Origin of the sequence: Streptomyces venezuelae ATCC 10712 (assembly GCF_008639165.1) — a bacterium.
GTDB lineage: Bacteria > Actinomycetota > Actinomycetes > Streptomycetales > Streptomycetaceae > Streptomyces > Streptomyces venezuelae.
The window spans coordinates 2775130-2890472 of record NZ_CP029197.1 but is presented as its reverse complement, the minus strand read 5'-3'; the positions used below and the strand labels follow the sequence as shown (position 1 = coordinate 2890472).

At 72.8% G+C, this 115343-nt stretch carries 98 protein-coding genes, 4 tRNA genes, 1 pseudogene and 1 riboswitch (2 of these 104 only partly in view); of the genes and pseudogenes, 58 read left to right on the top strand and 45 right to left on the bottom strand.

The window, feature by feature from the left end; translation table 11 throughout:
• The 3 genes from DEJ43_RS13150 to DEJ43_RS13140 all read left to right on the top strand — a co-directional run.
• A protein-coding gene (locus DEJ43_RS13150; protein WP_015033853.1) for a DUF3618 domain-containing protein crosses the window boundary here: on the top strand, positions 1-175 show its 3' portion. 146 nt of this gene lie to the left of the window's left edge; 175 of the gene's 321 nt are visible here — the last part of the coding sequence; the start codon falls outside the window, past its left edge; its stop codon occupies positions 173-175.
• A 46-nt stretch (positions 176-221) separates the two neighbouring features.
• Positions 222-560: a GroES family chaperonin gene (locus DEJ43_RS13145; protein WP_015033852.1), complete on the top strand. Its 339-nt coding sequence runs from the start codon at positions 222-224 to the stop codon at positions 558-560.
• 50 nt (positions 561-610) lie between these two features.
• Positions 611-680, top strand: a riboswitch (guanidine-III (ykkC-III) riboswitch).
• A gap of 33 nt (positions 681-713) precedes the next feature.
• A complete protein-coding gene (locus DEJ43_RS13140; protein WP_015033851.1) occupies positions 714-1034 on the top strand; it encodes a DMT family transporter in 321 nt (106 codons plus the stop codon).
• Here the strand turns inward: DEJ43_RS13140 and DEJ43_RS13135 are convergent.
• Entirely contained in the window at positions 1028-3193 is a 2166-nt protein-coding gene (locus DEJ43_RS13135) for a transglycosylase domain-containing protein (RefSeq protein ID WP_071891310.1), read from the bottom strand. The two genes, DEJ43_RS13140 and DEJ43_RS13135, sit on opposite strands and share 7 nt — an antisense overlap.
• Before the next feature lie 151 nt (positions 3194-3344).
• Between DEJ43_RS13135 and DEJ43_RS13130 the strand changes: the two genes are divergently transcribed.
• Genes DEJ43_RS13130 through DEJ43_RS13115 form a run of 4 tightly spaced genes read left to right on the top strand, consistent with a single transcriptional unit; the run spans position 3345 to position 7241 of the window.
• The gene (locus DEJ43_RS13130) at positions 3345-4145 is read left to right on the top strand and encodes an ABC transporter permease (RefSeq protein WP_041663896.1); all 801 of its coding nucleotides are present in this window, start codon (positions 3345-3347) and stop codon (positions 4143-4145) included.
• 4 nt (positions 4146-4149) lie between these two features.
• The gene (locus DEJ43_RS13125; RefSeq protein WP_015033848.1) at positions 4150-4971 is read left to right on the top strand and encodes an ABC transporter permease; all 822 of its coding nucleotides are present in this window, start codon (positions 4150-4152) and stop codon (positions 4969-4971) included.
• A gap of 9 nt (positions 4972-4980) precedes the next feature.
• Positions 4981-5961, top strand: coding sequence for an ABC transporter ATP-binding protein (locus DEJ43_RS13120; protein WP_015033847.1), 981 nt, complete (start codon positions 4981-4983; stop codon positions 5959-5961).
• An 11-nt stretch (positions 5962-5972) separates the two neighbouring features.
• On the top strand, positions 5973-7241 hold the full coding sequence (locus tag DEJ43_RS13115; RefSeq protein ID WP_015033846.1) for a DUF445 domain-containing protein: 1269 nt from the start codon (positions 5973-5975) through the stop codon (positions 7239-7241).
• An 18-nt stretch (positions 7242-7259) separates the two neighbouring features.
• Here the strand turns inward: DEJ43_RS13115 and DEJ43_RS13110 are convergent, their stop codons facing one another.
• Positions 7260-7559, bottom strand: coding sequence for a hypothetical protein (locus tag DEJ43_RS13110; RefSeq protein WP_015033845.1), 300 nt, complete (start codon positions 7557-7559; stop codon positions 7260-7262).
• Positions 7560-7719: 160 nt separating this feature from the next.
• Between DEJ43_RS13110 and DEJ43_RS13105 the strand changes: the two genes are divergently transcribed.
• Positions 7720-8850 carry an MrcB family domain-containing protein gene (locus DEJ43_RS13105; RefSeq protein WP_015033844.1) on the top strand — a complete coding sequence of 377 codons (1131 nt, stop codon included), beginning with the start codon at positions 7720-7722 and terminating at the stop codon, positions 8848-8850.
• Between the two features lie 7 nt (positions 8851-8857).
• Here DEJ43_RS13105 and DEJ43_RS13100 read toward each other — a convergent pair whose 3' ends face one another.
• Entirely contained in the window at positions 8858-9862 is a 1005-nt protein-coding gene (locus tag DEJ43_RS13100; protein WP_015033843.1) for an SEC-C domain-containing protein, read from the bottom strand.
• Between the two features lie 62 nt (positions 9863-9924).
• On the opposite strand from DEJ43_RS13100, the gene DEJ43_RS13095 reads away from it, so the two are divergent.
• The 3 genes from DEJ43_RS13095 to DEJ43_RS13090 are packed head-to-tail and all read left to right on the top strand — an operon-like array spanning position 9925 to position 12438.
• Positions 9925-10752, top strand: a complete 828-nt coding sequence (locus tag DEJ43_RS13095; RefSeq protein WP_106433711.1) for a class E sortase — start codon at positions 9925-9927, stop codon at positions 10750-10752.
• A gap of 13 nt (positions 10753-10765) precedes the next feature.
• Positions 10766-10933, top strand: a complete 168-nt coding sequence (locus DEJ43_RS37430; RefSeq protein WP_015033841.1) for a hypothetical protein — start codon at positions 10766-10768, stop codon at positions 10931-10933.
• Between the two features lie 38 nt (positions 10934-10971).
• Positions 10972-12438 (top strand): sodium:solute symporter family protein, encoded by a 1467-nt coding sequence (locus DEJ43_RS13090; RefSeq protein ID WP_051026068.1) that lies wholly within the window; start codon positions 10972-10974, stop codon positions 12436-12438.
• Here the strand turns inward: DEJ43_RS13090 and DEJ43_RS13085 are convergent.
• Positions 12404-13804 (bottom strand): MFS transporter, encoded by a 1401-nt coding sequence (locus DEJ43_RS13085; protein WP_051026067.1) that lies wholly within the window; start codon positions 13802-13804, stop codon positions 12404-12406. The two genes, DEJ43_RS13090 and DEJ43_RS13085, sit on opposite strands and share 35 nt — an antisense overlap.
• Positions 13805-13906: 102 nt before the next feature.
• Between DEJ43_RS13085 and DEJ43_RS13080 the strand changes: the two genes are divergently transcribed.
• From DEJ43_RS13080 to DEJ43_RS13060, 5 genes are all read left to right on the top strand, one after another.
• Positions 13907-14473 carry a winged helix-turn-helix transcriptional regulator gene (locus DEJ43_RS13080; RefSeq protein WP_015033838.1) on the top strand — a complete coding sequence of 189 codons (567 nt, stop codon included), beginning with the start codon at positions 13907-13909 and terminating at the stop codon, positions 14471-14473.
• 43 nt (positions 14474-14516) lie between these two features.
• The gene (locus tag DEJ43_RS13075) at positions 14517-14813 is read left to right on the top strand and encodes a DUF6412 domain-containing protein (protein WP_015033837.1); all 297 of its coding nucleotides are present in this window, start codon (positions 14517-14519) and stop codon (positions 14811-14813) included.
• A 103-nt stretch (positions 14814-14916) separates the two neighbouring features.
• Positions 14917-15648 carry a YidC/Oxa1 family membrane protein insertase gene (locus DEJ43_RS13070; protein WP_015033836.1) on the top strand — a complete coding sequence of 244 codons (732 nt, stop codon included), beginning with the start codon at positions 14917-14919 and terminating at the stop codon, positions 15646-15648.
• Positions 15649-15785: 137 nt separating this feature from the next.
• A complete protein-coding gene (locus DEJ43_RS13065; protein ID WP_041662426.1) occupies positions 15786-16643 on the top strand; it encodes a fumarylacetoacetate hydrolase family protein in 858 nt (285 codons plus the stop codon).
• 87 nt (positions 16644-16730) lie between these two features.
• Positions 16731-18236, top strand: a complete 1506-nt coding sequence (locus tag DEJ43_RS13060) for a choice-of-anchor A family protein (RefSeq protein WP_079179225.1) — start codon at positions 16731-16733, stop codon at positions 18234-18236.
• Here DEJ43_RS13060 and DEJ43_RS13055 read toward each other — a convergent pair.
• Both DEJ43_RS13055 and DEJ43_RS13050 read right to left on the bottom strand, forming a co-directional pair.
• Positions 18208-18690, bottom strand: a complete 483-nt coding sequence (locus DEJ43_RS13055; protein WP_015033833.1) for a heme-degrading domain-containing protein — start codon at positions 18688-18690, stop codon at positions 18208-18210. The genes DEJ43_RS13060 and DEJ43_RS13055 overlap by 29 nt on opposite strands.
• Positions 18687-19817: a Gfo/Idh/MocA family oxidoreductase gene (locus tag DEJ43_RS13050; RefSeq protein WP_015033832.1), complete on the bottom strand. Its 1131-nt coding sequence runs from the start codon at positions 19815-19817 to the stop codon at positions 18687-18689. The genes DEJ43_RS13055 and DEJ43_RS13050 overlap by 4 nt, the downstream gene beginning before the upstream one ends.
• An 85-nt stretch (positions 19818-19902) precedes the next feature.
• On the opposite strand from DEJ43_RS13050, the gene DEJ43_RS13045 reads away from it, so the two are divergent.
• The 13 genes from DEJ43_RS13045 to DEJ43_RS12985 all read left to right on the top strand — a co-directional run bounded on the left by DEJ43_RS13045 (position 19903) and on the right by DEJ43_RS12985 (position 32566).
• A complete protein-coding gene (locus tag DEJ43_RS13045; RefSeq protein ID WP_015033831.1) occupies positions 19903-20961 on the top strand; it encodes an ROK family transcriptional regulator in 1059 nt (352 codons plus the stop codon).
• Positions 20962-21205: 244 nt separating this feature from the next.
• Positions 21206-22087 carry a hypothetical protein gene (locus DEJ43_RS13040; protein ID WP_015033830.1) on the top strand — a complete coding sequence of 294 codons (882 nt, stop codon included), beginning with the start codon at positions 21206-21208 and terminating at the stop codon, positions 22085-22087.
• A 50-nt stretch (positions 22088-22137) separates the two neighbouring features.
• Positions 22138-22905 carry a GntR family transcriptional regulator gene (locus tag DEJ43_RS13035; protein WP_041663893.1) on the top strand — a complete coding sequence of 256 codons (768 nt, stop codon included), beginning with the start codon at positions 22138-22140 and terminating at the stop codon, positions 22903-22905.
• 132 nt (positions 22906-23037) lie between these two features.
• Positions 23038-24159 (top strand): TIGR03364 family FAD-dependent oxidoreductase, encoded by a 1122-nt coding sequence (locus DEJ43_RS13030; protein ID WP_015033828.1) that lies wholly within the window; start codon positions 23038-23040, stop codon positions 24157-24159.
• A 5-nt stretch (positions 24160-24164) separates the two neighbouring features.
• Entirely contained in the window at positions 24165-24857 is a 693-nt protein-coding gene (locus DEJ43_RS13025) for a phosphonatase-like hydrolase (RefSeq protein WP_041663892.1), read from the top strand.
• Positions 24854-25915, top strand: a complete 1062-nt coding sequence (locus tag DEJ43_RS13020) for an ABC transporter ATP-binding protein (RefSeq protein WP_015033826.1) — start codon at positions 24854-24856, stop codon at positions 25913-25915. Before DEJ43_RS13025 ends, DEJ43_RS13020 begins: the two co-directional genes overlap by 4 nt.
• A complete protein-coding gene (locus DEJ43_RS13015) occupies positions 25908-26762 on the top strand; it encodes a 2-aminoethylphosphonate ABC transporter permease subunit (protein WP_015033825.1) in 855 nt (284 codons plus the stop codon). Before DEJ43_RS13020 ends, DEJ43_RS13015 begins: the two co-directional genes overlap by 8 nt.
• On the top strand, positions 26749-27546 hold the full coding sequence (locus DEJ43_RS13010; protein ID WP_015033824.1) for an ABC transporter permease: 798 nt from the start codon (positions 26749-26751) through the stop codon (positions 27544-27546). Before DEJ43_RS13015 ends, DEJ43_RS13010 begins: the two co-directional genes overlap by 14 nt.
• Positions 27547-27590: 44 nt before the next feature.
• Positions 27591-28649 (top strand): 2-aminoethylphosphonate ABC transporter substrate-binding protein, encoded by a 1059-nt coding sequence (locus tag DEJ43_RS13005; RefSeq protein ID WP_015033823.1) that lies wholly within the window; start codon positions 27591-27593, stop codon positions 28647-28649.
• Between the two features lie 162 nt (positions 28650-28811).
• A complete protein-coding gene (locus DEJ43_RS13000; protein ID WP_015033822.1) occupies positions 28812-30347 on the top strand; it encodes an alkaline phosphatase family protein in 1536 nt (511 codons plus the stop codon).
• Between the two features lie 79 nt (positions 30348-30426).
• Positions 30427-31206: an HAD-IIA family hydrolase gene (locus DEJ43_RS12995; RefSeq protein WP_015033821.1), complete on the top strand. Its 780-nt coding sequence runs from the start codon at positions 30427-30429 to the stop codon at positions 31204-31206.
• A gap of 74 nt (positions 31207-31280) precedes the next feature.
• Positions 31281-31901, top strand: coding sequence for a hypothetical protein (locus tag DEJ43_RS12990; RefSeq protein ID WP_015033820.1), 621 nt, complete (start codon positions 31281-31283; stop codon positions 31899-31901).
• Positions 31898-32566, top strand: coding sequence for a class F sortase (locus tag DEJ43_RS12985; protein ID WP_015033819.1), 669 nt, complete (start codon positions 31898-31900; stop codon positions 32564-32566). Before DEJ43_RS12990 ends, DEJ43_RS12985 begins: the two co-directional genes overlap by 4 nt.
• Before the next feature lie 267 nt (positions 32567-32833).
• On the opposite strand, the gene DEJ43_RS12980 is transcribed toward DEJ43_RS12985, so the two are convergent.
• Positions 32834-32907 (bottom strand) — tRNA-Lys (locus DEJ43_RS12980).
• A gap of 184 nt (positions 32908-33091) precedes the next feature.
• On the opposite strand from DEJ43_RS12980, the gene DEJ43_RS12975 reads away from it, so the two are divergent.
• The 6 genes and pseudogenes from DEJ43_RS12975 (at position 33092) to DEJ43_RS12950 (ending at position 41657) form a co-directional block, all read left to right on the top strand.
• Positions 33092-34486 (top strand): peptidoglycan-binding protein, encoded by a 1395-nt coding sequence (locus DEJ43_RS12975; RefSeq protein ID WP_015033818.1) that lies wholly within the window; start codon positions 33092-33094, stop codon positions 34484-34486.
• 1390 nt (positions 34487-35876) lie between these two features.
• Positions 35877-37238: pseudogene (locus DEJ43_RS38075) on the top strand (SPFH domain-containing protein); the annotation flags it as partial.
• 129 nt (positions 37239-37367) lie between these two features.
• Positions 37368-37961, top strand: coding sequence for a lytic polysaccharide monooxygenase auxiliary activity family 9 protein (locus DEJ43_RS12965; protein ID WP_071891307.1), 594 nt, complete (start codon positions 37368-37370; stop codon positions 37959-37961).
• A gap of 53 nt (positions 37962-38014) precedes the next feature.
• Positions 38015-39682: an AMP-binding protein gene (locus DEJ43_RS12960; RefSeq protein WP_015033814.1), complete on the top strand. Its 1668-nt coding sequence runs from the start codon at positions 38015-38017 to the stop codon at positions 39680-39682.
• Positions 39683-39753: 71 nt separating this feature from the next.
• Positions 39754-41064, top strand: coding sequence for a sensor histidine kinase (locus DEJ43_RS12955; RefSeq protein WP_041662423.1), 1311 nt, complete (start codon positions 39754-39756; stop codon positions 41062-41064).
• The gene (locus tag DEJ43_RS12950; protein ID WP_015033812.1) at positions 40989-41657 is read left to right on the top strand and encodes a response regulator; all 669 of its coding nucleotides are present in this window, start codon (positions 40989-40991) and stop codon (positions 41655-41657) included. Before DEJ43_RS12955 ends, DEJ43_RS12950 begins: the two co-directional genes overlap by 76 nt.
• Before the next feature lie 81 nt (positions 41658-41738).
• On the opposite strand, the gene DEJ43_RS12945 is transcribed toward DEJ43_RS12950, so the two are convergent.
• Together DEJ43_RS12945 and DEJ43_RS12940 are read right to left on the bottom strand one after the other, a co-directional pair.
• Positions 41739-41812, bottom strand: a tRNA-Lys gene (locus tag DEJ43_RS12945).
• An 84-nt stretch (positions 41813-41896) separates the two neighbouring features.
• Positions 41897-42655, bottom strand: coding sequence for an IclR family transcriptional regulator (locus tag DEJ43_RS12940; RefSeq protein ID WP_015033811.1), 759 nt, complete (start codon positions 42653-42655; stop codon positions 41897-41899).
• 417 nt (positions 42656-43072) lie between these two features.
• Between DEJ43_RS12940 and DEJ43_RS12935 the strand changes: the two genes are divergently transcribed.
• Together DEJ43_RS12935 and DEJ43_RS12930 are read left to right on the top strand one after the other, a co-directional pair.
• A complete protein-coding gene (locus DEJ43_RS12935; protein ID WP_015033810.1) occupies positions 43073-44146 on the top strand; it encodes an LLM class flavin-dependent oxidoreductase in 1074 nt (357 codons plus the stop codon).
• Between the two features lie 308 nt (positions 44147-44454).
• Positions 44455-46161, top strand: a complete 1707-nt coding sequence (locus tag DEJ43_RS12930) for a glycosyl hydrolase family 18 protein (protein WP_041662421.1) — start codon at positions 44455-44457, stop codon at positions 46159-46161.
• 167 nt (positions 46162-46328) lie between these two features.
• Here the strand turns inward: DEJ43_RS12930 and DEJ43_RS12925 are convergent, their stop codons facing one another.
• On the bottom strand, positions 46329-48197 hold the full coding sequence (locus DEJ43_RS12925; protein ID WP_015033808.1) for a putative bifunctional diguanylate cyclase/phosphodiesterase: 1869 nt from the start codon (positions 48195-48197) through the stop codon (positions 46329-46331).
• A 324-nt stretch (positions 48198-48521) separates the two neighbouring features.
• Between DEJ43_RS12925 and DEJ43_RS12920 the strand changes: the two genes are divergently transcribed.
• A complete protein-coding gene (locus tag DEJ43_RS12920; RefSeq protein WP_233447947.1) occupies positions 48522-49802 on the top strand; it encodes a M6 family metalloprotease domain-containing protein in 1281 nt (426 codons plus the stop codon).
• Between the two features lie 83 nt (positions 49803-49885).
• On the opposite strand, the gene DEJ43_RS12915 is transcribed toward DEJ43_RS12920, so the two are convergent.
• The 7 genes from DEJ43_RS12915 to DEJ43_RS12885 all read right to left on the bottom strand — a co-directional run bounded on the left by DEJ43_RS12915 (position 49886) and on the right by DEJ43_RS12885 (position 56202).
• Positions 49886-49959, bottom strand: a tRNA-Lys gene (locus tag DEJ43_RS12915).
• Positions 49950-50576 carry a bifunctional DNA primase/polymerase gene (locus DEJ43_RS12910; RefSeq protein WP_015033806.1) on the bottom strand — a complete coding sequence of 209 codons (627 nt, stop codon included), beginning with the start codon at positions 50574-50576 and terminating at the stop codon, positions 49950-49952. The genes DEJ43_RS12915 and DEJ43_RS12910 overlap by 10 nt, the downstream gene beginning before the upstream one ends.
• 251 nt (positions 50577-50827) lie before the next feature.
• Positions 50828-51184, bottom strand: a complete 357-nt coding sequence (locus DEJ43_RS12905) for a hypothetical protein (RefSeq protein WP_015033805.1) — start codon at positions 51182-51184, stop codon at positions 50828-50830.
• A gap of 130 nt (positions 51185-51314) precedes the next feature.
• Positions 51315-52667 carry an AAA domain-containing protein gene (locus DEJ43_RS12900; RefSeq protein ID WP_015033804.1) on the bottom strand — a complete coding sequence of 451 codons (1353 nt, stop codon included), beginning with the start codon at positions 52665-52667 and terminating at the stop codon, positions 51315-51317.
• Between the two features lie 34 nt (positions 52668-52701).
• Entirely contained in the window at positions 52702-54309 is a 1608-nt protein-coding gene (locus DEJ43_RS12895) for a hypothetical protein (RefSeq protein ID WP_015033803.1), read from the bottom strand.
• Complete coding sequence (locus tag DEJ43_RS12890) at positions 54300-55430, bottom strand: hypothetical protein (RefSeq protein WP_015033802.1); 1131 nt, start codon at positions 55428-55430, stop codon at positions 54300-54302. The genes DEJ43_RS12895 and DEJ43_RS12890 overlap by 10 nt, the downstream gene beginning before the upstream one ends.
• Complete coding sequence (locus DEJ43_RS12885; protein ID WP_015033801.1) at positions 55363-56202, bottom strand: phosphatase PAP2 family protein; 840 nt, start codon at positions 56200-56202, stop codon at positions 55363-55365. Before DEJ43_RS12885 ends, DEJ43_RS12890 begins: the two co-directional genes overlap by 68 nt.
• A gap of 143 nt (positions 56203-56345) precedes the next feature.
• On the opposite strand from DEJ43_RS12885, the gene DEJ43_RS12880 reads away from it, so the two are divergent.
• On the top strand, positions 56346-56939 hold the full coding sequence (locus DEJ43_RS12880; RefSeq protein WP_015033800.1) for a histidine phosphatase family protein: 594 nt from the start codon (positions 56346-56348) through the stop codon (positions 56937-56939).
• Between the two features lie 41 nt (positions 56940-56980).
• Here the strand turns inward: DEJ43_RS12880 and DEJ43_RS12875 are convergent, their stop codons facing one another.
• Positions 56981-58267, bottom strand: coding sequence for an NsdA family TPR-like regulatory protein (locus DEJ43_RS12875; protein WP_015033799.1), 1287 nt, complete (start codon positions 58265-58267; stop codon positions 56981-56983).
• 226 nt (positions 58268-58493) lie between these two features.
• Here DEJ43_RS12875 and DEJ43_RS12870 point away from each other — a divergent pair, with 226 nt between their 5' ends.
• Positions 58494-58937: a hypothetical protein gene (locus tag DEJ43_RS12870; protein WP_015033798.1), complete on the top strand. Its 444-nt coding sequence runs from the start codon at positions 58494-58496 to the stop codon at positions 58935-58937.
• An 81-nt stretch (positions 58938-59018) separates the two neighbouring features.
• On the top strand, positions 59019-59885 hold the full coding sequence (locus DEJ43_RS12865; protein WP_015033797.1) for a spermidine synthase: 867 nt from the start codon (positions 59019-59021) through the stop codon (positions 59883-59885).
• A 57-nt stretch (positions 59886-59942) separates the two neighbouring features.
• On the opposite strand, the gene DEJ43_RS12860 is transcribed toward DEJ43_RS12865, so the two are convergent.
• On the bottom strand, positions 59943-60521 hold the full coding sequence (locus DEJ43_RS12860) for an RAD23 family protein (protein ID WP_015033796.1): 579 nt from the start codon (positions 60519-60521) through the stop codon (positions 59943-59945).
• Positions 60522-60599: 78 nt separating this feature from the next.
• Between DEJ43_RS12860 and DEJ43_RS12855 the strand changes: the two genes are divergently transcribed.
• The 3 genes from DEJ43_RS12855 (at position 60600) to DEJ43_RS12845 (ending at position 64702) form a co-directional block, all read left to right on the top strand.
• Positions 60600-61301, top strand: coding sequence for a response regulator transcription factor (locus DEJ43_RS12855; RefSeq protein ID WP_015033795.1), 702 nt, complete (start codon positions 60600-60602; stop codon positions 61299-61301).
• Positions 61298-62707, top strand: a complete 1410-nt coding sequence (locus DEJ43_RS12850) for a HAMP domain-containing sensor histidine kinase (RefSeq protein ID WP_015033794.1) — start codon at positions 61298-61300, stop codon at positions 62705-62707. The genes DEJ43_RS12855 and DEJ43_RS12850 overlap by 4 nt, the downstream gene beginning before the upstream one ends.
• 480 nt (positions 62708-63187) lie before the next feature.
• Positions 63188-64702, top strand: a complete 1515-nt coding sequence (locus DEJ43_RS12845) for a glycoside hydrolase family 18 protein (protein ID WP_015033793.1) — start codon at positions 63188-63190, stop codon at positions 64700-64702.
• A gap of 118 nt (positions 64703-64820) precedes the next feature.
• Here the strand turns inward: DEJ43_RS12845 and DEJ43_RS12840 are convergent, their stop codons facing one another.
• From DEJ43_RS12840 to DEJ43_RS12815, 6 genes are all read right to left on the bottom strand, one after another.
• Positions 64821-66470, bottom strand: a complete 1650-nt coding sequence (locus DEJ43_RS12840; RefSeq protein WP_015033792.1) for a bifunctional aspartate transaminase/aspartate 4-decarboxylase — start codon at positions 66468-66470, stop codon at positions 64821-64823.
• Between the two features lie 29 nt (positions 66471-66499).
• Positions 66500-68203 carry an aspartate-alanine antiporter gene (gene aspT / locus DEJ43_RS12835; RefSeq protein WP_015033791.1) on the bottom strand — a complete coding sequence of 568 codons (1704 nt, stop codon included), beginning with the start codon at positions 68201-68203 and terminating at the stop codon, positions 66500-66502.
• Between the two features lie 9 nt (positions 68204-68212).
• Positions 68213-69895 (bottom strand): aspartate-alanine antiporter, encoded by a 1683-nt coding sequence (gene aspT / locus DEJ43_RS12830; RefSeq protein WP_015033790.1) that lies wholly within the window; start codon positions 69893-69895, stop codon positions 68213-68215.
• A 128-nt stretch (positions 69896-70023) separates the two neighbouring features.
• Positions 70024-70827 (bottom strand): carbohydrate ABC transporter permease, encoded by an 804-nt coding sequence (locus DEJ43_RS12825; RefSeq protein WP_051026065.1) that lies wholly within the window; start codon positions 70825-70827, stop codon positions 70024-70026.
• A gap of 131 nt (positions 70828-70958) precedes the next feature.
• The gene (locus tag DEJ43_RS12820) at positions 70959-71954 is read right to left on the bottom strand and encodes a carbohydrate ABC transporter permease (RefSeq protein ID WP_015033788.1); all 996 of its coding nucleotides are present in this window, start codon (positions 71952-71954) and stop codon (positions 70959-70961) included.
• Positions 71955-71958: 4 nt separating this feature from the next.
• Positions 71959-73299 carry an extracellular solute-binding protein gene (locus tag DEJ43_RS12815; RefSeq protein WP_015033787.1) on the bottom strand — a complete coding sequence of 447 codons (1341 nt, stop codon included), beginning with the start codon at positions 73297-73299 and terminating at the stop codon, positions 71959-71961.
• 241 nt (positions 73300-73540) lie between these two features.
• On the opposite strand from DEJ43_RS12815, the gene DEJ43_RS12810 reads away from it, so the two are divergent.
• A complete protein-coding gene (locus DEJ43_RS12810) occupies positions 73541-76171 on the top strand; it encodes a cellulose binding domain-containing protein (RefSeq protein WP_015033786.1) in 2631 nt (876 codons plus the stop codon).
• A gap of 47 nt (positions 76172-76218) precedes the next feature.
• On the opposite strand, the gene DEJ43_RS12805 is transcribed toward DEJ43_RS12810, so the two are convergent.
• The 4 genes from DEJ43_RS12805 to DEJ43_RS38070 all read right to left on the bottom strand — a co-directional run bounded on the left by DEJ43_RS12805 (position 76219) and on the right by DEJ43_RS38070 (position 79249).
• A tRNA-His gene (locus DEJ43_RS12805) sits at positions 76219-76291 on the bottom strand.
• A 138-nt stretch (positions 76292-76429) separates the two neighbouring features.
• Positions 76430-77032, bottom strand: a complete 603-nt coding sequence (orn, locus tag DEJ43_RS12800; RefSeq protein ID WP_015033785.1) for an oligoribonuclease — start codon at positions 77030-77032, stop codon at positions 76430-76432.
• 168 nt (positions 77033-77200) lie between these two features.
• Positions 77201-78370, bottom strand: coding sequence for a helix-turn-helix domain-containing protein (locus DEJ43_RS12795; protein WP_071891304.1), 1170 nt, complete (start codon positions 78368-78370; stop codon positions 77201-77203).
• A gap of 459 nt (positions 78371-78829) precedes the next feature.
• The gene (locus DEJ43_RS38070) at positions 78830-79249 is read right to left on the bottom strand and encodes a hypothetical protein (RefSeq protein ID WP_069202160.1); all 420 of its coding nucleotides are present in this window, start codon (positions 79247-79249) and stop codon (positions 78830-78832) included.
• Positions 79250-79592: 343 nt separating this feature from the next.
• Between DEJ43_RS38070 and DEJ43_RS12780 the strand changes: the two genes are divergently transcribed.
• Together DEJ43_RS12780 and DEJ43_RS12775 are read left to right on the top strand one after the other, a co-directional pair.
• On the top strand, positions 79593-80114 hold the full coding sequence (locus tag DEJ43_RS12780; protein ID WP_015033782.1) for a universal stress protein: 522 nt from the start codon (positions 79593-79595) through the stop codon (positions 80112-80114).
• A gap of 175 nt (positions 80115-80289) precedes the next feature.
• On the top strand, positions 80290-80853 hold the full coding sequence (locus DEJ43_RS12775; protein WP_015033781.1) for a GPR1/FUN34/YaaH family transporter: 564 nt from the start codon (positions 80290-80292) through the stop codon (positions 80851-80853).
• 269 nt (positions 80854-81122) lie between these two features.
• On the opposite strand, the gene glmS is transcribed toward DEJ43_RS12775, so the two are convergent.
• Together glmS and DEJ43_RS12765 are read right to left on the bottom strand one after the other, a co-directional pair.
• Positions 81123-82940, bottom strand: coding sequence for a glutamine--fructose-6-phosphate transaminase (isomerizing) (glmS, locus tag DEJ43_RS12770; protein WP_015033780.1), 1818 nt, complete (start codon positions 82938-82940; stop codon positions 81123-81125).
• A gap of 53 nt (positions 82941-82993) precedes the next feature.
• Positions 82994-83269 (bottom strand): hypothetical protein, encoded by a 276-nt coding sequence (locus tag DEJ43_RS12765; protein ID WP_041662420.1) that lies wholly within the window; start codon positions 83267-83269, stop codon positions 82994-82996.
• A gap of 191 nt (positions 83270-83460) precedes the next feature.
• On the opposite strand from DEJ43_RS12765, the gene DEJ43_RS12760 reads away from it, so the two are divergent.
• On the top strand, positions 83461-85095 hold the full coding sequence (locus tag DEJ43_RS12760) for a beta-N-acetylhexosaminidase (protein WP_015033778.1): 1635 nt from the start codon (positions 83461-83463) through the stop codon (positions 85093-85095).
• Positions 85096-85213: 118 nt separating this feature from the next.
• Here DEJ43_RS12760 and DEJ43_RS12755 read toward each other — a convergent pair whose 3' ends face one another.
• The 9 genes from DEJ43_RS12755 to DEJ43_RS12715 all read right to left on the bottom strand — a co-directional run bounded on the left by DEJ43_RS12755 (position 85214) and on the right by DEJ43_RS12715 (position 96957).
• Positions 85214-86992, bottom strand: coding sequence for an IucA/IucC family protein (locus DEJ43_RS12755; protein WP_015033777.1), 1779 nt, complete (start codon positions 86990-86992; stop codon positions 85214-85216).
• On the bottom strand, positions 86989-87519 hold the full coding sequence (locus DEJ43_RS12750) for a GNAT family N-acetyltransferase (protein WP_015033776.1): 531 nt from the start codon (positions 87517-87519) through the stop codon (positions 86989-86991). The genes DEJ43_RS12755 and DEJ43_RS12750 overlap by 4 nt, the downstream gene beginning before the upstream one ends.
• Positions 87516-88799: a lysine N(6)-hydroxylase/L-ornithine N(5)-oxygenase family protein gene (locus DEJ43_RS12745; protein ID WP_015033775.1), complete on the bottom strand. Its 1284-nt coding sequence runs from the start codon at positions 88797-88799 to the stop codon at positions 87516-87518. The genes DEJ43_RS12750 and DEJ43_RS12745 overlap by 4 nt, the downstream gene beginning before the upstream one ends.
• Entirely contained in the window at positions 88786-90225 is a 1440-nt protein-coding gene (locus tag DEJ43_RS12740; RefSeq protein WP_015033774.1) for a pyridoxal phosphate-dependent decarboxylase family protein, read from the bottom strand. The genes DEJ43_RS12745 and DEJ43_RS12740 overlap by 14 nt, the downstream gene beginning before the upstream one ends.
• A gap of 138 nt (positions 90226-90363) precedes the next feature.
• Positions 90364-91224 (bottom strand): siderophore-interacting protein, encoded by an 861-nt coding sequence (locus tag DEJ43_RS12735; protein WP_015033773.1) that lies wholly within the window; start codon positions 91222-91224, stop codon positions 90364-90366.
• Between the two features lie 93 nt (positions 91225-91317).
• A complete protein-coding gene (locus DEJ43_RS12730; RefSeq protein ID WP_015033772.1) occupies positions 91318-92478 on the bottom strand; it encodes an acyl-CoA dehydrogenase family protein in 1161 nt (386 codons plus the stop codon).
• 2 nt (positions 92479-92480) lie between these two features.
• Positions 92481-93413, bottom strand: coding sequence for a hydroxymethylglutaryl-CoA lyase (locus tag DEJ43_RS12725; protein ID WP_015033771.1), 933 nt, complete (start codon positions 93411-93413; stop codon positions 92481-92483).
• A complete protein-coding gene (locus tag DEJ43_RS12720) occupies positions 93410-95335 on the bottom strand; it encodes an acetyl/propionyl/methylcrotonyl-CoA carboxylase subunit alpha (protein ID WP_041662419.1) in 1926 nt (641 codons plus the stop codon). Before DEJ43_RS12720 ends, DEJ43_RS12725 begins: the two co-directional genes overlap by 4 nt.
• Before the next feature lie 14 nt (positions 95336-95349).
• A complete protein-coding gene (locus DEJ43_RS12715) occupies positions 95350-96957 on the bottom strand; it encodes a carboxyl transferase domain-containing protein (RefSeq protein ID WP_015033769.1) in 1608 nt (535 codons plus the stop codon).
• Between the two features lie 86 nt (positions 96958-97043).
• Here DEJ43_RS12715 and DEJ43_RS12710 point away from each other — a divergent pair, with 86 nt between their 5' ends.
• Positions 97044-97661: an SACE_7040 family transcriptional regulator gene (locus DEJ43_RS12710; RefSeq protein WP_015033768.1), complete on the top strand. Its 618-nt coding sequence runs from the start codon at positions 97044-97046 to the stop codon at positions 97659-97661.
• Positions 97662-97735: 74 nt separating this feature from the next.
• Positions 97736-98509 carry a phosphatase gene (locus DEJ43_RS12705; protein WP_015033767.1) on the top strand — a complete coding sequence of 258 codons (774 nt, stop codon included), beginning with the start codon at positions 97736-97738 and terminating at the stop codon, positions 98507-98509.
• Between the two features lies 1 nt (position 98510).
• On the opposite strand, the gene DEJ43_RS12700 is transcribed toward DEJ43_RS12705, so the two are convergent.
• From DEJ43_RS12700 to DEJ43_RS12685, 4 genes are all read right to left on the bottom strand, one after another.
• A complete protein-coding gene (locus DEJ43_RS12700; RefSeq protein ID WP_015033766.1) occupies positions 98511-99479 on the bottom strand; it encodes a cation diffusion facilitator family transporter in 969 nt (322 codons plus the stop codon).
• Positions 99479-100348 (bottom strand): acyl-CoA thioesterase, encoded by an 870-nt coding sequence (locus tag DEJ43_RS12695; protein WP_015033765.1) that lies wholly within the window; start codon positions 100346-100348, stop codon positions 99479-99481. Before DEJ43_RS12695 ends, DEJ43_RS12700 begins: the two co-directional genes overlap by 1 nt.
• Positions 100349-101506, bottom strand: a complete 1158-nt coding sequence (locus tag DEJ43_RS12690) for an acyl-CoA dehydrogenase family protein (RefSeq protein WP_015033764.1) — start codon at positions 101504-101506, stop codon at positions 100349-100351.
• A 76-nt stretch (positions 101507-101582) separates the two neighbouring features.
• Positions 101583-102755, bottom strand: coding sequence for a helix-turn-helix domain-containing protein (locus DEJ43_RS12685; protein ID WP_015033763.1), 1173 nt, complete (start codon positions 102753-102755; stop codon positions 101583-101585).
• Positions 102756-102919: 164 nt separating this feature from the next.
• Here DEJ43_RS12685 and DEJ43_RS12680 point away from each other — a divergent pair, with 164 nt between their 5' ends.
• Positions 102920-103525: a hypothetical protein gene (locus DEJ43_RS12680; protein ID WP_015033762.1), complete on the top strand. Its 606-nt coding sequence runs from the start codon at positions 102920-102922 to the stop codon at positions 103523-103525.
• A 51-nt stretch (positions 103526-103576) separates the two neighbouring features.
• Here the strand turns inward: DEJ43_RS12680 and DEJ43_RS12675 are convergent, their stop codons facing one another.
• The gene (locus DEJ43_RS12675; RefSeq protein WP_233447946.1) at positions 103577-105250 is read right to left on the bottom strand and encodes a PucR family transcriptional regulator ligand-binding domain-containing protein; all 1674 of its coding nucleotides are present in this window, start codon (positions 105248-105250) and stop codon (positions 103577-103579) included.
• 181 nt (positions 105251-105431) lie between these two features.
• On the opposite strand from DEJ43_RS12675, the gene DEJ43_RS12670 reads away from it, so the two are divergent.
• From DEJ43_RS12670 to DEJ43_RS12640, 7 genes are all read left to right on the top strand, one after another.
• A complete protein-coding gene (locus DEJ43_RS12670; protein WP_015033759.1) occupies positions 105432-106922 on the top strand; it encodes a sodium:solute symporter family protein in 1491 nt (496 codons plus the stop codon).
• A 75-nt stretch (positions 106923-106997) separates the two neighbouring features.
• Complete coding sequence (gene speB, locus DEJ43_RS12665) at positions 106998-107975, top strand: agmatinase (RefSeq protein ID WP_015033758.1); 978 nt, start codon at positions 106998-107000, stop codon at positions 107973-107975.
• A 117-nt stretch (positions 107976-108092) separates the two neighbouring features.
• A complete protein-coding gene (locus DEJ43_RS12660; protein ID WP_015033757.1) occupies positions 108093-109775 on the top strand; it encodes a thiamine pyrophosphate-binding protein in 1683 nt (560 codons plus the stop codon).
• Positions 109776-109927: 152 nt separating this feature from the next.
• Positions 109928-113671: an ABC transporter ATP-binding protein gene (locus DEJ43_RS12655; RefSeq protein ID WP_015033756.1), complete on the top strand. Its 3744-nt coding sequence runs from the start codon at positions 109928-109930 to the stop codon at positions 113669-113671.
• Positions 113672-113742: 71 nt separating this feature from the next.
• Entirely contained in the window at positions 113743-114099 is a 357-nt protein-coding gene (locus tag DEJ43_RS12650) for a hypothetical protein (RefSeq protein ID WP_015033755.1), read from the top strand.
• 78 nt (positions 114100-114177) lie between these two features.
• Complete coding sequence (locus DEJ43_RS12645; protein WP_015033754.1) at positions 114178-114663, top strand: hypothetical protein; 486 nt, start codon at positions 114178-114180, stop codon at positions 114661-114663.
• A gap of 99 nt (positions 114664-114762) precedes the next feature.
• Positions 114763-115343, top strand: partial view of an alpha/beta hydrolase family protein gene (locus DEJ43_RS12640; RefSeq protein WP_015033753.1) — the beginning only. The gene runs 865 nt beyond the window's last position; only the first 581 of its 1446 coding nucleotides appear in the window; its start codon is at positions 114763-114765; its stop codon lies beyond the right edge, outside the window.

Genomic DNA, 115343 nt, shown 5'->3' with positions numbered 1-115343 from the left:
CGACCAGACCGCCGGGCGGGCGTACGTCGCCGTGAACCGGGTCGTCTCGGATGTGAAGGCACGTTTCACTCATGAGGACGGCGCGCCCCGGCTGGAGCGGGTCGTTCCGGTGGCGCTCGTCGCCGTGGCGGTGGTCGGGCTGCTCGCCGCGTCCTCCCGCAAGGGGAAGAGGTGACCCCTCCCCGCCGCGGGCCCCGGGGGCGGGCAGGTAGGTTCACTCCGTGAGCGAGAACACGCACGACAAGCTGCCCATCCGGATGCTCCACGACCGGGTCCTGGTCCGCACCGACTCTCCCGAGGGGGAGCGGCGTTCCGGCGGGGGCATCCTGATTCCGGCGACGGCCGCCGTCGGTCGTCGCCTTGCCTGGGCCGAGGTGGTCGCGGTCGGTCAGAACGTCCGTACGGTCGAGATCGGTGACCGGGTGCTGTACGACCCCGAGGACCGCGCCGAGGTCGAGGTGCGGGGTGTCGCGTACGTCCTGATGCGGGAGCGCGACCTGCACGCGGTGGCGGCGGACCGGTTCCAGGGGACGACGGACTCGACCGGGCTCTACCTGTAGGCGTCCGAGGCTTCTCAGGGCCCTGGTGATCACCGTCACCGGGGCCCTGAGCCGTTCTTTGCTAGCCTGGAGACACCCGACGAGACGCGCCGTACCGGGATTCCGACAAGACGACGCACCCCTGTTGTTCCGTCTCTCGGAGGTGTCGTCGTCATGGCGTGGGTTCTTCTTGTCGTCGCGGGTCTGCTGGAAGTCGGCTGGTCGATCGGGATGAAGTACACCGACGGCTTCACGCGGCTCTGGCCGAGCGTGTTCACCGGCGCCGGGATCGTCGCCTCGATGCTGCTGCTCTCGCAGGCCGCCAAGACCCTGCCCATCGGTACGGCGTACGGCGTGTGGGTGGGCATCGGCGCGGCCGGTGCGGCGGTGCTCGGCATGGTGGTGCTCGGTGAGCCGGCGACCGCCGCCCGGATCTTCTTCGTCTGTCTGCTGCTGGTCGCCGTCGTGGGTCTGAAGGCGACTTCGGGTCACTGACGCGAGGGGCTGGGCCGGGGCGCGGGTGAGGACGCCCCGGGGCCGGCCTCGCCCGTCTCGTCCCCGCCCCCACCACCCCCGCCGTCGGCCCCCTCGGGGCCGTCCGGCATCGGTGGCACCGGCGGCGGCTCCTCCGCCCCCGGCATCAGCTGGAGCTCGAAGTCCCGCGGCGCCGTGCCCGCCAGTGCCTCGCGGGTGAACTGGCCCCAGATCTCGGCGGGCGCGCCGCCTCCGTTGATCCGGGGCAGTCCGAGCGCCCCGTAGAGCGGTTCCTGCCGGCCGGACTCGGGGTCCTGGCCCATCAGGGCGACGACGGTGGCGAGCTCCGGGGTGTAGCCGGCGAACCACGCGGCCTTGTCGTCCTCGGCGGTGCCGGTCTTCCCGGCGGCCGGCCGGCCGGCGGTCTGCGCGGCGGTTCCGGTGCCGGTCTCGACGACGCTGCGGAGGATCGAGGTGGTGGTGTCGGCGGCTTCCCGGGTGACGGCCTGCCGGGCCTCGGGGGCGGGGAGGCCGATCTCCTGGCCGTCCCGGCTGAGGCGCTCGACGAGGCTGTAGCGGCCGTGCCGGCCGTGCGCGGCGAGGGTGGCGTACGCGGTGGCCATGTCGAGGACGCTGGCGGTGGCGGGGCCGAGGGCGATGGAGGGGGAGGCGGTGAGGTCGGGCGTGCTGCCGGGCAGGCCGAGGGAGACCGCGGTGCGGCGTACGTGTCCGGGGCCGACGTCGACGGCCATCTGGGCGTACACGGCGTTGACGGAGAGGTCGGTGGCGGTGCCGACGGGGATCTCGCCGTAGCTCTCGTCGTCCTCGTTGGCGGGGTCGTACGGGCTGCCGGTCCAGCCCTCGACGGGCCGCCGGTTGGTGCCGTCGTAGACGGTGTAGGGGGTGATGGGTTCGCCGTGCTGGGTCTGGGCGCCGCTCTGTACGGCGGCGGTGAAGACGAAGGGCTTGAAGGTGGAGCCGACCTGGTAGTCGCGGCGGGTGGCGTTGTTGACGTACTGCTGGGTGTAGTCGACGCCGCCGTACATCGCGAGGACCTTGCCGGTCGCCGGGTCGACGGCGGCCGCCCCGACGCGGACGTACCGGTCGGCGGGGGCGTTCGCGGGGTCGAGCCGGGTCATGACCCGGTCTTCGACGGCCTGGACGAGGGCGTCCTGTTTGGCGGGTTCGAGGGTGGTGGTGATCCGGAAGCCGCCGCCGGCGAGGGTCTTCTCGTCGATGATGCCGTGCCCGGTCAGGTACTCCTCGACGGCCTGGACGAGGTAGCCGCGCTGTCCGGAGAGGCCGGTGGCGGGCCGGGCGGTCTGGGGGGTGGGGAAGGCGGCGGTGGCGCGGTCGGCGCGGGTGAGCCAGCCTTCGGTGACCATGCCGTCGAGGACGTAGTTCCAGCGGGCCACGGCCTTGGCGCGGTTCTCGGGGTGGGTGGTGACGTCGTAGGCGCTGGGGGCCTTGAGGACGGAGGCGAGGTACGCGCCTTCGGCGGTGTCGAGGTCCTCGACGTCCTTGCCGTAGTAGGCGCGGGCGGCGGCCTGGACGCCGTAGGCGTTGCGGCCGAAGTAGCTGGTGTTGAGGTAGCCCTGGAGGATCTCCTCCTTGCTCTTCTCGCGGCCGAGTTTGATCGCGATGAAGAACTCCTTGGCCTTCCGGGTGAGGGTCTGTTCCTGGCCCAGGTAGTAGTTCTTGACGTACTGCTGGGTGATGGTGGAGCCGGACTGGCGGCCCTTGCCGGTGACGGTGTTCCAGGCGGCGCGGACCATGGCCTTGGGGTCGACGGCGCGTGAGGTGTGGAAGTCGCGGTCCTCGGCGGCGAGGACGGCCCGCCGGACGGTGAGGGGGACGCGGTCGAGCCGGACGTTCTCGCGGTTGGTCTCGCCGTCGCGGGCGAGGGTGCTGCCGTCCCGGTAGAGGTAGACGTTGGACTGGGCGACGGCGGCGGCGTTGGCGGGCGGGATCTCCACGAGGAGGTAGCCGGCGGCGAAGGCGCCGGCGAGCAGCAGGGTGCCGAGGAGCAGCAGCCAGAGGAGGGTGCGCAGGAGGCGGCGGGGGCGGCTCTTCCGGGCGGGGGGTGGGGGAGGGGTGAGGGTGGGGTCCCTCGGTTCCCAGCCGGGTGTGCGGGCCGGCCGGGGGGCGTCGGAGTCGCTCGTACCGGAGGAAGGGGGCATGACACCTCATATTGCCCTCAAGGGGACGAAACTCCTGAACGCGACCCGAAGCTGACGGGAAATCCGGTCGCGGTCCGCGCCGGCGCTTCGCTAGGGTCGTGCGCTTCGGCGTTTTTCGGTGCTTTACGGACCGGGGAGGAGAAGCCGCATGCTGCGGCTGTACGCGACGGTGGCCGCGGGCGGTTTCCGGCGCTACGCCACCTACCGGGTGGCGACGGCGGCCGGGGTCTTCACCAACACCGTCTTCGGCTTCATCCTGTCGTACACCTACATCGCCCTCTGGGACGAACGTCCCCGGCTCGGCGGCTACTCGATGGACGACGCCCTGGCGTACGTGTGGATCGGGCAGGCGCTGATCACGGTCTGCGGGATGATGGGCGGTGGCTTCGAGGACGAGCTGATCGAGCGGATCAGGACCGGGGACATCGCGGTCGACCTCTACCGCCCCGCCGACCTGCAGACCTGGTGGTTCTCGGCCAACGCGGGCCGGTCCGCCTACCAGTTGCTCGGCCGCGGCGTCGCTCCGATGGCCCTCGGCTGGCTCGCCTTCCGCTTCACCCTGCCCTCAGGCCCGGGGGGCTGGCTCGCCTTCCTGGTGGCCGTGGCGCTGGGTTCCACGGTCAGCTTCGCGATCTGGTACCTGGTGGCGATGAGCGCGTTCTGGCTGCTCGACGGCCAGGGCGTGGTGCAGGTGGCCTGGCTGGGCGGGCTGTTCTTCTCGGGGATGCTGCTGCCCCTGAACGTCTTCCCCGGCGCGCTCGGCGAGGTCGCCCGCGTCCTGCCGTGGGCGTCGCTGCTCCAGGTGCCGGCCGATGTGTACCTGGGGAAGTACGAGGGCTGGGAGCTCGCGGGGGCGTACGCCTTCCAGGGCGCCTGGGCGGTGGTGCTGTTCGGCGCCGGGCGGGCGGCCCAGGCGGCGGCGACGCGGAAGGTGGTGGTGCAGGGTGGCTGAGGGGGTGCGGGCGTACGGGCCCGTCGGCGACTCCTTGCGGACGTACCGCCTGGTCGCGGGCATGTGGATCCGCTCGACGATGACGTACCGCGCGTCCTTCGCGCTCACGCTCTTCACCAGCTTCTGCGTCACCTTCTTCGACTTCGTCGTGATCCTGCTGATGTTCGGCCAGGTGCGCAGCCTCGGCGGTTTCACCTTCGCGGAGGTCGCCCTGCTGTACGGCACGGCGGGGACGGCGTTCGGGATCGCGGACCTGACGATGGGCTCGCTCCAGCGGATGGGGAAGCGGGTGCGGGACGGCTCGCTCGACACCTTCCTGATGCGGCCGGCGCCGCTGCTCGCGCAGGTCGCGGCGGACAAGTTCGCGCTGCGGCGGTTCGGCCGGGTCGCCCAGGGGCTGTTCGTGCTGGTCTGGGGCCTGCTCCTGCTGGACGTGGCGTGGACGCCGGTCAAGGTCCTGCTGCTGCCGGTGACGGTGGTCTGCGGGGCGGTGATCTTCGCGGCGGTGATGGTGCTCGGCGCGTCGGCGCTGTTCTGGACGCAGGACGCGGCGGAGGTCACCAACTCCTTCACGTACGGCGGGAACACCCTGCTCGGATACCCGCCGACGATCTTCGCCCAGGACCTGGTGCGGGGTGTCGTGTACGTGGTCCCGCTGGCGTTCGTGAACTGGCTGCCCGCCCTGTACGTCCTCGACCGCCCCGCCCCGGCCGGGGTCCCCGACTGGGCGGCCTTCGCCTCGCCCCTGGTCGCGGCCGTCTGCTGCGGGGTCGCGGGCCTGGCGTGGCGGGCCGGAATCCGCTCGTACCGATCGACAGGAAGCTGAGGACAGCCGGTGCCGTTCATCGAGCTGGAGAAACTGGAGAAGGTCTTCACGGTCCGCAGGCGCGCGGGCCTGCTCCGCCGGGAGAAGAAGGAGGTCCGGGCGGTCGACGGCATCAGCTTCGCCGTGGAGCGCGGGCAGATGGTCGGCTACATCGGCCCGAACGGCGCCGGGAAGTCGACCACGATCAAGATGCTCACCGGCATCCTCACCCCCACCGGCGGCCGGCTGCGGGTCGCCGGCATCGACCCGGCCCGCGAGCGCACCCGCCTGGCACAGCGGATAGGGGTGGTGTTCGGCCAGCGGACGACCCTCTGGTGGGACCTGCCGCTGAAGGACTCGTACCGGCTGGCGCACCGGATGTACCGCATCCCCGACGCCCGCTACCGGGAGAACCTCGACCGCTGCGTGGACCTCCTCCAGCTGGGGGACCTGCTGGACGTGCCGGTACGGCAGCTGTCGCTCGGCCAGCGGATGCGCGGGGACATCGCGGCGGCCCTGCTGCACGACCCGGAGGTGCTGTACCTGGACGAGCCGACGATCGGCCTGGACGTCGTGTCGAAGGCGCGCGTGCGGGACTTCCTCCGGCACCTCAACGCCGAACGGGGCACGACGGTCCTCCTCACCACCCACGACCTCACCGACATCGAGCAGCTGTGCTCACGGGTGATGGTGATCGACCACGGGCGGCTGATGTACGACGGGGAGCTCGCCGGCCTGCACGCCGTCGGCGAGAGCGAACGGCAGCTCGTGGTGGACCTGGAGCGGGAACTGCCCCCGATCACCGACGTGCCGGGCGCCCGTTTCGTACGGTCGGAGGGCCCCCGCCAATGGCTGGCCTTCCCCGCGACGGCGTCGGCGGCCCCGCTGGTCTCGGCGGTGGCGGCGCGCTACCCCCTGCTCGACCTCTCGGTGCGGGAACCCGACATCGAGACGGTGATCGCGAAGATGTACGGGGGAACTCGGGACGAGCGCCGGGAGTCCCTGATGTAGGAGGTCGGTCCATGGTGAGTTTTTCGTACACGGCGGCGGACGCGGAGAAGAGCAGGGGCGTGCGCCGCATGAAGGCGCTGGCGACGGCGCTGCTGCTCGCCGTGGCCGTGATCTACGCGCTGGCGACCTGGGCGCGGAACGCCGGCTGGGGGCCCTGGACGGGCTATGTCGCGGCGGCGGCGGAGGCCGGCATGGTCGGCGCGCTGGCCGACTGGTTCGCGGTGACGGCGCTGTTCCGCCGCCCCCTCGGCCTGCCGATCCCGCACACGGCGATCATCCCGACCAAGAAGGACCAGCTCGGCGCTTCGCTCGGCCAGTTCGTCGGCGAGAACTTCCTCTCCGCCGACGTCGTACGGGGCAGACTGGCGGCCCTCGGCATCGGCGGCCGGCTGGGCGCGTGGCTGGCGGACCCGGCACACGCCGACCGGGTGACGGCGGAGGCGGCGACAGCCCTCCGGGGCGCGCTCACCGTCCTGCGGGACTCCGACGTCCAGGCGGTCGTGGGCGAGGCGATCACCCGGCGCGCGGAAGCGGCGGAGATCGCCCCCGGCCTGGGCAAGACCCTGGAGAAGATCGTCGCGGACGGCGCCCACCACCGGGCGGTGGACCTGATCTGCAGCCGCGCCCACGACTGGCTGGTCACCCACGGCGACTCGGTGATGGTCGCGGTGCAGGGCGGCGCCCCGGGCTGGACCCCCCGCTTCGTGGACAAGCGCATCGGCGAGCGCGTCTACAAGGAACTGCTCCGCTTCGTGACGGAGATGCGGGACATGCCGGGCCACCCGGCGCGCGGCGCCATCGACCGCTTCCTCACCGACTTCGCGTCCGACCTCCAGGCGGACACCGACACCCGCGCCCGCATCGAGCGCCTCAAGTCGGACCTCCTGGCCCGCCCGGAGATCCAGGACATCATCGCCTCGGCCTGGGCGTCGGTCCGCTCCCTGATCATCGCGGCGGCCGAGGACGACCGCAGCCAACTCCGCCTCCGCGCCCGCGCGTCCCTGATCTCCCTCGGCAACCGCCTGTCGACGGACGCCCGCCTCCAGTCGAAGGTCGAGGGCTGGGCGGAGGACGCGGCGGCGTACGTGGTCACGACGTACCGCCCCGAGATCACGTCCCTGATCACCGACACGGTGGCCGGCTGGGACGCCACCCAGACCTCGAAGAAGATCGAGGCGAACATCGGCCGCGACCTCCAGTTCATCCGCATCAACGGCACGGTGGTCGGCGCCCTGGCAGGCCTCCTGATCTACACGGTGAGCCACGCGGCGGGCGGCTGAGAGCGGACCACTCCGGGACTACTTCCCGCGGGTGACGGCCCAGGAGGCGGCGGCCATGCCGCCGGCGACGGAGAACACGGCGGGCCAGGCGCCGATCTTCTTGGCAAGCGGATGGGACCCGGCGAAGGCGGCGACATAGGCGACCCCGAGCCCGGCAGCCACCTTGCCCCCACCGACCCGCTGCCACTCCCGCCCGGCCACACCCCCGGCCACAGCAAGCACGACACCCCCAAGGGCCCGCTTCTTGCTCCACCGAGCAACGGCATACCCCCCGACGAGCCCGACGGCGGCTATGGCGGGGGAGGGGATACGGGGCATGGTGGGGCCTTTCTCGGAAGGAACCGTGAGAAGCGAGTCTAAAGGTGGGGATTTCGATGCTGACTGGATGACGGCGCTCAGGCTGCAGAGTTGACGAGCTTTCGTTCCATTGTGAGCACGATCACAGGTAGTTCTGATCATGTAGCGGTAGCGTCCACGGATGGCTCTCCGTGACCTGCTTCAGAACGTGGCGAGGATCTACGACCCCACAGGGGTGACCTCGACCAGTCGGGACGACTGTGCCCTGCTCTGGGGGGTCGCGCAGCTCACTGATCTTCCGCTGCCGGACGGGTGCTCTGCCCTGGGGTTTGCAGGCAAGGGAAACATGGCGCGGGTCCCCTGGATCGGTGTCTTCCACAAGGACGTCAACACCGACCCGCAGGACGGGCTGTATCTCGCGTACCTCTTCGATGCCGACCGTAAATCCGTCACGCTGTCGCTCCAGCAAGGCGTCTCTGAAGCCTCCAAGCCGCAGCACTACGGGACGGGCGCGAAGCTCCGCAAATACCTGAAGGAGCGCGGCACTCCCTATCGGCTTGCGCTGCCGCCTCAGCTGGCGCGTGACTGGCAGGACGGCGTCCATCTGGACTCTGCTGACCTCGGTTGGCGCCCGCGTGCTTATGAGCACGCTGACATCGCTGCACGGCGGTACGAGCTGAATAACCTTCCCTCGGACGAAGAACTGGCGCGGCACCTCGCCGAAGCAGTGGAGCTTCTCTCCCACGCGGCGGCCGTGGATCGCTGCTTCGTGGACATCGAGTTCCCGACTGCGGACGAACCGCCGGTGTCCTTCCTCGGGGCGCACGGCGTCGAGGGGAATGAGCCGGGCGCATTCCAGCCGGGGAACAGCGAGGGTTATTGGGTCACGTTGGAGGGCGGCAGGAAGCGCCGCAGGCGCGACCATGAGCGACTCTTGCGGGAGTTCGCCGCGCACGCAGCTGCTTGCTCGTACCAGGCGATCAACACCTCAATCGGCCATCGCGACTTGATCCTCCGTACCGAGAATTCGTCCCTTGAGTGGCTTGTCGAGGCCAAACAAGTACCTGAAGGCGGACACCGCGATGCCGTCCGGCAGGCCGTAGCGCAGCTCTTTGAGTACCGCTACGCCTACTACCAGCAGACCGAACGGCAAGACCCCCATCTCCTGGCTGTCTTCAGCGCCCCGATAGGCGTCTTCGGCCCCTACCTGGAAACCTTGGGGATCGCCGCCGTCTGGCCCACCGGAGACGATCCCGTTGCGTGGGACGGGACTCTTACGGCCGCTGCGTGGGGCCTGGTGCCGAGCGCCTAGGGGCGCCTCAGTCCTGTTCCGTGCCCCCGTGGCACTCCCCATAAGTCCGTCCCGAGCCGCACCAGCAGTCCGCCCCCCGGGCCGGGGGCCAAGCCGTTGCTCGGCCCCGGGCCGCCAGGGTCGTTGCGTACTGGGGGAGGAGGTCCGCGTTGGACGGTTTGGTGGATTCTGAGGCTGCGAAGGCTTCGTAGGAGGGGACCGTCGCGCGGACGATGCCGAGGTTCGGGGTGCCGGCCTGGGAGAGTTCGCGCAGGGAGGCTTCGATGTCCGTCAGGTGGGCTCGGTAGGTGGGGTACTCCGCTTCCAGTTCCGGGTACGCCGTCAGCAGTTCGTCCAGTTCCCGTTCCGGCCAGTGCAGGACCGCCACCGGGAACGGGCGGGACAGGGCCGTGCGGTAGGTGCCCAGTTCCGAGCGGAGGCGGGTGATCTCCGCCTGGAGTTCCGCCGGGTCCTCCGAGCCCAGTGACCACAGGCGCTTCGGGTCGTGGAGTTCGTCCAGGGGGACGTCCCCTGCGTGCAGGGCGTCCGCCCGGGTGTCCCAGGTGTCGTGCGGCAGGGCCAGCATCCTGCGTACCCGGTGGCGGGTCGTGAGGAGGGACTGGGTCGCGTGGGGGAGGTCCGGCGGGGTGGCCAGGAGTTCGGCGGCTTCCGTCAGGGTCTTCTCCGCCGCTTCCAGCTCGTCGTGGGCCTCCAGCGTCTCCGCGGTGATCTGCCAGGGTGCCGCGTCCGCGGGCCGTGCGCGCCGGACGCCTTCGATGATCGCGCGGGCCTCGGCCTCGTGGCCGTACTCCCACAGGTTCGCCGCCTTCAGTGCCCTGATCAGGAGCGGGTTCGCCGGCTCCCCGGACAGCAGCTCGTCGTAGAGGGCCGTCGCGGCGGGGCGGTCGCCGGCGAGTTCCAGGTGGGCCGCGGCCCGCAGGTACAGGGGCTCCCTGTCCCCGGGGTACTGCGCTGCCGTGCGCAGCAGGCGCTCGGCTTCGGTGGTGTGGGCGGCAGGCGTGTCGGGGCGCATGCCCTCCACCGTACTGCTGTACGGGCCTGGAGAGTTGGCACCTCAGCGCTTATCGTGCCCGGGTGCGGGCCAGGGTGGGGCAGCGGGTGCCGGTCGTCGTCCAGTCGCGAGGGCGGCGGCGTACCGGCGCGCGGGTGCTGTGGGTGGCCGCGGAGGCCTTCGTCACCTGCGGTGTCGTCGTGCTGCTCCTCGTGGTCCATCAGCTGTGGTGGACCAATCAGCAGGCCCTCGCGGATGCCCGCCGGGAGGTCGCCGTTCTGGAGCGGGAGTGGGGTGGTCTCGATGAGCCGCTCCCGAGCCCGGCCGGGGTGTCGGCGCCGCCGCTGTCCCCGCCGTCCGCCGCGTCTCCGTCGGTCCCGGCGTCCGATCCTCTCCCCGCGTCCGATCCCCTCCCCCCGTCCGATGCCCGCCCGTCGTCGTCTCGCGCCGCGTCTCCTCCCTCTCTCTCCTCCTCCGAGGCCTTCGCCGTTCTCCGTATCCCCCGGCTCGGTCTCACCGTTCCCGTCGCCCACGGCGTCTCCAAGCGTTCCGTCCTCGACCGGGGGTACGTCGGGCACTATCCGGGCACCGCCGGCCCCGGCCGGCCCGGGAACTTCGCCCTCGCCGGGCACCGCAACACCCACGGTGAGCCGTTCCGGTACCTCAACCGGCTCGCCGCGGGCGATGTCATCTCCGTGCGGACCCGGAGCGGCACCTACACCTATCGCGTCGACCAGATCCTGCCGCGGACCGCTCCTCACGACGTGGGGGTCGTCCGTCCCGTGCCCCGGTCGCTCGTCAAGCCGTCCTACGGGTACGACGCCCCCGGCGCCTACCTCACCCTCACCACCTGCACCCCCGAGTTCAGCAGCGCCTATCGGCTCGTCGTCTGGGCCAAGCTGGTCGGCTAGTTAGGCTCGTTCGGTGATCAGACGCCGGCCCCAGTTGCTGTGGCTCCTCGTTCCGTACGTGCTCTTCGTCGTCGCGCTGCCGTTCGTGAACCGGGTGCCGCTGTTCGTGCTCTGGCTGTTCGGGGCCACGCTCGTCACCCCCTTCGCGGTCTTCCTCGCCCGGCGGGGTGACCGGTCGTGAGCTCCGCGGGCGTCGCCGTGTCCGTCTTCGCGTTCTTCATGGTGCTCACCGTCGCTCTCGGGCTCCTCGCCGTGCGCCGGCACCAGACCGGCGGGCTCGACGCCTGGTCCGTCGGCGGGCGTTCGCTCGGGCCCGTCTTCATCTGGGTGCTGATGGCGGGGGAGGGCTACACGAGTTTCAGCTATCTCGGCGCCGCCGGGTGGGGCTACAACTACGGTGCGCCCGTTCTGTACGTCGTCGCCTACATGTCCTGCGGTTACGCCGTCGGTTACGTCGTCGGGCCCATGCTCTGGGGGTACGCGCGCAAGCACGGGCTCGTCGCCCTCAGCGACATGGCCGCCCACCGGTACCGCAGGCCCTGGCTCGGTGCCGTCGTCGCCGTGCTGGCGACCGTCTTCCTCCTGCCGTACATCCAGCTCCAGATCACCGGCATGGGCGTGGTCGTCTCCACGATCTCGTACGGGACCATCGGTCTCGACCTGGCCTATTTCCTCGCCTTCGCCGTCACCACGGCCTTCGTCGTGGTCAGCGGGCTGCGGGGGAGTGCCTGGGTGTCCGTGCTCAAGGACGGCCTCGTCGTGCTGACCCTGGGGTTCCTGATCGTGTACGTGCCGTCGCACTACTTCGGCGGGTTCGGGGACTTCTTCGGGCGGCTCGTGGACGAGAAGGGCGCGTGGCTGAAGCTGCCCGGGCACGGCGGCGAGAGCAGCGGGTACGGGGTCGGCTGGTTCGCCTCCACCACCGTGCTCAACTCCCTGACCGTCGTCATCTTCCCGACGACCGTCGCCGGGTACCTCGGCGCCCGTGACGCCGACACCCTGCGCCGCAACGCCGTCTGGCTCCCCGCGTACAACGTCCTGCTCTTCGTCCCCATGGTGCTCGGCATGGCCGCCCTCTTCGTCGTCCCGGGGCTCGTCGGCGCCGAGTCGAACCTCGCGCTGTTCAAGCTGGTCACGGACGCGCTGCCGGCCTGGGCGGTCGGGATCGTCGGCGTCGCCGCGGCGCTCTCCTCGATCGTGCCCATGGCGGTGTTCATGCTGGTCATCGGCACCATGTGGGGGCGGAGCGTGCTGAGTCTCGCGCCCGGGCTGCGGGCGCGCGAGAAGGGGCTCTCGCAGATCGTCGTGGTCGTCGCCGGGTCGCTCGCGCTCGTCATGACGTACACCGCGCCCAACACCCTGGTACGTCTCTCGCTCATCTCCTACGAGGGGATGGCGCAGCTCCTTCCCCTGGTGCTGCTGGGGCTCGTGTGGCGGCGGATGACGGTGGCGGGTGCCGTCAGCGGGCTCGTGGTGGGGGTCGGTCTCGTCTGCGCGCTCGTCTTCTCCGGGAACGATCCCCTCTGGGGCGTCAACGCCGGGCTGCTCGCCCTCGTCGTCAATCTCGCCTTCGCCGTCGCCGTGAGCCTGTACGGGCCGGCCGGCCGCGCCGACGAGCGGGCCGACGAGGACGTCCTCGCCCGTGAGGAGTTCACCGACGCGGCCGTCGGCCGAGGGTCAGGGTGACCACCGCGCCGGTCACCGCGAGCGCCGCCGAGACGACGACCGCCGTGTCCGGGCCCGTTCCCGCCGTGGCGAGGGCCAGCATCAGGGCCACGCCCGCCGAGGAGCCGATGTAGCGGGCGGTGTTGTTGGCCCCCGAGCCCATCGCCGCCCGTTCCGGCGGCACGGAGTCGACCGCGAGCCGGGGCAGCGCCGCGTTCAGGAGGCCGCTGCCCGCGCCCGCCACCAGGAGGCCGGGGAGCAGGCGGGACCAGGAGGCCGTCGGGCCTTCGAGGCCGCCGAGCAGGGCCAGCACCCCCGCCGCCGACAGGGCGAACCCCAGGGCCAGTTGGTACGGGGCCGACAGCCGGGCCGGGAGGCGGCGCGCCTGCAGGGCCACCAGGAACGCCGTGCCGGACCACAGCACGAACAGCCACGCCGCCCCGAGCGGCGACATCCCCGCCCCGCCCTGGAGCAGTGCGGGCACCACGCTGAACAGGCCGATCACCGCCAGGCCCGTGAACAGCGCCCCCAGTGTCGACGCCAGGAACGCGGGCCGCCGCAACAGCGCCAGGTCCACCATGGGCGTACGGCTCCGGCGCTCGACCGCCACGAACAGCGCGGTCAGTGCGACCGCGGCGAACAGCAGCAGCCCCACCTGGGGGCGCAGCCAGCCGTCCCGGCCGAGGGTGAGCGCGGTCAGCAGAGCCGCCAGGGCCAGTCCGAGCGCGGTCGCGCCCGCGATGTCGGGGCGGGAGCCCGAGCCCTCCCGCTTCGTCTCGTCCGCCCTCAGGGCCCGCGCCCCCGCCCCCGCGATCACCAGGGCGGCCGCGCCCAGCGTGCCGTACACCAGGCGCCAGTCCGCCAGGCTCAGGGCGCCCGCGAGCAGCGGGCCCAGGGCGATGCCCGCGCTGACGGAGGCGCCCCAGATCCCGGTCGCCCTGATCCGGTCGCGGCCCGCCGGGTAGGCGTGGGCGAGCAGGCCGAGGCTTCCCGCGAGGACGGCGGCGCTTGCCGCGCCCTGCGCGATGCGGGCCGCGGTGAAGGTGAGGGTGGAGTCCGCGAGGGCCCCGAGGGCGGTGGTGAGGCCGAGGGCGAGGGTGCCGAGGAGGAAGATCCGGCGGCGTCCGTGGGCGTCGGCGAGGCTGCCGGCCACCAGGAGGAGGACGGCGAGGCCGAGCGGGGTGCCGTTGAGCAGCCAGGCCTGGGCGGAGGGCGGGGTCCCGAAGGCGGCGGCCGTGTCGGGGAGGGTCAGCATCGGGGCCGTGTAGTTCATCAGGGCGACGGCGGTGGCCGCGGCGGTGACGGTGAGGGCGGCCCCGGGGCGTGCCGGGGCGCGGCCGTCGTGGGGTGGGGCGGAGGTGTGGCCGGTGGGCGCGAGCTGGGGCACGGCGGGTACCTCCACCTGTCGGTTCGGTGATTGAACTTACGTGTGACCCTCACGGTACCAGGTAGGTTCACTGAATGAACCTGGATTGGGTACGATGGGGTCATGGCTCTCGGCAAGGACTACGCTCACCAGCAGTGCTCCATCGCCCGCGCCCTGGAGGTCATCGGCGAGCGCTGGACCCTCCTCGTCGTCCGCGACGCCTTCTACGGCGTCCGCCGCTACAACGACTTCCTCGTCCACCTCGGCGCCCCCCGCGCCGTCCTCGCCGCCCGCCTCCAGGCCCTCGTCGAGGCGGGCGTCCTGGACCGGCGCCGCTACCAGGAGTCGCCCCCGCGCGACGAGTACGTGCTCACCGAGCGCGGGCTCGCCCTCTGGCCGGTCCTGCGCTCGCTCGGCGCGTGGGGGCGGGCCGAGGTCCCCGGCGCCGTACCCGTGCGGCACTTCCATCACGCCGACTGCGGCACCGAACTCGGCCCGTACGGGGAGTGCCCGGCCTGCCGCATCCCCGTGCCGCCCGCCGACGTCGAGATGCGGCCGGGCGCCGGGCTCGACCGGGAACCCGCCGATCCGGTCAGCCGCGCCCTGCTCGGCGCCCGCCGTCTCCTGGTCCCGCTGAATTCCCACGATCCCGCGGGAACTCCCGGAGAGTCCCGTGCGTCTTCACGGTGAGCGACCGTGAAAAGGGCGCCGGACCAGGGCGAGAGGGGGCGGTATGACGACCAGGAGTCTGGTCCTGCGCGTCGTCGCGCCGCTCTTCTTCCTGCTCGCCCTCGCCGACCTGCTGCTCTCCGACGGCGGTGGCGTCTCCGCCGCCGTCGCCCTCGCCGCCACCACCGTCGTCTGCTGCCTGTTCGGAGCCCGTACGGCCCCGGTGGTGCCGCGCACCGCCGTCCGCACCGCGATCCGCGACCGTGAGCGGCGGACCGCCTTCCTGCCCCAGCGCGATCCCGACGCCGCGGGGCGTCGCAGACCCCGCGCTCCCGGCCGTCCCCTCCTGACGGCCGCGTAGGGAGCCCGCCCACCCCTGCCCACCCATACAGCGAGCACCTCTCGCGGATCCGTCATGCCGAATTTCCCCACCCCGGCACGACGAGACCCCACGGAGGGCTCCCATGAACGTCTTCGCTTCCCTGGTCGAGCGGCTCGCCGACCTGCTCCAGCCGCTCTTCGCCACCACCGCCACGGCCGCCGCGATCGTCCTCTTCACGATGCTCGTACGGCTCGCGATCCACCCCCTGTCGCGGGCCTCCGCCCGGGGCCAGAAGGCCCGCACCCGGATCGCGCCGGAGCTGGCCGCTCTGCGCAAGAAGCACGCCAAGAACCCGGAGCGGCTCAAGAAGGCGGTCCTGGAGCTGCACGCGCGCGAGAAGGTCTCGCCGTTCGCCGGCATCCTGCCCAGCCTGCTCCAGGCGCCCGCGTTCCTGCTGATGTACCACCTGTTCTCCGGCGACCGGATGGCCGGGCACACCCTCTTCGCCGCCCCGCTCGGCGACCACTGGGCCGACGCCCTCTCCCACGGCGGCGTCCTCGGCCCGGCCGGCCGGGTCTACCTCGTGCTGTTCGCGCTCGTCGCCGCCGTGGCCACGTTCACGTACCGGCGCACGAAGGCGCAGCTCGCCGCCCAGCCGCTGGACCTGGGCCAGCCCACCCCCGGCGCGGGCGCCATCGCGAAGGTGATGCCGCTGCTCTCCTTCGCGACCCTGATCTCGGTCGCCGTCGTGCCGCTCGCCGCCGCCCTCTACATCGTCACCAGCACCGCCTGGACCGCCGCCGAACGCGCCTTCCTCTTCCGGGACCAGCAGGGGCCGGAGGAGGCGGCCGCACCCGTTGCTACTCGCGCGTAAGGGTCCAGGGGGTGAACGGGGTCTTGCAGAGTGACCCGTTCTCTTGGAGGATCGACCAATCCTCCGATGGCCGCACTCCATCGGCCGGGGTACCTCAGGGCCTTTCCCGGGCCCGCCTCGACCACAGGGAGAAGTCCATGAAGCTGCTGCGTGTCGGCCCGCCCGGAGCCGAGCGTCCCGCCCTGCTCGACCAGGACGGGACGCTTCGCGACCTGTCCGCGCTGGTCGACGACATCGACGGCAGTCTGCTCGCCGACGCCTCCGCCCTGGACCGGGTCCGGGCCGCCGCCGGTGCCGGTGTGCTGCCCGCGCTCGACGCGACCGGGCTGCGCGTGGGCCCGCCGGTCGCCCGGATCGGCAAGGTCGTGTGCATCGGGCTGAACTACCACGGGCACGCCGCCGAGACCGGCCAGGCCACCCCCGCCGAGCCGGTCGTCTTCCTCAAGGCCGCCGACACCGTCGTCGGCCCGGACGACACCGTGCTCGTCCCGCGCGGCTCGGTGAAGACCGACTGGGAGGTGGAGCTCGCGATCGTCATCGGCCGCACCGCCCGCTACCTGGAGACCGACGAGGAGGCCCTCGCGCACGTCGCCGGGTACGCGGTCGCCCACGACGTGTCCGAGCGCGAGTTCCAGATCGAGCGCGGCGGCACCTGGGACAAGGGCAAGAACTGCGAGACCTTCAACCCGCTCGGCCCCTGGCTCGTCACCGCCGACGAGGTGCCCGACCCGCAGGCGCTGGGCCTGCGGCTCTGGGTCAACGGCGAGCTCAAGCAGGACGGTCACACCTCGGACCAGATCTTCCCGGTCGCGGAGGTCGTCCGGTACGTCAGCCGGTTCATGACCCTCTACCCGGGTGACGTCATCAACACCGGCACCCCCGCCGGTGTCGCCATGGGGCAGCCGGAGCCCAAGCCGTACCTGCGGCCCGGCGACGTCGTCGAGCTGGAGGTCGACGGACTCGGCCGGCAGCGGCAGGAGCTCAAGAGCGCCTGATCCCCGATTGCATCCTTCCTTCCGGAAAATGGCGGCGCCCCGCGTGGGGCGTCGCCATTTTCATACAGTTTTTGCATATTGCCGGATATGGAACCCACCCCTCACGAGAGACGGCGTGACCGGCGCCGTCTCGCCGTCATCGCCGCCTCCACCGTCGTGGCCACCGCCCTCGTCGGCGCCCTCGCCGTCAACGGCTGGGCCGACCCGCTGCCGGGCGGCCTCGGCCCCTGTCTGCCGGGCACCTGCCCGCCCGGCCCGTACCCCGACATCGGCAGCGGGGAAGTGAAGTACCGCGACAACAACATCAACGTCTACGTCGGCGGCGACATGCTCGTCCGCGAGGCCGCCGCCGAGGCCGAGGGCAAGGTCGTCGTCCTCGGCGGCTTCGACATGAACAAGCGCGCGGGCGCCTCCAGCGTCTACAACGTGGGCGTCGCGGGCGTCGGTTCGCGCGTCCCGCCGGTCAACGGCACCGACTTCCTCACCGTCGGCAAGAACCTCACCGTCGCCACCGGCCAGCGGCTGCTCGCCGAGGAGGGCACGGTCAGCGGCGTCGTACGGTACGGGGGCACGCTCTCCGGCACGGTGAACCCGACCCCGGTGAAGGACGCCGGCGCCGCCGGGCCGTACACCGCGCTCCGCGGTCAGCTCACCGAGGCCAGCCGGTGTTACGCGTACGTGGACGGCGCCTCCCGCACCCCCACCGGCACCGCCAAGAACAACAACACCGAGACCGTCTTCACGGGTGACGGCACGTCGAAGCTCCAGGTCTTCAACGTCGACTTCGACCTGGAGTCCGCGAGCGGCGGCCAGCAGGGCATCCGCTTCGACAAGATCCCGGCGGACGCGACCGTCCTGGTCAACGTCCTGGGCGGCACGCGCACCATCGACACGTACATCAACCAGTTCCCGGACGGTCTGCGCGAGCGGCTGCTGTGGAACTTCCCCGACGCGACCGCCGTCAAGTTCGAGGGCACGGCCCAGTTCGCGGGCAGCGTGCTGATCGGCAACCAGGCCAGCACCGCGACCGTCACCATGCCCGGCATGAACGGCCGGTTCTTCACCACCGGAAACCTGACGCACGCCTCGGAGACCACCGGCGGCGGTGGCCAGGAGATCCACGCCTACCCGTTCAACGGCGACCTGCCGGCCTGCGGCGGGAACGAACCCACGCCGACCCCGACGCCGACGGACCCGACGCCCACGCCGACCGATCCCACCCCCACGCCGACCGATCCCACCCCCACCCCGACGGACCCGACGCCCACCCCCACCGACCCCACTCCCACCCCCACCCCCACCGACCCCACGACCGGCGGTTCGTCGAACGGCGGCAGTGACGGCGGGTACGGGGACGACGGCGGGAACGGGAACTCCGGCGGATACGGCGACGACGGAGGTCACGGGAGTTCCGGCGGATACGGCGACGACGGAGGTCACGGGAGTTCCGGCGGCCACCACGGCCCCCACGGCGAACTCTCCGAGACCGGCGCGGGCTCCGGAAAGATCGTCATGGGCGCCACCGCCGTCGGTCTCGCCCTCGGCGGCGGCGCGCTCGTCGTCCTCAGCCGGCGGCGGAGGCGGATGAGCTGAGCAGTCGCTCCAGCGCCGCCACGACCAGGGCGTGGTCCTCGGCCTGCGGCAGGCCCGAGACCGTGACCGAGCCGATCACCCCCGCGCCCTCGACCGCGACCGGGAACGAACCGCCGTGCGCGGCGTACCGGTCGGGGTCGAGGCGCGAGGACGCCTCGAACGTCGTCCCCTTCGCGCGGAACCGGGCGCCGACCAGGAACGAGCTCACGCCGTACCGCTCGACGACCCGCCGCTTCCGGTCGATCCAGGCGTCGTTGTCCGCGCTGGACCCCGGCAGGGCGCAGTGGAAGAGCTGCTGCGCCCCGCGCCGGATGTCGATCGCCACCGGGGCCTGGCGCTCGCGCGCCATGCCGACCAGGAGGGTGCCGAGCGTCCAGGCGTCCTCGTACGTGAAGCGGGGGAGGACCAGCCGGGCCTCCTGGGCTTCGAGTTCCACCGTCTCCTGGCTGTTCACAGCGTCACCGTGACGCCCTCGCGGGCCGAGCGCCTCGCCGCCTCGAGGACGTCGAGCGCGGCCGCGGCCTCGTGCGCCGTGACCGGGTTCTCGCCGGTGCCGCGCAGGGCGGCGGCCACGGCCGCGTAGTACGCCGGGTAGTCGCCCGGGAGCGACTCGACCGGGGTCCCGCCGCCGGTCAGCGGCGACTCGCCGGCGCCGAGCCGGCCCCACAGCTCCGCCGGTTCCGTGCCCCACGTCGTGCCGCCCGGCACCGGCCGCAGCCCCTCGCGGAGGGCGGCCTCCTGCGGGTCGAGGCCGTACTTCACGAAGCCCGCGCGCTGCCCGAGCACCCGGAAGCGGGGGCCGAGCTGGGCGGTGGTGGCGCTCACGTACAGGTGGGAGCGGACGCCGCCGGCGTGGGTGAGCGCGAGGAAGGTGTCGTCGTCGGCCTCGGCGCCGGGCCGGCGCACGTCCGACTCGGCGTACACCGAGACCACCGGGCCGAAGAGGACGAGCGCCTGGTCGACGACGTGGCTGCCCAGGTCGTACAGCAGTCCGCCGATCTCCTCGGGCGCGCCGGACTCGCGCCAGCCGCCCTTGGGGAGCGGCCGCCAGCGCTCGAAGCGGGACTCGAAGCGCTGCACCTCGCCGAGGGCCTTCTCGTCGAGGAGCCCGCGGAGGGTCAGGAAGTCGTTGTCCCAGCGGCGGTTCTGGAAGACCGAGAGCAGCAGGCCCCGCTCCTCGGCGAGGGCGGCCAGCGTCCGCGCCTCGGCGGCGGTCCCGGCCAGCGGCTTGTCGACGACGACCGGGAGGCCCGCCTCGAGCGCGGCCGTGGCGATCGCCACGTGCGTCTTGTTGGGGGAGGCGACGACGACGAGATCGAGCGCGTCGGCCGCCCCGTCCTCCCAGAGTTCCTCGGGGGTGGCCACGACCCGGACGCCGGGGTGGGCGGCGCGGGCCTCGGCGGCGCGCTCGGGGTTGCCGGTGGTGACGGCGGCGAGGACGAGGTCCTCGGAGGCGGCGATCAGCGGGGCGTGGAAGACGGAGCCCGCGAGGCCGTAGCCGACGAGTCCGACGCGGAGGGGGGTGCGGTCCGTCGGGGCGGTGCCGGAGTTGGCCGTGCCAGTGATGTCCGTGCCAGTCATGCACCTCACTTAAGCAACGGAGTTGCCAAAGTGCAAGCGACAGCGACAATGGGCAGGTGGAGACGGACCTGATCGGAGTGGTGGAGTGAACGTGCCGGCCTTGCGCAGCCCCAACGCGGCGCTCGTGCTCGACCTGCTGCGCACGGCGGGGGAGGCCGGCATCAGCCGCCTCGAACTCGCCGAACGCACCGGACTCACCCCCCAGGCCGTCAGCAAGATCACCGCGCGGCTCCGGGCCGAGGGCCTCGCCACCGAGGCCGGTCACCGCGCCTCGACCGGCGGCAAGCCCCGCACGGTCCTGCGGCTCATCCCCTCCGCCGGGTACGCGGTCGGCGTCCACCTCGACCGCGACGAGCTGACCACCCTCCTCACCGACCTCGCGGGCACCGCCGTCGCCCGCCGTCACCGTGCCCTTGACCTGGGCGCGGGGGCGGGACCCGTCCTGGACGCGGTGACCGAGGAGGTACGCGCCCTGCACGCCGCCGGTCCCGATCACGGTCCCGGTCCGGGTCCCGTCCTCGGCGTCGGGGTCGCGATGCCCGGGCCGCTGGACCACCGCGCCGGAGTCCCGGGCCGGGTGACGGGCTTCCCGGAGTGGGCCGGCCACCCCGTCCGCGAGGAACTCGCCGGACGCCTCGGACTGCCCGTGGTCCTCGACAAGGACACCAACGCCGCCGCCCTCGGCCTCGCCGTCCGCCCCGCCGCCCCGGACTCCTTCGCGTACGTCCACCTCGGTACGGGCCTGGGCGCGGGTCTCGTCCTCGGCGGGGCGCCGCTCCGGGGGGAGAGGACGGGCGCGGGCGAACTCGGCCACCAGACCGTCCAGCTCGACGGCCCCCCGTGCGGCTGCGGCGGGCGCGGCTGCCTGGAGGTGCTGTGCCTGGCGGCGGTCGGGCGCGGCGACCTGCCCGGGGCCGCGCGCGTCCTCGGCGCGGGCGCCGCCAACCTCGTACGGCTCCTGGACATCGACCAGGTGCTGCTGGGCGGCCGCGAGGTGCTCGCCGCGAGCGAGGTGTTCACGGACGGGGTGCGGGAGGTGCTGACCGGTCTGGGTCTGACGGCCCCGGTCGGGGTGGCGGGGGAGCGGGACGCGGTGGCGGTGGGGGCGGCGTGGCTGGTTCTCGCCCCGGTCTTCGGAAAGTAACCCCGTAAGCAGAGCGGTAAAGCAGGAGAGCGGGAGAGCGGTAAAGCAGGCGAGCAGGCGAGCAGGCGAGCGGGAGATCGGACGAGCGGTAGAGCGGCTCGGCGGACGATCGGACTGTAGGCCGATCGGGCGGATCGGCCGGGCCGTCCGGGGGCGGGCCCGGCGTCGCTCCCCGCCCCGCCCCGTCCGGCATGGCAGCGTCGCGGCCGACCCGTACGCCCGCGAGCAGCAAAGGCCCGGCCCCATGGCATCCGCCCCCCTGCGACCGCGTAACGCCCGCACCCCGACTGCGGCGGCCGCGCTGGCCGCCGCCGCGATCGGCTCTCTGACCTGGGCGGCGGCCGCCTCGGCCGTACCCGCCCCCGATCCCCCCGCCCCCACCTGCGGCGCCCCCGCCGGTGCCGCCTTCCCCCTCGACACCCGGCTCCACGGCGGGCCCGAGGACTACCCCGCCGGGGGCGGGCTCCAGGAGTGGAAGCTCGATCTCACCAACACCACCGCCGGTTCCTGCTCGGGCATCCATCCCGTGCTCGTCCTCACCGACAGCGAGCGGGCGCTGCGGCCCGAGCAGATCCGGTTCGAGTTCTACGACGACGGGGCCGCGCGCTGGCGGCCGGTGGCCTTCGAGGCGACCGAAGAGGCCGAGAACGTCGGCGCGTTCACCGGTTTCGACGGTTTCTCGGTGCCCGCGGGGCGGACCCTCACCGTTCCCGTACGGCTCGCCTTCCGCACCGGCACCGCCCCCGACGAGGTCGTCGTGAACGCCGCGATCGTGCAGCGCCGGGGCGCCGACGGCGACTGGGTCGGCGAGTCGGGCGACTACCGCCTGACCGTCGGCCCTCCCGACCCGAACGATCCCGGTGATCCGAGCGACCCCGCACCTGACACATCCGGCACCGCCGACCCGGCCGCCCCCTCCCGGCCGCCGGGCACCCCGGTCCCGCCGCCCGGCTCGGACCCGGCGGACCGGGAGGACCTCGGTCCCGGGGGTTCGGACCATGAACTCGCCCACACGGGAAGGGAGTCGGAGACGAGCGCCCGGCTGCTCGCCCCGCTCGCCGCCGCCCTGGTGATCGCCGGCGCGGTCCTCGTCCGCCACGCGCGCCGCCGCCCCCGGCACCGGTGAGCCACCTTGCGTACACCTTCCCGTTCATCCCCGTCTGCGACCATCCCCCGGTGAACTACCAGAACACCCCCGGCACCCCCGGCGCCCCCGTGAACTCCGGTGTCCCGGAGCACGGCCGCGTGCCCAAGTACTACGCCGTGAAGGCGAAACTCGCCCTGATGGTCGACGAGTTGGGGGAGGGCGGACTGCTGCCCACCGAGCGGGACCTGGCCGTGCGGTACGAGGTGTCCCGCGAGACCGTGCGGCAGGCGCTGCGCGAACTCCTCCTGGAGGGGCGGCTGCGCCGCCAGGGCCGCGGCACGGTCGTCGCGGGCCCCAAGCTCGAACAGCCCCTCTCGCTCGCGAGCTACACCGAGGGCGTCCGCCGCCAGGGCCTTCGCCCCGGCCGCAGCCTGATCTCGCTCGACCGCTTCCCCTGCCCGGAGGCGCTCGCGCCCGAGGTCGGCGCCGAACGGGGCGAGCCCGTCTGGCACATGGAGCGGGTGCTGCTCGCCGACGACGAGCGGGTCGGCCTGGAGAGCACGTACGTCTCCGAGGCCCGCGCGCCGCACCTGGACACCGAGTTCGACCCGGACTCCTCCTTCTACGCGTACCTCCACGAGCGCCTCGGCATCTCGTTCGGCGACGCCGACGAGCGCATCGAGACGGTCCTCGCCACTCCCCGTGAGGCGCTCCTGATCGGCACCCCGCCGGCGCTGCCGATGCTGCTGCTCCACCGCGTCTCCCGGGACACCGCGGGCCGCCCCCTGGAGCGGGTCCGCACCCTCTACCGGGGGGACCGCTTCAGCTTCACCGCCCACCTGGGGAAGCAGGGCTGAGCGGGCGGCGGCCCTCCACCGTCACCAAGATCACGAGAAGATAACGGGTCTGGTCCAAGCTTGTCGGTCCGTTCACCGTCCCGTCGCCCACCGGCCCCGCCCGGGTCACCCGGCCCCAGGACCGTCGTCGTCATGAAGGTGATCGTCGTAGGAGCCGGCGTGGTGGGAACCATGCACGCCTGGCAGGCAGTGGAACGCGGCCACGAGGTCGTACACATCGAGCGCGAGGCCGAGGCGCGCGGAGCGTCCCTCCGCAACTTCGGCCAGATCTGGGTGAGCGGACGGGCGGGCGGGGAGGAGCTGGACACCGCCCTGCGCGCCCGGGAGCTCTGGGAGGGCATCGGGGCCCGCGTCCCCGGACTCGGCTTCCGGGCCATCGGCTCCCTCACCCCCGTGCGCAACGAGCTCGAGCTCGCCGTCGCCGAGGCCGCGGTGGCCCGCCCCGACGCCGCCGCCCGCGGCTACAAGCTGCTGACGGCCGACGAGGCCCGCGCGGTCAACCCGGCCCTGCGCGGCGCGTTCGAGGCGGCCCTCTGGTGCGAGCGCGACGCGGCCGTCGAGCCGCGCCTCGCGCAGCTCGCCCTCCGCGAGGCCCTCCTCGCCACCGGGAAGTACACCTTCCTGCCGAACCGTGAGGTACGTGACGTCGTGGGGGAGAACGCCGTCCGCGACGACCGCGGCGAGACCCACACCGGCGACGCCGTCGTCCTGTGCACCGGCGCCTGGCTCTCCGGCCTCGTCCGCGAGGTCGCCGGCGAGATACCCGTCCGCCGCGTCCGCCTCCAGATGATGCAGACCGAACCGCTCGGCGAGACGCTCACCACCTCCGTCGCCGACGCCGACTCGTTCCGCTACTACCCGGCCTACGCCTCCGAGGCCCTGGACGCCCTCCAAGCCGCGCAGCCGCAGGACCCGACCGCCGCTGCCCACCGGATGCAGCTCCTCATGGTGCAGCGCCTCGACGGCGGACTGACCATCGGCGACACCCACGAGTACGAGCACCCCTTCGCCTTCGACACCCTCGAAGACCCCTACGAGCACCTCACCCGCGTCGTCGAGTCCTTCCTCGGCCGTCCGCTGCCGAAGATCAGGCGCCGCTGGGCCGGGGTGTACGCGCAGTGCGTCGACACCGGCCGGGTCGTCCACCGCCAGCGGGTCCGCGACGGCGTCTGGCTGGTGACGGGGCCGGGCGGCCGCGGCATGACCTGCTCGCCCGCCATCGCCGAGCAGACCGCCGACGAACTGGGCTGGTGAACCACATGAGCAACCCGAACACCCGCGAGCACACCCTCGTCGTCCTCGACATGGCCGGCACCACCGTCGCCGACGGCGGCCTCGTCGAGCAGGCCTTCACCGCCGCCGCCGAGCGGCTCGGCGAAGACCCCGCGACGATGATCGACTACGTCCGCGCCACCATGGGCGAGTCCAAGATCTCCGTCTTCCGCCACCTCTTCGGCGGCGACGAGACCCGCGCCGAGCAGGCCAACCTCGCCTTCGAGGCGGCATACGGAGAGCTGGTCTCCGACGGCCGGATCGCCCCGGTACCCGGCGCCGCCGAGGCCATCGCCGCACTGAAGGACCAGGGCCGGACGGTGGTCCTCACCACCGGCTTCGCCCGGGTCACCCAGGACGCGATCCTCGACGCGCTCGGCTGGTCCGACCTGGTCGAGCTGACCCTCTGCCCGGCGGACGCCGGCGGCCGCGGCCGCCCGTACCCGGACATGGTCCTCGCCGCCTTCCTCCGTACCGGCGCCGCCGACGACGTCCGGCAGGTCGTGGTCGCGGGCGACACCTCGTACGACATGCTCAGCGGCGTCCGCTCCGGCGCCGGGATCGTCGCCGGCGTCCTCACCGGCGCCCACGACGAGGCGGCCCTCAAGGAGCACGGCGCGACGCACGTCCTCCCCTCCGTCGCCGGACTGCCCGCGCTGATCGGGGAGTCGGAAGCATGACCAGCGGCATCCGCTTCGACGCCGTGACCGTCGCGTACGGCGGCACCACCGTCCTCGACCGGCTCGACCTGACCGTCGAACCCGGCGAGGTCATGGCCCTCCTCGGGCCCTCCGGCTCCGGCAAGACCACCGCGCTGCGAGCCGTCGCCGGGTTCGTGCGGCCGGTCTCCGGGCGGGTGCTCATCGGCGACCGTGACGTGACCGGCCTCCCGCCGTACCGGCGGGGGATCGGCATGGTCGTCCAGCAGTACGCCCTCTTCCCGCACCTGCGGGTCGAGGCCAACGTCGCCTTCGGCCTGAAGGCACAGAAGGTGCCCAAGGCCGAGATCCCCGGCCGGGTCGCCGAGGCACTGGAGATGACCGGCATGGCGGCCTACGCCCACCGGTACCCCCGGGAGCTCTCCGGCGGCCAGCAGCAGCGCGTGGCCATCGCCCGCGCGCTCGCCATCCGGCCCAAGGTCCTCCTCCTCGACGAGCCGCTCTCCGCGCTCGACGCGCAGCTGCGCTCCGGCATGCTCGCCGAACTGGCGCGCCTCCACCGCGAGCTGCCGGACGTGTCCCTCCTGTACGTCACCCACGACCAGGTCGAGGCGCTCACCCTCGCGGACCGGATCGCGGTCATGGACAAGGCCCGGCTCCAGGACTGCGGCACCCCGCAGGACCTGTACCGCAGGCCGCGCACGGAGTTCACCGCCTCGTTCGTCGGCAACGCCAACCTGCTGCCGGTGACGGTCGGCGTCGACGGCGTCGTCCTCGACGGGACCGAGCTGAAGGTCTCCACCGAGGGCATCTCCGGTCCGGTCCTCGGCGCGGCCGCCACCCTCTGCGTCCGGCCGCACCTGGTCGGCCTCGGCGACGGCCCCAACGCGCTGAAGGGCCGCGTCCGCGAGGTCCAGTGGCGCGGTTCCACGCACCGGCTGTACGTGGAGGTGGGCGGGCACCGGGTGAAGGCGGACGTGCGGGAGCTGCGGGAGACACCGCCGCTCGGGACCGAGGTCACGCTGCACTTCGCGCCCGAGGACGCGGTCCTGCTGGGCGCGGGGGTGTCGGATGGCTAGTGCCGTGAGCACCGCCGCCCCGGCGGCGACGGCGGTGCGGCCCCGCCGCTCCACCCCCGTCTGGGTCTGGGCCCTGCCGCCGGTCGCCGTGCTCGCCGTCGTCTTCCTCTACCCGCTCGCGCTCGTCGTCCAGGAGTCCCTGGCCCCCGGCGCGTACGGGGACGTCCTCGCCTCCGCGTCGTTCCGGGAGGCGCTCGTCACCACGGTGTGGCTCGCCGTCGCCTCCACCGCCGGCTGCCTCGTCCTCGGCTTCGTGCTCGCCGTCGTGATCGCGTTCGTGCCGTTCCCCGGCGGGAAGGCGGTGTCGAAGTTCATCGACGTCTTCCTCTCCTTCCCGTCCTTCCTGATCACGCTGGCCCTGCTGTTCGTCTACGGCACGGTCGGCATGGCCAACGGCGTCTGGACGGACGTCACCGGGGACCCCTCGGGCCCCTTCCGGTTCCTGACCACCCCGTGGGGCGTCCTGCTCGCCGAGATCACGTACTTCACCCCGTTCGTGATGCGGCCGCTGCTCGCCGCCTTCTCGCAGATGGAGACGGCGCAGCTGGAGGTGGCCTCCTCGCTCGGCGCGCGGCCGCTGCGGATCGTCCGGCAGGTGATCCTGCCCGAGGCGCTGCCCGCGCTCGCCGCCGGCGGCAGCCTCGTCCTGGTCATGTGCCTCAACGAGTTCGGGATCGTGCTCTTCACCGGGGCCAAGGGCGTCACGACCCTCCCGATGCTCGTCTACGGCAAGGCGATCCTGGAATCCGACTACGCCGCCGCCTGTGTGGTCGCCGTCGTCAACGTCGCGCTCTCCGTGGGCCTCTACGTCCTGTACCGGGGGGTGAGCCGCCGTGTTGGTGCATAGCCGTACGGGGAAGTGGACGGCCTGGGTCACGTGCGCCGTGCTGTTCCTCCCGCTCTTCGCCCTTCCGCTGCTCGTGATCGTCGCCGCCTCGTTCGCCACGCACTGGTCCGGCGCGTTCCCCTCCGGGCCGACCACCGCGCACTACGCGGCGGCCGTGCGCGGGGAGTCCCTCCAGGCGCTCACCACCAGCCTGGTCACGGCCGTCTCGGCGAGCCTGGTCGCGCTGACCGTCGGCACCTGGGCGGCGCTGGCCGCGGCCGCGCTCGGCAGGAAGGGCAAGCGGGTCCTGGACGCGCTGTTCATGCTGCCGGTCGCCGTGCCGTCCGTGGTCGTCGGCCTCGCCGTCCTCGTCGCGTTCTCGCAGCCGCCGGTCCTCCTCAACGGCACCCGCTGGATCGTGATCCTGGCGCACACCGTGCTCGTCACGGCCTTCGCGCACCAGTCGGTCTCGGCCGCGATCCAGCGGCTCGACCCGATGTACGAGCAGGCGGCGGCGAGTCTCGGCGCCCGCCCCTCGTACGTCCTGTTCCGGGTGAAGCTGCCGTTGCTGCTGCCGTCCCTGAACGCGGCCGCCGGGCTCTGCTTCGCCCTGTCCATGGGCGAGCTGAGCGCCACGATGATGCTCTACCCGCCGGACTGGACGCCCCTCCCGGTTCTCGTCTTCACCGCCACCGACCGCGGCTCCCTGTTCACCGGCTCGGCGCTCGCCGTGGTCCTCATGGCCGCGACCCTGCTGGCCCTGCTCGCCGTCTCCCGTATCCGTACCAAGGCCTCCTTCCGCTAGGGGACGCCCCCCTAGCCCCACCGTCACCAGGAGAGAACGACGTTATGCGTACGTACGCCAAGCCGATCGCCGCCGTCACCGGCTCCCTCGTCCTCGCCGCGGGCCTCACCGCCTGCGGAGGCTCCTCCGCGGCGTCCGACGAGAAGACCGTCACCGTCTACAGCGCCGACGGCCTCAAGGGCGAGGCGGGCGACGGCTGGTACGACAAGGTCTTCGCCGACTTCGAGAAGAAGACCGGCATCAAGGTCAGGTACGTCGAGGGCGGCTCCGGCGAGATGGTGCAGCGCGCCCTCCGCGAGAAGAGCAACACCCAGGCCGACGTCCTCGTGACCCTGCCGCCCTTCATCCAGCAGGCCGGCTCCAAGGGCCTGCTCCAGAAGTACACCCCGCGGGGCGCCGACCAGGTCGGCGGCGGCGACAAGGCGAGCGACGGCAGCTGGACGTCCGTCGTCAACAACTACTTCGGCTTCATCCACAACAAGAAGGAGCTCCCCGCCGCCCCGAAGAGCTGGGAGGAGCTGCTCGACGCGAAGTTCAAGAACAAGCTGCAGTACTCCACCCCGGGCGTCGCCGGTGACGGCACCGCTGTCCTCATCAAGGCCGTGCACGACTTCGGCGGCCGGGAGCCGGCGATGGAGTACCTGAAGAAGCTCCAGGCCAACAACGTCGGCCCGTCCTCCTCCACCTCCAAGCTCGCCCCCAAGGTGGACAAGGGCGAACTCCTCGTCGCCAACGGCGACGTGCAGATGAACTTCGCCCAGTCCAGGACCATGCCGAACCTCGGCATCTGGTTCCCGGCCAAGGGCGACGGCAAGCCCACCACCTTCGCCCTGCCCTACGCGGCCGGCCTGGTGGACAAGGCCCCGCACACCGAGAACGGCAAGAAGCTCCTCGACTTCATGCTGAGCGAGGAGGCCCAGCGCGAGGCCAGCGCGATCGGCGGCGGCTTCCCGGCCCGCAAGGACGTCAAGGCCACCGACGCAAACGCGATCGCGCTGGCGAAGCTCCTGGAGGGCGTCGAGGTCTTCGAGCCGGACTGGGCCGACATCGACAAGAACCTCACGACGTACGTCGACGCGTGGAAGTCCGCGACCGGCAGCTGACCCTTCGCCGCCCGCCACCAAGAGTTCACCGCACGACCCTGGAACGCCCCCGTACATCGCGGAAGGATAACGGGTACGGACCGACGCTCAACGCCCCTGCGGAATCAGGGGCGTTGAGGTGCGTCCACGCCCCCATCGACCCCGCTCACGGAGGACCCCGACATGCCGATCGCCGGCATCTCCCGCCGCACCGTGCTCGCCGCCGCCGGTGCCACCGCGGCCGTCGCCGCCACCGGCCTCGCCACCGCCCCCGCCGCCCGGGCCGCCACGCCCACGCTCCCCGACGGCACCAGCAAGGACAAGGTGCTCGTCGTCGGCATGGACGGCCTGCGCCACGACCGGATCGACGCCGCCAAGGCGCCCCACCTCAAGTCCCTGATGGCGAACGGCACCTACGGCCGCTCCCTGCTCTACGCCAACCCGATGGCCGCGACCTCCTCCGGCCCCGGCTGGTCCACCATCTCCACCGGCGTCTGGCCCGACAAGCACGGCGTCAAGGACAACACCTTCACCGGCAAGAACTACGCCCGGTACCCCGGCTTCCTCGCCCGCCTCCACCAGGTCCGCCCCGAGCTCTCGCTCTTCGCGGCCGTCGACTGGCCCGAACTCGACACCCACGGCACCGTCACCCCCGGCGCCGACGCCAAGCTCGTCTACAACAACGACTACGCCGTCAACGACCTCGTGATCGCCGACATCACCGAGGACATCCTGCGCCACCAGAACCCGGACGTCCTCTTCGTCTACTTCGGCGAGACCGACGAGATCGGCCACAACCACGGCGCCGCCAGCCCCGAGTACACCGCCGCCATCGACGTCCAGGACGGCTACCTCGGCCGCCTGCTCACCGCGATCAAGGCCCGCCCCTCGTACGCCACCGAGCGCTGGACCGTCATCGTCACGACCGACCACGGCCACACCGACGGCGGCGGCCACGGCGGCTCGTCCATCGAGGAGCGGCGCACCTTCGTCCTCGCCCAGGGCCCCGGCATCGCCGCCGGAGCCCGCCCGATCGACACCCGGCTCGTCGACGTCGCCGCCACCGTCTTCCACCAGCTCGGCATCACGCCGGCCGCGTCCTGGGGCCTGGACGGCAAGCCGGTCCAGGAACGCTCCACCGACCCCTTCGACAGCCTGCACGGCTCGCTCACCGGCCGCGTCGACGAGACCGGCATCCCCGCCGGGGTCCTCGGCTTCACCCGCACCGCGCCCAGCGGCTGGTCCGTCATCAACAACGCCATGGGCACCGGCGGCATGACCGAGTGGCGCGGCTGGTCCTTCGCCACCGACGAGTTCTGGTCCCGCACCCAGCGCGACCAGTCCCGCGAGCTCAACGTGCGCGCCCGGGGCGTCTTCGCCGTCGCCGACTCCGACGAGTGGGCCGACAAGACCTTCTCCGGCACGTACGACTCGACGCTGGTCACCCCGGCGTACGGCGTGTCCGGCGCGACCCGGGTCACCCTGGACTTCACGACCTTCTACCGCCAGGAGGGCAGCCAGACCGCCCAGATCCAGGCCGTCTTCAACGGCGGCACCCCCACCGTCGTGAAGAGCTACACCTCCGACGTCATCTCCCAGCCCCAGTCGCTCGACGTCGCCGTCCCGGCCGGCGCGTCCAGCGTGAGCTTCCGCTTCCGCTACACCGGCTCCAACAACTGGTACTGGGTGATCGACGGGGTCAAGGTCACGGCTTCCTGATTAGGCTGGGGGCGTCGCCACAGCGCTGTCGCGGCGCCCCCAGCACACCGCACTTTTGTACGGCAGGAGTCCCGCACCCATGGCAGAGCGCAAGCCGATCGAATCCTGGCTGACCGACATGGACGGCGTCCTCATCCACGAGGGCGTGCCGATCCCCGGCGCCGACGCGTTCATCAGGAAGCTGCGCGAGACCGGCAAGCCCTTCCTGGTCCTCACCAACAACTCGATCTACACGGCCCGCGACCTGCACGCCCGGCTCGCCCGGATGGGCCTCGAAGTCCCCGTCGAGAACATCTGGACCTCGGCGCTCGCCACCGCCAAGTTCCTCGACGACCAGCGCCCCGGCGGCACCGCCTACGTCATCGGCGAGGCCGGCCTCACCACCGCGCTGCACGACATCGGCTACGTCCTCACCGACCACGACCCCGACTACGTGGTCCTCGGCGAGACCCGTACGTACTCCTTCGAGGCGATGACCAAGGCGGTCCGGCTCATCAACGCCGGCGCCCGCTTCATCTGCACCAACCCCGACGAGACCGGCCCGTCCCTGGAGGGCCCGCTGCCCGCCACGGGTTCGGTCGCGGCGCTGATCACCAAGGCGACCGGCAAGGAGCCGTACTTCGCGGGCAAGCCGAACCCGCTGATGATGCGCACCGGGCTCAACGCCATCGGCGCCCACTCCGAGACCAGCGCCATGATCGGCGACCGGATGGACACCGACATCCTGGCGGGCCTGGAGGCGGGCATGCAGACCTTCCTCGTCCTCACCGGGCTGACGGGCGAGGCGGAGATCGACCGCTTCCCGTTCCGCCCGTCGAAGATCGTCAAGTCGATCGCGGACATCGTCGACCGCGTCTGACCGCCCTCCGCGCGAGCCCCTGCGGATGCGGCGCGGCCCGATCCGGGTGACCCTGCCAGTATCAGGAGGTCACGATGCGTTCAGGTCCCATTGCTCTCCGTGCCGCAGGGGCGGCCCTCGTGCTCGTGCTGGCACCGACGGCCGGCGGCGCGTACGCCCACGACGGGGTGAAGGTCACCGTCACCCCGTCCACCGCCTCGCCCGGCGCCGACGTCGACGTCCGCGTCCAGGGCTGCAAGGGCACGACCGGCGCCGCGAAGTCCCCGGCCTTCGTCGCCGACGCGGAGCTCACCGGCAGGGACGGCGGCGGCGCCCCGCTCTTCGGTGACACCACGATCAGATCCGGCCTGCAGAACGGCACGTACAAGGTCAGCGTGACCTGCGACGGCCACGACCACCCGGACGTCGGCACGGTGCACGTCCAGCACCACAAGCCCACCCACGAGCCGACCCACCGGCCCACCCACCACCCGAGCCCGGTCGCCCCGGTCCGGGCCGGCGGTGGCGGCGCCGCCGCGTTCGCGGCCCCGGCCGCGCCCGGCGTCGCCCAGACGACCAGCGAGAGCGGCCTCGGCACCCTGTACACCCTGCTCGGCCTCGGCCTGGCCGCCGTCGCCGCCGTCGCGGTCGCCTTCCGCAGCTCCCGCCGCCGCGCCGACGGCTCCGGTACGGGCCCGGGCGCCGGCACGGAGTGACCGTGCCGTCCGGCCCCCGCCCGGCGGGCACCGGGCGGCTCGTCACCGGGGTGGCCTGGGCGCTGCTGCTCGGGGGGCTCTGGCTCTGGGGCCGCGAGGTCACCGAGGGCCCCGGCGGCCTCTCCGCGCCGACCACCGGCGACATCGCCGCCGTCGGCCGCCCCCTGGGGGAGCCCCTGCCGCCGGCCCGGGACCCCCTCGACCCCGTCGAACCCCGGCGGGTCGAGATCCCCTCCCTCGGCATCACGGCCCCCGTGGTGGCGCGCGGCCTGGACGCCACGGGGGCGATCGACCCGCCGCCCTACGAGATGCCGCACACGGTGGGCTGGTTCGGCTCGGGTACGCGGCCGGGCGCGGCGGGCGCGGCGCTCCTCGTCGGCCACGTCGACACCGAGACCCGGCCGGCGGTCTTCTACGGCCTGAGCGCGGCCCGCCCCGGTGCGAAGGTCCGGGTCACCCGTTCGGACGGATCGGTCGCCGAGTTCACGATCGACGATGTCCAGGTCCATCCGCGCGACCACTTCGACGCCCGCGCGGTCTACGGGGCGCGGGACCCGCACCGGGCGGAACTCCGCCTGATCACCTGCGGCGGCACGTTCGACCCGAAATCGAACACCTATACGGCCAACGTCGTCGTCTCCGCCTACCTCACGGCCGCCCCCTGACGGGACCTCCGGGCAGGTGGGCGACCTGGCGCCGGTCGGCGGCGGGCGTCCCGCGGCACCGCCGACCGGGCCGGTCCTCGACCGCGGGGCTCACGGGAGCGGGAGGGGCCCGGTGCCACCGCGGGAGGTCGGGGGTTGCGGACACTGTAGAGGCCGCGCCCCGCCCGGCCCAGAGGGCCGCCGCGTCGCGGTAACCCGCCCGCGCCACACGACAGTTCGGAACGATCAAGGCCCCCTCACCATCGGTGAGGGGGCCTTGACTGTGCGTGCGCCGCCAGGGACTCGAACCCCGGACCCGCTGATTAAGAGTCAGCTGCTCTAACCAACTGAGCTAGCGGCGCCTGCTGACAGAGAGAACTCTACCTGACGTGCGGGTGTGCTCCTGACCAATACCGGTCGCCTCCGGCCTGTCGGATGGTCGTATCAGGCCTTCGATCCGTCAAAATGCGATTTGTCCAGACAGTTGAGACACTGACGCCCAAAACCAAGGGTCAAAAGATCTTGACGAGTGTGGAGGGGAATCGCATGAGCGTGCCGGTCTTCGAGGAGTTCGAACCCGCGGCCGACTGCGGCTGCCCGGGGTGCGCCCAGCAGCGGCGTGACCTCGCGCTTGGCCTGCCGGTCCGGGCGGGCGGCCACCCCGCGGCGCACGGCGCCCGCCGCGCCCTGGTCCTGGTGACGGCGGCGGGCGTGGTCCTGGGCGGCGGCGGAGGAGCCGCCGTGGCGACGACCCTGCCCCCGCCGGCGGTCCCGGTCACCCCCGCGGACCTGACGGAGGGAGCCGACCAGGCGGAAGGGGCGGGCACGCGCGCGGCCGACCCCGCGGCCGACACCCCCCAGGGCGGCCGCGAGCCGCTCCACGGCGCGCCGGGACCCGGCGGCCTGCCCGCCCCCAACGCGAACCCGACGACCAGTCAGATCTCGACCGGCACCCTGCGGAAGACGACCCGCGCCGAGATCATCAACCGCGCCAAGCTGTGGGTCACGGCCCAGGTCCCGTACTCCATGGAGAAGTACTGGACGGACGGCTACCGCCAGGACTGCTCCGGATACATCTCGATGGCCTGGAACCTCCGCAGCAACGAGTGGACCGGCAGCCTCGACCGCTTCGCCGACCGCATCGACCGCACCGAACTCCAGCCCGGCGACATCCTGCTCTTCCACAACCCCGCCAACCCGACGCGCGGCTCGCACGTGACGATCTTCGGCGGCTGGACCGACTACACCCACACCTCGTACGTCGCCTACGAGCAGACCAAGCCGCGCACGCGGAAACAGGCGACGCCGATGGCGTACTGGGAGAACTCCAACCGGTACGTGGCCTACCGCTACAAGGGCGTGGTCAGCGGCGGCGACACCGGGAGCACCGGTGGCGGGGCCAAGCCGACGGCGACGCCGTACCCGGGCCTCGCGATGTTCGGCCCCGGCGCCGACAACGCGTACGTCACCCAGCTCGGGCGGCTGCTCGTCGACCGCGGCGGCAAGAAGTTCTACAGCAAGGGACCCGGCCCGAAATGGGGCGAAGCGGACCGGCGGGCGACCCAGGCGTTCCAGCTGGCGCAGGGCTGGAAGGGCAAGGAGGCGGACGGCCTGCCCGGCCCGGAGACCTGGAAGCTCCTCGTGACCGGCGGGGGCCGGAGCATCGGCGGTTCGAGTGGTTCGAGCGGGTCGACTTCGAATGCGACGGCATTTCCCGGGCGTGGCTCCTTCCGTCCGGGCCAATCCAACGCATATGTGGAGAAGCTGGGCAAACAACTGGTGAAGCGGGGCTTCGGCAAGCACTACCTGTCGGGACCCGGTCCGCGCTGGACGGAGGCGGACCGCCGCAACGTCGAGGCGTTCCAGCGGGCACAGGGCTGGCGCGGCGCAGCGGCCGACGGCTACCCGGGCCCGGAGACCTGGCGGCGCTTGTTCCGATGACCCCGAGAGCATGAGGTGGACCCGAATGACGGCATCGAACCCGAACCCCGCGGATTCCGGAGCGGCGGCCTCACGTGACGCCGCCCGCACGGCGAGACGCCTGACGGACGGCACCCTCCCCCGCACCACCCCCACCCCGAACGACCGCGCCGCCCCACCGCCGGGACGCACCCCTGAGGGCGCGGGCACGGCTGCGGCCCCCGGCCCCGCGGGCTCCGACCTCGCGGGTACGGGCACGGGCACGGCCTCCGGCCCGGCGGGTACGGGTACGGCCTCCGGCCCGGCCGGTGCCGAGGCCGTCTCCCCGGGCGCCCGGCCCGAGGGGGCGGGCGCCGGACCGGCCTCGGCCGTCGGCGCAGAGGCCGGTACGGGTTCGGTCCTCCCGGCCGGTCCGCCCGGCGGGTCCCCGGCCGTGGGTACGGCTCCGGTCGTAGCGGACCAGGCGGGTACGGCGTCCGGGACGGCCGCCGCCCGCCCCGCGCCGCCGGGTGCGAACACGAACGGCCACGCGGCCGAGGCCGCGAGGCGGGAGGTGTTGGTCGGGTCTACGGCGGTCACGGCCCACCCGGGCGCAGGCTCCGCAGGCACGGGTTCAGCCGAGGCCGCGAGGCGGGAGGCGCTGGCCGGGTCGACGGCGGTCACCGCCCACCCGGGCGCTGGCTCCGCAGGTACGGGCTCGGCCGAGGCCGCCATGCGGGAGGCGCTGGCCGGGTCGACGGCGGCCACGGCCCACCCGGGCGCTGGCTCCGCAGTTACGGCTCCGGCCCGGGCTGCCGGCCCGGAAGCACTGGCCGGATCGACCGCGGTCACGGCCCACCCGGGCGCCGGTGCGCTCGCCGGGGCGACGGCGGTCACTGACCGTCCAGGGTCCGGCTCCGCAGCTGCGGTTCCGGCTCGGGCTGCCCGCCCGGAGGTGGCCGGCCCGACCGGGTCGCCGGACAACCCCGGGGCAACGCCCCGCACCTCCACCGGAGGGACCGGCCTCGACGGGACGCGGACGGTGCTTCCGGCCGGAGTGTCCGGCGGGGCCACCGCGTCCGCCCACTCGACTGCGGCCGGTACGGCGAGCCCGCAGGGCCGCCCCGCGTCCGCCCCCTCGGTCCCGGCAGGTACAGCCGCAGGCCGTCCGGCCACCGCCTCCGCACACCAGGCCTCTGCCGGTACGGCCACCGCGTCGGCCCGCCCGGTCTCGGCCGGTGAGGCCACCACCGCGGGCCCTCCGGCCACCCCGGCCGGTACGGCCACTGCCCCCAACCCCCCGGCCTCGCCCGGTACGGCCACCCCGTCCGCCCACCCGGCCCCGGCCGGTACCGTCACCGCCCCCAACCCCCCGGCCTCGCCCGACACAGCCGCCGCTCAGGCTCACGCGCGGCCCACCCGTTCCGCGTTGTCGCCGAAGGTGGAGCCCGTCGTCGTGCGGAGCGCAGCCGCGCTGGTGGTTCCCGCCGGTCCGGCGGCGGCGGTGGGGGCGCCTGATTTCCGGCGGATCACCGCCGCCCGTGTCGGCGCCGTCGCGGTGCCCGTCGCCGCCGTCGTGCGGGTCGCGCGGCGGAAGAACGTGATCGGGGCCGAGACCACCGGCTCCATCCCCGTACACCTGCTCTTCCGGGACGAACCGGACACCGCCGCCGCCCCGCTCGCGGCCGGTGAGGACGACGGTGGTCCCGACACGGTCGCCATGGCCGTGCCGACCCCGCCCCCGCCGAGCCGCCGGGCGGCGAAGGGGCGCGGTCCCGCGATCCCGGCGCCGCAGACCGCCGCCGCGAGCGCCTCCCCGGGACGGAAGAAGTCCCGGCAGCAGTCGGTGACCGGGAAGGCCGCCGCCTCGCGGCCCGTTCCCAGCGCGGACCCGGCGCTCGTCGAGCGGCCCGGGCCGGTGCTGCCCGGCTGGGTGGGGGTGGCCGGCGGCGCCCTCGCGCTCGCGGGCTGCGCCGCGGTCGTGTGGTGGGCCGGGGCCGTACCCGAGGAGGCGGCCAGGATGCTGCGGCTGCCGGAGCGCCCGTACCACGGCATTCATCTCGGCCAGTGGGCGCTCCTCGCCCTGGGGGTGCTGCTCACCCTGTTCGCCGTGGGCGGTCTCGGTCGCGGCCGGGTCGGTTACGCCTGGGTGCTGACGCTGTTCGGCGACTACCGGGGCACGGTCCGCCGTACCGGTCTGGTGTGGGTGAGCCCGCTGCTGCTCCGCCGCCGGGTGGACGTGCGGCTCCGGCACTGGCGCAGCGAGCCGCTGTCGGCGGTGGACGCGAAGGGCACCGCGCTCGACGTGGTCGTGCTGGTGGTGTGGCGGGTGCGGGACACGGTCCGCGCGGCGCTCGGGGTCGACGGGCACGAGGAGTATCTGCGGGAGCAGGTGGAGGCGGCGATGGCCCGGGTGCTGTCGCAGCTTCCGGCGGACGCGTTCCACGAGGACGCCCCGACGCTCCGGGACGCGGAGGCGGTGGGGGAGGCGCTGACGCGGATGCTGTCGGCGGAGTGCGCCCCGGTGGGCGTGGACGTGTTCTCGGCGCAGCCGACGAGGATCGAGTACGCGCCGGAGGTGGCGGCGGCGATGACGCGGCGCCGGATCGCGGCGATCGACGCGAAGCACCGGGACAGCGTCCTGACGTCGGTGGTGGACGCGGTGGACGACGTGGTCCACCGGCTGACCAGTCGTGGTCTGGTGGAGCTGGACGACTATGAGCGCAAGGCGCTGGTCAAGGACCTGACGGTGGCGTTCTACACGGGTCGGACGGGTCCTGTAGAGGGGGCGTGAAGGGATGGACAGGTTCAACTTCCGTCCATACCTTGGTACTTGGTCCAGACCAAAATCGGTACGTCGTACCACCGCACGCGTGCGCGCACGGCCCAACGGAACTCCCCCACGTTCTCCTGGAGCGACAGCATGCGCAAAAAGTCAGTCGGGTCGGCGGTGGTGGCGCTCGGCGTCGCCGGCGCCACCCTCCTCGCCACCGGTAGTGCCGGCAGTCACGGCTACACCGACTCGCCGATCAGCCGCCAGAAGCTCTGCGCCAACGGCACCGTGACCAACTGCGGCTCCATACAGTGGGAGCCCCAGTCGGTCGAGGGGCCCAAGGGCTTCCCCGCCGCCGGCCCCGCCGACGGCAAGATCTGTTCCGCCGGGCTCACGCAGTTCGCCCAGCTGGACGACCCCCGGGGCGGTGCGTGGCCCGCGACGCAGCTCACGGCGGGCCAGAGCTACAGCTTCCGCTGGCAGTTCACGGCCCGGCACCGCACCACCGACTTCAAGTACTACATCACCAAGAACGGCTGGAACCCGAGTCAGAAGCTGACCCGGGCCGCGCTCGACCCCCAGCCGTTCCTGACCGTCCCCTACAACAACCAGCAGCCGCCGGCGACGCTCTCGCACTCGGGGACGATCCCGGCGGGCAAGACGGGCCGTCATCTGATCCTGGCGGTGTGGACGATCGCGGACACCGCGAACGCCTTCTACGCCTGCTCGGACGTCAAGTTCTGACCGCTCGCTCGTGAGCGTTCAGTTCTGACGATCCGTCAGTTACAGTCCGGGCCATGAGGGGTGCGGACACCGTCGCGGAACTCGTACGGCGCCAATGGGGCGACCACCGGATCGGGCTGAGGGACGAGCACCACGCCCTCACCCACCACCAGGTCGCCGCCGGCGCCGCCGCGCGGGCCGCACTGCTCGTGGACCTGATGCCACCTGTGCCGGGGGGCGAGCCGCACCTCGGCATCCTGCTCGACAACACGCCGGAGTACCCGCTCTGGCTCGGGGCGGCGGCCCTCGCGGGGGCCGCCGTCGCCGGGATCAACCCCACCCGGCGCGGCGCCGAACTCGCCCGGGACATCCGGCACACCGCGTGCCGGGTCCTGGTCACCCAGCGCGCCCACCTGCCGCTCCTCGACGGCCTGCCGCTGCCGGGGGTGCGCCTCCTCGTCACGGACACCGAGGCGTACGAGGAACTCCTCGCCCCCTACGGGAACGCCCGCCCGGGCGACGCGCAGCTGGGCCCGGTGCGCCCCGAAAGCCGCTTCCTGCTGTCCTTCACCTCCGGTTCCACCGGCGCGCCGAAGGCCGCGCTCTGCAGCCAGGGCCGGCTGGCGGCGGCCGGCTCCTCCCTCACCACCCACTTCTCCGTCGGCCCCGACGACGTCCACTACATCTGCATGCCGATGTTCCACGGGAACGCGGTGATCGCGGACTGGGCGCCGGCGCTCGCCGCCGGGGCGGGGGTGGCGCTGCGGGCCCGCTTCTCGGCGTCCCGCTTCCTGGCGGACGTACGCCGCTTCGACGCCACCTACTTCACCTATGTGGGCCGCGCGGTGCAGTACCTCCTGGCGACCCCGCCCACCCCCGAGGACCGCGCGCACCGGCTCCGCCTCGGCTTCGGCACGGAGGCGGGGGCGGTGGACGCGGCCCGCTTCCGCGAGCGCTTCGGGGTGCCGCTCGTGGAGGGGTACGGCTCATCGGAGGGAGGCGCGTCGATCCAGCGGACCCCGGACACGCCGACGGGCGCGGTCGGCCGGGCGGCGCCGGGGGACGACCTGGTGGTGATGGACGCGGAGACGGGACGGGAGTGCGAGCCGGCCCGTTTCTCCCCCACGGGCGTGCTCCTCAACGCCTCGGAGGCGGTCGGAGAACTCGTCAACCGGGGACGCAGCACCTTCGAGGGGTACTGGCGCAACCCCGAGGCGGAGGCGGCCCGGCTGCGCTCCGGCTGGTACTGGACCGGCGACCTCTTCTACCGGGACGCGGACGGCTTCCTCTACTTCGCGGGCCGTACGGACGACCGGCTGCGGGTCGACAGCGAGAACTTGGCGGCGGCCATGATCGAACACATCCTGGCCCGCTGGGACCGGGCCGCGGGCGTCGCGGTCTACGCGATACCGGACCCGGTGGCGGGGGACCAGGTGATGGCGGCGATCGCGCTGCGGCCGGGGGAGGTCTTCGACGCGGCGGAGTTCGGGGCGTTCCTGGCGGCGCAGGGGGACCTGAGCACGAAGATGCCGCCGCGGTTCGTCCGGGTGATGGAGGAACTGCCGCTCACGGCGACGAACAAGATCGCCCGGGCGGTACTGCGTGCGGCGGGCTTCCGGTCCCCGGACCCGACGTGGTGGCGGCCGGGCCCGGACACGGCGTACGAACCGCTGACCCCGACGGCGATCACCACCCTCCTGGCCACCTACAGCCACCACCACCGGTCCCCGTCCTACCGGTAGGGCCAGGCCTACCGAGGGGACGCCCGCCAGGGGCATGGTTCCGGGAGTGGGCGGCGCCTAGCGTGGGCCGCATGGACGCCCGTACCCCCTGGCAGGCCCTCGCCCGGCCCCGCTTCCCCCGCACCTCCTGGCCCTGGCGTTCCGCCGGCTACCTGCTCGGCGGCGGCATCGTCGGGGTCTGCGCCGCCGCCGTGTTCCTGGTGCTCGGGGTGTTCTCCCTGCTGCTCGTCGGGCTGCCGCTGCTGCTGCTCTCCGGACTCGCCCTCGGCGGCGTCGAGCGCCGCCGGCTCCGGCTCGTCGACCTCGACCCGGCCCCCGACCCGCACCGCGTCCCCGCCGCCCCCGGCCTCGCCGCCTGGTTCCGGCTGCGGGTGGGGGAGCCGGCGACCTGGCGGGAGTTCGCGTACGCCCTGCTCCTCGCGACCGTCCTCGGGCCGCTGGACCTCCTCGCGGTCGCCGCCGGCGTCGGCCTGCCGGCCGCCCTGCTCAGCGCGCCCGTCCGGCTCGCGCTGGACGGCCACGAGACGAAGGTCGTCAAGGCGTACCTGGTGACCTCCTACCCGGAGGCCTTCGCCGCCGCGCTCCTCGGCGCCGTCCTGCTCGTCGCCCTCGCCTATCCGCTGGCCGCCGTGGCCGGCGCCCGGGCCGCGCTCGCCCGCGCGCTGCTCACCCCGCGCGAGACGGAGGCGCGGGGCGCGATCGGCGAGGTCATCGCCTCCCGGGCGCGGCTCGTCGACGCCTTCGAGGCGGAGCGGCGCCGGATCGAGCGGGATCTGCACGACGGGGCCCAGCAGCGTCTGGTGGCGCTCACGATGACCCTGGGGCTCGCCCGGCTCGACGCCCCGCCGGGCGGCCCGCTCGCCGAGCAGCTGGCGAAGGCGCACGCCGAGGCGGGGCAGGTCCTGACCGAGCTGCGGGAGCTCATCCACGGCATCCATCCGCAGGTCCTCGCCGACTACGGGCTCGGCCCGGCCCTGACCGACGCCGCCGACCGGTCCGCCGTGCCGGTGACCACGGACGTCGAGCTGCCCCGGCTGCCCGAGTCCGTGGAGAGCGCCGGGTACTTCGCCGGCTGCGAGGCGCTGGCCAACATCGGCAAGCACAGCGGGGCGAGCCGGGCCGCCCTCACCGCCCGGCACACGGACGGGGTGCTGCGGATCGAGGTCGAGGACGACGGGCGCGGCGCCGCCGACCCGGCCGGGGGGAGCGGGCTGACCGGGCTCGCCGACCGGATCGCCGTCCTCGATGGCACACTGACGATCATGAGCCCGCCGGGCGGGCCGACCCTCCTCCGAGTGGAGATCCCATGCCCCGCACTGAGCGCACGCGAGCGCTCCGAGTCGTCCTCGCCGAGGACAGCGTCCTCCTCAGGGAGGGGCTGATCGGGCTGCTGGCCCGTTTCGGCCACGAGGTCGTGGCCGCGGTCGGGGACGCCGACGCGCTGCGGGACGCGGTCGCGGCGCACGAGCCGGACATCGTGGTGACGGACGTCCGGATGCCGCCCGGTTTCCAGGACGAGGGGCTGCGCGCCGCGGTCGCGCTCCGCGCCGAGCGGCCCGCGCTGCCGGTCCTCGTCCTCAGCCAGTACGTGCAGCGCAGCTACGCCGCCGATCTGCTCGACGCGGGGGACGGCACGGGCGTCGGCTATCTGCTGAAGGACCGGGTCGGGCAGGTGGAGGAGTTCGCGGACGCGCTCGCCCGGGTCGCGGACGGCGGGACGGTCGTCGACCCCGAGGTCGTACGGCAGCTGCTGCGGCGGCACCGTGATCCGCTGGAGGCGCTGACCCCGCGCGAGCGCGAGGTGCTGGGCCTGGTCGCGGAGGGCCGTTCGAACGGGTCCATCGCCCGGCGGCTCGTGGTCACGGAGGCGGCGGTGGGGAAGCACATCGGGAACATCCTGGCGAAGCTGGACCTGCCGCCGGCCGAGGACACCCACCGGCGGGTCCTCGCCGTTCTCACGTATCTGCGGGCGTAGCGGCGGGGAGCCGTGGGGTCCTGGCGGCCGGCCGGGCGCACGAGAAAGCCCCCCGCTTTCGCGAGGGGCTTTCTCCGTCTGTGCGCCGCCAGGGACTCGAACCCCGGACCCGCTGATTAAGAGTCAGCTGCTCTAACCAACTGAGCTAGCGGCGCCTGCTGACAGAGAAAATACTACCTGGTCCCGAGGGGTGGTTCCGACCACCCCTCGGGACCGGCGCTCTCCGGCCCGTCCGGCCCTCAGATCGCCAGCGCCATGACCACCGGCGCGGCCCGCCGGTTCAGGGTGTCGGCGGCCGAGCGGAGCCGGTGGGCGTGCTCGATCGGGAGGGAGAGGGCCAGGCAGCCGACGGCGGAGCCCGCCGTCAGCGGGACGGCGGCGCAGACCGTGCCCACCGCGTACTCCTGGAGGTCGAGCACCGGGACGGTCGGCGGCTGGCTGTCCAGCTTGGGGAACAGGATGCGCTCGCTGGTGATCGTCCGGGAGGTCAGCCGGGCGATCTTGTGCCGCGAGAGGTGGTCCCGCCGCCCGTTCTGGTCGAGCTGGGTGAGCAGGCACTTGCCGACCGCGCTGGCGTGCGCCGCCGAGCGGAAGTCGACCCACTCGTTGACCTTGGGCGTGCGCGGGCCGTCGGCGAACTGGGTGATCTTCACCTCGCCGTCGATGTACCGGCTGATGTAGACCGCCGCGCCGACGGAGTCGCGCAGTTCGGTCAGGGTCTCCTGGAGCTTCGCCTGCAGGGCTTCGCGGCGGGTCATGCCGGAGCCGAGGAGGACGAGGGAGTCCCCGATCACGTACGCGCCGTCGGCGACCTGCTCGACGTACCCCTCGCGGCGGAGCATGAGGAGGAGTGAGGACAGGTGGGCGACGGGCAGGCCTGCTTCGCGCGCGATCTGGACGTCCGTCACTCCGCCACCGTGCCGTGAGATCGTCTCGAGGACGCGCAAGGCGTATTGCACCGAGTGGAACGGCGCGGTGGGCTCGGGCTTCAGCGCCACGGTTTCCCCCTACCAGGTTGTGACCGCAAGCTTTCGTACCACGATAGCCGCCAAGCACCGTTTACGGGGCGGCTGTTGGCGAGAATGATGCGGAGCATCCGGCCCCTGGCCTTGGACGCACCACCCTGGCATATGCCCTGGTCATGAGTGTCGCGGAGAGTCTGAGGTCAGCGCGGTGCGCGGGGCCGCTCGCCCATGCGTTCGGCCTGGGGGGAGCGGGAGATTTTTTATGGCGAAGCGGAGCCACCGAGGGCCGTTCCGGCTCTCTTCCGGTGGCTGAGAATCGCCGGACGGGCGACCGGGCGAGCGGCAAGGCGGCGACCGGGCGGCGACCGGAATAAACGGAGACACCCTCCTGTTGTCAACGAGTCCAAGCCGATTCATGACTCCGTACGTGTGCCGAGGAGGGTCCCGAAGGTGACCGACGCTATTCGAGGAGAGGCGCGGGGAACCGCCCCCGTGCCGCTGTCCGTACTGGACCTGGTGACCGTCGGCAGCGGCAGGACCGCCACCCAGGCGCTCGCCACCAGCGTCGAGCTGAGCAGGCTCGCCGAGCGGCGCGGCTTCCACCGCCACTGGGTGGCCGAGCACCACTCCATGCCCGGCGTCGCCTCCTCGTCCCCGGCGGTGATCCTCTCCCACCTCGCCGCCCACACCCGCCGCATCCGCCTCGGCTCGGGCGGCGTCATGCTGCCCAACCACGCGCCGCTGGTCGTCGCCGAGCAGTTCGGCACCCTGGAGGCCTTCGCCCCCGGCCGGATCGACCTCGGTCTCGGGCGCGCCCCCGGCACGGACGGGGCCACGGCCGCCGCCCTGCGCCGGACGGTAACCCTGAACGAGGGGGCCGACGACTTCCCCGAGCAGCTCGCCGAGCTGACCCGGTTCCTGGACGACGACTTCCCGGCCGGCCACCGGTACGCCAAGATCCATGCCGTGCCCGGCCCGGTGCAGGGCCCGAAGGGCCGCCCGCCGATCTGGCTGCTCGGCTCCTCCGGCTTCAGCGCCAGGCTCGCCGGCCTGCTCGGGCTGCCCTTCGCCTTCGCCCATCACTTCTCGGCCAGGAACACGATCCCGGCGCTCGACCTCTACCGGGACTCCTTCCGGCCCTCCGAGGTCCTCGACGCGCCGTACGCGATGATCGGCGTCTCGGCGCTCGCCGCCGACGAGGCGGCGCAGGCGCACCGCCAGGTCCTCGCCGGCGCCCTCGCGATGCTGCGGCTGCGCACCGGGCGGCCCGGTCTCGTACCGACGCCCGAGGAGGCGGAGGCGTACGCGTTCAGCGCCGCCGAGCGGGAGTTCGTGAACGACTGGCTGGCGAACATCGTGTACGGCACCCCGGACGAGGTCCGTGCCGGTCTGGACGACCTGGGTAAGCGGACGGGCGCGGACGAGCTGATGATCACGGCCAACGCGCACGGCGGGGAGGCGCGGCTGCGGAGCTACGAGCTGATCGCGGACGCGTACGAACTGCCGGAGCTTCCGGCGGAGTAGCGCCGCGAAAAAGCGGGGCGGCTCGTTCCGCGCGGGAGTCGGCCCGGTGAAATCCCTGGTTCCGGAGGCCGGTTGGTTCCTGCACGGATCGGGGTCCGCGTCACCCCTAATAGAACCTTAAACCGCTCGTCACCGATGGTGGCGGGCGGTTGTGTTTTGTGCTGCGGGGCTCTGACGAGGCCTTTCACCGGCGAATTGGTCTAGTCCTCAATCTGGTTCAGACCATTGACGTGCTGTTCACGCGCCGGTTATCACTGCTCCAGCTCCTGTACGGCACCACCCCGCACTCCCCCCGATGGAGGCCGCACGTGCACCCCCGTAAGCCCTTGATCGCCGCGCTCCTCAGCACGGCCCTCGCCGCCGGCGCGCTCGCCGCGACCGTCGGCCTCGGCTCCGCCCAGGCGGCCGACACGACGACCACTGCCGCTGCGGGCAACGTGCGCATCGCGTACTACGACCAGTGGAGCATCTACGGCAACGCGTTCTACCCCAAGCACCTCGACACCCGGGGCATCGCGGGCCAGCTGGACGTCATCAACTACTCGTTCGGCAACATCCACCCCACCAACCTCACCTGTTTCGAGGCCAACAAGGCCGCCGGTGACGACAACAACCCCAACGCGGGTGACGGTGCGGGCGACTCGTACGCCGACTACCAGAAGTCCTTCAGCGCGGCGGACAGCGTGGACGGCGTCGCCGACACGTGGAACCAGCCGATCGTGGGCGTCTTCAACCAGTTCAAGGAACTGAAGGCGAAGTACCCCCACCTGAAGATCAACATCTCGCTCGGCGGCTGGACGTACTCCAAGTACTTCAGCGACGCGGCCAAGACGGACGCGAGCCGCAAGAAGCTCGTCGCCTCCTGCATCGACCAGTACATCAAGGGCAACCTGCCCGTCGAGGGCGGCTTCGGCGGCCCCGGCACGGCGGCCGGCATCTTCGACGGCATCGACATCGACTGGGAGTACCCCGGCTCCTCCGAGGGCCACCTGGGCAACCACTACGCCCCCGAGGACAAGCAGAACTTCACCCTGCTCCTCGCCGAGTTCCGCAAGCAGCTCGACGCGTACGGCGCGGCCAACGGCGGCAAGAAGTACCTGCTGACCGCGGCGCTCCCGGCCGGCCAGGACAAGATCAAGTACATCGAGACGGACAAGATCGGCGCGTACCTCGACTACGCGAACATCATGACGTACGACATGCACGGCGCCTGGGACGGCGACGGGCCGACGTACCACCAGTCCCCGCTCTACTCCGGGGCCAACGACCCGACCGACGTGATCGCGCCGGGCACCGAGAAGTACTCGATCGACAACGCGATCGACTCCTGGATCGACGGCAAGCCCGCCTACGGCATCACCGGCGGCTTCCCCGCGAACAAGCTGACCCTCGGCTACGAGTTCTACTACCGCGGCTGGAAGGGCGTCCCGGCCGGCTCCGCGGGCGGCCTCGCGGGCACCGCGACCGGCGGCTCCAACGCCCGCCCGCTCAGCCAGCAGGCCGGCATCGCGCACTACAAGGAGCTCGGCGGCATCGTCGACAACGCGTCGACGACCTTCTGGGACGACCAGGCGAAGGCCTCGTACTTCTACAAGGACGGCGAGTTCTTCACCGGCCTCAACCAGCGCTCCATCCAGGCCCGGGTGGACTACGCCAAGCAGCGCGGCCTGGCCGGCGCGATGATGTACTCGCTCCTCGGCCTGGACGAGAACGCCACCCTGCTGAAGCAGATCAACACGGCGCTCGGCTCCACCACCACCCCGCCGACCACCCCGCCCACGACCCCGCCGACGACGCCCCCGACCACCCCGCCCACCACGCCTCCGACGACCCCGCCGACCACCCCGCCCACGGGCTGCGGCTCGGTCCCGGCGTACGTGGCCGGCACGGTCTACACCGGCGGTACCGTCGTTTTCCACAACGGCCGCAAGTGGCTCGCCCAGTGGTGGACCCAGAACGAGACCCCCGGCACCACCGGTGAGTGGGGCGTCTGGAAGGACCAGGGCGCCTGCTGACCCCCCTGGGCCGCTGAGTCCCGCATGAACCGCTGCCCCCGCCCGGAATGTCCCTCCGGCCGGGGGCAGTTCCATGCCCGCACGCCGTGCCGAGGCCGGCAGCGGCTCTTTGCCGGGGGACCGGCGGTGGTTGCCTACCGCTCAGACCCGTACCGGCTCCGTACCGTTCAGACCCGCAGCGGTTCCGCGCCGATCAGCTCCGCGATCCGGTCCGGCGCCACCGCCCGCGAGTACAGCCAGCCCTGACCCGTGTCACAGCCGATCCGGCGCAGCCGGCTCGCCTGCCCCGCGGTCTCCACGCACTCGGCGGTCACCGTGAGGCCCAGCCGGTGCGCGAGCTGCACCAGCGCCTCGACGATCAGCTCGTCCGCCGGGTTGGCGTGCTCCTCGTCCTGGAAGCCGCGGACGAAGGAACCGTCCAGCTTGAGCACCGAGACCGGCAGCCGGCTCAGATAGGCCAGGTTCGAGTAGCCGGTGCCGAAGTCGTCGATCGCGATCCGCACCCCCATGTCGCTGAGCGCCTGCAGCGCCTGCAGCGGCCGGCCGGCCGAGCCCATCACGGCCGACTCGGTGAGCTCCAGCTGGAGCAGGTGCGGGGCGAGGCCGGTCTCCGCGAGGATGCCGGCCACGTCCGCGACAAGGTCGGAGTCCCAGACCTGACGGACCGCCACGTTCACGCTCACGAAGATCGGGCGCTCGCGGGGCCGGTCCTTCTGCCACTGCCGGGCCTGGCGGCAGGCGGTGCGCAGCACCCACCGGCCCAGCTCCACGATGGAGCCGTCCTCCTCGGCGATACCGATGAACCGATTCGGCGCGAGCGAGCCGAACTGCGGGTGGTTCCAGCGCACCAGCGCCTCCACCCCGCGCACCGCCCCGTCCGCCAGCTCGACGAGCGGCTGGTACTCCAGGGTGAACTCCCCGCGCTCCACGGCCGGGCGCAGGGTGGAGGAGAGCGCCTGCCGGGTCATCCGGTGGGCGTTGCGCTCCGGGTCGAAGAGCGTCCAGCGGGCCTTGCCGTCGGCCTTGGCCCAGTACAGCGTGGTGTCGGCGGCCTGCATCAGCGCGGTGGCCGTCGTGCCGTGCCCGGAGCGCTCGACCACGCCGATCGAGGCGGAGACCGAGAGCCGCTGGCCGCCGAGGTCGAAGGGCTGCTGGAGCGCGTTCAGCACCGAGCGCGCCAGGTCGGCCAGTTGCTCCGTGCCGGTGGAGTCCTCGACGAGGATCGCGAACTCGTCCCCGCCGAGCCGGGCCACGAGGTGGCCGCCGCTGCGGGTGTAGCCGTCGTTGTCCGCGCACTCGGTGAGGCGGGCGGCGACGGCGGCGAGCAGCCGGTCGCCGACGCGGTGGCCGAGGGTGTCGTTGACCGCCTTGAACCCGTCGAGGTCGAGGTAGCAGAGCCCGATCCGCCCTGTTCTGCCATACCCGTACGACTCGTAGGACGAGGTGATCGTTTCGCCTGGGGCGGGGGAGCCGGCCGTCACGCCCTCGGCGGCGTCGAGCGCCGAGGCCTCGAGCGCCGCCGAGAGGCGCTCGAAGAACAGGGCGCGGTTGGGCAGTCGGGTCACCGGGTCGTGCATCTGGAGGTGGCGCAGCCGCGCCTGGAGCTCGCGCCGGTCGCTGATGTCGGCGATGGACAGCAGGACGCGCCGGCTGTCGGGCACGGGCGCGACGGTGACCTCGGCCCACAGCGAGCGTCCGTCGGCGTGCTTCAGGCGGCGGGTGCAGCGGAAGCGGGAGCGGCGGCCGCGCAGCACCTCGCGGTACGCGTGCCAGGTGCGGCCGTCGGAGGCGAGGTCGACGAGGTCGGAGGCGGCCTGGGCGTGGAGCGCCGTCGGCTCGCTGCCGAGGAGGCTACCGAAGGAGTCGTTGGCGGCGACGACCAGACCGTCCTCGTCGACGACGGCCATGGCGAGCTGGGCGACCCGGAAGGCGGCGTGGTAGTCGCGGAGTTGGGCGTGACGCTCCGTGAGTGCGGGGTCCGCCGTGCGGCTCTCCGGCGGGTCTGGATGCACCGGTTCTTCGGGGGTTCCGCTCACGCTCGCTCCCGTAGTGCAGTCGGGCCGGTCACATGTGGTCGGGACGGTCGGCCAAGGAAAGTGTGCCGATCATAGAGCCCGTGCGGGGGAGCCTTCCAGCTCCGAGGGGCCTCCGGGGGGCGTCCGGCACTGTGAGGCCGCCCACCGCCGCACCCCGCCCGATCGTTTCTGCGCGGGTCTGACACGGGTCGATGACGACGTGACCGAATGTGACTTTCCGTGAGCTGGAGCGCGCTCGTGTCGCGTCGACCCCGCGCGCCGCCCTCACCCGACCGGGGCAGCGGAAACATGCGAAACCTCGCAAACCATCACAAGGTGGGTGAGGTGTCCCGCATTCCCGAACCGGAGGTCCACGTGAGGGGTCAGCAGCCACCCGGGGGAGTGGAACGCTCACGGCTGCGTGCCGGTGCGGCGGCCCTCACCTCGTTCGCCGCCCTGGCCGCCACCGGCCTCGTGGCCGGCCCGGCCGTCGGCGCGCCCACCGCCGGCCCCTGCGCCCTGCCCCGCACCGCCGCCCACCACTCGCTCGGCCTCGACACCTGGAACAGGTCGTACCCGCGCCCCGACCGCGCCCTCGACGCCGTCATGATCTTCCTGTCCTTCCCGGACGCCGAACCGCTCACCGATCCGGCCGAACTCGCCGCCGACCACTTCCCCGCCACCAGCGAGTACTTCAGCCGCGCCTCCTACGGGCGCTTCACCCTGCGCCCGCACCCCCAGCGCGTCTGGACCCCGATGCCGAAGGAGTCCGGCGCGTACGCCATACGGCGGGACTGGGACGCGGGGCAGCGCGCCGCCTACCTCAGGGACGCGATCGCCGCCGCCGACGCGAGCGTCGACTTCTCCCGGTACGACATCGTCTACCTGGTCGCGGACCCGGACGCGCCCGGCGTGGACTCCGACGCGACCAAGGTCGTCAACCTCGAACACCCGGTGGAGGTCGACGGGACCGAGATCAAGCGGGTGGTCACCGTCTTCGAGCGGCACCCGCCCGACCGCAACGTCCTCGCCCACGAGACCGGGCACGTCTTCGACCTGCCCGACCTCTACCACCGCCCGGTCGACGGAAAGGGCGACTGGGACACCCATGTGGGTGACTGGGACGTCATGGGCAGCCAGTTCGGGCTCTCTCCCGACCTCTTCGGCTGGCACAAGTGGAAGCTGGGCTGGCTCTCCGGCGCCCAGGTGACCTGCGTCCAGGGCACCGGCCCCCGGATGGTCAGCCTGGAGCCGACCGACGCCCAGCCGGTGCCCGGCGCCACCCTGGGCACCCGGCTCGCCGTGGTCCGCACCGGCCCGGACAGCGCCCTGGCCGTCGAGGCCCGCACCGACGCCGGGAGCAACGCGGAGACCTGCACCGAGGGGGTGCTGGTCTACCGGATCCGGGGCGGCGCGGCCTCCGGCGAGGGCCCGGTCCAGGTCGTCGACGCGCACCCGCGCACCGAGGCCTGCTGGGACCGATCCGTCTACCCGCCGCTCGCGGACGCGCCGCTCGACGAGGGCGAGACCCTCACCGTGCCCGGCACCGGCGTACGGGTCGAGGTCACGGACCGGACGGAGGCCGGCGGCTGGACGGTCCGGATCACGCCACCCGCCGCCGACTGACCCCGCTCGGCCCGCACGATCGGCAACACGCGATCGGCAACACGAAGAAGCCCCCCGCTTCCGCGAGGGGCTTCTTCCGTCTGTGCGCCGCCAGGGACTCGAACCCCGGACCCGCTGATTAAGAGTCAGCTGCTCTAACCAACTGAGCTAGCGGCGCCTGCTGACGTCGTAGACATTAGCATCCGGATCGGCGGGAGGAAAAATCGATACCCGCACGTCGGCGGCGGAGGCGGCCCGGACGGCCCGCACGCAGGCCCAGAGCACCACCTCGGGCCCGGGCAGCCACGGGCTGCGCGTGTCGGGGGCCACCAGCCAGCGGGGTCCCGCGGCGTCGGACGGCACCAGCGGCGGCACCGTCACCGCGTCCCCGAGCCCGTGACAGAGCGGCCGGGGGACCGCGTCCCCCCACTCCTCCCAGTCCAGGAGCGCCGGCAGCCGCTGGGCCGTACCCGGCGCGGCGAACAGCATCATCCGGCCCCGGTGCACGGCGACGGGCCCCGAACCCGGGCCCTCCGCCCACAGCCGGTCCAGCATCCGGCGCCCGAAGACCGGGTCCACGTTGACGACGTCGAAGACCGTCCCGCAGGGCAGCGCCGCCGGGGAGGCCGGGCGGGACTCCCAGCGGGTGAGCGCGGCCTCACGGTGCCCGGTGGCGGAGGCGAGCCAGGCGGCCCCGTCGGCGGTCACCCGGGCGGCCTGGTGCCGTCCCTCGTCGCCCTCCCGGAGGAAGCGGAAGATGTCCTGCGGGGTCTCGTCGCGCGTCCACGTCGTCATGGATCCAGATCTACCGGGCGTCACCACCCGGTCGCCGAGAGTTCGCGGAATCCCGGACAGGCGGGGAGGGTGAGGAGTATCGTGCACCCCCGGCATATGCCAGGGGTGCTTTTTAGGCCACGGGGGCGCACGACTGCCGGCCCACGCCGGGCGCCGCGCGGGCGTGCCCCGGACGCGCGTACGCGCTCCCGCCGCGCGGGCGTGCCCCGGCCGCGCGGGCGTGCCCCCGACGCGCGCGTACGCCCCCGCGCTCAGTCCTCCGCGGGGCGGCCGTTCGTGCGGATCAGGTCCCGGCCGAACTCGATCATCTTCCGGGCGTAGTCCTCGGTCCACTGCGCCCGCTCGGCGACGTCCGCCGTCGTGAGCCGGTCGAACCGGCGCGGATCCGCCAGCTGCGCCGCCGCGATCGCCTGGAACTCGGTCGCCCGGTCCGTCGCCGCGCGGAACGCCAGCGTCAGCTCCGTCGCGCGGGACAGCAGCTCCCGCGGATCCTCTATCGACTCCAGGTCGAAGAAATGCTCCGGATCGGCGGTCGCCTCGGCAGGCTCGAAGATCAGCGGAGCCGGCCTCAGCCGCCGCTGTCCGCTCCGTTCCGCGGATTCCGCCATCGTCCGTCTCCTCCTCGCACAGGCACGGCCCGGACTCCCGGGCCGTCTTCCATTGTCCCGCGCCCCGCAAGAGCGCGTACGGTCCCGCGCACGCCCCTGACCGGCCCCGGCCCGCCGCGCCGCGCCGGAGTCACGGCGTCCAGGTCACCCGGTGCTCCTCCAGATGGGACAGGACCGCGTGGTTCGCCTCCCAGCCGTCCGGGAAGGACACCGCGACACCCAGCTGGACCGGCTCCGTCGACGGGTGCGCGTCGAGCAGGTCCGTCACCCCCGCCCGGCAGACCACCACGCACGCGTGCCGGTGCCGGGAGGCCAGTACGCACAGGCGGCCCGTCTCCAGGTGGAAGGCCGTCGCGTCCGGCCGCCCGGACAGCGGGTGCAGGACGACCGTCACGTCGTACTCGCGTCCCTGGAGCCGGTTCGCGGTGTCGACGGTCACGCCCGTCACGCCCAGCTCGTGGAGCGCCGCCCGCACCGCCGCCGCCTGGTCGCGGTGCGCGGTGCCGACCGCGATCCGGTCCGCCGTCAGCGGCACGGGGGTCTCCGAGCGCTCCGAGACCGCCGCCCCGCCCCGGTCGAGGAGCCGGCGCACCACAAGGGCGACCGCGCCGACCGCCTCGGGGTCGGTGCGCGGGGTGTGCCGGGCGGGCAGTTCGAGCAGGCCCCAGCCCGACTCGGCCGCCTCGTCGAGGACCCGGTCGGGACCCGAACCGTCCGACGCCACCCCGAAGGACAGCCTTCGGTCGCCGTGCCCGGTGCCGCTGCGGAACGGTGTGAAGGGGTAGAAGGCGTCCGAGACCAGCGGCGCCGCCGAGGCGGGCAGCCGCCAGGACACCGGCAGCCGGTGCTGCGGAAGCTCCGGGTTGTGCGCCAGGAGCGTGGAGACCGCGCTCGCCGACGGGTCGTACGACAGCCCCGCCCACTGCTCCGCGCCCACCACCGAGAACGGGTCCAGCTGCCCGGGGTCGCCGACGAAGAGGGCCCGCTCGAAGAGCCCCGCAACGGCGAGCAGCGCGTCCGAGCGCATCTGGTACGCCTCGTCGACGATGGCGTGCGCCCAGGGCTCCACGTTCTTCACGTGCGCCCATTTGGCGGCGGTGGACAGGACGACCGGAAGCCCGGCCAGCTCACCGGCCTTCGCCGACTTTCGTACGCGTTCCAGGTCGTCGAGCGCCTTGTCGTACGGGTCGCTGTCGTTCGAGTGCAGCCGCCCCACCTCAAGGTCCGGCTCCTTCTCGGCGAGCCGCAGCACCAGGTCGTCCACCTGCGCGTTCGTCTGGGCGACCACCATCAGGGGGCGGCCCGCCGCGGCCAGTTCGAGGGCGGCCCGCACCACCAGCGTGGACTTTCCCGCGCCGGGCGGGGAGTCCACGACGACACCCCGCGCGGTGCCGTGCAGGGTGTCCGCGAGGATGTCCGCGGTCGCCTTCCCGGCGGCGGCGGAGGGGTCGAAACCCGCGGGGGAGGGGTCGAACAGGGTCACGGCGCGTCCTTCGCGGGCATGGGGTCGAGCACGGTCACAGCACGTCCTCCGGGGTCACGGCGTCGGGCAGTTCCACGACGTCCGAGCGGGGCGGCCCGCCGTGCGTCCAGGGCGTCTCCTCCGCCTCGGGCAGCTGCGGCCCGACCCGCTGGTCGTGCTCGAACAGCGTCCAGGCGATCCACTCGCCCTTCTCCGGCACCGAGCCCTCCGCGGGCTCCTTCGCGCGGCCCATCCTGTCGAGGAGCCGCAGCAGCAGCGCCCCGTCCTCCTCGTACCGCACGAACTCCGCCGACTGCGGCTTCCCGTCGAGCGAGCGGTAGACCTTCACCTTCTCGCCCAGGTGCGGCCGGTCCTCCGTGCGGACGGTGAGCAGCGGGCGCGGTGCGGGCCGCTTCGACTCCGTCCACGCCATCGTCACCTCGACCACCTGGGCCGTGAACGCCTCGCCCGCGAGCCGCCGTCCGGCGAGGACCAGCGGATCGTCGAGGGCCTCCTGCGCCTCCAGCTGGCCCTGCGCCTGCTCGCGCGCGGCGAGCTTGCGGGCCGCCGTGACGGCGTCGTCCCGGCGCGGCTGCGGCGGCTCACCGGCGGCGACTCGGTCGCGGTGGGCGGTGAAGGACCAGCGGTCGCGGGTCCAGCGGTCCTCGACCCGGGCGCCCTCCGGGAGCTCCCGCAGCAGGCCGATCGCCCGCCAGACCGCGTCCCAGGTCGGTTTCATCTGCGAGACGACCAGGCGTCGCACCTCTCGCTCCGCCCGGTGCAGTTCGCCGAGTCCGCGCTCGGCCGCCTCGCCGTCCTCGGCCGCGCCGACGGCCTGCCGGGCGCGGTCGTACCGCTCGATCGCGGGCGCGAGGAGCCGGTTGTCGAACGCCGGGTCGGTGGCGGGCCCCGCGGGCGGGCACAGCAACTGCCCCTCGGCGTCCCGGCCCACCTCGGCCCGCAGCGCGGCCCGCGCGCCCGGCTCGTCCGCCTCGGCCCCCTTGTCGTCGGGTCGGTCGATCCAGGCGAGCAGCGCGCCCAGGTGCTGGTCCTCCAGGCTGGACTGGCCGGTCGCCCAGTGCCGGTTGAGGAGGTCGGTCGCGCAGAGCAGCAGCGAGGAGCCCGGCACCCGGGCCCGGTCGGCGAAGTGCGTCAGCCAGCGCCCGAGCAGCGGGACCCGCGGCGGCGCGGGGAACGGCGTCTCCGGGTCCTGCTCGGCCGTCCGCCGGAACCGCGTCGACCGCCCCAGCAGCCGTACGTACTCGATGCCCGCCCGGCTCGGCACGATCAGCTGCGGCGCGTCCGCGCACAGCTCGACCTCGACCTTCACCTTCTTGCCGGTCTCCGGGTCGACCTCGCTCTTCTCCGCCGCCTCGACGGCCTCCGCGAACGATTCGACGTACGGCAGGACCTCGTCCGCCAGGTCGGCGAGGAAGCCGAACCGCAGGTCCCGGTCCCGGGGCTGGGCCACCACCAGGAGCCGGGGCTCCGCCGGGTCGGTGCCGACGAGCGCGCCCAGCGGGGCGCCCGCCTCACCGGCGGTCGTCAGCGGGACGAACACGAGGGGCCGCTCGGAGACCCGCCGGTGCCGGACGGTCGCGAGCGGCTGCGCCCGGCCCGACTCGACGGCCTCCATCCGGGCGAGGGTGGAGATCAGCGACATGCCCGCGCCTCCGCCCCCGCCAGCGCCTCCTGGCGCAGCGCCCGCGCCCTGCGCAGGGCCGCCACCGCCGGGTCCCGCGGGTCGCCCTCCTCGCCGCGGGCCGCCGCGAGGACCGCGGCGACCGTCGTCAGGCCGCCGAGCTCACCCCGTACCGAACGGCCCAGGGTCTCCACCGCGCCCGCGTCCCGGGCCCGCGAGCGGCAGTGGAAGGCCAGCTCGCAGGCGGCCAGGCACTCCGGCGCGTACTGATGGGGCACGGACTCCACGGACGCGGTCAGTTCCTCCGCCGAACGCTCGGCCACGTCGAAGCTGACGCCCTCCGGCAGGGCCGCCGCGATCTCGTCGATCCGGGTCAGCCGGTCGAGCTGGCGCCGGGTGACCGCGCGCTGCTTGCGCACGTCGACGACCGAGGCCGTCGGCACGTTGGAGAAGTCCTTCGGGCAGACGAGGAGCACCGACCGGGCGACCTCGGCGCCCTCGGTGACCGCCGCGACCCGTTCGAGCGCGAGCACGTACACCGCGGCCTGCCGGGCCGCCGCCCCCACCTTCGACGCGTCCGCCGCCCCGTCGACCATCGGGAAGGACTTGATCTCCACGACCGTCCATCCGCCGTCGGGGCGGACCACCACCGCGTCCGGCTCCAGGTACACCGGCGAACCGGCCACCTCGAGGGCGAACAGCGGATGGTCGAGCAGCGTCCAGGCGTCCGCCGCGGTCGCCTCGCGCAGCGCGAGCGCCGTCCGCGCCACCCGCCCTTCGGGACCGGCGGCCGCGAGATCGGGCACGGCGACCGTGCCCGGCTCCTCGACGCCGATCAGCCGCAGCAGCTCACGGCCGCCGTCCGCCTTGACCTTCGCCTCGAAGGAGTTGCCCCGCACGATCGCGAACTGCGACTGCCCGAACGGGGCCGGAGAGCCGAGCCTGGCGGCGAGCGCCGACTTGTCGACCCCGGCGCCGTCGAGGAGGGCCCGCCGCCGGCAGCCGGGATTGGCGGCCAGCGCCGCGAGGGCCCGCGCGTCCAGCGGACGCGGCGGGTTCGACGGTCCCCGCAGCTCAGCGAGGAGCCGGCGAGGCGTCGGTCGGGGAGGTCGGGACAGACCGCTGTCCAGGGATGCGCTCACCCGTGGAAGTCTCGCATCCGCCACTGACAACCGGGGGCGCTTCCGCCGTCCCGCGCCGCCACCCGGCGCGCCGCAGCGCGTACCGGGTGAGCAGCAGACCGGCGCCCATCACGGCCGCGCCGGCGACCGCGTCGAGCAGGTAGTGGTTGGCGGTGCCCATCACGACGAGCGTGGTGAGCAGCGGATACGCCACCCCGAGGGCCCTGGTCGCGGGCGTCCTCCCGTACCGCCAGAGCATCACCCCGCACCACAGTGCCCAGCCCACGTGGAGGCTGGGCATCGCCGCGTACTGGTTGGTCATGCCGCCGAGCCCGCGCGGCGCGCTGGCCTCGCCGCCCCACCAGCCGTACGCGCTGAAGTGCGCCATGGTGTCGGTGAAGCCGTACGCCGGGTCGAGCAGCCGCGGCGGGCAGGTCGGCAGCAGGGTGAAGCCGACGAGACCCAGCAGCGTGGACGCCATCAGCCAGGTGCGGGCGGCCCGGTAGTGCGCCGGGCGGCGGCGGAAGAGCCAGACCAGGATCGCCGGGGTGACGAGGTAGTGCAGCGAGGCGTACGCGAAGTCCGCCGGGACCCCGAGCGCGGGCACGTCCGTGAACAGCCGGTTCAGCGGCCGCTCGACGTCGACGCCGAGGAGCCGTTCGAGGCGCAGGACGGCAAGACCGTGCCCCACGGCCGAGGCCTCGTCGCCGCGCACCAGCAGCCGCCCGCAGGTGTACGCCGCGTACACGACCGCGATCAGCGACAACTCGGCCCACCAGCGTGGCTTGCGCATACGAAAAGGTCCCCCCGACGGTGATCGCCCCGGGGGAGTGGACGCCGGGCGCCGCCGGGGGGTTGCCCGGACGTCACCCCGAATCCACGTGGGCGATGATGGGAGAGGCACGTCCGCACCGTGAACCCCTGGAGATCCTTCCCATGGCACCGCGCATCCTGCTCGCCCGGCACGGCCAGACCGAGTGGTCACTTCTCGGCCGGCACACCGGCAGGACCGACATACCCCTGCTCGACGAGGGGCGGCGCGGAGCGAAGCTGCTCGGTGAGCGCCTGCACCGCGGCCCCTGGCAGGGCCTGCCCGGCGTGGAGGTGCGCACCAGTCCGCTGGTCCGCGCGAGCGAGACCTGCGAGCTGGCCGGCTTCGGCGAGCGGGCCGAGCCCTGGGACGCGCTGATGGAGTGGGACTACGGGGCGTACGAGGGGCTGACCCCGGCGCAGATCCAGGACATCCAGCCGGGCTGGTTCATCTGGCGCGACGGCGTCCGGGACGGCGAGTCCCTCGCGCAGCTGTCGGCGCGCGCCGACGAGGTCGTGAACTGGGCCCGCTCGGCCGACCGTGACGTCCTGGTCTTCGCCCACGGGCACATCCTGCGCTCGATCGGCGCCCGCTGGCTCGGCGAGGACGTCTCCTTCGCCTCCCGCATCCGCCTCGACCCGACGAGCCTGTCGGTCCTCGGCTGGGCGTACGGCGCCCCCGCGATGGAGCGCTGGAACGACACCGGGCACCTGGAGTAGCCGACCGCCCCCCGGCCAGGGGCACGCCCGCGGCCCGGCGGTCAGTACGCGGCCAGGGCCCGGCGGGTCTCCGAGAGCATTACGCGGATCCTGGCCGAGGCGATGCCCTCCAGCGACTCCACCACCCGCCGGGCCTCCGCCGCGGCCTCGTCCGGACGTCCGGCGTGCGCCAGGTTCTTCGCGAGGTGGGTGCGGTAGAGCGCCAGGTTCCGGGCGAAGTGCGGGTTCTGCAGGACGGCGGCCCGGTGGGCGTGCCGGGCGGCCCGGCCCCAGTCGCCCAGGGCCGACCAGCACTGCGCCTCCAGGGCCTCCCGCTCCGGCTCCCCGAAGAACGACATCCACTCGGGGTCGTCGTCGCAGGGACCCCGGTCGAAGAAGCCGTGGGCCCGGCCGAGGGCCTGCTCGCAGGCCGAGCGTTCGCCGAGGCCCGCCCACGCGCCGGCCTCCCGCAGCGACAGCAGCGAGAGCAGCCGCGCCGAGTCGAGCGGCTGCGCGGCCCGCAGCCCCGCCTGCGCCGCCCGGACCGCCTCGCGGTACCGGCCGGTGTCCCGTGCCAGGAACGACGTGTTGCAGAAGGCGTGCGCCTCCAGGGCCGCGTTGCCCGAGAAGCGCGCGGTGGCCAGCGCCTCGGCGTAGTGCGAGCGGGCGTCGTCGAGGCGGCCCGAGTCGTGGGCCAGCCAGCCGACGGAGAGGGAGAGCTCGCCCGCGCCCGCGTGCAGCCGGTCCTCGGTGGAGCGGCGGGTCATCGTGCCCGTGTCGAGCAGCGCGTACGCGGCCCGGAGCGGCTGGGCGGCGACCTTGTAGAGCCCGTCGGCGCCGTGCCGGTCGTCGAGCAGCCGGATCTGCCGTACGGCGTCCTCGACGGCCCGCACCTCGGCCTCGCCGATGCGGTGGCCGGCGCGGGGGGCGGGGATCGCGACGGCGGGGCCGCCGAGTCCCAGCGAGGCGGCCGCCAGGGTGGCGGAGCCGCTCGTCATGAATGCGCGACGCAGCACGTCGCTCTCCTCATCGTTCCGGGTCGAGATGGCGGCGGGAGGCGGCGCCCCGGCCGCGACGCGTCGCGGCCGGCCGCGGACCGTCTCCCGCGCGGAGAAGCCCAGGTCGGTGAGGCTCAGACCGGGGAACATGTGCAGGAAGACCCGCTCGTACGCGTAGTTGGGGCAGCGGATCTCGCCCGCTTCCACGCGCCCGATGTAGCGGGCGTCGCACGCGACCTGTTCGCCGATCTCCCGCGCCGCCCGGCGGACCGCCGCGGCGAACTCCGCCGGCGAGTGCTGTCCGCGGAGCCGGCGGAAGGCGAGATTGGGAACTGCCCGTGACATCGCCATGGCCCGAGCCCTCTCCTGTGCTGCCGGGTGGTCCGGCGGAGCAAGAACGTACCTGCTGTGACCGGATGCCTACGCTGAGTTTGGCTACAAATCGGATATCTCGCCTGTGATCTGCCATGAACTGCCATCCTTTGCGGCGGCATGGCGCCGTAGCCGTTGACGCGCACGGGCGTTGAACCGTAAGGGAGAGACGGAACGTGTCTCCTCAGGAGCGAGGAGGGGTCCCATGTCGGAGATCGGTTCGCAGTCGGCCACCTGGCACACGCCCGCCCCGGACGCCGGCGGGCCCCAGCCCGCCGCCGAGCCCTGGGACCTGGTGACCGTGCCGGTCCGCCAGGGTCTGGAGGCCGTCGACATCCTGCGGCGCGGCGCGGTCCCGGCCGTCGGCCCCGTCGTCCACGACGGCACCTGCGACACCCTGGGCTTCCTGGTCCCGCCGGGCACCGCCGCCGCCTGGGACATGCCCGGCAGCGCCTGCACCCGGACCTCGGGGCGCGGCCTGCGCCTCCCCGAGCTGCCGGAGCTGCCCGAGCCCGCCGGGGACGCGCCGCGCCCGGCCGGCTGGCTGCTGCCGCCCGGCGACACCGATCCCGTCACCGACCCCGTCGTCCTGCGCGAGGCCCTCGGCGAGGCGGCCCGGCTCATCGAAGCGGCCGACGGCTGCCACTGAGACGAGTGATCCGTTTCCGGCCACGGCCGGGGACCGGACGCCGTCGGGCGGGCCCGTCGCGCATGCGCCGATAATGGGGCAGTGGCCAGGAACAAGCAGCGCGACCGGGCGGCGTCCGCCGTCTCCGTCGTCGAGACCGTCGACGGCGGACTCGCCGAACTCATACCCGACCGGGAACGCCCGCGCGCCTGGACGCTGCTCATCGACGGCGCCCCGCAGTCCCACGTGGACCTCGACGACCCCGCCCACCTCACCTTCGAGTACCAGCGGCGGCTCGGCCACATCGCCGACCTCGCCGCCCCGCCGAACCGGCCGCTCCAGGTCGTCCACCTCGGCGGTGGCGCCTTCACCCTCGCCCGGTACGTCGCCGCGACCCGGCCCCGCTCCACCCAGCAGATCGTGGAGCTCGACGGGTCCCTCGTCCAGCTCGTCCGCCGGGAGCTGCCGCTCGACGCCGGGGCCCGGATCCGGGTCCGGTCCACCGACGCCCGCGCCGGGCTCGCCAAGGTCCAGGACGGCTGGGCCGACCTCGTCATCGCCGACGTGTTCAGCGGCGCCCGCACCCCGGCCCATCTGACCAGCACCGAGTTCCTCGGCGAGGTGCGGCGGGTGCTGCGGCCCGGCGGCTTCTACGCGGCGAACCTGGCCGACGGGCCGCCGCTGACGCATCTGCGCGGCCAGATCGCCACGGCCGCCGCGGTCTTCCCCGAGCTGGCGCTCGCCGCCGACCCGACGGTGCTGCGCGGGCGGCGCTTCGGCAACGCGGTGCTGCTCGCCTCCGACCGGGAGCTGCCGGTGGCCGAGCTGACCCGCCGGGTCGCCACCGACCCGCACCCGGGCCGGGTCGAACACGGGCGGACGCTCGCCGACTTCGCCGGGGGAGCGGCGCCGGTCACCGACGCCAGCGCCAAGCCCTCACCCGTACCGCCCGCGTCCGTCTTCCGCTGACCCGACCGGGGGCCGGGGCGGGACCCGACCGGGCGCCGGGGCGGGGACGCGGCCGCCTCAGGTGGCGCGGTCCTCGATCTCCACCCGGGGCGCGGTGTCGTGCCAGACGCAGAAGACGGACACCTCGCGGCCGTCCGCGGTGAACGTGACCCGGATCCAGCTCGGCTGCTTCCACACCTGCATCTGCCAGCCGGAGGCCGGGGTCGCCGAGACGAGTTCGGCCGAGCTCGTGCCCAGGTCGAAGGTGACCCGGCCGCCGTCCACGGTGTAGCTCTTCACGTTCGACTCCGTGGCGGGAGCGGTGGCCGGAGGCGCCTGCGTCGTCGGCCGCACCGGCCGCGAGGGGGACGTGGACGGGGTGGCCGGGGTCGTGGGGTCGGCGCTCGGCGTGGGCTGCTCCGTGACGGAGGCGGTGGCCTCGGCGATCTCCGGCGTCCGGGTCGAGGAGGCCCGCGGGTCGCCGTCCGCCGGGGCCGCGTCGACGGTGCTGCCGGCCGGGAGGGGCAGCGCGCGCGGCGGGTCGTACACGGTGCCGGACAGCACGGTGTGCACTCCCCACCAGGAGAGGGTGACCGCCGCGCCGGTGGCGAGCGACCAGGCCAGGGCGTGAACGAGTCCTCTTCGCATCGGGGCCATACTGCACCACACCGCCCAAGCCCGCGCCGCAGGGTGGGCCTTGCCTCCGGTTCCCCCGAATGGCGTACGGTGCGGCCCATGGCAAGTGTGCTCGTGGTCGAGGACGACCAGTTCGTGCGCTCCGCCCTCATCCGCCGGCTCTCCGAGGCCTCCCACACGGTCCGGAGCGTCGGGACGGCTCTGGAGGCGTTGCGCGAGGTCGCCCATTTCCGTTTCGACGTGGTCATCCTCGACCTCGGACTGCCCGACCTGGACGGGTCCGAGGCGCTCAAGATGCTGCGCGGCATCACCGACGTACCGGTGATCATCGCGACCGCCCGGGACGACGAGGCCGAGATCGTACGGCTCCTCCACGCCGGCGCCGACGACTACCTCGTGAAGCCGTTCTCGGTCGACCACCTCTCCGCCCGGATGGCCGCCGTCCTGCGCCGGGCTCGGTCCACCGCCGGCGAGGCGCCGCCGTCCCGGGTGATCCGGGTCGGCGGGCTCACCGTCGACCCGCTGCGCCGGCAGGCGGAACTCGACGGGGAGCCGCTCGACCTGACCCGGCGGGAGTTCGACCTGCTCGCCTTCCTCGCCGGCCGGCCCGGCGTCGTCGTCCCGCGCAAGGAGCTGCTGGCCGAGGTGTGGCAGCAGTCGTACGGGGACGACCAGACCATCGACGTACATTTGTCATGGCTGCGGCGGAAATTGGGTGAAACGGCCGCCCGGCCGCGCTACCTCCACACCCTGCGCGGGGTCGGCGTGAAGCTGGAACCGCCCCGGGAGCCGCAGCCGTGAGATGGGCGCTCGTCAAGGTGTCGCTCGCCGTCACCGCCATGGTCGTCGTCGCCTTCGCCGTACCCCTCGGGCTCGTCGTCAAGGAGATGGCCCGCGACCGGGCCTTCTCCAACGCCGAACGGCGCGCCGCCGGCCTCGCCCCCGTCCTCGCCATCACCACCGACCGCGGCGAGCTCGACAAGGCCGTCGCCACCACCGAGGACGGCGCCGCCGGGCGGCTCGCCGTCCACGTGCCCGCCGCCGAAGCCGGCGACCCGGCCCTGGAGATCGGCACCCGGCGGGCCGGCGAGGAGGAACTCGCCGCCACCCGCACCCTCGGCCGGGCCTCCATCGCCGAGGTCCCGGGCGGCTTCGCGCTGCTCCAGCCCACCGCGCTCAGCAGCGGCAAGGTCGCCGTCGTCGAACTCTTCGTCCCCGAGGGCGAGGTGTCCAACGGCGTCGCCACCGCCTGGCTCGTCCTCGCCGGCGTCGGCATCGCCCTGATCGTCGGCTCCGTCGCCGTCGCCGACCGGCTCGGCGTCCGGATGGTCCGGCCCGCCCAGCGGCTCGCCGGCGCCGCCCACGACCTCGGCGAGGGCAGGCTCGGCGCCCGGGTCCCCGAGGAAGGACCCCCCGAACTCAAGTCGGCCGCCGTCGCGTTCAACTCGATGGCCGACCAGGTCGTCCAACTCCTCGCCAACGAACGGGAACTCGCCGCCGACCTCTCCCACCGGCTGCGCACCCCGCTCACCGTGCTCCGGCTCAACGCGGCCTCGCTGGGCTCCGGTCCGGCCGCCGAGCAGACCCGCGCGGCCGTCGAGCAGCTGGAGCGCGAGGTCGACACCATCATCCGCACCGCCCGCGACGCGAAGCCGCAGACCCAGGCGACCGGGCCCGGCGCGGGCTGCGACGCCGCCGAAGTGGTGCGCGAGCGGATGGAGTTCTGGTCGGCGCTCGCCGAGGACGAGGGCCGCCGGGTCCGGGTCGCGGGCGTCGAGCGCCCGGTCCGCATCCCGGTCGCCCGCCCCGAACTCGTCGCCGCGCTCGACGCGTTGCTCGGCAACGTCTTCCGGCACACCCCCGAGGGCACGGCCTTCTCGATCGACGTCCACAACGGCGACGACGCCGTCATCGTGCTCGTCTCCGACGCGGGCCCCGGCATCGCCGACCCGGCCGCCGCGCTCGCCCGGGGCAACAGCGGGGCCCGGGACGGCTCCACGGGGCTCGGCCTGGACATCGTGCGGCGGATGGCGGAGACCACCGGCGGCGACGTCGCCATCGGCCACTCGGTGCTCGGCGGCACGGAGGTGCGGATCTGGATCGGCCTCGACGGTCGCCGCTCCTTCGGCGCGGCCACCCGCCGCGGCCACCGCCCCCCGCGCCGCCGCCGCGGCGGCACGGGCACCCGCCGAGCGGTCGAGAGCTGACGGACCCGGCCGGGCGGCGGCCTCGGACGGGGCCGCCCTGGCAGGGCTGACCGGACCGGACAGGCCTGGCGGCTCCGGGCTGGGGCCCGGCCCCCGGGCCTGGCGGCTCCGGGCTGGGGCCCGGCCCCCGGGCCTGGCGGCTCCGGGCTGGGGCCCGCCCCCTCGGCCTGGCGGCCCTGGGCCGGAGCCCGACCCCCGGGCCTGGCGGCCCCGGGCTGGGGCCCGCCCCCTCGGCCTGGCGGCCCCGGGCCGGAGCCCGGCCCCCCGGCCCCGGCCCGGCGGCCCCGGGCCGGCCCCCGGGTCTGACGGCCCCGGGGCCGTCAGGCCCGCCCAGGCAACCTTTCGTGGTCCCGATGGCTTCCTTAAGCGGAGCCTAAGGATCCCCACCCGCGTCCCCGGACGCCGGTTTGTCCGTTTTCCAGTCGCTAGCGTGCTGCCGCACCCCCTCCCCACCCCCCAGCACGCAGAGGCAGGCACGCGATGGGCAGCAGTTCGCACCGGCGCAGGGCGAGCACCAGGAACAAGGTCGTCGGGGCGGTCGTCGCCGTCGCCGTCGCCGGCGGTGTCGCGTTCGCGCTCACCGGTACGGCCCAGGCCGCCGCGGTCGGCGCCGCGTACACCAGGACCAGCTCCTGGGCCGGCGGCTACACCGGCCAGTACGTCGTCACCAACGAGACGAGCACCCCCCAGTCCGACTGGACCCTGGAGTTCGACCTCCCCGCCGGGACCACCATCGGCTCCCTGTGGAACGGCGAGCACACCGTCTCCGGCAGCCACGTCACCGTGAAGCCCGCGAGCTGGAACAAGCAGCTCGCGCCCGGCGCGTCCGTCACCGTCGGCTTCGTCACCTCGGCCGCCGGTCAGGCCGGCGACCCCGCCAACTGCCTGATCAACAAGGCCGCCTGCTCGGCCGGAGGCACCGCCCCCACCCCCAGCGGCCGCCCCACCACGACCGCCCCCTCGCCGACGGCGACGCCCAGGCCGACCGCCACCGCCACGGCCACCGCGAGCCCCAGGCCGACCGCCACCGCGACCACGGCGCCGACCCCCACCGCCACCCCCACCCCGACGCCCACGGCGACCGCCACCGGCTCCCCGGCCGGCACGGCCCGGTACGCCCCGTACGTCGACACCTCGCTCTACCCGGCGTACGACCTGCTCGCGACCGCCGACGCCACCGGCGTGAAGGAGTTCAACCTCGCCTTCATCACCTCCGGCGGCTCCTGCGCCCCGCTGTGGGGCGGGGTCACCGACCTCGCGAACGACAAGGTCGCCGCCCAGATAGGCGCCCTGCGTGCCAAGGGCGGTGACGTCCGGGTCTCCTTCGGTGGCGCCGCGGGCCACGAGCTGGCCCTGAACTGCTCGTCCTCCTCGGCGCTCGCCGCCGCGTACGGCAAGGTCGTCGACCAGTACAAGCTGACCAAGGTCGACTTCGACATCGAGGGCGCGGCCCTGCCGGACACCGCCGCGAACACCCGCCGCGCGCAGGCGATCGCCCAGCTCCAGAGGTCGCACCCCGGTCTGAACGTCTCCTTCACGCTGCCCGTCATGCCCGAGGGCCTGACGCAGCCGGGCGTGGACCTCCTCGCCGACGCCAAGCGCAACGGGGTCCGCGTCGACGCCGTGAACATCATGGCGATGGACTACGGGCCGGCCTACAGCGCCGACATGGGCACGTACGCCGTCCAGGCCGCGACCGCGACACAGGCGCAGATCAAGGGCGTCCTCGGGCTCTCCGACGCGGCCGCCTGGAAGGCCGTCGCCGTCACCCCGATGATCGGTGTCAACGACGTCAGCAGTGAGATCTTCACGGTCGACGACGCCACCCAGCTCGTCGACTTCGCGAAGTCCAAGGGCATCGGCTGGCTGTCGATGTGGTCCTCGACCCGGGACAAGCAGTGCGCGGCGGGCGCGGTGAACCACGCGGACGCCACCTGCTCCTCGATCCTCCAGCAGCCGCTGGCCTTCACGAAGGCCTTCGCTGCCTACAAGTAGCCGGAGTGGCAGTCGGCACGGCACCCCCCCGGACCCCTGAGTCCCCCCACACCGCGCGCCCCGGCCGGAACCACCCCACCTCCCGGCCGGGGCGCGCACCCCTGTCGTCCGCCGGGCGTCAGGCCTTGGCGGTCTTCCACTCCTCCGCGTAGTCGTCGAAGATCGCCCGCAGGTGGTGGCCGATCTTCAGGTAGTCGAGGTCGTCGAGGTTGGCGAGCGACACCCGGACCGACCATTCGGGGCCGTCGAAGCCGCCGCCGTTGAGGAGGACGACGCTGGTCTGCTCGGCGAGCCGGAACAGCGGGTCGACGGGCTCGTAGTTCTTCTCCAGGAAGTCCGAGAAGTCCTTCCCGTGCACCCGCTCGGCCTCGGCCAGCAGATCGAGCTCGATGTAGTACCCGGCCCGCTTCGCGTCCTCGGAGATCTTCATCTGGGCGCCTTCGAGGAGCAGGTCGAGGCGCCGGCGCACGATGCCGCGGATCTTCTCCTTGTAGGCCTGGCCCTCGGGGAGCAGGTCGAAGAGCGAGAACAGCGCCATCATGACCTGCTGGGGGAGCGACAGGCCGGCCGTGTGGTTGAGGGCGACCTGCCGGGAGTCGGCGACCAGCCGGTCGATGAACCGGATCTTCTCCGGTTCGAGGGACAGCGAGCCGTACCGCTTGTTCAGGCGGTCCTTAGCGTCCTGCGGCAGGGCGGCGAGCATCTCGTCGACGACGTTGTCGTCGTGGAGGCCGATGACGCCGAGCCGGTGTCCTGTGCAGCCGTAGTGCTTGGAGTACGAGTACACGAGCAGGGTGTTGCGCGGCAGGTCGGCGGCGATCGAGCGGAAGCCCTCGACGAAGGTGCCGTACACGTCGTCGGTGACGATCAGCAGGTTCGGGTTGGTGGTGGCGACGATGTCCTGGATCTGGTGCGCGACGCGCTCGCTGAGCGCCAGGGACGGCGGGTTCGAGGGGTTCACGAGGCAGACCATCTTCACCGAGGGGTCGGCGAGCTTGGCGACCTCCTCGGCCGGGTAGCGCCACTCGCGGACGCCGGTCTCGGTGAAGAGGCTCGCGTTGACCGTCACGACGTCGAAGTCGTACGTGTCGAGCTCGGGGATCTCGATGTACGGGGTGAAGACCGGCACCATCAGGGCGATCCGGTCGCCCTTCTTCAGGATGCCGTTCTTCATCAGGGAGTCGAAGACGTAGCACATGGCGGCCGTGCCGCCCTCGGTCGCGAACAGCGACATGTTCCCGGCGGGCGGCCGCCCGCCGAACATCTCGTCGTTCAGGTAGCCGCGCACGATCTGCTCGGTGTGCGGCAGCATCCGGTCCGGTACGGGGTAGTTGTCGCCGATCGTGCTGTCGGTCAGCTCGTGCACGAAGGCGTCCTTGTCGAAGCCGAAGCGCTCGACCGCGTACTCCACGCAGTCCTGGAGCAGTTCGATGCCGGGCAGGTCCGGGTGCCGGCGCACGAAGGCGTCGAAGCGGGCGCCGCAGCCGGGGCGTTCGGGCATGCCGCCGAGGTTGTCGGCGGTCCAGACGCGGCGGGACTCGGAGAGGGCGAAGTAGCCGAGCGCGTAGAAGGCCTCGCGGGGGCCGGTGGCGACCCAGTTGGGGTTGCCGCGGCCCGCGTTGAGCATCTGGGCCTGCGACTTCTCCTTCTGGCCTGGCTTGCCGGCCTGCGCTGCCTGGGCGAGCTGGATGAACTTGTCCTTCAGCTCGAACGGCGAGAGCTGCGCGAAGGACTGGATCTCCTCGCGGGTGAAGGTGGTCCTGGGCACGGTGACTTCCTTACGTCGATCGGGAGGGTTCAGTGGTGGAGGATGACGATGACGGCGCCCCAGATGGTCAGCAGGACGTTGCCGACGGCGTAGGGGATCGTGTAACCGAGCGTCGGGATCTGTGACTTGGACTGTTCGTTGATGGCGCCGATGGCGGCCGTCGTCGTCTGGCCGCCGGCCAGGACGCCCATCAGGATCGGGAAGCGGATCTTCTGGACGTAGTGGCCGAAGCCGAAGCCCACGAGCAGCGGCACGACCGTCGCCACCGCGCCCCAGACGAGCAGCCCCCAGCCGGCCGTCGAGAGGCCGCTGGTGAAACTGGGCCCGGCGTTGATGCCGACGACCGCGACGAAGAGGCAGAGGCCGAGGGTGTCCATGAACCACTGGGCGCCGGGTGGCACGTTGCCGTACGTCGGGTACTTGCCGCGGATCCAGCCGAAGACCAGGCCCATGATCAGCGCGCCGCCCGAGGTGGACAGCGAGATCGGCACGCCCGACACGGTCAGCGCCGGGATGCCGACGCAGCCGCCGAGGAAGATGCCGAGGCCGACCCAGAGCATGTCGGTGGCGAAGGAGGTCGGCACGGGCTTGCCGAGCGCCTTGCCCGCCGGGTCCACGAGCCGCTTCGGACCGGTCAGGACCACCGTGTCGCCGCGCTCCAGCGTGGTGGAGAGCCGGTACGGGAATTCCGCGCCGGACCGGTAGATCTTGTCGATGTACACGCCGACCATGAAGGGCTCGCGGCGTACCTCGGCCACGGTCCTGCCGAGCTGCGCCTTCTCCGAGGCGACGACGTGCAGGGTCTCCGTCTCGTAGCCGAGCAGTTCCACGTCGTCCGTCTCGGGGCCGATGTGGGTGCGGGCGTCGAAGTCGACGAGCGAGCCGCGCAGGGCGCTGACGGCGACCACGTCCCCGGAGCGCAGCACCGTTTGCTGGTCGTGGGCGAGGATCTGCCCTTCGCGGCGCACCCGGGTGATGTAGATCCGGTGCCCGAGCTCCTTCTGCTGGTTCTCGAAGTCGTCGATGGTCCGGCCGACCAGTGGTGAGTGGTCCATCTGGTACGCGCGGAGCACCACCTCGTAGTAGCCCTCGGCGAGGTCCGGGTTGTCACCGGGCGCGTCGAGCTCCTTGGCCAGCTGCGCGGACTCCTGGGCCAGGTCCCGCTTGTACAGCTTGGGCAGGACGTTGGCGAGGAGCATCGCGCAGAGGATGGTGCCGAGCGGGTACGTGACGGCGTAGCCGATCGCGACGAGGTTCTCCTCGGTCTTCATCTGCTCGGCGGAGAGCCCGGGGAGGTTGCCGATGGCGTCCTGGGCGACGCCGATGACCGCCGACTGGGTGAGCGCGCCGCCCAGCAGGCCGGCCGAGAGCCCGGGGCCGTACCCCAGCATCACGGCGAAGCCCCAGGAGACGAGGAGGCCGGTCACGCAGACCACGACGGCGTTCACGACCTGCGGCATGCCGTCCTTCTTCAGGCCCCGGAAGAACTGGGGACCGACCTTGTAGCCGAGGGCGAAGAGGAACATGGTGAAGAAGAGGTTCTTCACCGTGCCGTCGATGGTGACCTTGAACTGGGCGCCGAGCAGCAGCCCCGCCACCAGGCAGCCGGTGACGGCGCCGAGCGCGATCGCCTTGTAGCGGAGCTTGCCGAAGAGGAAGCCGAGCGCGACGGTGAGGAAGACGAGCAGCTCGGGATGGGGCTGGAAGATGTTCCGGTCGAGGAATTCGATCATTGCGTCCCCTCACGCACCGAGAATGCCGACGAGCAGCGGCCCGGTCAGTGGAAGCAGGAAGTTCGAGAGCGTGTACGTGATCGTGTAGCCGAGCATCGGGACCGAGCTCTGGGCCACCTGGGTCACCGAGGTGATCGCGGGGGTCGAGCACTGCTGGCCCGCGATGGCGCCGATGAGCAGGGGTTTCTCGATGTTCAGGAGCTTGCGGCCGACGAGGAGCGAGATCGTCGCGGGGACCAGGACCATCGCGATCCCGGCGAACGGCAGCAGCGCCCCGTACTCCTTGAGCAGCGGCCAGGCCTGCGGGCCCGACACCAGTCCCGTGCAGGCGATGAAGATCGCCAGGCCCATGTCCTTGAGGGTGGCGGCGGCCTGCGGCGGGAAGGCGCCGAAGGTCTGCGTCCGGGAGCGGAACCAGCCGAAGAGCAGGCCCGAGATCAGACAGCCGCCGCCGGTGCCGAGGGACATCGGGACGTCGCCGAACCGGACGACGACCTGGCCGAGGAGCGAACCGCAGACGATGCCGAGGCCGAGGTAGATGAAGTCGGTGGCGTCGTTCTTCACGACCGCGCCGACCTTGGACGCCAGCTTCCCGAGGCCCGAGCGGGTGCCGACCAGGGTGAGGACGTCACCCCGGTCCACCACCGTCTCCGGGGTGGCCGGGAGGTGCTGGTCGTTGCGGAGCACGTCCGTCACGTACACCCCGCCGGAGGAGAACTCGGGGTGCTCCTTGGAGAGGGTGTCCAGGGACTTGCCCGCCGCGCTCCGGTCGGTCAGCGAGACCTGCCGGGTGGCGAGCGGGGTGTCGAGACCGGGCACGGCCGGGGTCTCGGGGCCGATGACCCGGCCCGCCTCGATGATGTTGGCCCGCCGGCCGACGGTGAGCACCAGATCGGAGAGGGTCAGCGCGAAGTCGGGCGGGGGAGGGGTGAGGACCTTGCTGCCCCGCTTCACCGCCTCGACGGTGACCCGGCCGCCGAGCGAGCGTTCCAGGTCGCCGACCCTGGCGCCGTCGGCCTGGGTGACCAGGAACGTCCGGCCGACCATGCCGGGGAGCGCCTCGCGTTCGTCGGCCTCCAGGCCGCCGCCGGTGCCGCGCATCTTCTCCCAGAGTTCGCGGGAGGCGTCGCGGAGGTTGATCCGCATCATCATCGGCATGATCTGGCTGGTGTAGATCACGATGGTGATCAGGCCGAAGAGGTAGCAGACGGTGTACGCGGTGGCCACGTGGCCCTGGTACTGGGTGATCTGCTCCTGCGTCAGGTCGGTGAGCTTGCCGATGGCCTCGGTGGCCGTGCCGACGACCGCGGACTCGGTGGCGGCGCCGGCGAGGATGCCGGCGGCGGTGCCGACGTCCAGGTCGAAGGCCTCGGCGAGGCCGAGGGCGATGCCGACGACGCAGACGACCTCGATGAGGCAGAGGGCGAAGAAGCGCAGGCTCTTCTTGTTGAGGTTCGCGAAGAACTGGGGGCCGGCCATGTAGCCGAGGGAGAAGATGAAGAGGGCGAAGAAGATCGTCTTCACGTCGTCGGAGACGGTGACCTCGGCCCAGGCGCCGATGAGGAGCGAGACGATGAGGGTTCCGCAGATGCCGCCGAGCGTGATGGGGCCGACCCGGAGCTTGCCGACGAGGTATCCGGCGGCGAGGCAGAGGAAGAGGGCGAGTTCGGGATGGTCTTTCAGGATTCCCATCCGCCGTCACCTCGCCCAATCTGGGCGAAATGTGAGGATATTGGACATGAGGTGACGCTAACAGCGTGACGGCGGAAGGAGATCAACGCCTCGCCCGAACGGGTGAGCGACGGTCCTCTGTTCCCCCCTCACCCCTTCACGGCGCCCCGCATCACCCCGCCCACGATGTGCCGCCCGAACAGCGCGAGCACCACGAGCAGCGGCAGGGTCCCGAGCAGCGCCCCCGCCATCACCACCGACTGATCCGGCACGTGCCCCCGCCCCAGACCCGTGAGCGCCACCTGCACCGTCGGGTTCCCGGTCTGCGTCAGGGCGAGCACCGGCCAGAAGAAGTCGTTCCACGCGGCCACGAACGACAGCATCGCGAGCACCGCCATCGCCGGTCGCGCCGCCGGAAGCACCACGTGCCACAGCGTCCGCCCCAGGCCAGCGCCGTCCACCCGCGCCGCCTCCAGGAGCTCCGACGGCAGCGCCCGCCGGAGGTGCTGACGCATGAAGAACACCCCGAACGCCGAGACGAGCGAGGGCAGGATCACCGCCTGCAGCTCGTCCGTCCAGCGCAGCCGCGCCACCAGCAGATAGAGGGGGACCACCCCGAGCTGCGGCGGGATCAGCATCGTCCCGGCCACCAGAAGCAGCAGCGGACCCTTGAAGCGGAACCGCAGCTTGGCGAAGGCGAACCCGGCGAGCGTCGAGCAGACGACCGTCCCGAGGGCGACGGCCCCGGCGACCAGGGCGGTGTTCGCGAGGGCCTCGCCGAGTCCGGCCTCGGTCCAGGCGATCTCCAGGTTCCGTGGCAGGTTCCGGCCGAAGCGGAACGGCGGCGGGGTGGCGGCGAGCCGGGTGGTCGTACGGGAGGCGGCGACGGCGGTCCAGAGCAGCGGGAGCAGCGAGACCGCGCCGAACAGCACGAGCAGCCCGTACGCACCCAGGCGAGCGGCCCGGCGGCCGGCCCGGCCGTGCGGGTACGCGCACCGGCGGGCGGCGCCGCCCCGCGGGTACGCGCTCCGGCGGGCGGCCCCGCCCCGCGGGTAGGCGCTCCGGCGGGCGGGCCCGCCCCGCGTCACGCTGCGGCCTTCCTGATCAGTCGGGCCAGGCCGAGGGCCGCGACCAGGATCAGCAGCATCGCCCAGGCGATGGCGGCGGCCCGCCCGAGGTGCAGGTTCACCCAGCCCTGCTCGTACAGATAGAGCCCGAGGGTCTGGAACTGGTGGTTCGCGCCCCCGGAGGCCCCCGCCCCGCTCGCGTACAGCAGCGGCTCGCCGAAGAGCTGCACCGCGCCGATCGTCGACACGAGCGCGGTGAATCCGAGGGCGGGCCGGATGCCCGGCAGCGTCACGTGCAGGAACTGCCGCCACCGGGACGCCCCGTCGAGCGCGGCGGCCTCGTACAGCTCGCGCGGGACGGTTCCCAGGGCGGCGAGGTAGATGAGCGCGTTGTAGCCGGTCCAGCGCCACACGACGATCGACGCGACGGCGAACCGGGAGGCCCAGGGCCCGTTCTGCCAGTCGACGGGGTCGAGTCCGACGACCCCCAGCGCCCAGTTGGCCATCCCGTGGTCCCGCCCGAAGAACAGCGCGAAGACCAGGGTCGCCGCGGCGACGGAGGTGGCGTACGGGGCGAGCGCGACGACCCGGAAGAACTGCCGCCCCCGCAGCCGCGCGTGGAGCAGATGGGCCACGCCGAGCGCGAGCAGCAGCTGCGGGACGGTGGCGAGGACGCCGATCGTGAGGGTGTTCAGGAGCGCTTTCCAGAAGAACCCGTCGTCGAGGAGGCGCGTGTAGTTCCGCAGACCGACCCACTCGGCCCGACCCGGCGCGGTCAGCTCCACCCGGTGGAACGACGTCCACGCGGCGGCGACCAGCGGAAACACCCCGAAGGCGGTGAAGAGGAGGAGGAAGGGCGCGAGGAGCAGGAACGGCCCCGCCCCCTGCCGGCGCCCCCGGCGCGGCGGCCGCGCGCGCCGGGGCCGGAGCGGCGGCAGGGGCCCGGCCGGCCGCGCCGGGTCCTCCGGGGCGGGGCGGCGGGCGGCCTCGGCGGTGGCCCTGGTCTCCGTCATCCGGTCACCGGTCCAGCGCGTTGTCGAGGGTCTTCATCGTGGCCCGCCAGGCCTCGTCCGGATCGCGGCCCGTCTGGTCGATCTGGAGCATGCCGGTGTCGGCCAGGGTCTGGGCGATCAGGGCGTCCTTCGGGCCCGTCGGGGCGCGCGGGACGCCCCTGGCCGCCGCGGCGAAGAGCGCGCCCACCGGGGCGTCGCCGAAGTACGGGTGGCGGGCGTCCGCGACCGCCGGGAGCGGGTACGCCGCCGAGGCGCTCGGGAAACTGCCCCGGCGGGCGAACAGCCGGGCCTGCTGGGCCGGGGCCGTCAGCCAGGCCGCCAGCCGGGCCGCCTCCGCGCGGTGCCGCCCGGCCGCCGGGACGACCAGGAACGAGCCGCCCCAGCTGCCCGGCCGGGGCGCCGCGGCCACGTCCCAGCGGCCGCGGCCCGCGGGGCCCGCCTTGTCCTGGATGTAGCCGAGCATCCAGGCCGGGCAGGCGACCGTGGCGAAGCTCCCGTTGGCGAAGGCCTGGTCCCAGCCGGGGGTGAACTGCTGGAGCCGGGCGGTCAGTCCGTGCCGGGCGAACGCCGCCGCGAGGTCCCAGGCCTCGCGTACGGCCGGGTTGTCCGCGACCACGAGCGCGCCCCGCGCGTCGTAGAAGCGGACCGGCGCGCTCGCGGTGACCGCCGCCATCACCCCGGCCGCCGAGTCGGTGAACGCCGGGCCGTCCGGGACCCGTTCGCGGTAGCGGAGCCCCGCCGTCAGGTAGGCCCGCCAGTCCCCGGCCCACAGCCGCCCGACGGCGCCCCGCTCGGTGGGCAGCCCGGCCCGGGCGAACAGGTCCTTGCGGTAGCAGAGCGCCTGCGGCCCGATGTCGGTGCCGAGTGCGAGCGTCCGCCCGTCACGGCCGGTGCCCTGGGCCCACTTCCACGGCAGGAAGGCCCGCCGGTCGACCCCGGGCACGGTGCCGAGGTCGACGAGCCGGTCCGCCTGGGTGGCGAGGACCTCCGCGATGTTCCCGACCTCGACGGCCTGGACGTCGGCGAGCCCGGAGCCGGCCGTGAGGTGGGTGAGGAGCTGCGGGTAGTAGACGTCGTTGCGGGTGAGGGAGGTCTGCCGGACGGCGATGTCCGGGTGGAGCCGCATGTACGTGTCGTAGAGCCCGGCCTCCTGGAGGCCGAAGGTGCCGAACACCCCGACGGTGAGGGTGATCCGGCGCCCGCCGCCGTCGCCGGGCGGCCGCCCGCCGCCTGCCGGGGGCGGTTCGGCCGGGTCGCTCGCGCACCCCGCCGAGAGGGCCGCGCTCAGCAGGAGGGCGACACCGATCCCGTACGCGCGCCGGCTCCTCCGCCTCCTGCTCCCCATGCGCCCCGACGGTAATGCGGCCCCGGCGGGCGGCCGGGGGCAGCTCGCCGGACGGTACGGAACTCACCCGACCGGCCCCCACCGCGGACCGCCCCGACCGGCCCCCATCGCAGACGCCCTGACCGTGACCGCCCGGCGGCCGCCCCCCGTCGAACGTCTTCGACGATTCCCGGACCTTGACCGTGTTCTGACAGCGCCCCAATAGTGGGAGCGCTCCCACCCACTCGTCGACGGGATACCCATGCGCAGGACACGCTCTCTGCTGGCGGGGCTCGCCCTCACCGCCGGCCTCCTCACCGGCGCCGGAGCCGGCGCGCCACCGGCCACCGCCACCACTGCGGCCCCGGTCGCCCCCGCCGCCCCCGCCCCCTCCTACACCTGGAAGAACGTCCGGATCGACGGCGGCGGCTTCGTCCCCGGCATCGTCTTCAACCGCAGCGAGAAGAACCTGGTCTACGCCCGCACCGACATCGGCGGCGCCTACCGCTGGAACCAGGCCACCTCCTCCTGGACCCCGCTCCTCGACGCCGTCGACTGGGACCACTGGGGCCACACCGGCGTCGTCGGCCTCGCCTCCGACTCCGTCGACCCCGACAAGGTGTACGCGGCGGTCGGCACGTACACGAACGACTGGGACCCCGGCAACGGCGCCGTCCTCCGCTCCGCCGACCGGGGCGCCACCTGGCAGCGCGCCGACCTCCCCTTCAAGCTCGGCGGCAACATGCCCGGCCGCGGCATGGGCGAGCGCCTCGCGGTCGACCCGCACGACAACCGGATCCTCTACCTCGGCACCCCCAGCGGCAACGGCCTGTGGCGCTCCACCGACTCCGGCGTCACCTGGGCGAAGGTCAGCTCCTTCACCAACCCCGGCAACCACCAGCAGGACCCCACCGACACCAGCGGCTACAACTCCGACGAGCAGGGCGTCGTCTGGATCACCTTCGACGAGTCGACCGGCACGGCGGGCAGCGCGACCCGCACGGTATACGCGGGCGTCGGCGACAAGGACAACGCCGTCTACCGCTCCACCGACGCGGGCGCCACCTGGTCCCGGCTCCCCGGCCAGCCCACCGGCCTGCTCGCCCACAAGGGCGTCCTCGACGCGGAGAACGGCTACCTCTACCTCGCGTACAGCGACACGGCAGGCCCCTACGACGGCGCCAAGGGCAAGGTCTGGCGGTACGCAACCGCCACCGGCACCTGGACGGACATCAGTCCGGTCGCCGAGGCCGACACCTCCCACGGCTTCAGCGGCCTCACCGTCGACCGGCAGCACCCCGGCACGGTCATGGTCTCCGGCTACAGCTCCTGGTGGCCCGACACCCAGATCTTCCGCTCCACCGACAGCGGCGGCAGCTGGACCAAGGCCTGGGACTACACCGCGTACCCGAACCGCGCCAACCGCTACACCATGGACGTCTCCTCCGTCCCCTGGCTGACCTGGGGCGCGAACCCGGCCCCGCCCGAGCAGACCCCCAAGCTCGGCTGGATGACCGAGGCCCTGGAGATCGACCCCTTCGACTCGAACCGCATGATGTACGGCACCGGCGCCACGGTGTACGGCACCGAGGACCTCGGCAAGTGGGACACGGGCACCCCCTTCACCATCCGGCCCATGGTCCAGGGTCTGGAGGAGACCGCCGTCCTCGACCTCGCCTCGCCGCCCTCCGGCGCCCCGCTCATCAGCGCCCTCGGCGACATCGGCGGCTTCCGGCACACGGACCTCACCAAGGTCCCGTCGATGATGTTCACCGGCCCGAACTTCACCTCCACCACCAGCGTCGACTTCGCCGAGACCAAACCCGGCACCGTCGTCCGCGCCGGACACCTCGACGGCGGCCCGCGCGTCGCCTTCTCCGCCGACAACGGCGCCACCTGGCGCGCCGGGCAGGAGCCCGCGGGCGTCACCGGCGGCGGCACGGTCGCCGCCTCCGCCGACGGCGGCCGCTTCGTCTGGAGCCCGGACGGCACCGGCGTCCACACCGGCACCGGCGGCGCCTGGACCGCCTCCGCCGGCATCCCGGCCGGTGCGACCGTCGAGTCCGACCGCGTCGACCCGCTCACCTTCTACGGCTTCGCCGCCGGCACCTTCTACGCCAGCGCGGACGGCGGCGCCACCTTCACCGCCCGCGCCACCGGCCTGCCCGCCAAGGGCAACGTCCGCTTCAAGGCCGTCCCCGGCAGGAAGGGCGACATCTGGCTCTCCGGCGGCGCCCCCGACGCCGCCTACGGCCTCTGGCACTCCACCGACGGCGGCGCCACGTTCACCCGGGTCGCCGGGGTCGAGCAGGCCGACACCGTCGGCTTCGGCAAGGCCGCCCCGGGAGCCGCCTACCCCGCCCTCTACAGCAGCGCGAGGATCGGCGGCGTCCGCGGCGTCTTCCGCTCCACGGACGCCGGGGCGAGCTGGGTCCGGATCAACGACGACGCCCACCAGTGGGGCTGGACCGGCGGCGCGATCACCGGAGACCCCCGGGTCTTCGGCCGGGTGTACGTCTCCACCAACGGCCGCGGCATCGTCTACGGCGACACGGCCGAGCAGGGCGGAACGGACCCCACGCCGGCCGCCTGCAAGGTCACGTACCGGATCACCCACCAGTGGCAGGGCGGCTTCCAGGCCGACATCACCCTCACCAACACCTCCGGCACCGCCTGGACCGGCTGGACCGTCCGCTGGACCCAGCCGGCCGGCCAGCGGGTCACCCAGGCGTGGAACGCGACGGTCACCCAGTCGGGGGCCGAGGTGACGGCCACCCACCTCACGTACAACGCGACCCTGCCACCGGGAGGTTCCACCGGCTTCGGCTTCAACGGCAGCTGGACGGGCACGAACCCGCCCCCGACGGCGCCGACCTGCGTCCCGGGAACGTAGAAAAGACTCAGGCCCCGGTTCTTTCGAACCGGGGCCTGAGCCATCCGGGTGAGTAACGGGACTTGAACCCGCGACATCCTGGACCACAACCAGGTGCTCTGCCAGCTGAGCTATACCCACCATGCCCGGCGGTTTTCCCGAAGGTTTCCCTGACCGGCCGAGAAGAAGTCTACAGGGTTCCGAAGGGTGCTCGCGCCACCGTTTTCCGCGGGGCCTTCCGGAGGGCCGCCGGGGGCTTCCGGGGGCGCGAGCGGGCGGTCATTCCGCGGGCACGACGTGACGGGCCGCGATCTGCTTCGCGGTCTCCGAGTCCGGGCCGGGCTGCGGGACGAAGACCGCCTCGCGGTAGTAGCGCAGCTCCGCGATGGATTCGCGGATGTCGGCGAGCGCCCGGTGGTTGCCGTTCTTCTCCGGACTGTTGAAGTACGCCCTCGGGTACCAGCGGCGGGCCAGCTCCTTGACCGAGGAGACATCGACGATCCGGTAGTGCAGGTGGCTCTCCAGGGCGGGCATGTCCCGGGCGAGGAAGCCGCGGTCGGTGGAGACCGAGTTCCCGCACAGGGGCGCCTTGCCGGGCTCCTTGACGTGCTCGCGGATGTACGCGAGGACCTGGGCCTCCGCGTCGGCGAGCGTGGTGCCGCCGGCGAGCGCGTCGAGCAGGCCCGAGGCCGTGTGCATCTGGCGCACGATCTCCGGCATGGTCTCCAGGGCCGCGTCCGGCGGGCGGATCACGATGTCCACCCCGTCGCCGAGCACGTTCAGTTCCGAGTCGGTGACCAGCGCGGCCACCTCGATGAGTGCGTCGTCCGTCAGCGAGAGCCCGGTCATCTCGCAGTCGATCCACACCATGCGATCGTTCATGCGTCCACCTTAGGGGCTCTTCCCCGCCTCCGAGCAGGCCGAGCGCCCCCCGGAACGCCCCGGAACGGTGCCGGGCGGCCGACGGGCGCCCGGGGGAGGTGTCCCCCCGGGCGCCCGTCGGTCCTGCGGTGCGCCGCTCGTGGCGGCGCGGGTCCTGCGTCCTCCCGGCTACGGCGCGCTGCGCTGGCCCGGGAGCGCCGCCCGCCCGGGGGCGTAGGCGTCGGACTGCGGCTTGCCCGGCTCCAGCGGGGAGCCCGGTCGCCGCAGGCCGGCCGGCACCTGTGCGGGCACGACCGGGTCGAGCACCGCCGTGGCGGCCTCACCCTGCGGCCGCCGGGCCCGGTACGCCGCCCGGTAGGCGGCCGGCGAGGAGCCGAGCTGGCGCCGGAAGTGGCCGCGCAGCGCCACCGGCGAGCGGAAGCCGCACCGGCCCGCGACCTCGTCGACCGAGTAGTCGGAGGTCTCGAGCAGCCGCTGTGCCTGCAGCACCCGCTGGGTGATCAGCCACTGGAGCGGGGCCGAACCGGTCAGCGAGCGGAACCGGCGGTCGAAGGTCCGCCGTGACATGTACGCACGGGCGGCCAGGGTCTCCACGTCGAACTGCTCGTGGAGGTGCTCCAGCGCCCAGGCGACGACCTCGGCCAGCGGGTCGGCGCCGATCTCCTCCGGTAAAGACCTGTCGAGGTAGCGCTCCTGACCGCCGCTGCGCCGCGGCGGGACGACCAGCCGGCGCGCCAGGGCGCCCGCGGCCTCCGTGCCGTGGTCGGTCCGCACGATGTGCAGACACAGATCGATTCCGGCCGCCGTGCCGGCGGAGGTCAGCACGTCCCCGTCGTCGACGAAGAGCTCCCGGGGGTCCACGTGGACCGACGGGTAGCGCTTGGCGAGCGTCGGCGCGTACATCCAGTGCGTGGTCGCCGGACGGCCGTCGAGCAGGCCGGCCGCGGCGAGCACGAACGCACCGGTGCACAGTCCGACGATCCGGGCGCCCTCCTCGTGGGCGCGGCGCAGCGCTTCGAGCGCCTCCGGCGGCGGCGGCGAGGTGATCGACCGCCAGGCCGGGACGACGACGGTGCCCGCGCGGCCGATGGCCTCCAGGCCGTACGGCGCGGTCAGTTCGAGTCCACCGGTGGTCCGCAGCGGTCCGTCCTCGCCCGCACAGACGAGCAGTCGGTAGCGGGGCACTCCGGCGTCCTGCCGGTCGATGCCGAACACGGAGAGCGGGATGGAGCTCTCGAAGATGGGGCCGCCACTGAACAGCAGCACCGCGACGACTTCGCGACGGCGGCGCCCGGTCAGCTTCCGTGCGGCCTCCGGTGCGGCGGAGTCCTGGCTCATGACGCTAAGCCCCCCTCGGTGTTCGCGTCTCCCTGGTCGTGTCGCTCCTGCACGTTTCCCCTCGGTTTTGCACGAGACCCCAGTCTTCGGTACCCATGATCGAATCTACTGCGTCCCGTGCCGCCGGCGTGACAAGTTCTCCATCCGGTGGATTGTCGACAAGGCCACTTGGCGTGAAGCGATCGATCGCGAAGTCTTCCGTCCGATGGCCGCCCGGGGAAGGGGCGGCGTGGCGAACGCCCCCGTACGCGGGGGGTGCGGGCCCTTGTGGCGGGGCATTCTCGGGTGCCGGCGCCGGGGTTGGGCAACCGTTCCGCCAAGGACTCGCCGACAGATGGAACTTGGCTGAAAACATATGGGTTCGGGTGTACGAACCTGTCAACTCCACGAGGAGCGGGCCCCGTCGGCGCCCCGATTGATACCGGTTTCTCCCCCGGGGTCCGCCCCGTGGGCCGGGCCCTAGGCGCGCCGCCTGCCGCGGACGCCCTCGCCCCGCAGCCCCCGTTCCGAACGGCGCAGCAGCACCCGGCACGCCGCCGTCACCGAGACGAGGCCGAGCGCGGTCCCGGCGGCCCCGCCCAGCGAGGCGCCGTAGACCACCAGGACCACCGGGACCAGCACGCAGCAGAAGGCCGCCCAGCGCACGACGTCACCCGCCTGGTCGGCCGCACCCGCCCCGGCGGCCCCCGCGCCCGGCGCGGCCCCGGCCGCCCGTGCCGTCTCCCTCGCTCCCGGCGCCGCCCCCGGGTCCGGGGCCGTCGGCGCCCCCGGCGTAAGGACGGGCGCCCGGCGGCGGCCACGGGGTCCGGAGAGCCTGGCGGCGGGGCCGGTGGCGGGGGTGGCGGAGGTCTGGCCGGCGGCGGTCGATGGTGCGGGCACGGGCGGTCTCCCTACGACGGTGGGCTGGACCTGTGGCAACGAGGAGCGGAACGTTCCGGTCACTCTCGGCGACGTCCGTTTGGCCCCCGTACGGACGCCTGTAGGGCACATCCGGCATTGCCAGATCCCGAGCCGCTCGTGCATGCTCCCTGGAACGCCGCGCGCGAGCGGCGGGCACGCCAGGAGTGGCACGGCGGGCTCTGGGCAGGAGAGGAGTGTCGCCGTACCCTTGGGGGTATGGGCTTGGGAAGATGATTCCCGGACACAGCTCCGCCGCCACCCGTTGTTCCGTCCCCTCCTTTCCCCGTCCCTTCCCACGAGGACTTTCTTCGCCGAGACACCGATGGCCGGTCACGAATTCCCCGAACCCGCGGACCGCAAGCGCGTCGCCGACTCCACGGTCGACCCCCTCGCGGTCGAACAGCCACGTCACGCCTGCGACCCGGCCTTCCGGCACGGGGTCGTCGTCGGCTTCGACGGATCCACGTCCAGTGAGCGCGCCCTCGCGTACGCCATCGGCATGGCCAGGCGCTCCGGCTCGGGCCTGATCATCGTGCACGTGGCCAACCGGCTGCCCACCACGGTGTGGGCCGGCTGCGAGCCGCCCGTCTTCGTCGACGTGCCCGACCACCGCACCGAGGTCCTCGGTCTGGAGCTGGCCTGCGCCGAGCACCTCTCCGAGGTGCCCTGGATCCTCGTCGAGCGCGGTGGCGACATCTGCCACGAGCTGGAGGAGGTCGGCCGCGAGTACTCGGCCGACGCGATCGTGGTCGGCTCCACGCACGGGATCGTCGGCCGGATCTTCGGCTCGGTGGCCGGCCGCCTCGCGCGGCGCGCCCAGCGGCCCGTGATCGTCATCCCGTAGGGCGTACGAGCCCCCTCCCGTCCCGTACGGCCCGTCAGATCACTTCCTCAACTGGCGTCATCGCGCCATAAATTCGGCCTTCCTCAGGTGAATTGTGCGCTTGTGAAGGGTACATAAAGGTCACCGGAACACAGCAGCTCACGCAGCACACCTGCACACCTGAAGGGAGCCCGCCGTGAACAACGAAGTCGCCGCGGGAAACACCACCTCCACTCTCGGCCACCTCGCACTCGGACTGACCCTGCTGGCCTTCGGCCTGGGCGGCACGGGTGTCATCGACAACGTCGCGGCAGCGGATGCCGCGGGCCTCGCCACCTGGGTCGGCGGCGTCACGCTCTTCCTCGTCGGCCTGCTCGCGCTGCGGGCCGGCGACAAGGGCGAGGGCACGGCGTTCGCGGCGCTCGGCGCCTTCTGGTTCACCTGGGGCACCGCCGCCGGCGGCGGCGCCTCGGCGGACGCCGCGGGCGTCTTCCTGCTCCTGTGGGCGCTCCTGGCGCTCACCCTGACGCTGGCCGCCTCGGGCAGCGGACTGTTCGGACAGGGTGTGTACGGGCTGCTGTTCGTCGCCCTGCTGCTGCTCGGCATCGGCGCGCTCGCCGACAACGGCGCGCTCGGCAAGGCGGGCGGCTGGGTGGCGGCGGTCGCCGGTCTGGTCGCCTGGTACGGCGCCACGGCGGCGGTGGCCGGCTGGCCGACCGCCCTGGGCCGCGCGAACCGCACGGCGGCCGCGGCGAGCTGACGGGGCGCGCCGCTCACCACCGGCGAGTGAGCCGAAGGGGCGCGCGGCTGTCGTGAGGGAGAGCGCGCGGAGGTCCCGAGGAACGAGGGACCGAGCACGGTCGACCGTCGACAGTCGCACCAGCGCCCCGGAGGCGAACCGAGCCTCGTAAAAGAGAAGAAGCGGTCCCCCGTGCACCTGGGATGCACGGGGGACCGCTTCGTGTCCGGTCGAACCTCCGGGGGACAGGCCCGGCGGCGCGGTTCGGGGGGACAGGCCCCGAGTCGCTGCTACTCGACCGTGACGGACTTGGCCAGGTTGCGCGGCTTGTCGATGTCGCGGCCCATGGCGAGCGCCGTGTGGTAGGCGAGGAGCTGGAGCGGGATGCCCATCAGGATCGGGTCCAGCTCGTCCTCGTTCTTCGGCACGACGATGGTGTGGTCGGCCTTCGCCTGCTCCTGGTGCGCGACCGCGAGGATGCGGCCGCTGCGGGCCTTGATCTCCTCGAGGGCGGCGCGGTTCTTCTCCAGCAGGTCGTCGTCGGGGACGATGGCGACCGTCGGCAGGGCCGGCTCGATGAGGGCGAGCGGGCCGTGCTTGAGCTCGGAGGCGGGGTAGGCCTCGGCGTGGATGTAGGAGATCTCCTTGAGCTTCAGGGAGGCCTCCAGGGCCACCGGGTAGCCCCGGACGCGGCCGATGAACATCATCGACTGGGCGCCCGCGTACTCCTCGGCGATCTTCTTGATCTCGTCCTCGGTCTCGAGGATCTCCTGGATCTGGGCGGGCAGCTTGCGCAGGCCCTCGATGATCCGCTTGCCGTCGGTGACGGACAGGTCGCGGATGCGGCCCAGGTGCAGGGCGAGCAGCGCGAAGGCGGTGACCGTGTTGGTGAAGCACTTGGTGGAGACGACGCAGACCTCGGGGCCGGCGTGGACGTACACGCCGCCGTCGGCCTCACGGGCGATGGCGGAGCCGACGACGTTGACCACGCCGAGGACGCGGGCGCCCTTGCGCTTCAGCTCCTGGACGGCGGCCAGCACGTCGTAGGTCTCGCCGGACTGGGAGACGGCGATGTAGAGGGTGTCGGGGTCCACGACCGGGTTGCGGTAGCGGAACTCCGAGGCCGGCTCGGCGTCGGCGGGGATGCGGGCCATGGACTCGATGAGCCCGGCGCCGATGAGGCCGGCGTGGTACGAGGTGCCGCAGCCGAGGATCTTGATCCGGCGGATGGTGCGGGCCTCGCGCGGGTCCAGGTTCAGGCCGCCCAGGTGCACGGTGGAGAAGCGGTCGTCGATCCGGCCGCGCAGCACGCGGTCGACCGCGTCGGGCTGCTCGGAGATCTCCTTGTGCATGAAGGTGTCGTGGCCGCCCATGTCGTACGAGGCGGCCTCCCACTCCACGGTCTCCGGGGTGGCGGTGGTGGTCGCGCCCGAGGTCGTGTAGGTGCGGAAGTCGTCGGCCTTGAGGGTGGCCATCTCGCCGTCGTCGAGGGTGACGACCTGGCGGGTGTGGGCGATCAGGGCGGCGACGTCGGAGGCGACGAGCATCTCCTTCTCGCCGATGCCGAGGATGACCGGGGAGCCGTTGCGGGCCACGACGATGCGGTCGTTGAAGTCGGCGTGCATCACGGCGATGCCGTAGGTGCCCTCGATGACCTTGAGCGCCTCGCGGACCTTCTCCTCGAGGGTGGTGGCCTGGGAGCGGGCGACGAGGTGGGTGATGACCTCGGTATCCGTCTCGGAGGCGAAGACGACGCCGTCGGCCTCCAGCTTGGCGCGGAGCTCCTGGGCGTTGTCGACGATGCCGTTGTGGACGACGGCGACCTTGTTCTCGGGGTCCATGTGCGGGTGCGAGTTGATGTCGCTCGGCGCGCCGTGGGTGGCCCAGCGGGTGTGGGCGATGCCGGTGGTGCCGGTGAAGCGCTTGGGGACGCGGGCTTCGAGGTCACGGACGCGGCCCTTGGCCTTCACCATCTTCAGGCCGGAGGCCTTCGGGCTGGTGACGACCATGCCGGCCGAGTCGTATCCCCGGTACTCCAGACGTGCCAGGCCCTCGAGGAGCAGGGGGGCGACGTCGCGCTTTCCGATGTAACCGACAATTCCGCACATAAAGGTGAAACCCCTCCAGGTTGGTGAGTGTGCCCGCCGTGTTCGTTCGTGAGTCAGCCGTAGACGATGCGGCGCAGCTGCCGGAGCGAGAGCTCCGGTGGTGCCACGGCGCGGTGGGGCAGTTCCGCCGCGATCCGTTCGAAGATCTCGGCGTTCACGGCTCCGCCGGACTGCAGTTCGCGGTGGCGGCGGCGGACGAAGTCCTCGGTCGACTCGTCGAAGTACGCCAGCACGTCGAGCACCACCCGGGCGGCCTCACCGCGCTGGAGCGCGGTGCTGCGGACCAGGTGGTCGATGAGGTCGTCGTGCGACGGTCGGCGTTCGAGCACCCATGAATATTGGGGGGTGCCCCCCTGGATTCGCAAGAATCCTGCCCGATATCGGGCAGCGGCCTCATGATCAGCCCCGAAATCGGGGCGATTGGTCCAGACCTTGACCGTTCGGAGTCGCAGCGGTACGCATGGTGACGGTTCGGATATAGAACTCGACAGACGCGTCCAACGCCCGAAGGGGACAGCCTGTGACACAGCGCCGAAGGATTCAGCGCCTGATCGGATCGCTCCTCCTGGTCGCCGCCGCCGGCGTCGGCGGCGGCGAGGCCACGGCAGACAGCGGGACGGACGGCAGGAGCGGCGGATCCGCCGCCGAGCCCGAGGTCCGGCCGCTCGGCCACATCGTGCCCGTACCCGCCTCCGTCGCCCCCGCCGGCGAGCCGTACAGCCTCACCCGCCACACCCGCATCGGCGTCGACGACGCCCGCCCCGAGACCCGCGAGCTCGGCCGCTACCTCGCCGGACTGCTCCGCCCCGCCACCGGCTTCCCGCTGCCCGTCGTCGACGACCGCGCCGCCCGCGGCGGCATCCGGCTCCGCCTCAGCCCCGGCGACACCGAGCTCGGCGACGAGGGCTACCGGCTCCGCTCCGCACCCGACGGCCTCACCCTCACCGCCCGCGCACCCGCCGGCCTCTTCCGCGGCGTCCAGACCCTGCGCCAGCAGCTGCCCTCCGCCGTCGAGCGCAAGAGCGTCCAGAACGGCCCCTGGAAGATCGCGGGCGGCACCATCACGGACACCCCCCGGTACGCCTACCGGGGCGCCATGCTCGACGTGTCCCGGCACTTCTTCACCGTCGACGAGGTGAAGCGGTACATCGACCAACTCGCGCTCTACAAGGTCAACACCCTCCACCTGCACCTCTCCGACGACCAGGGCTGGCGCATCGCCGTCGACTCCTGGCCCCGCCTCACCACGTACGGCGGCTCCACCGAGGTCGGCGGCGGACCCGGCGGCTTCTACACCAAGGCGCAGTACCAGGAGATCGTCCGGTACGCCGCCTCCCGCTACCAGGAGGTCGTCCCCGAGATCGACATGCCGGGCCACACCAACGCGGCCCTGGCCTCCTATCCCGAACTGAACTGCGACGGCGTCGCCCCGCCCCTCTACACCGGCACCAAGGTCGGCTTCAGCTCCCTCTGCGCGCCGAAGGCCGTCACGTACGACTTCGTCGACGACGTGATCCGCGAGCTCGCCGCGCTCACCCCCGGCCGCTACCTCCACATCGGCGGCGACGAGGCGCACTCCACCAGCCACGCGGACTACGTGGCCTTCATGGACAAGGTGCAGCCGGTCGTCGCCAAGTACGGCAAGAAGGTCATCGGCTGGCACCAGCTGACCGGCGCGACCCCGGCGGAGGGCGCCCTCGTCCAGTTCTGGGGCCTGGACCGCACCCCGGCGGCGGAGAAGGAGCGGGTGGCGGCGGCGGCCCGGGCGGGCACGGGCCTGATCCTCTCCCCGGCGGACCGCACGTACCTCGACATGAAGTACACCAAGGACACCAGGCTCGGCCTCGCCTGGGCGGGCTACGTGGAGGTCCGCAGGTCGTACGACTGGAACCCGGCGGCCTACCTCCCGGGAGCCCCGGCGGACGCCGTCCGGGGCGTCGAGGCGCCGCTGTGGACCGAGACCCTCGCCACCACGGACGACCTCGACGTGATGGCCTTCCCCCGCCTCCCCGGCATCGCGGAACTCGGCTGGTCCCCGGCGGCCACCCACGACTGGGACACCTACAAGTTCCGCCTCGCGGACCAGGCCCCGAGGTTCGACGCCCTGGACATCGACTACTACCGCTCCCCGGAGGTGCCCTGGCCCGCCGAGTAGCCCCACGGGGACCCCTCCGACCCCGAGGACCCGCAGAAGTGCGAGGGGTATGGGGACAGGGATGCGAGCCCCGCCGGAGGACCGTACTCCGGCGGGGCTCGCATCGGTCTCGGGGGGGTTACGCGAAGCGGGCGATCGGGTTCACCAGGTCGCCGACCAGCTGGAGCGCGGCCGACGGGTCCGAGAGGTCGACCATCTGCCGGTTGTTGCGGAGTTGGAGGCGGTTGAGGGCCGACAGCGCGAAGGTCTCCGCGAACATGTCGTACTGCGCGAACCGGTCCGCAAGTTCGGGCTTCGACCGCTCGTAGGCGCGCACGCACTCCGCGACCGTCCGCCAGAAGCCGTCCTCGTCCAGGACGCCCTCCGCCGCCAGCGTCGCCGCCAGGAAGCGGAAGAAGCAGTCGAAGACGTCCGTGAAGACCGAGAGGAGCTTCATGTCCTCCGGGATGTCCGCCCGGACCCGCTCCACCGCCGGCGGCAGGACCGCCGCCGGGTCCATCACGACGATCTCCTCGGCGATGTCCTTGAAGATCGCCCGGGCGACCGTGCCGCGCTCGTCGAGGACCAGGATGACGTTCTCGCCGTGCGGCATGAACGCCAGGTCGTACGCGTAGAAGCTGTGCAGGACCGGGAGGAGGTAGGCGTCCAGGTACCGGCGCAGCCAGACCTGGGCCTCCAGGCCCGACTCCTTGATCAGCGCGCCCGCGAACGACGCGCCCGCGTGGTCCACGTGGAGCAGGGACGCCATCGTCGCGAGCCGCTCGCCCTCGGCGAGGGACGGCACCGGCGACTCGCGCCACAGCGCCGCCAGCATCTTGCGGTACGGCGAGTAGCGGTCGGTCGCGGCCTCGTACTCCAGGTGCCGGTAGCCGACGGCCGCCCGCTCCCGGATGATCGAGAACCGGGCCGCCGCGAAGACGGAGTCCGACTCGATCAGCTGGTGCAGCCAGTCGTTGATGGCCGGCGTGGCCTCCATGTACGCGGCGGAAAGGCCCCGCATGAAGCCCATGTTGAGGACCGAGAGGGCCGTCTTGACGTAGTGCTTGGCCGGGTCCGAGGTGTTGAAGAAGGTACGGATCGACTGCTGCGCCAGATACGTGTCGTCGCCCTCGCCCAGGTACACCAGACGCTGCTGGGCGACCTCGGCGGCGAAGGTGACGGACAGCTTGTTCCACCACTGCCAGGGGTGGGCCGGCATGAGCAGGTAGTCGGCCAGGTCCAGGCCGCGCGCCTTCAGCGTCTCGGCGAAGCCGTCCACCGTCGCGTCGCCCAGCTCGGCGCGGACGAAGGCCTCGTAGTCGATGCCCGCGCCGGCCGTGAACGTCGTGCGGTCGCGGCGCGCCGCCAGCCAGATCAGGTGGATCTCGCTCGCCGCCTCGGGGGCGTACGCGCGGAACTCGTCCACGCCGAAGCCGAGCCGGCCGTTGTTGGCGACGAAGCAGGGGTGGCCCTCGGTCATCCCCGTCTCGATCGCCTGGAAGCCCGCGTGGGCGAGCTCGGCGGAGCTGATCCGGGGCTTCGTGGCCTTGTAGGCCGTACCGGCGAGGGTGGAGGAGATCTCCTCCAGGTACACCGGCAGGACCTCGTCGCTCAGGCCGAGGGAGCCGCGCAGCTCGGTGATGAACTGCAGCGCGTCGAGCGGGAGCTGCTCCTCGCCGCGGTGCCGGCTGATCGACTCGGCGTAGACCTGCCAGTGGTCGAGGGCGAACCGGTCCGCGGTGAAGCGGTACTCGGTCGTGCCGTCGTCCGACAGGACCTTGTAGCGGCTCTCGCCCAGTTCCTTCGGGTGCAGGAGGCGCTCGTGGGTGAACTCGGCGAGACCCTTGCGGATCAGCGCGCGGTTGGCGTCCGCCCAGAGCTCGGGGGTCAGGTGGGCGACGGGGTCGACGGTGGTCACGCGGCGTCTCCCACGGCGGCCTCGAACTGCTCCCGGGTGCAGAAGCTCAGCAGGGCCTTCTTCTCCGGCTTCTGGATCTCCCGGTCCGGCACGAAGCCCACGGCCTCGTTCAGGGCGTGGACGGCCTTGTTGGACACGTCGGGCTCGACGACCACGCGCCGGGTCGCCGGGTCGGCGAACAGCTCGGTCATCACGGCGGTGATCACGGTCCGGGTGAAGCCGTGCACCGGGGTGTCGGTCGGCGCGACCAGGAAGTGCATGCCGACGTCGCCGGGCAGCGGGTCGTACAGCCCGACCAGCTCCAGCTTCGACGGGTCGTACTTCTCCATCAGGAAGGCCGGCGTGCCGTCGACCTCGCCGATGAACACGTGGTGGTGCGGGTGCGCGACGAAGCCCGTGTACTCGCGCACGACGTCCTCCAGGGTGGCGTCCTGCATCATCCAGAAGGCGGCCTTGGGGTGCGTGACCCACGGGTGGATCAGCTCGGCGTCCTTCAGCGGGTCGAAGGGACGTATCGATACGGTCATACCGCGAACTCCTGGAAAGCGATGGTCTTCTCGACGGGGTAGTACTCGTAGCCCAGCATCGCTCCGATGATGTACGCGTTGCGGTACGCCCCCATGCCGAGGTCGGGCGAGGTGATCGAGTGGGTGTGCACGCCGGCGTTCTGCAGGAAGACCCCGCGGCCCGTCGTGTCGATCGCGTAGTTGCGGGCCACGTCGAAGCGGCCCCGGCCGTCCCAGTTGAGGCGGTCGCGGACCGGCTCGAGGAAGGCGGGGACGGCGTACTTGTACCCGGTGGCCAGGATCAGGCCCTCGGTCTCCAGGGTGTAGTCCTTCTCCTGCTCCTCCTGGCGGAAGCCGAGGGTGTACGTGCCGGTGGTGTCGTCGTACGCGGCGGAGTGCAGGGCCGAGTTGGTGATCAGGCGGGTGGGGACCGGGCCGCCGAGGTTCTTCTGGTAGAGCAGGTCGAAGATGGCGTCGATCAGCTCGCCGTCGATGCCCTTGAAGAGGCCCTTCTGCTGGGTCTCCAGGCGGTAGCGGGTCTGCTCGGGCAGCGCGTGGAAGTAGTCCACGTACTCCGGGGAGGTCATCTCCAGGGTGAGCTTGGTGTATTCGAGGGGGAAGAAGCGGGGGGAGCGGGTCACCCAGTTGAGCTGGTAGCCGTGGACGTCGATCTCGCTCAGGAGGTCGTAGTAGATCTCGGCGGCGCTCTGGCCGCTGCCGACCAGGGTGATCGACTTCTTCTTCTGGAGCGCCTCCTTGTTCGGGAGGTAGCGCGAGTTGTGGATCAGGTCGCCGCCGAGGCCCTGGCAGGTCTCGGGGACGTACGGCGGGGTGCCGGTGCCGAGGACCAGACGGCGCGAGCGGAACGTTTCTCCGGCCTCGGTGGACACCACGTACACCTCGGCGTCCTCGTCGAACGTCACGGAGGCGACGGTCGTCGAGAAGTGGACGGAGGACAGGCGCCCGGCGGCCCAGCGGCAGTAGTCGTTGTACTCGGTCCGCAGCGGATAGAAGTTCTCGCGGATGTAGAACGAGTACAGCCGGCCCTTGTCCTTCAGGTAGTTGAGGAAGGAGTACGGCGAGGTCGGGTCGGCCATCGTGACCAGGTCCGACATGAACGGGGTCTGGAGGTGCGCGCCCTCCAGGAACATCCCCGAGTGCCACTCGAAGTCGGGCTTGGACTCCAGGAAGAGGCCGTTCAGCTCCTCGATCGGCTCGGTCAGGCAGGCGAGTCCGAGGTTGAACGGACCGAGCCCGATGCCGATGAAGTCGTGGATCTCGGTCGTCTCAGGCGTGGACAAGGGTCTCTCCCAGGTACTGCTCGGCGTGGCCGGCGATCAGATCGAGGACGGCGGCGATGTCGGCCGCGGTCGTCTCGGGGTTGAGCAGGGTGAACTTGAGGTACTGGCGGCCGTCGACCTTCGTACCCGCGACGACGGCCTCGCCGGAGGCGAACAGGGCCTTGCGGGCGTGCAGGTTGGCGCGGTCGATCTCCTCGGGGGAGGCCGCGCCGGCCGGGATGTAGCGGTAGACGAGGGTGGAGAGCTGCGGTGCCACCACGACGTCGTAGCGCGGGTCGGCGGCGAGCAGGTCGAAGCCCTCGGCGGCCAGGTCGCAGACCTCGTCGAAGAGCTCGCCGATGCCGTCGGCGCCCATCACCCGCAGGGTCATCCACAGCTTGAGCGCGTCGAAGCGGCGGGTGGTCTGGAGGGACTTGTCGACCTGGTTGGGAATCTGCTCGGCGACTGTCCGGAGCGGGTTGAGGTAGTCGGCGTGGTAGGTCGCGTGGCGCAGGGTGGCGCCGTCGCGGACCAGGATCGCCGAGGAACTCACCGGCTGGAAGAAGGACTTGTGGAAGTCGACGGTGACGGAGTCGGCCCGCTCGATGCCGTCGAGGAGGTGGCGGCGGGTGCGGGAGGCGAGCAGTCCGCAGCCGTAGGCGGCGTCCACGTGCATCCAGGCGCCGTACTCGTCGGCCAGGGCGGCGATCTCGGGCAGCGGGTCGATGGAGCCGAAGTCGGTGGTGCCGGCGGTGGCGACGATCGCCATCGGGACCAGGCCCTCGGCGCGGCAGGCGGCCAGCTCGGCGGCGAGGACCACGGACTGCATCCGCTTGTTCCGGTCGACGGGTATGGAGACGACGGCGTCCTGGCCGAGGCCGAGGAGCTTGGCCGACTTCTGGACGCTGAAGTGGCTGCACTCGGAGGAGAAGATCCGGAGCTTGGAGAGTGCGTCGGCCTTGGCCTCCTCGCGGGCCAGCAGCAGCGCCTGGAGGTTGGACTGCGAACCACCGCTGGTGAACACGCCGTCGGCGGCGGGGCCGAAGCCGATGCGGCCGTTGGTCCAGTCGATGAGCTTGCGCTCGATGAGGGTGCCGCCGGCGCTCTGGTCCCAGGTGTCGAGCGAGGAGTTGACCGCCGAGAGGACGGCCTCGCCGAGGACGGCGGGGATGACCACGGGGCAGTTGAGGTGGGCCAGGTAGCGGGGGTGGTGGAAGTAGACGGCGTCGCGGAGGTAGACGCTCTCCAGCTCGTCGAGGGCGGCGCTGGAGTCACCGAGCGGCCGGTCGAGGTCGACGGCCTCGATGGCGGGGGCGAGGTCGGCGGGGGTCACACCGGTGAACGGTCCTCGCGTCGCGGCGAGTTTCTCCGCCACCCGCTCGACTCCTTCGGTGACGGAGCGCCGGTAGCTCTGCGCCGTGGCGTCGTTGAGCAGGTGCGAGCGCATGTGGGGGGCCTCCGGACAGCAGAGAGGGGTGAGGGAGCGGCAATGCTTCGTTAGGTTAGCCTAACCTAACGAAGCCTCGCAACGTCCCTCACCCCTCTCAGGTCACACGCGGAGGACAGGAGTTGAGGCGCGAAACGCCTACGCGTCTTCCTGCGTCTCGTCCGGGACCTCGCGCAGCGCGTCCTCGGACAGCCCCTTGCGCCAGTAGCCGACGAACGTCACCCGGCGCCGGTCGAGTTCGCGCTCCCGCACGAAGTGCCGGCGCAGCGCCTTCACGGCGCCCGACTCGCCCGCGATCCAGACGTACGGGGCCCGGCCGGGCAGCTCGACCCCGCGCACCGCGTCGACGGCGGACGGCGCCCCCTCCTCCCGTACGAGCCAGGTGACGGTCGCGTCCGCCTGGGTCGCCAGCTCCGTGCGGTCGCCGGAGAACGGCACTTCGAGGAACACCTGGGCGCGGGTCTCGGCCGGCAGCCACTCCAGGATCGCCGAGGCGGCCGGGAGGGCCGTCTCGTCCGCCCAGATCAGCACGGAGTCGGCGTCCTCGGGCAGCTGGAAGCGGACGCCGGTGTTCTCGGCCACCGCCGGGCCGAGGACGACCACGCGGTCGCCGGGGGTGGCGCGGGAGGCCCAGCGGCAGGCGGGCCCGCCGTCCTCGTGGATCGCGAAGTCGATGTCGACGGCGTTCTCGCCGTGCTCCGCTTCCGTGCGCTGCTCGCGGACGGTGTACGAGCGCATCACGGCCCGCACGTCGTCGGGCATCGCGCGCCAGGCGCCGAGGACCGCGTACATGTCGGGCTCGTCCAGCGGCGGCAGGACGGGCTCCTCCTGGCCGGGGTGCGGCAGGAAGAGGGAGAGGGACTGGTCGCGGCCGCCGGCGGCGAAGTTCTTCAGGTCCTCGCCGGTGAAGGTGACGCGGACCAGGGACGGGCCGAGCCGCCGGGTCCGGTCCACCTGGAGGCGGAAGAACTGGAAGGGGGCGGTCTCGGGGTGCGTCATGAGAATGTAGGTTAGCCTAACCTCATAATCTTGGAACGGGGGGAGGGCCCGCCACCCCTCGGGGTGACGGGCCCTCCCGGCGCCTCCGCCTCGTCAGGCCTGGAGGCCCAACTCCCGCGCGATCAGCATCCGCTGGACCTCGCTGGTGCCCTCACCGATCTCCAGGATCTTCGAGTCGCGCCACATCCGGGCCACCGGGTACTCGTTCATGAAGCCGTAGCCGCCGTGGATCTGCGTCGCCTCACGCGCGTTGTCCACGGCCACCGTGGAGGAGTACAGCTTCGCGATAGCCGCCTCCTTCTTGAACGTGTCGCCCCGGACCAGCCGCGAGGCCGCGTCCCGCCAGCCGATCCGGGCCATGTGCGCCCGCATCTCCATGTCGGCGATCTTGAACTGGATGGCCTGGTTGTCGCCGATCGGACGGCCGAAGGCGTGACGTTCCTTCGCGTACTTCACCGACTCGTCGACACAGCCCTGCGCAAGACCCGTCGCGAGCGCCGCGATCGCGACCCGGCCCTCGTCCAGGATCCGCAGGAACTGCGCGTACCCGCGGCCCTCCTCGCCGAGCAGGTTCGCCACCGGCACCCGCACGTCGTCGAACGACAGCTCACGGGTGTCCGAGGCGTTCCAGCCGACCTTCGAATACGGGGCGGCGACGGTGAAGCCGGGCGTCCCGGACGGAACGATGATCGAGGAGATCAGCGGCCGACCGTCCGGCTTGCGGCCGGTCACCGCCGTGACCGTCACCAGACCCGTGATGTCCGTACCGGAGTTGGTGATGAAGCACTTCGAGCCGTTGATGACCCACTCGTCGCCGTCGCGCACGGCCGTCGTCCGGGTCCCGCCCGCGTCCGAACCCGCGCCCGGCTCGGTGAGACCGAAGGCCCCGAGCAGCTCACCCGCGCAGAGCCGCGGCAGCCACTCCCGCTTCTGCTCCTCCGTACCGAAGAGGTGCAGCGGCATCGCGCCCAGCGAGACGCCCGCCTCCAGCGTGATCGCGACGGAGGAGTCCACCCGGGCCAGCTCCTCCAGGGCGATGCCGAGCGCCAGGTAGTCGCCGCCCATGCCGCCGTACTCCTCGGGGAACGGCAGCCCGAACAGGCCCATCCGGCCCATCTCGCGGACGATCTCGTAGGGGAACTCGTGCCGCTCGTAGTAGTCACCGATCTTCGGCGCCACGACGTCGTGGGCGAACGCCTCGACGGTACGGCGGAGTTCCTCGTGCTCGGGGTCGAGCCGGTGGTCGAGGGACATGCTCAGGACTCCTTGTGGGAGAGGGCGCGGACGGTACGGGAAGGGCTGGGCCGGCCCAGCTGGTCGGCCATCCACACGCTCGTGGCGGTGAGGGCGGTCAGATCGACCCCGGTCTCGATGCCGAGGCCGTCGAGCATCCACACGAGATCCTCGGTGGCGAGATTGCCGGTCGCGCTCTTCGCGTACGGGCAGCCACCGAGGCCCCCCGCCGAGGCGTCGACCGTGGTCACCCCGTGGCGCAGCGCCGCCAGGGTGTTGGACAGGGCCTGGCCGTACGTGTCGTGGAAGTGCACGGCGAGACGGGAGTCGGGGACGCCGGCCTCGTTCAGGGCGGTCAGCAGGGCCCCGACGTGCCCCGGGGTCGCGACCCCGATGGTGTCCCCGAGGCTCAGCTCGTCGCAGCCCATGTCGGCGAGGGCCTTCGTGACCCGGACGACCTGCTCGACCGGCACGGCTCCCTCCCAGGGGTCGCCGAAACACATCGACAGATAGCCGCGGACCTTCAGACCTGCCTCTATGGCCCGGGTGACGGTCGGCGCGAACATGGCCAGCGCCTCGTCGACGGTCCGGTTCAGGTTGGCCTTCGCGAACGACTCCGTCGCCGAGGCGAACACCGCGACCTCACGGGCGCCGAGCGCGAGGGCCCGGTCGAGGCCGCGCTCGTTCGGCACCAGCACCGGGAGCCGGACCGGGAGGTCCCGCACCCGGGGGAACAGCTCCTCCGCGTCCGCGAGCTGGGGCACCCACTTCGGGTGCACGAAGCTCGTCGCCTCGATGGTCGTCAGGCCCGCGGCGGCGAGCCGCCGCACGAACTCCGCCTTCACCTCGGTCGGGACGGCCGTCTTCTCGTTCTGCAGCCCGTCCCGGGCACCGACCTCGTGGATCCGGACCCGGCCGGGAAGAGCGGGGTCCCGCACGGTCATGGGCAGGCTCACGCGTCCTCCTCCTCGCGGGGCGTCACCACGGCCAGGACCTGGTCCATGGCGACGGTGGAACCGGGCGTGACGTCCAGCTCGGTGACGGTGCCGGCGTGCGGGGCGGAGATGACGTGCTCCATCTTCATCGCCTCGACGACCAGCAGGCTCTGCCCCGCCTCCACCTCGTCCCCGACGGCCACCTTGACGACCGTCACGGTCCCGGGCATCGGCGCGGCGAGCGTGTCGGCGCTCCCGAACCGGGCCCCGGAGAGCGCGGCGGCGACGGGATCGTGATCCATGACGTGCCAGGAGTCGCCGTCGCGGCCCAGCCAGTCGCCGGCGCGGTGGAAGCGGTGGACGACGCCGTCCACCGTGACCGTCACCGAGGTGTCCGTGACCCGGGCGCCGGCCGGCGCCTCGGCCGTGACGGGTTCCAGGCCCGCCACCCGTACGGGGAAGGGGAGCGGGGCCGGGCGGCCGCCCAGCCGCCAGCCGCTCGGCACCGAGAACGGGTCGGTCCAGCCGTCCCGGGGCGCCGGGGCCAGCTCCGCGAGCCGTACGGCCGCCGCCGCCGCGTACACCTCCTCCGGGACCGCCGCGTCGATCAGGGACTCCGCGTCCCGCTCCACCAGGCCCGTGTCGAGGGCGCCCGACACGACGTCCGGGTGGGCGAGCAGACGGCGCAGGAAGCCCGCGTTGGTGGGAACGCCGAGGGTGACCAGGTCGCCGAGGGCCGCACGCAGCTTCCGCAGGGCCGTCGGGCGGTCCGGGGCGTGCACGATGACCTTCGACAGCATCGGGTCGTAGAGGGACGAGACCTCCGTGCCCTCCGAGAGGCCCGAGTCCGTCCGGACCCCGTCGCCCGCCGGCTCGTTCAGGGCCAGGACCGTGCCGCCCGAGGGCAGGAAGCCCCGGGACGGGTCCTCCGCGCAGATCCGCGCCTCGACCGCCCACCCGTCGAGGGTGATGTCCTCCTGGGCGAACGGCAGCGGCTCGCCCGACGCCACCCGCAGCTGCCACTCCACCAGGTCCACGCCGGTGATCAGCTCGGTGACCGGGTGCTCGACCTGGAGGCGGGTGTTCATCTCCATGAAGTAGTACGAGGACGGGTCGCCGCCCGGCACGATGAACTCGACCGTGCCCGCGCCCACATAACCGCAGGACCGGGCCGCCTCGACCGCCGCCGAGCCCATCGCCGCCCGGATCTCCGGGGTGAGCAGGACGCTCGGGGCCTCCTCGATGATCTTCTGGTGGCGGCGCTGGAGCGAGCACTCGCGCTCGCCCAGGTGGATCACGTTCCCGTGGGCGTCCGCCAGGACCTGGATCTCGATGTGCCGGGGGCGGTCGATCCACCGCTCCACGAGCAGCGTGTCGTCGCCGAAGGAGGAACGGGCCTCGCGGCGGGCCGCCGCGATCTCGTCGGACAGCGTGGACAGGTCGCGGACCAGGCGCATGCCCTTGCCGCCGCCGCCCGCGCTGGGCTTGAGCAGGACGGGCGCGCCCAACTCGCGCGCCGCCGCTTCGAGTTCCGGGTCGGCCGCGCCGGGCACGACGGGCACGCCGGCCGCCTGCACGGTCTCCTTGGCCCTGATCTTGTCGCCCATGAGCGAGATCGCGGAGGCCGGCGGCCCGATGAAGACGAGACCGGCGTCCGCGCAGGCCTGCGCGAACCCGGCGTTCTCCGCGAGGAACCCGTACCCCGGGTGGACGGCCTGCGCGCCGGTGCGGGCGGCCGCTTCGAGCAGGGCGGGGACGGAGAGGTACGACTCCGAGGCCGCCGGCGGCCCGATCCGTACCGCCGTGTCCGCCTCCCGTACGTGCCGGGCGTCGGCGTCCGCGTCGCTGTACACGGCGACCGAGCGCACGCCCAGCGCGCGCAGGGTGCGGATGACCCGGACCGCGATCTCGCCCCGGTTGGCCACAAGGACTGTGTCGAACATCTTCTGGGGTCCCCTCACATCCGGAAGACGCCGAACTGGGGGTCACCCAGGGGCGCGTTGGCACAGGCGGTCAGGGCGAGTCCCAGGACCTGCCGGGTCTCCAGCGGGTCGATGACCCCGTCGTCCCAGAGCCGGGCGGTCGCGTAGTAGGCGTTGCCCTGGCTCTCGTACTGCTCGCGGATCGGGGCCTTGAAGGCCTCTTCCTCCTCCGCACTCCACCCGTCGCCGAGCTGGTCGCGCTTCACCGTCGCGAGGACGGAGGCGGCCTGCTCGCCGCCCATGACCGAGATCTTGGCGTTCGGCCACATCCACAGGAAGCGCGGCGAGTACGCCCGGCCGCACATCGAGTAGTTGCCCGCGCCGTACGAACCGCCGACGACGACCGTCAGCTTCGGCACCCGGGTGGTGGCCACCGCCGTGACCATCTTGGCGCCGTGCTTGGCGATGCCGCCGTGCTCGTACGCCTTGCCGACCATGAAGCCGGTGATGTTCTGCAGGAAGACCAGCGGGATGCCGCGCTGGTCGCACAGCTCGATGAAGTGCGCGCCCTTCTGGGCGGACTCGGCGAACAGGATGCCGTTGTTGGCGACGATCCCGACCGGGTGCCCGTGGATCCGGGCGAAGCCGGTCACCAGCGTCTGCCCGTACTCGGACTTGAACTCCTGGAAGCGGGAGCCGTCCACCACCCGGGCGATGACCTCCCGCACGTCGTACGGGGTGCGGGAGTCCACCGGCACCGCGCCGTACAGCCCGTACGGATCGACCTTCGGCTCCTCGACCGGCTCGACCGACCAGGGGAGCGCGCCCCGCTCGGGGAGCGTCGCCACGATGTTCCGCACGATCCGCAGCGCGTGGGCGTCGTCCTCGGCCAGGTGGTCGGTGACGCCGGAGATCCGGGAGTGGACCTCGCCGCCGCCCAGCTCCTCCGCCGTGACGACCTCACCGGTCGCCGCCTTCACCAGCGGCGGACCGCCCAGGAAGATCGTGCCCTGGTTCCGTACGATCACGGCCTCGTCGCTCATCGCGGGCACGTACGCCCCGCCGGCCGTGCAGGACCCCATCACGGCCGCGATCTGCGGGATGCCGGCGCCGGACATCCGGGCCTGGTTGTAGAAGATCCGGCCGAAGTGCTCCCGGTCGGGGAAGACCTCGTCCTGCATCGGCAGGAAGGCGCCGCCCGAGTCGACCAGGTAGAGGCAGGGGAGACGATTCTCCAGCGCCACCTCCTGCGCCCGCAGGTGCTTCTTCACCGTCATCGGGTAGTACGTGCCGCCCTTGACGGTCGCGTCGTTGGCGACGATCACGCACTCGCGGCCCGAGACCCGGCCGATGCCCGCGACGACCCCGGCCGCCGGGGCCGCGTCGCCGTACATCCCGTGCGCCGCGAGCGGGGCCAGCTCCAGGAAGGGCGAACCCGGGTCGAGCAGCGTGTCCACCCGGTCCCTCGGCAGCAGCTTCCCGCGTGCGGTGTGCCGGTCGCGCGCCCGCTCGCCGCCGCCGAGCGCGGCCGCCGCGAGCTTGGCGCGCAGCGTCGCGGCCAGCTCGTGGTGCGCCGCCTCGTTCGCCTGCCAGGCCGGCGAGGCGGGATCCGCCGCACTCGCCAGCACAGGTGCCTGCTGCATCCCTCGAGCTCCCTTGCTCGGTTAATGAGCGTTAACGTATGCGGCCCAGGTTAACGACCGCTAACGGCGTTGTCTAGAATTGCCGTATGGCCACGACCCCGACCCCGACCCGGACCGCCACCGGCAGGACCGACGCCCCCACCCGGCGCGAGCAGATCCTCAAGGAGGCCGCCCGCCTCTTCGCCGAGCGCGGCTTCCACGGCGTGGGCGTGGACGAGATAGGAGCCGCCGTCGGCATCAGCGGCCCCGGCCTCTACCGCCACTTCCCCGGCAAGGACGCGATGCTCGCCGAGCTCCTCGTCGGCATCAGCGAGCGCCTCCTGTCCGGCGGAAACCTGCGCGTCGCCGAGTCCGACGGCGACCCGCGCGCCCTCCTCGGCGCCCTCATCGACGGGCACATCGACTTCGCCCTCGACGACCGCCCGCTGATCACCCTCCACGACCGCGAGCTCGACCGCCTCAAGGACGAGGACCGCAAGCGCGTGCGGCAGCTCCAGCGGCAGTACGTGGAGCTGTGGGTCGCGGTGGTCCGCGAGCTGTACCCGGACGCGGCGGAATCGGAGTCCCGCACGGCCGTCCACGCCGTCTTCGGACTCCTGAACTCCACCCCCCACCTGGCCGCCCTCGGCCGGGGCCCGATGGAGGACCTCCTCCGCCGGCTGGCGCACGGGGCCTTCGGGGCGCTGGCGGCGGTCGGCCCGTAGGAACCGGGGGACGGACGGGTCCACGGGACGGAACGATTGCCCAGGACGGCTCCCCGTCCTCCAGAATGGCCCCCATGCCGATACTCAGCCGCGCCGCCCTTGTCGAGCACCTCGTCCGCACCAGGATCGCGGGAGACGTCGCCACCCCGCGCGACAACAACCTCTCCCACTACCGCAAGCTCGCCAACGGCGACCGGCACTACTGGCTCGGCCTTGAGCTCGGGGACCGGTGGACCGACGAGCAGGACGTGCTCGCCGTGATGGCCGAGCGCTGCGGCGTCATCGACGACCCGGCCCACCGGACCGGCCAGGACACCATCGACCCCGAGCTGACCGTGGACGGCCTGGAGCGGATGGCCGCCCGGCTGCGGAAGGCCGCCGCCGGCCAGGAGCGGGTGCTCTTCGCGACCGGTCACCCCGGTGCGCTGATCGACGTGCACAGCCGGGTCGCCGCCGCGCTGCGCGCGCAGGGCTGCGACATCGTGCGCATCCCCGGCGGGCTCGTCGCCGACGAGGGGTACGTCGTGCAGTTCGCCGACGTCGCCGTCTTCGAGCGCGGTGCGAGCCTCTGGCACACCCACTCCCCGGAGCCCATGAACGCGATCCTGGACGGGCTGGGCGAGGACGGCCGCCCGGACCTGGTGATCGCCGACCACGGCTGGGCGGGCCGGGCGGGCCAGCGCGGCATCGACTCCGTCGGCTACGCGGACTGCAACGACCCCGCGCTCTTCATCGGCGAGGCGGAGGGCACGATGCAGGTCACGATCCCCCTCGACGACCACGTCCTTGACCCCCGCTTCTACGAGCCGCTGACGGCCTACACCCTGAACGCGGCCGGGCTCGCCTGATCTACTCCGGCGGCCCGTTCCGGCGCTGGTCCACGCCCGGTGTCGGGTCCAGGTAGACGCGGCGGATCGACGGGAAGCGTTCGCGGAGCTGGTTCTCGGCGTCCTCGCAGGCCCATTCCACCTGCGCCGCCGAGGAGACGTCCCGGAAGTCGACCTTCGCCGCGACCAGGACCTCGCCGGGGCCCTGGATGAGCGTCGTCAGGTCGAGGACGTCCACGATGTGCGGCACGGAGAGCAGCTCCTCGCGGACCTCGGCCCGCAGGTGCTTCGGGAGCGGGCGGCCGATGAGGAGCTCGGCGTTGGAGCGGCCGAGCACCCAGGCCACGTACACGAGCAGCGCGCCGATGAGGATCGAGGCGATCCCGTCCCAGACGCTGGAGCCGGTGATCTGGACGCCGAGGAGACCGCCGGCCGCGAGCATCAGTCCGGCGAGCGCGGCGGAGTCCTCCATGACCACGGCCTTCACGGTGGTGTCGGGGGTGAGGCGGAGGTAGCGGGCGAAGGGGGCCCTGGCCCGTTCCGCCTCGGCCCGGACCTGCCGGACGCCGGTCCGGAGGGAGTAGCCCTCCAGGACGAAGGCGATGCCCAGCACGATGTACGAGACGAGCGGGTCGCCGACCTCCTCGCCGTGGGTGAGGGTGTGGATGCCGTCGTAGATCGAGAAGACCGCGCCGCCCACGAAGGTGGCGACGGCGGCGAGCATCGCCCAGACGTAGCGTTCTCCCGCGTAGCCGACCGGGTGGTCCTCGTCGGCCGGCTTCTCACTGCGCTTGAGGGCGGTCAGCAGCATGACCTCGGTGACCGTGTCGGCGACCGAGTGGGCCGCCTCCGACAGCATCGCGCTGGATCCGCTGACGATTCCGGCGACGGCCTTGGCGGCGGCGATCCCGAGGTTCGCCACCGCCGCCACGATCACCGTGAACGTGCTCTCGCTCTGTTCCGCCATGGGTCGGACGGTATGTCCGATCATCAGCGCGGTACGCGAACGACACCCTCCTGGATGACCGAGATCGCGAGCTTCCCGTCCTGCGTCCAGATCCTCGCCTGGCCGAGACCGCGTCCGCCGGACGCGGTCGGCGACTCCTGGTCGTACAGGAGCCATTCGTCGGCCCGGAAGGGGCGGTGGAACCACATCGCGTGGTCCAGGGAGGCCCCGACCACGTCCCCGACCGCCCAGCCGCCCCGCCCGTGCGCGAGCAGGACCGAGTCGAGCAGGGTCATGTCGGAGACGTACGTGGCGAGGACGACGTGCAGAAGGGGGTCGTCGGCCAGTTTGCCGTTGGTGCGGAACCACACCTGGGAGCGCGGCTCGCGCGGCTCGCCGACCGAGCCCCACGGCGGGACCTCGGCATAGCGGAGGTCGACGGCCGCCCTGGCCTCGATCAGCCGGTCCGCGACCTCGCGGGGGAGGTGGCGGGGCAGCATCTCGGCCGGTGTGGGGAGCGACTCCGGGTCCGGCGCGGCCGGCATCTCCGCCTGGTGGTCCAGCCCTTCCTCGTACGCCTGGAAGGAGGCGGAGAGGTGGAAGATCGGCTGCCCGTGCTGGACGGCGACGACCCGCCGGGTGGTGAAGGAGCGTCCGTCGCGGATGCGGTCGACCGTGTAGACGATCGGCGCGCCCGGGTCTCCGGGGCGCAGGAAGTACGCGTGGAGGGAGTGGGCGAGCCGGTCTCCGGGGACCGTCCGCCCCGCCGCCACCAGGGCCTGGGCGGCCACCTGGCCGCCGAAGACGCGGGGGACGAGCGCGGAGCGGGACTCGCCCCGGAAGATGTCCCGCTCGATCCGCTCCAGGTCGAGCAGATCGAGCAGGCCATCCAGGGCGCTGTGCGCTTCGGGCACTTACAGGCCCATCGACTTGGCGATGATCGACTTCATGATCTCGCTGGTGCCGCCGTAGATGCGGTTGACGCGGTTGTCGGCGTACAGGCGGGCGATCGGGTACTCGTTCATGTAGCCGTAGCCGCCGTGCAGCTGGAGGCAGCGGTCGATGACGCGGTGCGCGACCTCGGTGCAGAAGAGCTTGGCGCTGGCGGCCTCGGCCGGGGTCAGCTCGCCCGCGTCCAGGGCCTCGAGGGCGCGGTCGGCGACGGCCTCGGCGGCGTCGACCTCGGCCTGGCAGGCGGCCAGCTCGAACTTGGTGTTCTGGAAGTGGGCGACCGGCTTGCCGAAGACGGTGCGCTCCTGCACGTACTGCTGGGCGAAGCGGACGGCGGCCTTGGCCTGGGCGTAGGCGCCGAAGGCGATGCCCCAGCGCTCGGAGGCGAGGTTGTGGCCGAGGTAGTAGAAGCCCTTGTTCTCCTCGCCGAGCAGGTCCTCGACCGGCACCTTCACGTCGACGAACGCGAGCTCGGCGGTGTCGGAGGTGCGCAGGCCGAGCTTGTCCAGCTTGCGGCCGATGGAGTAGCCCTCGGACTTGGTGTCCACGGCGAAGAGGGAGATGCCGTGGCGCCGGTCCTCGGCCGTCGGGGCGGAGGTGCGGGCGCAGACGATGACGCGGTCGGCGTGGACGCCACCGGTGATGAAGGTCTTGGCGCCGTTGAGGACGTAGTGCGTGCCGTCCTCGGAGAGCTTGGCGGTGGTCTTCATGCCCGCGACGTCGGAGCCGGTGCCCGGCTCGGTCATCGCGAGGGCCCACATCTCCTCGCCGGTGACGAACTTCGGCAGGTAGCGCTTCTTCTGGTCGCCGGTGGCGAGCATCTTGATGTACGGCAGGGCGAGCAGCACGTGGACGCCGGAGCCGCCGAACTGGACGCCCGCGCGCGAGGTCTCCTCGTAGAGGACGGCCTCGAACTTGTGGGTGTCCAGGCCCGCGCCGCCGAACTCCTCGGGCACGTTGATGCCGAAGACGCCCAGCTCGCCGAGCTTGTCGTAGAACTCGCGCGGCGCCTGGCCGGCCGCGAACCACTCGTCGTAGACCGGGACGACCTCGGCCTCGATGAAGGCCCGGATGGTCTCCCGGAACGCCTCGTGGTCCTCGTTGAATACGGTACGGCGCACGGTGCGGCTCCTCCGGTGTGCGGGCCCAGTTGTCTAAGCGCTTGCTCAGTCTGTCGTCTACGAAGTTACCCAGCGGTCACCCACCCTGTCCAGACTCCTCGCCTGTGATCCAGGCCCGCCCCACCGAGTCGTACCCGAACACGGGCCGCCCCTTCGCCCCGCTCGTCCGGAAGGGCGCGCCGTCCTCGTCCCCGATCCGGACCGTTCCCCGGCGTCCCTCCGAGCTCCACTCCAGCTCCAGGTACCAGCGGCAGTCGCAGCCCGCCGCCACCGCGGAGACGAGCAGTTCCTCCGGCTCGGTGGCGCTGACCGCGTACGGGAAGGAGACCGCCGGGAGCGTCCGGCCCTCCTGCCCGGAGGCGTCGTACCCGTCCAGCGCCCGCGCCACCGGCCGCGGCCGGTCCAGGTCCACCTCGAAGCGGCGCGGGGTCACCGCCCCGCCGCACCCGTCGTCCGTCCGGTACGCCGTCCACGGCAGCGGCGCTCCCCGCTCGACCACCCGCACGTGCAGGGCCTGGAGCACCACCGCCGCCGCGCTCTTCCCCTGCACCGACACCCGCACCAGCGTCTCCCCGCCGTCCACGGCCCCCTGCGCCGTCGCCCAGGCCCGCGCGTCGGCCGGCTCCGGCGGGGGTGGGGGCGTCCGCCGCACCAGGTAGGTGTGCCCGCACCCGTTGCTCCAGAGGTCCGAGGTGACCGTCCACGTCAGCGGCGCCGACGGCGCGGCGGCCCGCTCCCGGGCCTTCCCGGGCAGGAGTACGGCTCCGAGCGTCACCGTCCCCACGACCGCCAGCGCCCCGGCGACCACGCCCGCCCATGCCCACCGGCGCCTCCGCCGCCCGGCCGGGAGACCCGGAACGCGGACGTGCACGGCTTCCGCCTCGGGTCCGGGCGCCGGTTCCGGGGCGGGTTCGGGTGCCGTTTCCGGGCGGGATTCCGTGCGGGGATCCGGGGCGGGCTCGGGTGCCGGTTCCGGGCGGGGTTCCGGGGCCGGAGGGCGGCGGGCGCCGTCCGCGTGGGTCCAGGCCGCCTCCAAGGCCCGCCGTTCCTCCTCGTCCGCGCCGCACAACAGGGCGAGGCGGTCGACCACGGCGAACTCCTCCGGGACGGTCGCGCCGGAGCAGTAGCGGTGCAGGGTGGACGCGCTGACGCTCAGCCGCCGGCCCAGTGCCTCGTAACTCCTCCCGTCCCGCGCCTTCAGCGCGCGCATGAGCCGCGCGAACTCCTCGACGGCGGCGTTCTTCGGCATTCCATCCCCTTCGACCCTGCGTCCCACCCTTCACGTCCTTGCACGTCAGCAGGGGTGGAATGGTTCCGGGACGGCTGGTGGGCGCGTCATCGTTGCGGACGGCGGGCGTCGGCCCCGACGCTGGTGGAGCACTGACCGAACCACCCGACGGGGGATCCACCACCATGAGCACGTTCCGTACCGCATGCGCCACCGCCGCCGCTGCCGCCCTGGGCCTCGCGGCCCTCGCCGCGGCCCCCGCGCAGGCCGCCGCCCAGCCCGCCTTCCTCGCCGCCTCCCAGATGCCGCCGTCGTCGACGCCGTGGACCGCGACGCAGGTCTTCACCGGCGTCCCGGAGAACGGCGGCGCCCTCTGCGCCCCGTACAAGATCCCGGCGCAGAACACCCGCTACCGCGAGTTCAGCACCGAGCTCGACACCAACGGCGTCCAGATCACCACCGTCGCCCGCACCGAGGCCGACGCCGTGAAGCTGGTCGACACCCTCCGCAAGGCCCTCGCCGGCTGCGGGCCCCTGCTCGAGAAGCAGAACCCCGGGCTGAAGGCCGTCAGCGCCGCCCACGGCAAGGTCGCCGTCGAGGAGGGCGCCTGGGTCTACAGCCTGGACACCGCCGACCCGCAGATCGGCAGCACCGACATCCACCTCTTCTCGGTGGGCCGGGACGGCAAGACGGTCACCTTCGTCCGCTGGGGCCAGCTGGGCGACCTGAAGGACGCCCCGCTGACCGCGTTCAAGACGACGACGAAGACCGCCGTGAACAAGCTCTACTGATCCGAGGGCCCTGCCGGCGTCGCCGTCCGCCGGCCCCGGGTCCGGCTCGGATCACCTCGTGCCGAGCGCGAACCACAGCTCCATCCGTACGTCCGGGTCGTCCAGGTCCCGGTCGAGGAGCGCCGCGCAGCGGGTGATCCGCTGCCGGACGGTGTTGCGGTGGACGTCGAGCGCCACGGCCGTCCGGTCCCAGCTGCCGTGCAGCGAGAGCCAGGCGCGCAGGGTCTCGACGAGCGGTTCCGTGAGGGGGCCGAGCAGGGCGCGGGCGTGGGCGGCGGCCTCGTCCGGGTCCACCAGGGCGGCGAGTCCGCCCGGGCGCTGCCGGATCAGGGGCGCCCGGACGGCCTCCGCCCGGCGCAGGGCGCGCGCGGCCTGCGCGTCGGCCGCGGCGAGTTCGTCGGCCGCGGCGGGCGCGGCGACCCCGAGGGTCCAGCCGGGCTGCTCGGTGACGGGCGTGGAGGCGGGCAGCAGCAGGCGGACGGTCACGGGGGTGTCGTCACGCCGGCCGCGGCCCGCCTCCACGGCGTCCGCCCGACGTGCGTCTCCGCCGTTGCCGCCGGCCCGCCCGGCGTTCGTCCGATGGGTGTCTCCGCCGTCCCCGCCGACCTGCCCGGCGTCCGCCCGGCGTGGGTCCCCGCCGTCCCCGCCGGCCTGTCCGGCGTCCGCCCGGCGTGGGTCCCCGCCGTCCCGGACGGCCTGCCCGGCGTCCGCCCGGCCTGTCCCTCCGCCGCCCCCGCCCGCGTCCACCAGCGGGGTTCCCAGTGCCGCGGCCAGCGAGGCCGCCGCGAACGGGGTGCCGTCGCCGCCCGCCGCATGCACCACCGTCCACGGACCCGCGCCCAGCGTCTCCGCGATCTCCGCCGGGGACGCGCCGAGCAGCAGCCGGACCAGGGCCCCGTCCCGTACCGTCACGTCCGCGCCCCGGTGCGGGGCCGTCAGCAGGGACAGCAGGACGACCGCGACCCCGGCGATCGTGTGGTCCCCGGGGCCGCGCCGCTCCGTCGCCACCCCGAGGGTCAGCCCCTCGCCGCCGCCCAGCGCGTACGCGGCAAGCCGGAGCCCGCCGCCGTCGCCGCTCGCCGACGCCGGACCGCCCGGCCGGGGGCCGAGGACGCCCGCGAGGTCCCGCAGCGCCCGCGCCGCCTCCGCCGGGACCTCCCGGCCCGCCGCCACCGACTCCGTACCGTCCGCGCCGAAGAGCACCGCCCGGCCCGCGAGCCGCGCGGCCAGCGCGCCGAGCACCGCGGGGACCGGGGCCGGCCGGGCCGCGGCCGCGGCCAGGGACTGCTGCGCCTCCGTCACCCGGCGCAGCTCGTGCAGCCGGGCCTCCGCCATCAGCCGCCACAGCGCCCGCGCCACCGCCGTGAACGGCGTCCGCGGCGGCACCTCGATCAGCGGGAGCCCGTGCCGGTCGCAGGCCTCGACGAGCTCCGCCGGGACCGTGTCGTACACCGGGGTCACGCCGAAGGCGAGCGCCGCCGCGCCCGCCTCCACCACCCGTTCCACGTACTGCGCGGGGTCGGCGAGCTGGACGCCGGCCGTCATGAGCAGCTCACCGCCGAGCAGGTACGGGTAGGGGTCGGCCATCTCCGAGGTGTGCACCCAGTGGACGGAGACGTCCTCGGGCCCGGCGAGCAGCCGCAGGCCCAGGTCCCGGCGGGCGAGCAGCGCGGTCAGGGAGACGGGCGGCGCGGGCGGCGTGGCGCCGGTATCGGGGGAGGTCATGGCGGTGGACCCTTCGTACATCCCCCGCCCGGACAGTGGAGGAAACGTACACTTCAACGTCGCTTTCCGGCCACCTAGGGTCATGGCATCCAGAGGCCGCGGGTACGGGCGGATGTCCCCGCGACCAGCTTCTGGTCACTCCCCTGCACGACACGCCACCGAGGTGAACGAAGGAGGGCCCATGGCCGTCGACTACACAGTGATCGTCCTGTATTTGGCCGGCATGCTCGCGATGGGCTGGTGGGGCATGCGCCGGGCCAAGTCCAAGAGCGAGTTCCTGGTCGCCGGCCGCCGCCTCGGGCCCTGGATGTACTCCGGGACGATGGCCGCTATCGTCCTCGGCGGCGCCTCCACCATCGGCGGCGTCGGCCTCGGCTACAAGTACGGCCTCTCCGGCGCCTGGATGGTCTTCGCCATCGGCCTCGGCCTGCTCGCGCTGAGTGTCTTCTTCTCCGCCCGGATCGCCCGGCTCAAGGTCTACACCGTCTCCGAGATGCTCGACCTGCGCTACGGCGGCAAGGCCGGCGTCATCTCGGGCGTCGTCATGTGGGCGTACACGCTGATGCTCGCGGTCACCTCGACCATCGCGTACGCGACCATCTTCGACGTCCTCTTCGACCTGCCCCGGACCCTCGCGATCATCCTCGGCGGCACCATCGTGGTCGCCTACTCGACGCTCGGCGGCATGTGGTCCATCACCATCACCGACATGGTGCAGTTCGTGGTGAAGACCATCGGCGTGCTGCTCCTGCTGCTGCCGATCGCCGTGGTCAAGGCCGGCGGCTTCGACGGGATGCGGGAGGCGCTGCCCACCTCGTACTTCGAGCCGCTCGGCATCGGCGGCGAGACGATCTTCACGTACGTGCTGATCTACACCTTCGGCATGCTCATCGGCCAGGACATCTGGCAGCGGGTCTTCACCGCCCGCACCGACAAGGTCGCCAAGTGGGGCGGCACCGTCGCCGGCACCTACTGTCTCGCGTACGCCCTCGCCGGAGCCGTCATCGGCACCGCGGCCAAGGTGATGTACCCGACGCTGCCCAGCGCCGACGACGCCTTCGCCACCATCGTCAAGGACGAGCTGCCGATGGGCGTCCGGGGCCTCGTCCTCGCCGCCGCCCTCGCCGCCGTCATGTCCACCTCCTCGGGCGCCCTCATCGCCTGCGCCACCGTGGCCAACAACGACATCTGGTCACGTCTGCGCGGGGTCGTCGCGAAGCGGGACGGGGCGGACGGGAACGATCACGACGAGGTGAAGGGCAACCGATTCTTCATCCTGATCATGGGCGTCGCCGTCATCCTCATCGCCATCGCCCTCAACGACGTCGTCCAGGCCCTCACCGTCGCCTACAACCTGCTGGTCGGCGGGCTCCTCGTGCCCATCCTCGGCGGACTGCTCTGGCGCCGCGGCACCGTCCAGGGCGCGCTCGCCGCGGTCACCGTCGGCGGCCTGGCGGTCATTGGCCTGATGTGGACTTACGGAATCCTTGCGAATGAGCCTGTTTACTACGGTTTGTTGGCCTCGCTCGCCGCATATGTGATCGTTTCCCTGGCCACCCGCCCGACGGACGCCGCCGTGCTCGCGCACTGGCGCGCCCGCCTCGCGGGCCAGGAGACGCCCGAACCGCAGCCCGACAAGGGCGGCGCGGAGACGGCGCCCGTGACCGCCTGACGGCGGCACCCCACGCCTCCGGGCGCCGCGACCCGGCGCCCGGACCCACCGATACACCCCAGGAGGACCCCGACCATGAGCAGCAGCGACCAGAACACCCCGCGCGGCCCGATCGACTCGTCCCGCATCCCGCGGTACGCCGGTCCCGCGACGTTCGCCCGGCTGCCGCGACTCGACGAGGTCGGCACCGCCGACATCGCCGTGGTCGGCGTCCCCTTCGACAGCGGCGTCTCCTACCGGCCCGGCGCCCGCTTCGGCGGCAACGCCATCCGCGAGGCCTCCCGCCTGCTCCGCCCGTACAACCCGGCGCAGGACGCCTCCCCGTTCGCCCTCGCCCAGGTCGCGGACGCCGGCGACATCGCCGCCAACCCCTTCAACATCAACGAGGCCGTCGAGACCATCGAGGCCGCCGCCGACGACCTGCTGAACTCCGGCGCCCGCATGATGACCCTCGGCGGCGACCACACCATCGCGCTGCCGCTGCTCCGCTCCGTCGCCAAGAAGCACGGCCCCGTCGCCCTGCTCCACTTCGACGCACACCTCGACACCTGGGACACCTACTTCGGCGCCGAGTACACCCACGGCACCCCGTTCCGCCGCGCCGTCGAGGAGGGCATCCTCGACACCGAGGCCCTCTCCCACGTCGGAACCCGCGGCCCGCTGTACGGCAAGCAGGACCTCACCGACGACGAGAAGATGGGCTTCGGCATCGTCACCTCGGCCGACATCTACCGCCGCGGCGCCGACGAGGTCGCCGACCAGCTGCGCCAGCGCATCGGCGACCGCCCGCTGTACATCTCCATCGACATCGACTGCCTCGACCCGGCCCACGCGCCCGGCACCGGCACCCCGGAGGCGGGCGGCATGACCTCCCGCGAGCTCCTGGAGATCCTCCGCGGCCTCTCCTCCTGCAACCTGGTGTCGGCGGACGTCGTCGAGGTCGCCCCGGCGTACGACCACGCCGAGATCACGGCCGTCGCCGCCTCCCACACGGCGTACGAACTGACGACGATCATGTCCCGCCAGATCGCCGAGAGCCGCGCCGCGCAGTAGCACCCGCCGGGGGTGTGCCGTGTACGTTCCGCCCGGGGCACTCCCCGGCGGAACGTACGGCACACCCCGACCCGCCGGGCCGCATCCGACCGACCACGCCACGCCCAGAGGGACGCCATGACCCACGACCACGACCTGGTACTCCGGCCCACGGAGGCGCAGACGAACGCCGCGCTCAACCCGCCCGCAGGACGGAACGGCGGCGACCTCGTCGTGGAGACGCTGACCGGCCTCGGCGCCACCACCGTCTTCGGCCTCCCGGGCCAGCACGCGCTCGGCATGTTCGACGCCCTGCGCCGCTCCACCCTCCGCTACGTCGGCCTGCGCGTCGAGAACAACGCCGGCTTCGCGGCCGACGCGTACGGCCGGATCACCGGCGAGGCGGCCCCGCTGCTGCTCTCCACCGGCCCCGGCGCGCTCATGTCGCTCGCCGCGCTCCAGGAGGCCGCCGCCGCCTCCGCGCCGGTCCTCGCGATCGGCAGCCAGATCCCGGCGGCCGGACTCGGCGGCGGCCGGCACGGCTACCTGCACGAGCTGCGCGACCAGCAGGCGTCCTTCCGGGACATCGTGAAGTCGGTGCACACGGTCCGCACGCAGTCCCAGATCCCGTCGGCCATCGCCGCGGCCTGGGAGTCGGCGCTCACCGCCCCGCACGGCCCGGTCTGGGTGGAGATCCCGCAGGACGTGCTCCTCGCGGAGACCACGCTGCCCGTCGTCACCGCGATGGACGCCACCCCCGAGGACATCGCCCCCCGCCCCGAGCTGACGGCGGTCGCCGCGCACCTGCTGGCGAACGCCGAACGCCCCGCGATCATCGCGGGCGGCGGAGTGGTCCGCTCGGACGCCTCCGGCAAGCTGCTCGCGCTCGCGGAGCGGCTGGACATCCCGGTCGTGACCACCTTCGGCGGCAAGGGCGCCTTCCCCTGGGAGCACCCGCTGTCGCTGCAGTCCTGGCTGGAGGACCGGCACACCACCGACTTCCTGGAGGACGCCGACGTGCTCCTGGTCGTCGGCTCGGGCCTCGGCGAGCTGTCCTCGAACTACCACACGTTCGCCCCGCGCGGCCGGGTGATCCAGATCGAGGCGGACGCCGGGAAGCTGGAGTCCAACCACCCGGCGCTCGGCATCCACGCGGACGCCCGCCTCGCGCTCCAGGCGCTCCTGGAGACCGCCCCCGAGCGCCGGGACCCCACGGCCCCCGAGCGGGTCTCGGCGGTCCTCGGCAAGGTCCGGGACCGGATCGCGGCGCAGGACCTGGGCCTGGAGCAGCGGATCGTCGCGGCCGTGCGGGAGGCGCTCCCCGAGCGGTCCCCGAGCTTCTGGGACATGACGATCCTGGCGTACTGGGCGTGGTCGGCCTTCGACCCGAAGCACCCGAACACGATGCACTCCGCGCAGGGCGCCGGCGGTCTCGGCTACGGCTTCCCCGCGGCCCTCGGCGCGGCGGCGGCCGACCCGAGCCGCCCGGTGCTCGCGGTGTCCGGCGACGGCGGCGCGATGTACTCGATCGCGGAGCTGGCGACGGCGAAGCAGTACGGCCTCGACGTGACGTGGCTGATCGTGGACGACGGCGGCTACGGCATCCTGCGCGAGTACATGACGGGCGCCTTCGGCGAGGCCACCGGCACCGAACTGGCCCGCCCGGACTTCGTGGCCCTGGCGGAGTCCTTCGGAGTCCCGGCGACCCTGACGAGCCCGGAATCCCTGACGGCGGACCTGGCGAAGGCGCTGGCCGCCCCGGGCCCCTCGGTCGTCGTCCTCCCGGCCCTCCTGCGGATGTTCGAACCGACCCACCTGTGAGCCGCGCGGGGGCTGGCCCCGGTCCTAGGACCTGCGGCCCGCCCCCGTGGGACCTCCGGACGAAACCCCGGCGGCATGTGTTGCGGCGGGATGAAATCGCAGCCCAGCCGTGTTGGGCCTTCCGGTAGAGCAGGACGGACGGGAGGCCCTTCGTGGCGGCGGTCGGGGAAAAACAGCAGGGCTGGGCGCGCAGGCTGGCCGGGTACGCGTGGCGGTACAAGGCGAACACGCTGCTCGCGCTCGGGTCCTCGCTGCTCGGCATGGCCGTGCTCGCGCTCGTGCCGCTGGTCACCAAGGTGATCATCGACGACGTCATCGGGACGAAGACCCGGGACCTCGCCGTCTGGACCGGGCTCCTCATCGGAGCCGCCGTCCTCGTCTACGCCCTCACCTACGTCCGTCGCTACTACGGCGGACGGCTCGCGCTCGACGTCCAGCACGATCTGCGGACCGACATGTTCGCCACGATCACCCGGCTCGACGGGCGGCGGCAGGACGAGCTGTCCACCGGACAGGTCGTCGGGCGGGCCACCAGCGACCTCCAGCTGATCCAGGGCCTGCTCTTCATGCTCCCGATGACCGTCGGGAACATCCTGCTCTTCCTCATCTCGCTGGGCGTCATGGCCTGGCTGTCCCTCCCGCTCACCCTGGTCGCCCTCGCCGTCGCCCCCGCCCTCTGGTTCATCGCCAAGCGGAGCCGCACCCGCCTCCACCCCGCCACCTGGCACGCCCAGCAGCAGGCCGCCGTCGTCGCCGGGGTCGTCGACGGGGCCGTGACCGGCGTCCGGGTCGTCAAGGGCTTCGGCCAGGAGGACCAGGAGACCGGCAAGATCCGGGAGGCCGGGCGGAAGCTGTTCGCCGGGCGGCTGCGGACGATCCGGCTGAACTCGAAGTACACCCCGGCCCTCCAGGCGGTGCCCGCCCTCGGCCAGGTCGCCGTCCTCGCCCTCGGCGGCTGGCTCGCCTACCGGGGCCAGATCACCCTCGGCACCTTCGTCGCCTTCTCCTCGTACCTGGCCTCGCTCGTCGGCCCGGTCCGCATGCTCGCGATGGTCCTCACCGTCGGCCAGCAGGCCCGGGCCGGTGTCGAGCGGGTCCTCGACCTCGTCGACACCGAGCCCGTCATCAAGGACGGGACCAAGGAGCTGCCCGCGGACGCGCCCGCGACCGTCGAGTTCGACGACGTCTCCTTCGCGTACGACGAGGGCAGGCCGGTCCTCGACCGCTTCTCGCTGGAGATCCGGGCCGGCGAGACCGTCGCCGTCGTCGGCGCCTCCGGCTCCGGCAAGTCCACCGTCTCCCTCCTCCTCCCGCGCTTCTACGACGTCACCCACGGCGCCGTCCTCGTCGGCGGCCACGACGTCCGCGAGCTCACCCTCGACTCCCTGCGCGCGGCCGTCGGCCTGGTCCCCGAGGACTCGTTCCTCTTCTCCGACACCGTCCGCGCCAACATCGCGTACGGCCTCCCGGACGCCACCCAGGAGCAGATCGAGACCGCCGCCCGCGCCGCCCAGGCGGACCGTTTCATCGCCGAGCTGCCCGACGGGTACGACACCAAGGTCGGCGAGCACGGCCTCACCCTCTCCGGCGGCCAGCGCCAGCGCGTCGCCCTCGCCCGCGCGATCCTCACCGACCCCCGGCTGCTCCTCCTCGACGACGCCACCTCCGCCGTCGACGCCAAGGTCGAGCACGAGATCCACGAGGCCCTGAAGTCGGTGATGGCGGGCCGTACGACCCTGCTCATCGCGCACCGCCGCTCCACCCTCGGCCTCGCCGACCGGATCGCCGTCCTGGAGGACGGCCGGCTCGCCGACATCGGCACCTACGCCGAGCTGGAGGAACGCTCCCCGCTCTTCCGCCGGCTGCTCACCGACCCCGACGAGCTCGGCGGCGTCTCGCCCGGCCACGTCACCCCCACCGAGGTGCCCGAGGACCGCGGTCTGCGGGCCGAACTGGACGCCGAGTTCGACGCCGAGCGCGGGATCACCCCCACCCTGTGGGTACGGGACGAGACCGCCGCGCCGGAGAGCGCCGCGCCCGGCGCCACCCCCGAGCTGCTGGCCGCCGTCGAGGCCCTGCCGCCCGCCACCGACACCCCCGGCATCGACGAGGGCCGCGCGGTCTCGCCCGAGGAGAGCTACGGCCTGCGCCGGCTGCTCCGCGGCTTCGGCCTGCCGCTGCTCATCAGCCTCGGTCTGGTCGCCCTCGACGCGGGCGCCGGCCTGCTGCTGCCGGTCCTGATCCGGCACGGCATCGACGAGGGCGTGAACCGGCTCGCGATCGGCGCCGTGTGGGCGGCCTCCGCGCTCGCCCTGGTGACCGTGCTCGTGCAGTGGGTGGCGCAGACCGCCGAGACCCGGATGACCGGCCGCACCGGCGAGCGGGTCCTCTACGCGCTGCGCCTGAAGATCTTCGCGCAGCTCCAGCGGCTCGGTCTCGACTACTACGAGCGGGAGCTCACCGGCCGGATCATGACCCGGATGACCACGGACGTGGACGCCCTGTCCACCTTCCTGCAGACGGGCCTGGTCACCGCCTTCGTCTCGGTCGTGACCTTCTTCGGGATCATGGTCGCGCTGCTCGTCCTCGACCTCCAGCTCGCCCTGGTCGTCTTCGCGACCCTGCCGGTCCTCGCCGTGGCCACGTACTACTTCCGCCGCTCCAGCGTGAAGGCGTACGAGCTGGCGCGCGAGCGGATCAGCGTCGTCAACGCCGACCTCCAGGAGTCCGTCTCCGGCCTCCGGATCGTGCAGGCCTTCCGCCGCGAGCACTCCGGCGCCGCCCGGTTCGCCGAGCGCAGCGACCACTACCGTGAGGCCCGCGTCCGGGGCCAGTGGCTGATCTCGGTCTACTTCCCGTTCGTCACCCTGCTCTCCTCGGCCGCGGCCGCCGCCGTCATGATCGTCGGCGCGAACCGCATCGAGGCCGGCACCCTCACCACCGGCGCGCTCGTCGCCTACCTGCTCTACATCGACCTGTTCTTCGCCCCCGTGCAGCAGCTCTCGCAGGTCTTCGACGGCTACCAGCAGGCCGCCGTCTCGCTGAAGCGGATGCAGGAGCTCCTCCAGGAGCCGACCTCGACGGCCGCCGCGCCCGCACCCCTTGACGTGCTGTCGCTGCGCGGCGAGATCGCCTTCGAGGACGTCTCCTTCGCGTACGGCGGGGAGGACGGCGCCCCGCAGGGCGAGACCGCCCTGACCGGCATCGACCTGCGCATCCCGGCCGGGCAGACCGTCGCGTTCGTCGGCGAGACCGGCGCGGGCAAGTCCACCCTGGTCAAGCTGGTCGCCCGGTTCTACGACCCGACGGGCGGCCGGGTCACCGCCGACGGCACCGACCTGCGGGACCTCGACCTCACCGCGTACCGGCACCGGCTCGGCGTCGTCCCGCAGGAGGCGTACCTCTTCGCCGGCACGATCCGTGACGCCATCGCGTACGGCCGTCCCGAGGCGAGCGACGCGGAGGTGGAGGCGGCGGCCCGCGCGGTCGGCGCCCACGACATGATCGCCACCCTCGACGGCGGCTACCTCCACGAGGTCGCCGAGCGGGGCCGTAACCTCTCGGCCGGTCAGCGCCAGCTCATCGCCCTCGCCCGGGCCGAGCTCGTCGACCCGGACATCCTGCTGCTCGACGAGGCCACGGCCGCCCTCGACCTGGCCACCGAGGCGCAGGTCAACGCCGCCACCGACCGCGTCGCCGGACGCCGCACCACCCTGGTCGTCGCCCACCGCCTCACCACCGCCGCCCGCGCGGACCGGGTGGTCGTCATGGACCACGGCCGGGTCGCGGAGGACGGCAGCCACGAGGAGCTCCTCGCCCTGGGCGGCCGGTACGCGGCGCTGTGGCGGACCTTCGTCGGCGAGAGCGCCGAGGAGGAGGAGCCGGAGCGGGTGTGAGTACGCCTCCGGCCGGCGGCTGAGTATCCGGACGGATGCCGGGACCGCCCCGGGAGCGGTGGGATGGGGGCATGAGCAGCGACCAGCCCCGTACCCGTGCCGCCTCGCCCGTCCCCATCACCCCGCCGGACCCGGCGGCCGCGCGCCTGCGGAGGCGGTCCGTGGTCTGGGCGGCGCTGTGGGTGCCGGCCTGTCTGCTCGCCGGCGTCCTCGTGCTTACCCGGGAGAAGGCCGCCCGCTGCCTCACCTACGGCGAGTCCTGCGAGGGCACCCCCGGCGTGCTGTACGTGGCGGCCCTGGTGATCGCCCTCGTGGCGCTCGTGACCGTGCAGAGCACCTCCCGGGCCGAGGTCCGCCGGGCGGCGTTCTGGACCCAGCTCGGCGCCGAGGGCGTCTTCCTGTTCTTCCTCCTCACCGCGTTCGCGTAAGGGGCACGAGCCGGAGGCAACCATTCCGTGGCCTTGTGCGTCGTACGCCCGTACGCCGATCCACTCGGGAGGGGAAGCATGTCCAGGGACGGGAAACCGGGCGCGAAGACGGACACGGAGACGGAGACCCCTGCGGGCGCGCGGGAGGAACGGCCTGGCCGCCCCCGCCACCGGCGGCTGCTCGGCCGGCTCCTCGCACCGCTCGTCGGCGCCCTCGTCCTGGTCCTGACCCCGGTCACCCTCGTCCCCGGCCTCGGCGGCGGCACCGCGGAGGCCGTCTCCGTCTGCCAGGGCCGGCCCACCCGGACGATCACCTTCCCCACCGGCGAGCTCCGCCTCTACCGGACCCGGCAGTACGCCTGCGCCGTCACCGTCGCCAAGCAGCCGGGCCCCCGGCGCGCGATGGCCGTCTCCCTCCAGCCGCGCGGCGGCAGGCCCGCCGTCTCGTCCGGGCGCTTCGACCGGCAGACCGGCCCGGTCACCGTCCACGCCCTCAACCGGTGCGTCCGCGCGACCGGTTCGGTGGCCGGGCGGGGCACGTCCACCGGCTGGATCCTGTGCTGACGGACGCAGAAGTCCAAGGGTAAGGACCAACTGGGTCTGGCGGTCCACACGTTGCCCCCGCTAGGTTCGCGACACCGTTGTGAACCAAGGGGAGGGTGAATGCGCAAGTCGCTGAGATGGGCGCTGTCGCTTTCGGTGCTCATAGGCACCGTGGCACCGACCGGCGTGGCTACCGCCGCGGACACGGACACGGACAGCACGGCCGTCGTCGACTCGCAGAGCACGGACATCAAGGACCGCATCCTGGCGATCCCCGGGATGAGCCTGATCGAGGAGAAGCCGTACGCCGGCTACCGCTTCTTCGTCCTGAACTACAAGCAGCCGATCGACCACCGGCGCCCGTGGGCCGGCACGTTCGACCAGCGGATCTCCGTCCTGCACAAGGACACCGGCCGCCCGACCGTCTTCCGCACCAGCGGCTACTCGCTGAGCACCACGCCGAGCCGGGCCGAGCCGACGCGGATCGTCGACGGCAACCAGGTCTCCATGGAGTACCGCTTCTTCACGCCGTCCCGCCCGCAGCCCGCCGACTGGTCGAAGCTCGACATCTGGCAGGCGGCCAGCGACCAGCACCGGATCTTCACGGCGCTGAAGAAGATCTACGGCCAGAAGTGGCTCTCCACCGGAGCGTCGAAGGGCGGCATGACCGCCACCTACTTCGAGCGCTTCTATCCGCGGGA

Coding starts and splice junctions, on each gene's coding strand:
- DEJ43_RS13140 (WP_015033851.1), top strand. CDS start 714: ATGGCGTGGGTTCTTCTTGTCGTCGCGGGTCTGCTGGAAGTCGGCTGG.
- DEJ43_RS13135 (WP_071891310.1), bottom strand. CDS start 3,193: ATGCCCCCTTCCTCCGGTACGAGCGACTCCGACGCCCCCCGGCCGGCC.
- DEJ43_RS13115 (WP_015033846.1), top strand. CDS start 5,973: ATGGTGAGTTTTTCGTACACGGCGGCGGACGCGGAGAAGAGCAGGGGC.
- DEJ43_RS13110 (WP_015033845.1), bottom strand. CDS start 7,559: ATGCCCCGTATCCCCTCCCCCGCCATAGCCGCCGTCGGGCTCGTCGGG.
- DEJ43_RS13105 (WP_015033844.1), top strand. CDS start 7,720: ATGGCTCTCCGTGACCTGCTTCAGAACGTGGCGAGGATCTACGACCCC.
- DEJ43_RS13100 (WP_015033843.1), bottom strand. CDS start 9,862: ATGCGCCCCGACACGCCTGCCGCCCACACCACCGAAGCCGAGCGCCTG.
- DEJ43_RS13090 (WP_051026068.1), top strand. CDS start 10,972: ATGGTGCTCACCGTCGCTCTCGGGCTCCTCGCCGTGCGCCGGCACCAG.
- DEJ43_RS13080 (WP_015033838.1), top strand. CDS start 13,907: ATGGCTCTCGGCAAGGACTACGCTCACCAGCAGTGCTCCATCGCCCGC.
- DEJ43_RS13075 (WP_015033837.1), top strand. CDS start 14,517: ATGACGACCAGGAGTCTGGTCCTGCGCGTCGTCGCGCCGCTCTTCTTC.
- DEJ43_RS13070 (WP_015033836.1), top strand. CDS start 14,917: ATGAACGTCTTCGCTTCCCTGGTCGAGCGGCTCGCCGACCTGCTCCAG.
- DEJ43_RS13065 (WP_041662426.1), top strand. CDS start 15,786: ATGAAGCTGCTGCGTGTCGGCCCGCCCGGAGCCGAGCGTCCCGCCCTG.
- DEJ43_RS13060 (WP_079179225.1), top strand. CDS start 16,731: ATGGAACCCACCCCTCACGAGAGACGGCGTGACCGGCGCCGTCTCGCC.
- DEJ43_RS13050 (WP_015033832.1), bottom strand. CDS start 19,817: ATGACTGGCACGGACATCACTGGCACGGCCAACTCCGGCACCGCCCCG.
- DEJ43_RS13040 (WP_015033830.1), top strand. CDS start 21,206: ATGGCATCCGCCCCCCTGCGACCGCGTAACGCCCGCACCCCGACTGCG.
- DEJ43_RS13030 (WP_015033828.1), top strand. CDS start 23,038: ATGAAGGTGATCGTCGTAGGAGCCGGCGTGGTGGGAACCATGCACGCC.
- DEJ43_RS13025 (WP_041663892.1), top strand. CDS start 24,165: ATGAGCAACCCGAACACCCGCGAGCACACCCTCGTCGTCCTCGACATG.
- DEJ43_RS13020 (WP_015033826.1), top strand. CDS start 24,854: ATGACCAGCGGCATCCGCTTCGACGCCGTGACCGTCGCGTACGGCGGC.
- DEJ43_RS13015 (WP_015033825.1), top strand. CDS start 25,908: ATGGCTAGTGCCGTGAGCACCGCCGCCCCGGCGGCGACGGCGGTGCGG.
- DEJ43_RS13005 (WP_015033823.1), top strand. CDS start 27,591: ATGCGTACGTACGCCAAGCCGATCGCCGCCGTCACCGGCTCCCTCGTC.
- DEJ43_RS13000 (WP_015033822.1), top strand. CDS start 28,812: ATGCCGATCGCCGGCATCTCCCGCCGCACCGTGCTCGCCGCCGCCGGT.
- DEJ43_RS12995 (WP_015033821.1), top strand. CDS start 30,427: ATGGCAGAGCGCAAGCCGATCGAATCCTGGCTGACCGACATGGACGGC.
- DEJ43_RS12990 (WP_015033820.1), top strand. CDS start 31,281: ATGCGTTCAGGTCCCATTGCTCTCCGTGCCGCAGGGGCGGCCCTCGTG.
- DEJ43_RS12975 (WP_015033818.1), top strand. CDS start 33,092: ATGAGCGTGCCGGTCTTCGAGGAGTTCGAACCCGCGGCCGACTGCGGC.
- DEJ43_RS12965 (WP_071891307.1), top strand. CDS start 37,368: ATGCGCAAAAAGTCAGTCGGGTCGGCGGTGGTGGCGCTCGGCGTCGCC.
- DEJ43_RS12960 (WP_015033814.1), top strand. CDS start 38,015: ATGAGGGGTGCGGACACCGTCGCGGAACTCGTACGGCGCCAATGGGGC.
- DEJ43_RS12955 (WP_041662423.1), top strand. CDS start 39,754: ATGGACGCCCGTACCCCCTGGCAGGCCCTCGCCCGGCCCCGCTTCCCC.
- DEJ43_RS12950 (WP_015033812.1), top strand. CDS start 40,989: ATGCCCCGCACTGAGCGCACGCGAGCGCTCCGAGTCGTCCTCGCCGAG.
- DEJ43_RS12910 (WP_015033806.1), bottom strand. CDS start 50,576: ATGACGACGTGGACGCGCGACGAGACCCCGCAGGACATCTTCCGCTTC.
- DEJ43_RS12905 (WP_015033805.1), bottom strand. CDS start 51,184: ATGGCGGAATCCGCGGAACGGAGCGGACAGCGGCGGCTGAGGCCGGCT.
- DEJ43_RS12895 (WP_015033803.1), bottom strand. CDS start 54,309: ATGTCGCTGATCTCCACCCTCGCCCGGATGGAGGCCGTCGAGTCGGGC.
- DEJ43_RS12885 (WP_015033801.1), bottom strand. CDS start 56,202: ATGCGCAAGCCACGCTGGTGGGCCGAGTTGTCGCTGATCGCGGTCGTG.
- DEJ43_RS12880 (WP_015033800.1), top strand. CDS start 56,346: ATGGCACCGCGCATCCTGCTCGCCCGGCACGGCCAGACCGAGTGGTCA.
- DEJ43_RS12875 (WP_015033799.1), bottom strand. CDS start 58,267: ATGGCGATGTCACGGGCAGTTCCCAATCTCGCCTTCCGCCGGCTCCGC.
- DEJ43_RS12870 (WP_015033798.1), top strand. CDS start 58,494: ATGTCGGAGATCGGTTCGCAGTCGGCCACCTGGCACACGCCCGCCCCG.
- DEJ43_RS12860 (WP_015033796.1), bottom strand. CDS start 60,521: ATGGCCCCGATGCGAAGAGGACTCGTTCACGCCCTGGCCTGGTCGCTC.
- DEJ43_RS12855 (WP_015033795.1), top strand. CDS start 60,600: ATGGCAAGTGTGCTCGTGGTCGAGGACGACCAGTTCGTGCGCTCCGCC.
- DEJ43_RS12845 (WP_015033793.1), top strand. CDS start 63,188: ATGGGCAGCAGTTCGCACCGGCGCAGGGCGAGCACCAGGAACAAGGTC.
- aspT (WP_015033791.1), bottom strand. CDS start 68,203: ATGATCGAATTCCTCGACCGGAACATCTTCCAGCCCCATCCCGAGCTG.
- aspT (WP_015033790.1), bottom strand. CDS start 69,895: ATGGGAATCCTGAAAGACCATCCCGAACTCGCCCTCTTCCTCTGCCTC.
- DEJ43_RS12820 (WP_015033788.1), bottom strand. CDS start 71,954: ATGACGGAGACCAGGGCCACCGCCGAGGCCGCCCGCCGCCCCGCCCCG.
- DEJ43_RS12815 (WP_015033787.1), bottom strand. CDS start 73,299: ATGGGGAGCAGGAGGCGGAGGAGCCGGCGCGCGTACGGGATCGGTGTC.
- DEJ43_RS12810 (WP_015033786.1), top strand. CDS start 73,541: ATGCGCAGGACACGCTCTCTGCTGGCGGGGCTCGCCCTCACCGCCGGC.
- orn (WP_015033785.1), bottom strand. CDS start 77,032: ATGAACGATCGCATGGTGTGGATCGACTGCGAGATGACCGGGCTCTCG.
- DEJ43_RS12795 (WP_071891304.1), bottom strand. CDS start 78,370: ATGAGCCAGGACTCCGCCGCACCGGAGGCCGCACGGAAGCTGACCGGG.
- DEJ43_RS12780 (WP_015033782.1), top strand. CDS start 79,593: ATGGCCGGTCACGAATTCCCCGAACCCGCGGACCGCAAGCGCGTCGCC.
- glmS (WP_015033780.1), bottom strand. CDS start 82,940: ATGTGCGGAATTGTCGGTTACATCGGAAAGCGCGACGTCGCCCCCCTG.
- DEJ43_RS12750 (WP_015033776.1), bottom strand. CDS start 87,519: ATGACCGTATCGATACGTCCCTTCGACCCGCTGAAGGACGCCGAGCTG.
- DEJ43_RS12740 (WP_015033774.1), bottom strand. CDS start 90,225: ATGCGCTCGCACCTGCTCAACGACGCCACGGCGCAGAGCTACCGGCGC.
- DEJ43_RS12735 (WP_015033773.1), bottom strand. CDS start 91,224: ATGACGCACCCCGAGACCGCCCCCTTCCAGTTCTTCCGCCTCCAGGTG.
- DEJ43_RS12730 (WP_015033772.1), bottom strand. CDS start 92,478: ATGTCCCTCGACCACCGGCTCGACCCCGAGCACGAGGAACTCCGCCGT.
- DEJ43_RS12720 (WP_041662419.1), bottom strand. CDS start 95,335: ATGTTCGACACAGTCCTTGTGGCCAACCGGGGCGAGATCGCGGTCCGG.
- DEJ43_RS12715 (WP_015033769.1), bottom strand. CDS start 96,957: ATGCAGCAGGCACCTGTGCTGGCGAGTGCGGCGGATCCCGCCTCGCCG.
- DEJ43_RS12710 (WP_015033768.1), top strand. CDS start 97,044: ATGGCCACGACCCCGACCCCGACCCGGACCGCCACCGGCAGGACCGAC.
- DEJ43_RS12705 (WP_015033767.1), top strand. CDS start 97,736: ATGCCGATACTCAGCCGCGCCGCCCTTGTCGAGCACCTCGTCCGCACC.
- DEJ43_RS12700 (WP_015033766.1), bottom strand. CDS start 99,479: ATGATCGGACATACCGTCCGACCCATGGCGGAACAGAGCGAGAGCACG.
- DEJ43_RS12685 (WP_015033763.1), bottom strand. CDS start 102,755: ATGCCGAAGAACGCCGCCGTCGAGGAGTTCGCGCGGCTCATGCGCGCG.
- DEJ43_RS12680 (WP_015033762.1), top strand. CDS start 102,920: ATGAGCACGTTCCGTACCGCATGCGCCACCGCCGCCGCTGCCGCCCTG.
- DEJ43_RS12675 (WP_233447946.1), bottom strand. CDS start 105,250: ATGACCTCCCCCGATACCGGCGCCACGCCGCCCGCGCCGCCCGTCTCC.
- DEJ43_RS12670 (WP_015033759.1), top strand. CDS start 105,432: ATGGCCGTCGACTACACAGTGATCGTCCTGTATTTGGCCGGCATGCTC.
- speB (WP_015033758.1), top strand. CDS start 106,998: ATGAGCAGCAGCGACCAGAACACCCCGCGCGGCCCGATCGACTCGTCC.
- DEJ43_RS12660 (WP_015033757.1), top strand. CDS start 108,093: ATGACCCACGACCACGACCTGGTACTCCGGCCCACGGAGGCGCAGACG.
- DEJ43_RS12650 (WP_015033755.1), top strand. CDS start 113,743: ATGAGCAGCGACCAGCCCCGTACCCGTGCCGCCTCGCCCGTCCCCATC.
- DEJ43_RS12645 (WP_015033754.1), top strand. CDS start 114,178: ATGTCCAGGGACGGGAAACCGGGCGCGAAGACGGACACGGAGACGGAG.